The following is a 115,343-nucleotide window of genomic DNA, read 5'->3' as shown; positions in this document are numbered from 1 at the left end:
CATAAATTATATATGGCTTTCCTTTTAAAAATGTGGTATTGTTATTTATTTCTGCTTTATTTAAATAAACAGCATTTTGGCCATATGCGGCAATTGGTATTTTTTGCTGATTACCATTTATATTTATCTGCAATTCATCCTCTACCAAAAAGGGAGAATTAACACTATTTGGATTGATGAATGCTTTCACAAAAACATAAATAGAATCATTTCCTCTTATCTTGATGTTTTCTAAGGCATCGGCGGCAACGCCATTAATATTTATTTTAAACGATGATGCAGTACCACCTGCTAATTTTAAACTAGTAACTAAAACGCTATTTTTATTATAATTGAAAATTTTAAGAACCCTGTTAGTGGTTCCGCTGCTTGTAAAAACTGTATCAAATAACAAAGAATCTGTAGAAAATTGAAGTTTCAAATCAGGACTAGTGTCAATTTTATCATCCTTTCTACAAGAAAAAATCATAAAACTTAAAATTAAAACTGCTAAAACTGAATTTTTCATCGACACAAATATGGATTAATTTAACTATTCTGTGAAAGCAAGGCCTAAAATATTTATATTTTCTATTCCGCTGTTTTGCAAAACCGCAGCACAAGTTTCTAAAGTTGCTCCTGTTGTAATAGTATCATCAACCAAAAGCACATTATTTAATTTTGGATGATTTGATTGTACTTTAAAAACTGCCTCCATATTATCAAAACGTAAACTTCGTGATTTACCAGTCTGACTTTCCTTTTCTAAATCCCTAATTAAAATATCACTGAAAACGGGAATTTTTAAAGTTTCTGATAAACCATTTGCAAATTGTTCACTTTGGTTATAACCTCTTTTCTTAAATTTTTTAGGATGCAGGGGAACAGGAATAATTCCATCAATTTGGGTATAATGAATTTCTTTGACCAACTCCTTTCCATACAATTTCCCAAGCTCTACCCCTACTTTTGGCTGGTTATTATATTTAAGCTGATGCATGATATTTTGTACTTTACCAGCCTTGTTAAAATATAAAAAAGCTGCCGCAGATTGGATTTTTATCCTTCCCCAGAACTGCTTTGCCAATTTATTATCTGGGATTAAGTGATAATTGGTATAAGGTAATTGGTGCAAACAAATGGTGCAAAAGCTGTTTTCATGTTGCACTAATGAACCGCCGCAAGCCTGACAGATATTTGGAAAAAATAGCGCATCAAAATCTTTAAAAAACTGTTTAATTGATGCGGCCATCTTTTACTAATTACTTTCTTTAACGGCTAATTGCCCACAAGCTGCATCAATATCTTTCCCTCTACTCCTTCTTATATGTGTGTTGATGCCTTGTTTCTTTAAATAATTGGCAAAAATCTCTGTTTTATCAACATCGGCATTGGTGAAATCTGCAAAAGAAATTGGGTTATATTCTATGATATTTACTTTACAAGGAACGTGTTTACAAAACTTTGCCAAGTCCATTGCATCGGTTAAACTATCATTAACACCATCAAAAATAATATATTCATAAGTAACAGGATTTTTAGTTTTGGCGAAATAGTACTTTAAAGCTTCGGCTAAAGCGGATAAAGAATTTTGCTCATTTATTGGCATTATCTCATTTCGTTTAGCATCATTAGCAGCGTGAAGAGATAAAGCTAAATTGAATTTTACCTCATCATCACCTAATTTTTTAATCATTTTAGCAATACCGGCAGTAGAAACAGTAATTCGTTTCGATGCCATATTTAATCCATCTTCAGCGGTAATTCTGTCAATAGATTTTAAAACATTTGTATAATTTAAAAGCGGCTCTCCCATCCCCATATAAACAATATTTGAAAGTGGGATTCCATAATTTTCGATAGCTTGATTATTAATCAAAACCACTTGGTCATAAATTTCATCGGCATTCAAATTCCTTTTTCGCTCCATATAACCTGTGGCGCAAAACTTACAAGTTAAGCTACAACCCACCTGTGATGATACGCATGCGGTCATTCTTTCGGTTGTCGGGATTAAAACGCCTTCAATTAAATGGGTATCATAAAGTTTAAAAGTATTTTTTATTGTTTTATCAGCGCTAAATTGAGAACTGTTGATTTTTACTGCGTTTATAACAAAATGATTTTTTAAATTCTCTCTCAAATCTTTAGAAAGATTGCTCATCTCGTCAAAATTTAAAGCAGATTTTTTCCATAACCATTCATAAACTTGAGTAGCTCTGAAAGACTTTTCGCCCATCTGGGTAAAAACTTCTTTCAGCTGTTTAAGATCTAAACTCCTAATATCCTTTTTAACAATGTCTTCCATAAAGCGGTTGTAAAATTAGCATTATTAAATTGGACGTAAAATTTTTAAAATTTATGATGAATAAATTGACAGTTTTTTGTTAAAAATGGTAAGTTTAAAAATTGGATAGCTTTGAAACAATGTTAAGGGTAAATCATTAAATTTTAAATGCTTTTTTAATTGATGCGACGCTTTAGTGCAGATTTTATTTATACAATTACTGGCAATATCATACCAAATGGGATTGTTGTAACCAACGATGATGGAAAAATTTTAGCCATAACCGATGAAAAAATTTCTTTAGACCCACATATTGAAAGATATGATGGGATCATTACTCCCGGATTTATAAATACTCATTGCCATTTAGAACTTTCTCATCTTCATCAAAAAATAAAGAAACAACAAGGTTTAATTTCTTTTATTAAAGATGTAATTTATACCAGAAACTTTCATGAAGATGTAATTCATGAAGCTATGAAAAAAGCCGATGAACAAATGTGGCAAAATGGTATTGTTGCTGTTGGGGATATTTCTAACCAATCTATATCGGCAGAAATTAAGCAAAAAAGTAAAATTAAATACCACACATTTATAGAAATGATTGGACTTGATGCTTACAAAGCACAAGAAATTATAAAAAATGCAATTGATTTAAAAGCTCAATTTAAGACTCCAACATCCATAACTGTTCACGCTCCTTATTCTATCTCTAAAGAATTGTTAAAAGAATTAAAAAGATATTGTAAGAATAACGAGAATAAAATAGCCATTCATTTACAAGAATGTGAAGCTGAAGCCGAACTTTATAAGGGTAAAAAAGGCGCATTTTTAGATTTTTTTAAAGATTTAAATATCAATGCAGAAACTTTTAAAGCGCAATCTAAAAACTCCATTCAAGCTATTCTTCCATTTTTGCCAAAAAACCAAAAGATTTTATTTGTACACAATACCTTTACTTGTTTAAAAGATATTTATCTCACAAAACGCTTTGAATTAGATTTATTCTGGTGTTTTTGCCCAAATGCCAATCTATATATTGAGAACACTTTGCCGAAAATCGATTTTTTTAAACACACCAACTATCCAATTACAATTGGTACTGATAGTCTAGCTTCTAATGATGTTTTAGATATTTTAAGCGAGATAAAGGTTTTAGTAAAAAACACAAAATCTTTTACCACCGCAGATATTTTAAAATGGGCAACTATAAACGGTGCTCAATTTCTTGGATTAGAAACCGATTTTGGAAGTATTGAAGTAGGAAAAACTCCTGGATTAAATTTACTGCAAAATTTAAAAAATGGTGAAATCACAGATAAAACAACACTGAAAAAGTTGATTTAATTTATCAGTTAGTATATCCTATCTTTTAAAAAACCTATTTTTGAAATCTAAATTATCGCTCAAAAAAGCTTTAAAGAAAATGAAAGCATTAAAAATTCAAGTATTTGGCAGGGTTCAAGGTGTTTTCTATAGGGCAAGTACAAAGGCTGTTGCAGATCAAATAGGAATAAAGGGTTTTGTAAAAAATTTAAAAGACGGTTCTGTTTTGATAGAAGCAGAGGGCGAAGATTTTTTTATGAACGATTTTTTAGATTGGTGTAAATATGGCCCTGATGATGCCAAAGTTGATCAAACCATTGTTGAAGAAATTGAAGTGAAAAATCATCAAAATTTTAATATCCTAAAGAAATAATATTGTCGACAATAAAAAAGTTTGCGGGCCAAACAGCTATTTATGGCATAAGTACCATAGCTTCTCGTATCTTAAATTTCTTTTTAACACCCATTTATACCAAAGTTTATCCACTTAAGGTTTATGGCATTTTCACAGAGATGTATAGCTATGCCTCTATTTTAAATCCTTTATTGTCTTTTGGTATGGAGACTACTTTTTTTAGGTATCTAAATAAGAAAGAAGGTCAAAAAGAAACGATTTATAGCAATACTTTTATGATGATTGCTTTTATAAGTGCTGTTTTTCTATTTACAATTTTGGCTTTTGTAAACCCAATAGCAGTTTGGTTAAAAGACGCAACAAACACACCACTAGTAGATTACGTTTTATACGTTAAGTTTTTTAGCTTTATGTTAGTGATTGATGCCTTAAGTGTCGTCCCTTTTGCAAGATTAAGAGCAGATGGAAAACCGGGCAGATATTCGGTTTTGAAAATCATTAACATCTTAACTTTTATATCTTTAAATCTATTTTTCATTTTCGTAATTCCCTTCGTAATAAAAAATCATTTTCCTCTTGCAGATTTTTTTAGAAGCTGGTATCAAGAAAAATGGATTGGTTACGTTTTTATATCAAACCTTATTGCAAGTTTTTTAACCTTGATACTATTATTACCAGAGCTGTTAAAAGTTCAGTTAAAGCTTGATAAGAAATTACTGGCAGAAATGATGTTGTATAGCCTGCCAATATTTGTGGCTAATTTATCCTTCATCGTAAATGAAAACTTAGATAAAATATTTTTAGGTCGTTTGTTGCCTAATTCTATTAGTCAATCACAAGTTGGTATTTATGGTGCTTGCGGTAAGATTGCTATTTTCCTCAGCATTTTTATCAATGCGTTTAGGCTAGGTGCCGAGCCTTTTTTCTTTTCTCATGCCAAAAATGAGAACGCCAAACAAACTTATGCCACCATCATGAATTATTTTGTGATGATCATTACCTTAATATTTGTTGGGATTGTGGCCAACATAGAAATTCTAAAACATTTTATCCGTAATGAGTCTTACTGGGTTGGTTTAGATGTGGTGCCCATTTTATTATTTGGTTATGTAAGTTTAGGCATTTACATGAATCTCTCTATTTGGTATAAATTATCCGATCAAACAAGATATGGTTTATATATTTCTGGCGTTGGAGCAATTATCACCATTGTGTTAAACCTTATTTTTATCCCATTTTATGGATATATGGCTTCTGCTTGGGTTTCTTTAACTGCTTACACCAGCATGATGATTTTATCGTACATCCTCGGACAAAAGAATTACGCCATTCCTTATCATTTAAAAAGAAATGTAATTTACCTTTTAAGTTCTGTTATTGTTGTCTGGTTTTCTTATGTTTATTTTAAAAGAGATTTAATTATCGGAAACATTTTGTTTATCCTTTTTGGATTAATAATTTTATATACAGAACGCCATCAAATCAAAAAAATAATAGCCAATTTATGAAGATTAATATCATCAATAAATCAAAACACCCACTACCAAGTTACAGCACAGAAGCATCTGCCGGCATGGATTTAAGGGCAAACTTAAACGAGGAAGTGGTTTTAAAACCCTTAGAGAGGAAGTTAATTCCTACTGGTTTATCCATTGAGTTACCATTAGGCTACGAAGCGCAAATTAGACCACGAAGCGGTTTAGCTTATAAACATGGAATCAGTATTGTAAACTCACCAGGAACTATTGATGCAGATTATCGTGGTGAAATAGGAATACTGCTGGTTAATTTATCTAATGAAGACTTTACCATAAAAGATGGGGAACGCATTGCACAAATGATAATTGCAAAGCATGAAACTGTAGAATTTATAGCAGTAGAATCTTTATCTGAAACAGTGCGTGGTGCTGGTGGTTACGGACATACTGGCATTAAATAATAATATGAGCAAACAGAAAATCCTATTTTATTTATTTTTCCTATCCGGATTTTCTGTTTTAGCACAAAAAAACAAAACTCCTAAACAAGAAATCGTTATTGTTAGCGGTAAACAACTTAGTACCGAAGATAGCAATAAAGTAACCCAACTTTTTTACTCGGGTTTAAGAGAAAAAGTAGTTCAAAATCAAACCTTAGCTGTAGACTATTTTAATCAAATATTACAAATAGATCCCGCTAACCATAATGCTTTTTATGAACTAGCGCTTATTTATTTTAAAAAAGGAGATTTAACACAAGCTAAAAATTTTGCTCAAAAAGCGGTTACCATAAAAACCGATAACGAATGGTATTGGCTATTAAACGCTAATATTTATCAGCAACAGCAAGATTTTCTATTATTAGATTATGCATTAAATGAATTAGTAAAACTAGCTCCAGATAAAATAGAATACCAATTTGATAAGGCAAATGCGCTTTTTATGATGGGTAAACCTGATGAATCTTTAACGCTTTATAATAAATTAGAGCAAAAAGTAGGTTTAACAGATCAAGTTTTACAAGGCAGGCAACGCATTTATTTAAAAAAGGGAAATATTACCAAGGCTTCCGCCGATTTGGAACAGCTTATAAAGAATAATCCATCAGATGTTAGATATTATCTTTTTTTAGGCGATTTATACTTTTCAAATCAAATGACAGATGAAGCTCTGACTGTTTACCAAAAAGCAAAAGAGCTTGATGAAAACAATCCTTTCACAAGAATTGCGATTGCGCAAATATTAGAATCACAGAAAAAACCAGAACAAGCTTATGAAGAGATTAAAGCAGCATTCAAGCAAGAAAGTTTAAACATCGACCAAAAGGTTAAAATAATCATTAAATATTTTGATGCTTTTCCTAACCCAACTGCTTTAAATAGAGCGGAAGAACTTTCATTAATCCTTACCCAAGTTCATTCCATAGACCCAAAATCATTTTCTTTATATGGTGATGTTCTTTACCAAAAACAAGATTATAAACCTGCGCAAACCCAATACGAAAAGGCGTTAGAATTAAATAAAAACATCTACGCTATATGGGATCAGCTATTAAGAATTCAGCTATTTTTAAATGATGGCAAATTATTAATTGCCAAAGGCGAGGAAGCATTATCTTATTTCCCAAATCAATATGCCTTATATTTTTATACGGGTTTTGGCTATTTACAAGAGGGAAATGCAAAAAAAGCCATTAGCTATTTTAACAATGCACTTAATTTTGATATTGATAATTTAGGGATAAAAGCCCAAATATTTAGCGGGCTTGGAGATGCTTATCAAGCAGAAAAAAAATATAAAGAATCTGTTATCGCTTACAATGAGGCATTAATCATTGAGCCAAAAAACACTTATACCTTAAATAATTATGCTTACTATTTATCGTTAAGGAATGAAGATTTGGCTAAAGCCGAGAAAATGTCGGATTTATCAAATCAGTTAGAACCCAATAATGCAGCTTTTGAAGACACTTACGCCTGGATACTTTTCAAATTAAAAAAGTATGATGCTGCAAAAGATTGGATGCAGAAAGCAATTAAGAACAATCCAAATAGTGCAACTCAGTTTGAACATTTAGGAGATATTTTATTTAAGCAAGGCGATGTAAATAATGCTTTAATCAACTGGAAAAAAAGTTTGCAAATAAACAGTAACAATGATCTCCTTCAGAAAAAAATTAATGAAAAAAAATATATTGAGTAAAATAATCTTCCTTTTTTGTGTCGCTTTTCTTTTCTCCTGTAAATCGAAAAAAAACATTATTGCAGTCCCACCTACTAATAATAAAATTGTAAAAGCTAACTTTTCTAAAATTGAGGCTAAACAAGCAACATTTAATACATTTTCAACAAAAGCAGCTACAAACCTTACCATAAACGATAAAAATTTTGATGTTACGCTTAACATCAGAATTAAAAAAGGAGAAGCAATCTGGGCATCTATCACCTATATCGCAGGTGTAGAAGTAGCAAGAGCAATGATTACCCCAGACAGTTTAAAAATTATGGATCGTATAAATAACGAATACATTAAAAAGCAGTTTGACTATATTCATAAATTCAGCAATAACGAGATTGATTATAATGCCTTAGAAGCTGTATTAGTAGGCAATTGTTTACCTTTTGTATTAAATGATAATATTGCTATAAACCAAAAAGAAAATATTACCACTATAACCGGACAAACCAATCAGATGGTTTACCAAATAGGTTTAAATCAATTATTAAAGCCTCAATCAACTGTTTTAATTTCAGAGATTAATCAACAAAAATTAGAGGTAAATATTACCGCTTTTCAAGAAATCTTAAATCAAATATTTGCTAAAACAATTTCTTTAACTTCTATTGCAAAGGATAAAAATGTGAAGTTGATAATGGATTATGATAAAACATTTATTGACCAACCTGTAGAATTTCCCTTTAATGTGCCTAAAAGATTTTCACTGATTGAGTAAAATAAATACCTTTGCCAAAATGAAGTATTTCAAATCTATTTTAATTCTCTTACTGGTATTTTTTGGAGTTCATGCTTTTTCGCAATCAAGATCTGAACTGGAAAAGAGAAAAGCTCAATTAAATAAAGATATTGAAATGACCAATAATATCTTAAATAAAACTGCAAAAGATAAAAAGGTTACTTTAAAACAATTGAATCTTTTGAGAGCCCAAATCCGCTTAAAAGAAGAAAAAATAAACACCATCAATTCTGAAATTCGTTTACTTGATGGCCAAATAAACGAAAATGTTAATCAGGTAAGGTCTTTACAGTCTCAGCTTGCTCAATTAAAATCAGATTATGCGGCCATGATCAGGTTTGCACAAAAAAATCAAGGTTCTTACAGTAAATTGATGTACATCTTTGCAGCCAAAGATTTTAATCAAGCCTACAAGCGGATGAAATATTTGCAACAATTTGGCGAATACAGACAGAAGCAAGCGAGATATATTGAAGATACCCAAAGCTCTATAAAAGGTAAAATATCTCAGTTAAATAGAAATAAATTAGATAAAGATCACCTTTTAAACGATCAGGAAAAGGAAAAAACAACTTTAGGCTCTGCCCAAGATAAACAAGCAAAGGCTGTAAATAGCTTGACATCCCAAGAAAAAAAATTAAAACAAGACTTAGCAAAAAAGCAAAGGGATGCACAGCAATTGGATAGAGCCATTAGGCAAGCAATTGCAAAAGAAATAGAAATTGCAAGGATAAAGGCAGAAGAAGAAGCGAGAATTGCTGCAGCAAAAGCTAAAGCCGCAGGTAAAGAAGCACCAGCAGCTAAAACCGGTTCTGTTTTAAATACTACTCCAGAAGCCGCAAAATTATCTGCAGATTTTGTAAGCAATCGTGGTAGACTACCATGGCCTGTTGCAAACGGTGTGGTAACACAATTTGCAGGTCGACAAAAAATTGGCGTGAACGTTGTAGTTGATAATACTGGTTGGATCATTAAAACAAACCCAGGTTCTTCGGTTCGTTCTGTTTTTGAAGGTCAGGTTACAACAGTAATTGATATCGTGGGATCAACTGTAGTGATTGTAAAACATGGTGAGTTTTTTACTGCTTATAAAAATTTAGCTTCGGTAAATGTTTCTAAAGGACAAAAAGTAAGTACAAAACAATCATTGGGAACAGCTGATGGACAAGCAGAAATAGAATTTCATATCTACAAATCAAGGGAAGAACAAGATCCAAAATATTGGTTGGCACCTAATTAAAAAAATTTTAAAACTAATATCATTATAAACTCGTTAATCATTTTAGTAAATAAAAGAATTATATTTGAATCAGCTTAGCATATACAAAAAATGTTTCTACATACTTTACTTTTTTTAAATCTTGGCACTCAAGAAGTTGTTTTAATAATGTTTGCTGCATTATTGCTTTTTGGTGGAGAAAAGCTACCAGAATTAGCAAGAGGCTTAGGTAAAGGAATTAGAGAATTTAAAGATGCTTCTGATGGTGTTAAAAGAGAAATTCATAGAAACATCAATCAGCTTACTGCTGATGAAGAACTTAAAAGAGAAGAGATAGTTCAAAAGGAATTACCCTCAGAAACTGAAACTTCTTCTATTATAGATGAAGAAATTACAATACCAGCAGTTACTGAGGTTTCTTCTAGCAAAGAAAAACAAGATTAATACACACAATTTAAATAAATAAAAAGATGGGTTTAGGTGCTCCAGAAATTATCTTAATCGTATTAGCTTTATTGCTACTATTTGGCGGAAAAAAGATTCCAGAATTAATGAGAGGAATGGGAAAAGGTGTTAAGGAATTTAAAGATGCTCAAAGTGGCGTTGATAAACCTGAATACGAAAAGCCATTAGATAAAACTGACGAAAAAACAAGAAATATGTAATTAAATCCTATTTATTTAGGATTCTTTTAACCTTGAACCGCTGAAATTCTTAATTTCGGGGATTCAAGGTTTTCTTTTATATAATGATTACAGAAAAAATCCAATCCTATACTAAATTTTCCGATTTACAATCAGCATTAAAAACTGGTCAGTTAAAAGTGGTTGACCTTATTGAATATTATTGTGAAAGGATAGAAAAATTTGCACACCTAAATGCTTTTTTAGAAGTTTTTAAAGTAGAAGCATTATTAAGAGCAGAAGAAATACAAAAAAAAATTGATATTGGTACAGCGGGGAAATTAGCTGGGATGATTATTGGTTTAAAAGACAATATTTCTTTTAAAGGCCATGAGATGACTGCCTCTTCAAAAATCTTAAAAGGTTATCACGCTGTATACTCCGCAACTGTTACCAAGCGAATTTTGCAAGAAGATGCCATTATCATTGGACGCCTAAATTGTGATGAATTTGCAATGGGAGCATCTAATGAAACTAGCTTTTTTGGTCCTGTTAAAAATTTTGCAGACGAAACCAAAGTTTCTGGTGGATCTTCTGGCGGTTCTGCCGTTGCTGTACAAGCCGATTTATGTTTTGCTTCTCTGGCATCTGATACTGGCGGCTCTATTAGACAGCCGGCAGCATTTTGCGGCGTTGTTGGACTTAAACCAACCTATTCAAGAGTCTCCCGATATGGTGTTGTTGCTTATGCTTCTTCATTTGATCAGGTAGGCCCTATTACAAAATCTGTAGAAGATGCAGCTTTAATTTTGGAAGTAATTGCTGGAAACGATGTTCATGATTCTGCTTCTTCGAATTTAAAAGTCCCAGAATATTCTAAACTATTGGATGATAAGAGCAAAAAGAAAATTGCTTATATAGAAGAAACTTTGCATTCTGACGGTTTAGACCCTGAAATAAAAGACAATATATTATCACAAATACAGAAATTAAAAGATGAAGGTCATACTGTAGAACCTGTTTCTTTTGAGTTTTTAGACTACGTTGTTGCTACCTATTATATTTTAACTACGGCGGAAGCTTCCTCTAATTTAGCAAGATATGATGGCGTTCATTATGGTTATCGTAGTCCTGATGCTACAGATTTGATGAGCACCTACAAAAAATCTAGATCAGAAGGATTTGGAGAAGAAGTTAAAAGAAGAATTATGTTAGGCACTTTTGTATTGAGCGCAGGATATTATGACGCCTATTATTCTAAAGCACAAAAAGCCAGACGTTTAATTAAAGAAAAAATGGATCATATTTTAGAAAATTATGATTTCATTATCACTCCTACCACTCCTACTCCCGCTTTTAATATCGGCGAAGAAATAACTGATCCGGTGGTAATGTACTTAGCAGACATTTTTACCGTTGGAGCTTCGTTAGCTGGCTTACCTGCAATATCAATACCGTCAGGAAAAAATAAAGCTGGATTACCTATAGGAATGCAGGTTATAGGAAAAAGATTTAAGGAAGAAAACTTGTTAGCTTTTGCTAAAAACCTTTATCGTTAATTTATTCTTGGTTTTAGCTTGGATTAAAATTTGAAATTATGAAAAAAACAATTGCCTTAATTACGAGTATAATTTTGTTAATAAGCTTATCAATCTCGGCAAAAGAAAAATTCAAATTAGATACCACAAAAAAGATTAAGCTGAGCGCTAAAGAAGCAAAGCTCATTAAAAATTTAATTAAAACAGATACCATTTTTGATCCTGCTAATTTAAACCTGCAATTAGAGCTTTTTAAATACAATCCAAATTTAATCTATAAATACCGTTTAGATTCATTGAACGCAACAGTGCCAATGGACTATAATTCTTATGTACAAACCTATATTGATGTTTTTTTAACAAAGAGAAACGAAGAAGTTGGACACATGATAAATTTGGGTAAATACTATTTCCCAATTTTCGAGAAAGCCTTAGCGGCCTATCATGTTCCTCAGGAATTTAAATATTTACCAATCATAGAATCTTCCATGAATCCAATGGCGGTTTCACGAGTTGGAGCAACGGGTATGTGGCAGTTTATGTACACTACAGGTAGGGTATATGGTTTAAATATTGATAATTATGTTGATGACCGAAAAGATCCAATTGCTGCTAGTTATGCCGCGGCAGCTTATTTAAGGGATTCTTATAACGAACTTGGCGATTGGTTATTGGCTTTGGCATCTTATAATTGTGGTAAAGGAAATGTAACTAGAGCTATATCGAAAGCTGGTGGTGCCAGAAGTTTTTGGGAAATTCAGGGGTATTTGCCAAACGAAACTAGAAACTATGTACCAGCTTTTATAGCTGCAAATTACATCATGAATTATTATGGTAAGCATTCCCAAATTAAACTCATTAATGAAAATATTTTAAAAACAGATTCTGTTTATGTAAACAAATTTATATCGTTTGATAAAATTGCTTCAGCTTTAAATTTGGAAGCTAATGATATCCAAAATCTAAATCCATCTTATAAAAAACTGTTGATTAATGGCACTAAAGAAAATCCAAAAAGATTAATTATCCCAAAATTAACTTATACAGATTATACAAACTTTTTTGATGCATTAAATGCTGATGAAGATGAAAGCATTAAAATTGTGAATGTAATTCAGCAGCCCACAAAACCTTTTAAAACTATAACTCATACCGTAAAACAAGGTGAAAACCTTAATAGAATAGCTGATAATTATAGAGTAGAAGTACAGGATATTAAGGTATGGAACAATTTACCAAACTATACCATTTCTATCGGACAAAAGCTGGTGGTAAATAAACCTATTGAAGAAGTCAAAAAGCCAATTGAAAAAAAATCGGATTTATTGGCTTATAAGGTTAAAGCAGGAGATACACTTATTTCTATTGCAGAAAGATTTGAAAATGTTACTGTACAAAGTATCAAAGAATTAAACGGTTTAAAATCTAGTATATTAACAATTGGTGCTATTTTGAAGATTAAGATTTGATTTAATTATTCTCGTAAAAAAAGTCTTTAAAGTGGAGAAAGAGTCTTTATTAAATTTTCTCAAAAAGAATATTCCAAATATTTCGGTGGATAGAGAAGCATTGTTAAAAATTGCTGACCAATTTGAGGAAAGAAGCTTTGAGAAGAATGATCATTTGCTCAAAAGCGGAAAAATTAGTGATTACTTTTTTCTTTCAGAAGGTTTTTTAAGAGTATATACATATGATACGGATGGAAACGAAGTAACTACATACTTTTATCCACAAGGAAGAATTGTTTTTGATGCATCTTCTTTTTTTCTCCATAATCCATCAACTGAAAACATACAAGCTTTAACAAAATGTATAGGTTACTTCACAACTTTTGAAAAATTAAATACTCTATTTCACACTGTTCCAGAGTTCAGAGAGTTTGGACGACAAATGATAGTTACTGAGTTTGTAGCCTATAAACAAAGAACATTGGCAATGATAAATCTAAGTGCAGAAGAAAGATATTTACAACTTATGAAAGCTAATCGGGATATATTTCAGTATGCTCAGCTTAAACATATTGCTTCTTATCTTGGGGTTAGTGAGCGAACGCTCAATCGAATAAGGTTAAACTCTACAAAAAAATAATCCTCATTTTATTTTACGCCATTTGTCGTACAGAATAAAATCTGCTCGGTGTTCCTTTGCAGTAATAAATTTTATTTGCAGATGGAAAATATCCCTTTTTATGTTTATGCTGCTTTCAGCTTAACAATTTTTGCAACACTCTATTTGTTTTATAGAGCCACTAAAAAATCTAAAGGATTTATTGTGCTTCTCTCTATTTGGATTACCGTTCAATCTGTAATTGGAATTTTGGGTTTCTATACTTTAACCAATTCTATACCGCCAAGATTTCCATTTCTCTTATTACCACCATTGGTATTTACCATTGTTCAATTTACCACTAAAAGAGGTGTGCTGTTTATTGATAGTTTAGATTTGAAATCCCTTACAATTATTCACGTAATAAGAATTCCTGTTGAACTGATTTTGTATTGGCTTTTTATTGCCAAAGCGGTGCCTCAACTTATGACTTTTGAAGGTAGAAATTTTGATATAATTTCAGGCATCACCGCACCTTTTGTTTACTATTTCGGATTTGTAGAACCCAAGTTGACCAAGTCAATACTAATCGGCTGGAATGTGCTATGTATTGGACTTCTGCTCAATATCATGATAAACGGAATGCTATCAGCGCCAACACAAATTCAACAATTTGGCTTTGAACAACCAAATATTGCTGTGCTCCATTTCCCATTTATATTTCTACCAGCTTGCATTGTACCTATTGTTCTATTTTCACATTTAGCAAGTATCAGGCAACTTATTTTAAATAATAATCAAACAAATAAAAAATGAAAAGTAAAATATTAATCACTCTAGCAAACGGAAAAACAGGATTTGCAACTGCCAAACAATTATTGGAAGAAGGTTATCAGATTAGAATATTTGTTCGTTCCAAAAATGAAAAAACCACTCAATTAGAAAAACTTGGAGCAGAAACAGTTATTGGAAACTTTAACAATCGGGAACAGCTTCGCATAGCATTAACCGACATTCAAAATGTTTACTATTGTTACCCATATAAACCAGGAATGGCTAATGATATCACACTATTTATTGAAGAAGCTACCAAAGCAGAAATTAATGCAGTTGTCTTTATGGGACAATTTATTGCAGAATTTAATGATACAGGAAGTGCATTGACAACTGACATAAGAAAGTGCTACGACTTATTAGAAAAGTCAGCATTAAACGTAGTGTATTTTAATCCTGTATATTTTGCCGACAATGCTTTTGTAATCGCAGAATATGTGCTTCAGTTGGGCTTAATGCCAAGTCCTTTCGGAAACGGAAAAAATCCTTGGATTTCCATTGATGACATGAGCAGATGCCTTGTTGAATTATTGAAAAAACCAGAATCATATTTTGGGCAGAAACTCTTTATAACAGGTAGCAAATCAATTTCTCCAAAAGAAATGAAAGAAATATTCTCTCAAGTTAGTGGCAAAAGGATTCTAAAAGTTAACATCCCTGATTGGCTTTTTTTAAAGGCAGGTATTATGAGCGGTATGGAATTTGGCTTTGACAAATTCGCTATTATACAATCTATATTTTATCATAAGCAAATGCGAATGAACCGTTTTAATATTGAACCTACAAACATTGTTAAGGAATTGACAGGGAAAGAGCCTGAAGACTTTGAGACAATAACAAAAAAATACTTCGCAAATTCTAAGTACATAAGGCGGACTTTTGGAAGTTGGTTTACTACCTTTATTAAGTTTAACAAAATGCCTTTTACCAAAGTGCCAAATAATAAAGAAATAGAGAAAATAAATGTGTAAAGTTATTACAAAAGAAAACTTGTCATAGTGAAATGTATGCGTTTACAAAGTTCGCCACTTATTTTAGAGGCGAACTATTATTACTGAAAATAAAAATTATTCATTACAGAAAGCAAGTAAAAAAATATTTATCCTGCTTTTAACTCTTCACCCTCTTTAACTGCAGCATCTAATAAATTCAGTTTCATTTCAGAAAGTTTCTCTCCTCCTTTAATTCCAAAATCTAATGTTCTGATTGGGAACGGGATCATGATATCATTATTATCAAATGCTTTTTTGATTAATATGATCGCTTCACTTTTTGCACTCAAATAATCTGCCTGATGCACAGAATTAAGCCAAATCCTTAATTTAAAGTTGATGGAGCTATCTCCAAATTCATCGTAAAAAACCTCAACTTCTTTATCTAAATCCCTTTGGAGTAAGTCGGTCAAACAATCTTTAACTAAACTTCTTACCTTTTCTAAATCATCCCCATAAGAAATACCAACAGTAAAATCTAAACGCCTTTTACCTGTTGAAGAAAAATTTTCGATTGCGTTTTGAAAAACATCTTTGTTAGGTATTATCAATCTTTGCCCTTGTAAAGTTATGAGTGTTGTATCACGTAGATTCACCGCCTCTATCCTACCCATTTTATCATTTACTGTGACTAAATCTCCAACATCAAATGGACGCCTAAAAGACATGAAAATACCCGACATGAAATTAGCTGCAACATCTTGAAAAGCAAAAGCCAACGCTAATCCTAATATACCAGCTCCTGCCAAAACAGTAGTTACTGCTTTATCTAATCCAATAATATTAAGGGCAGTAAACATCGCAATTATGATAACAACTATGTAAGTAAACGATGAAAATAACTTATTGATAGTTTGTATAGAGGATAGTTTTTGAATGATTTTATAGGAATATTTCCTAACAAGTTTGGCTATTAAAATCCCTATAATTAATACGACTACCGCTAAAACAATATTTGGAAGTAACTTAATGGTTTCTGCAAACCATCTTTGTAATTTATCTATTAACAGGTTGTAAGCGTTGTTAAAATCCATATATTAAAATTATGTATCTAAAATTTTAAATAAAATAGCAATAACTTAACCAAAATAATTTTATAAAACGTGTTAAAACTAAATGGCTAGTATTAGTTTTAACTAACACTAGCCATTTTAAAATTTATAAGTTAATAAATCTATTGCCCAACTAAAAAAACAGCATTACTAAAAAGTAATTTACCATTTTCCCAAAAACTACGGAATAGTGGATCATCGGCTAAGTATACAACGGAACCTCTACCTAATTCTTCTACTCCAAATAAGGTTCCATCTTGTAATTTTTGTTTTATTTTTGCTCCCGTAAAGCCACTTACATAACTAGATTTTTTAACATAACCAACATTCCACCCTTTTTCTAAAAAATTATAAATATTAGTATCAAGCTTTAAGCTAAAATAGTATTTTGGATAACCAAAGGCCAATGGATTTGTATTGTCTAATTCTAATTTATAGATAGCACCTGGTATATTATTTGTCAAATCTTCACTCTCTCTATTTCCATAAACTTTTAGATTAGCATAAAGATCCTTTTTAATATCCTCCTTACCATCTTTTATTGGTTTATCTTCTTTGCTCTTTAAGCTAAAATCTTTTTTATCTGCAAAAGACTTTAAAGCACCATCAACAGCGATTATTTTTCCGCCTGCTTTTATCCAATTTATAATTTTATCATTAACTAAACCAGTATAATAACCATCTGGTACTATTAATACATTTATATCATTCCATTTTACTCTTCCTAAATCATCTGTTTTAATTACTGTTATTGGATATGCAATTTCCTGTTCAAAGAAATGCCATATTTCACCAAAGCCGATAGGGCTAACATCTTCACCAGCTAAAACGGCTACTGTAGGTTTGTTTATAAATCTGATTTTATCAGATCCAAAATCTGCTCCTTTATCTACAAAACCACTGGTTATCTTATTTAAATTATGATTGCTTTCTTTTGCCAGTTCCATTAATTTTTGCGCTAGCTTTTCGCCCATTCCCTCGTTACTTGTTTTTGCAATAATTAAAGAACCTGCATCATATTTTTTTCCATTTACTTCAAAAGGAGATTCGGTGTACCTCACTTTTATATTATTTTTGAGTAGAGAAGATAGAAATTTTGCATCATCAACAGATTTCCATTCGCTAATCCAGGCATAAGTATTCCCAATTGGTTCAGGTTCTACTGGTCGAGGCGGAGGAGGCAAATTATTAATAGGTTTAATTGCATCCTTTAATGCATAAGCTTGCAAACCATAAGCATAAGGTAAAGCCCAAGCTGTAATATCGTACGTATTAGAATCTGCTACAAAAGTTTTAGGTTCTAAAAGTACATTAGCCAAAACAGATTTTGGCTGATAAGCACTCACCACTATGTCTGTTTTTTCTATACTGAAATTTTCCGTTTTACCATTTACATAATTATAGCCAGATGATTGTTTAGAAACACCATAACCAACTTCAATACCGTTTGCTTTTAACAAATCTGCAAGTTTTTGAGCGTTGGCATTGTTTGTAGATTTAATAATGTAAGTTTTATACTCACTGGTAGGATTATTTTTACCGTCGTTATAAAACTTTTTAAATTCTGAGACTACTTTTTGGGCATTCTTAGAGGTTGCTTCGATAGTAGAAAGTCCGGTAGTATAATGATGGTTTATTCTATCTTTTAAAGTTAGTGTATCGCCTTCTTCATTTAATATTGCCAAACCTGCTACACCACCTCCGCCTTGCTCAAACGTCATCCCAATTGAACCGCTATAAATTGGATAAGTATCGCCGTAAGAAGGGTAAAGAAGATCAAAACGTTCTTTGGTAAAGTACATCCATCCTTTTTCATCAAAATATTTAGCATTGTTTTTTCCTATGATGGTTTGAAACTCTACTTGCCAAGGCGTGATTACTTTGTGAAATGGAGCTGCCGCAGGAGCAAAATAATAAGGATCATTTACTCCTTGTTCATGAAAATCTACGTGTACTTCTGGCAACCAACTGTTATAAAGCTTTAACCTTTGCTTGGTTTCAATTTGCGTTTGCCAGGCCCAATCTCGGTTCAAATCAAAATAGTAATGGTTAACTCGTCCACCTGGCCAAGGCTCTCTATGCTCTCGAGAATACGATGTTACATTAGGAATTAAATTAGCAACAGGATTATAAAAATTCACATACCGATCTCTTCCATCAGGATTAATACATGGATCAATTACTACAACGGTATTAGTTAGCCATTCTTTTGTTTTTTGATTCGTGGGATCTAACAAATCATATATGGTTTTCATAGAAGCTTCTGTAGAAACAGACTCATTTCCATGTACATTATAACTTAACCAAACTATAGCAGGCTGATTTGAAATTGAATTGTTTTGCAAAATACCTGCATTGGATAAATTACTTTTTCTAATATCATCCAACCTATTTATATTTTCATCATTTGCTACAAAAGCTACCATTAACTCACGGCCTTCATTAGTTTTGCCATAGTATTCTAACTTTACATTTTTAGAATTAGCTGCTAAATACTCGTAATATTGAACAACTTTATAATGTAATGTAAAATGAGTTCCTAACTCGTATCCTAAAAATTGAGAAGGGGTTTTTAGCTTTTGTTGTGAAAAACAAAAGTTTAGACTAAAGAATAAAAGGCTAAAGAATAGTAATGGTTTTTTCATATAACTAAACTAAATAAAAAATTATGAGTTACTTAATTTAGGCCGACTTATATCTAAAAAACAGTAAAATTTGTATATTAATTACAATTTTTGAAAGATTTGAGAAACTTAACACCCAATAAAAGTCGTATTATCATCAAATAAAAAACATTAACTAATTTAGCTATCCTCGAATCAACTTTATATGAATATTTCAGATTTATATCAAATATATTTAGCCCATTCTCAAATAATTACAGATACCCGTAAAATAAAAGAGGGCAATTTGTTTTTTGCACTACGTGGCGAAAATTTTGATGCTAATTCATTTGCTGAAACTGCATTAGAAAAAGGGGCAGCTTTCGCGGTGATTGATAATCTTATCTATAAAAAAGATGAAAGATATATATTAGTAAATGATACCTTAATTGCTTTACAAGAATTAGCAAAATACCATAGAGAGCAATTAAAAATTCCTGTAATTGGTTTAACTGGTTCTAACGGAAAAACTACCACCAAAGAGCTGATTAATAGTGTACTTTCTCAAAAATTCAAAACTTTAGCAACTACAGGTAATCTAAATAATCATATTGGAGTTCCATTAACTTTATTAGAAATCGATGCATCTCACGAAATAGCGATTATAGAAATGGGTGCCAACCATCAAAAAGAAATTGAGATGCTTTGTGAAATTTGCCAACCAAATTATGGCTTGATTACCAATATTGGAAAAGCACATTTAGAAGGTTTTGGTGGAGTAGAAGGCATAAAAAAAGGCAAAGGAGAACTATTTGATTTTTTGGAGAAACATAGTGGAACAGCTTTCATCAATAAAGATAGCGACGTTTTAACTAAAATGGTGCAACAGAGAAATTTAGCATCTAAAATTTATTATGGTAAAAGTCATGATAATGATGTTTCTGGCGAATTGATATCAAACCAACCTTATTTAGAAATAAAATGGAAGCATAAAGATAAAGAAAATCACCAAGTTTTAAGTCAATTAACTGGTACTTATAATTTTGAGAATATTTTGGCTGCAATTGCTATTGCCTTAAATTTTGGGCTTTCGCCCGATGAGATTAATAAAGGAATAAAAAATTATCAGCCTCAAAATAACCGATCACAAATTACCAAAACCATTAAAAATACTGTGGTTTGTGATTTTTATAATGCCAATCCAAGTAGCATGTTGGTCGCCATAGAAAATATAAATCAGCTAAAAGCGGATAAAAAAATATTGATTTTAGGCGATATGTATGAACTTGGTGATGAAACAGAATTAGAACATCTAAACATAATTACCAAAGCATTTTCCTATCCTTTTAATGAGATTATCTTTATTGGCGATTATTTCTATAAACAAAAACAAGATTTAAAAAACGTGGTTTTTTTTGAATCTACCAGAAAAGCTACCGATTATTTAAAAGAGAAGAATTTAAGCGATGCTTTGGTTTTGGTAAAAGGATCTAGAGGAATGAAACTGGAAAGTTTGATGGAGTTTTTGTAATTCAATTATGAGCTTTAGGTCAAAGAAAAGATGGGCTAGAAGAAAATTTATTCACCATAAATTGAAGAGAAGGCTTATCATCTTTATCATAATGTTTATGATTATGTCGGGCATTATGATATATGATTTACTAACTGGTAAAATCAATTTTTGGCTAGCATTTTTGGCTTTTGGCTCTGGAAACTTATTGGGTTATTTGGTAGGCAGCATCAGTAAAATAAAATGGCATGAAGAGGATAGCGTAGTAATTGCAAAAATGGACCGCATTGGCATTATCATTTTGGTTATTTATTTAAGTTTCTCGCTTTCGCGAAGATGGATTTTTGGACATTGGATACATGGCGACATGCTATCGGCTTTTTCTTTCAGTTTTGCCGCTGGTGTAATTTTAGGGAGGTTTATTAGTACAAGAATTAAAATCAGGAATGTACTTAAAGAGCAAGGAAGATTAATGAAACCTTGAGGTTTTACGTTAATATTAATTTATTCTATCTATTCAAGTTCAATATCCATTCTTCTCAATAAGTTGTCTTCTAATGTATAGATGTGTTTAACTATTCCATCAAATACTTGGTTTCCTTTTAAATCCATAACTATTTGGTGAACAGTTACTTCAAATGTTCCGTTAGGTCTCTCAATAAATCCAACTGGTTTTACAGTCGGATTTATTTCTGTCCATTGTCTTGTCCAATATTCTCTTATATCATTATGTCCAATCACATAACCGCCTTCAAATGCCTTAGGCCATTGTATATCAGAATGAAATGTAGAAAGTGCTTTGTCAATATCTCTTGAATTAAAAGCAGTGTAAGCTTTTTTAATTAAGCTTTCAAAATGAGTAATCATCATACTTATTAATTATTCAAGTTCTCTTCAAAAAGCTTGTAAATCCTAGAATATTCGTCTCTCCAGCTAGTTGGTTCTTCAAACCCATGGTCTTCAATTGGAAATGCAGCTAACTCCCAATTGTCTTTTTTCAACTCTATTAAACGCTGACTTAACCTTACAATATCCTGAAAATTGACGTTCAAATCTAACATCCCATGGCACATTAATAAATGTCCTTTTAAACCATCGGCAAAATTAATTGGCGAACTGATTTGATAAGACTTTTCATCATTATAAGGTTCGTTTAAAATATTAGAAGTGTAACCATGATTATAATGCGCCCAATCTGTAACAGAACGTAATCCTGCTCCTGCTGCAAATACATCAGGAGTAGTGAACATCGCCATCAGCGTAATGAAGCCACCATAAGAACCGCCATAAATCCCAATTTTTTTTGGATTAACGCCATATGAATCAACCAATAATTTTGCTCCGTCTACTTGGTCGGTCAAATCTTTTCCGCCCATGTGGCGATAAATTCCAGTTCTAAAATCTCTGCCGTAACCTGAGCTTCCAGTATAATCAATATCCAAAACGGTATAACCATTATCTGCTAATAAATTATGGAACATGTATTCTCTAAAATAACTGCTCCATTGATAGTGCACATTTTGCAAATAACCCGCTCCATGAACAAAAATTACCGCTGGTTTTGTCGCATCAGCATTTTTTGATTGGTATAATCGAGCATAAACTTTTGTCCCGTAACGATTATTAAAAGTGACCATTTCTGGATCTCTCCACTGGTAAGATTCAAATTCTTTAGTTGTTGATTGAGTAATTTGTTTAGCTTTTGCTCCTGCTTTGTTTGGTTGTAAATATAGCTCCCAGGGTTTGTTAGAATAGCTATATCTAATGGCTAAATATTTTTCATCTGGCGAAAGCGAAATTTCATTTCCCCCTTTCATAGATGTAATTTTCACAGCTTCACCACCAATAACAGGTATTTTATAAAAATGAGTAATCCCAGGGTGCTCCATATTTGCCGTAAAATAAAACGACTTTTTATCAGCAGAAAGATTTAAAGTTTGTACCTCGTAATTACCATTGGTAATTTGGTTTTTAACTTTTGTATTGGTATTTAAAGTATAAATATGTGAATAACCAGAAGCTTCACTTTGGAAATAAATAGTTTCGTTATCAATCCAATCAAGACTTCCACCGCCAAAAGAACCACCAATTCCTGGGCCTCCAATCCATGCTTCGTCTCGTTGCCTATCCAATAAAGTTAAATTTCCATTTTGCGGGTTTAACTCCATTATCCAACGGTCTTTATTGTCTTGAGAAAAAATAGAAACAACCGCTTTTGTACCCCTCTCGTTCCAAACTGGCAATCCCATATTCACTTCACGGTCGGCATTTTTCTTTTGCCTTTCGGCGAGTTGTTGCGGATAATCCTTTACGTAATCAGGTAAATCTTTTATGCCAACAAGCGATGAGGTTTTGATACTAATTAATGTATCTCTATCAATATCGTATATGAAAGAAACCGATGTTGATTGTGAAGCCCCAACTTTTGTACGGCCATTAATGGGTGTTGTAAAACCAGAAGAATCTACATAATTAGGCACAATAGTGTTTTTTGCCTCTGCCCTTTTAATTAGTCTATAAGTGATGTAATCTCCATTTGGGCTAATTTGTAAACCGTTTAAAGAAGCGTCATCTATATTTATTTCTTTAGGACGTTTAACTTCATTAAATTTTGCTTCTAATTTGTTTTCTGAATCTTCCTTTTTTTCTTTTTTTAGGATGTCAAACAAATTGAGTTGCTCGTTCTTTAACCATTTTTCTTGAGCATTTAATTTAGCTTCACCTTTAGGTTTGCTTCTTACAAAATTGGTTATTTGTATTAATTCTCCATTAGATAATGATTGTTGATACAAATTATCGCCTCTTTGGTAAACAATTGCAGTTTCGTCTTTATTAAAATTTACTCCAGATTCTCTATCTAAAGTATTAGTAAGTTGTTTAGATTTTCCTGTTTTAATAGCTAACAAAAAAATATCTCCATTTTTTTCGTAAAGTTTTTGTGTCTTTGATTTGTTTAAAGTGCCTCTAAATGAAGGCAATTCTTTCTCTGCATCTTGACTCAATTCTTTGGGTTCTGTATCAGATGTTGTGATAAAGTACGTTGAACTTTTGCTTTCACCTTTTGGATTCCATTGAAAGTATATAGTCTTACTATCTGCACTCCATTGTATGTTTGTTGGAGAAGTTCCCATCCAAACTGGATCTCTCATAATTTTATCAACGGTAAGTTTACCTAATTCTTGAGCTTGTGATATAGCAACATTAGCAATTAAAAATAGCGTGAGTAATTGTTTTTTCATTTTAATGATATTGAGGATTAGCAATTTAAAAATTAAAAATTGCAGATGCTAACGGTAACAGAAAAATAGCAGAACATTATTAATTCTTCCTGGTGAAATGAATATTTAAGGAAAAATCTATCCCCAACATAAATCCTATCAAAAAATTAATCCTAGGATAAGTTTGGAATTTATTTACATCAATATTTCCTGTAAAGGTTATACAAGACACATTTGTCCCAATCTGTCATTACAGGGTTTAAGTCTAGCTGAACAAAATGTCTTTTAAAAGCGATGATTGCTGCGGGTAAATCATTGGTATCATAACCAATTCTTCGCAAAGCGCCTTCCACATCAAAATCTGCCGGTGGGGGAAAATTTGGAATATTATACCATAATCCAAAACCATTCTCAGCTAACTTTTTCCACGGAAATAAAATGCTTGGATCTTGCTTCCTTTTTGGTGAAATATCAGAATGACCAATAAAATTAGCAGCTGGGATATTATAAGTTGTCTTTAATTTCGTTAGTAAAATCATTAAACTATTTATCTGTATATCAGAAAATGGCTCAAGTCCATTATTATCTAACTCAATTCCTATAGAACAAGAATTCATATCAACATTATTACCCCATTTACTTAAACCAGCATGCCAAGCCCTTAATTCGTCATTTAACATTTGCACAACTTGCCCATCTCTACCAATAACATAATGTGCACTCACCTGGGTACGTTCTAAAGTGAAAGTAGTTAAAGTAAGCGCTAAAGAGTCTTGTGCAGTATGATGTATGATAACAAAATCTGGTCTTCGTGTTCCAAAATTTACGGTAGGAACATAGCTGGTTTTTAATGGATTACCTAATGAATCTATTAAAACGGGAGCTAAATTAATATCTAATTTCTCAGTAACTTCTTGAACTTTTTCGTCTTGTATTTTTTTCGCTTCCTGAAAAGGTTTTGGAGAACAAGAAGAAAATAAAATACTTATTACTAAAATAGATAGGTGTTGAAATTTCATGTGATGATATAGAAGAACTTACGAAGTTTTAAAAACTTCGTAAGTTTAAATTTAATAATTCAGTTATTTTAAAGATCCAACCATCTCCTCTGGTTTCACCCATTCTGTAAATTGTTCTGTTGTAAGCAAGCCCGATTCTACTGCTGCTTCACGTAAAGTCTTATTTTCTTTATGTGCTTTTTTAGCGATTTTTGCTGCATTTTCATAACCAATATGCGGATTTAAAGCTGTTACCAACATCAAAGAATTTTCTAAGTGCTTTTGTATTTCTGGCAGATTAGGTAAAATACCTTTTGCACAATTATCATTAAATGAAACGCAAGCATCACCAATTAAACGGGCAGATTGCAATACATTTGCTGCAATAACTGGTTTAAAAACATTCAACTCGAAATGCCCTGTAGATCCGCCAATAGAAACCGCAACATCATTACCCATCACTTGCGCACAAACCATTGTCAAAGCTTCTGGTTGAGTTGGGTTTACCTTTCCAGGCATAATTGAAGAACCTGGTTCGTTATCAGGAATTATGATTTCTCCAATACCACATCTTGGGCCTGAGCTTAGCATACGAATATCGTTGGCAATTTTCATCAAAGAAACCGCTGCTCTTTTTAACGCTCCAGACATTTCTACCATCGCATCATGTGCTGCCAAAGCTTCAAATTTATTGGGTGCAGTTATAAAAGGTAAACCTGTTAACTCTGCAATGTATTTGGCTACCATGACATCATAACCTTTTGGCGTATTCAATCCCGTTCCTACAGCTGTTCCGCCTAAAGCTAATTCTTTAACTGCCTCTAAAGCATTATTAATAGTTCTGATAGAATTAGTTAATTGTTGTGCATAACCAGAAAATTCTTGTCCTAAAGTTAAAGGGGTAGCATCCATAAAATGGGTACGTCCGGTTTTTGTGATTTCAGCAAATTCTTCAGTTTTATTTGCCAGCGTATCTCTTAATAAAGTCAATCCTGGCAATGTAATTTCTACCACTTGTTTGTAAGTAGCAATGTGCATTGCCGTTGGGAAAGTATCGTTAGATGATTGTGATTTATTAACATCATCATTAGGATGCAAAACCTTTTTATCATCGCTTAAATCACCACCATTCATCACATGTGCTTTATTGGCAATTACCTCGTTAGCATTCATGTTTGATTGAGTTCCAGAACCTGTTTGCCAAATAACCAAAGGAAATTGATCATCCAAGTTACCGGTCAATATTTCATCACATGCTTTAGCAATCAAATCTCTTTTATTGGCAGTTAAAACGCCTAAATCTGTATTAGTCATCGCTGCAGCCTTTTTAAGATAAGCAAAAGCATGGATAATTTCCTTCGGCATAGATGCCTCAGGCCCAATTTTAAAATTATTTCTAGATCTTTCGGTTTGCGCTCCCCAAAATTTATCAGCGGGAACTTTAACCTCTCCCATAGTATCATGCTCTATTCTATATTCCATTTTTTTGATTTTGTTGATGTTGCTAAATTAAGATTTTTTACCGTTTTGTAACGTAACCAAAAGGTTATAATAATGTTTAAAACTCCTTTAATTAAATCTTGATATAATTTATAATTTTCGCCTTCGTTACAATCAAAAACAAAAAATGATCAAATTAAAATTGCCGTTACTTTTACTTTCAATACCTATATTTTTATCCGCTTGTTCATCAAGTAGTTCTAAACAAAAAGCCGAAGAAGAGAAGAAAACAGATCCAAAACGTGATAGCTTGTTATTGATTTATAATTCTTCTAAACCTGATAAAAAAATTGAAAATTATTTTGAAGATATCCACAAAAAAAGAAATTTTAACGGAAATGTATTAGTAGCTAAAAAAGGAAAAATAATTTATGAAGGTCATTTTGGTTGGGCAGATTATCTTCATCGAGATTCATTAAAAATGGGTTCTGTCTTTCAATTGGCTTCCATTTCAAAAACAATGACGGGAACGGCCGTATTGATGTTAATGGAACAAGGAAAGCTAAAGTTATCTCAAACTGTTGATCAATTCTATCCCGAATTTCCATATAAAGGCATCACTATAGAAATGTTATTGAGCCATAGATCTGGTTTAAATAATTACGTTTATTTTACGGATGGCATTTGGAAACAAAAGTATAAAGGCATGACTAATAAGGATGTCATTAAGCTTTATGCTGAGTATAAACCTGCACCTTATTTCCCCCCTAATAGGCAATTTCATTATAATAACACCAATTTTATGTTATTAGCGGCAATTGTAGAAAAGGTAACAGGTCAAGACTTTGACATCTTCATGAAAGAAAATGTTTTTAAACCTGCCGGCATGAAAAATACTGCCATTTACAGTACTGCAAAATATGAGAAAATCCCAGTTGATGTTGTTGGTCACGATAGGATATGGCGCAGATCTGTTCGTCAAGATTTTTTAGATGGAACAACAGGTGATAAAGGTGTTTACTCTACTGTTGAAGATTTATTTCTGTTTGACAGAGCTTTGAGAGATGGTCTTTTATTAACTAAAACAACTTTAAACTCTGCTTACACGCCGCATAGCAAATTACAAAACAATTATTTTGGTTATGGTTTAGGTTGGAGAATGTTTGTAGATTCAGCTAAAAACGAACAAATCATTTATCATACAGGTTGGTGGCATGGTTTCCGTCATATTTTTTTGAGAGATATGAAACGTGACATCACCATTGTTATATTGAGTAATCTGGTAAATGGCAGCATCAATCAACTAGATGACCTTTATAAAATTTTAGGAATGCCTGTGGTAAGGCGTGGCGTTAGTGATGAAGATTAAATAAAATCATTATACTAGATATTAATTGATAATTATTAAATTCAATAGTAGAATAATTTGGGCGTTTTAACGGGCTATTCACTGTATCTTTTTTGCTAATTGCTTATCGGTGATAGGCAAAAAAGGATGCCGTTTCTATCCCTAACGCAATAAACAAAGAAATTACTTTATTATATAGGCATAGATAATACCTAGGGTTACTCCTATCTGACCAATCCAAAATAGAAGCATCCATTTAATAATTTGTCATTTAGTATTTGCTAAATCCTCTTTTGAAGCCAACAAATTGTTTTTCATATTCATAATACCAGAAAACTTTTATAACAAAAAAAGACCTGCAAAAATGCAGGTCTTAAATTTTTGAGAGTCTCAATACTCATCCCGATAGCTATCGGGACTAAAAATTAAGCCTCAACTTCTTCCTCTTCTTCTTTCTTAGAAGCCATTAACTTATCGTATTCTTCTTGAGAACCAACAATGATTCTTTCGTAATCACGTAAGCCTGTTCCAGAAGGAATTAAGTGTCCAACGATAACGTTTTCTTTCAATCCTAATAAATTATCACGTTTACCAGCAATTGCTGCTTCGTTCAATACTTTAGTAGTCTCTTGGAAAGATGCGGCAGAAATGAATGATTTAGTACCTAAAGATGCTCTGGTTATACCTTGCAACATTGGGCTTGCAGTAGCTGCTCTTGCTTCTCTTGCACTAACTAATTTCAAATCCTTACGTTTTAACTGAGAATTTTCATCACGTAATTTACGTACAGATAAAATTTGACCTTCTTTTAAAACTGTAGAATCACCTGCGTCTTCAACAACCATTTTATCGTAGATATCATCGTTTTCAATTGCGAAATCAAATCTATCAACAGCTTGTTTTTCTAAGAAACTTGTATCGCCTGCATCTTCAATCAATACTTTCTGCATCATTTGGTGAACGATGGTTTCAAAGTGTTTATCGTTGATTTTTACACCTTGTAAACGGTAAACTTCTTGTATACCATTAACTAAGTATTCTTGTACAGCAGCAGGACCTTTAATTGATAGAATATCTCCAGGAGAAATAGCACCATCAGATAAAGGCATACCAGCTTTCACAAAGTCATTATCTTGTACCAAAATGTGCTTAGAAAGCGGAACCAAGTATTTCTTTATTTGTCCATCTCTTGATTCGATAGTTGCTTCACGGTTACCACGTTTGATACCGCCTAAAGTAACCACTCCATCAATTTCAGTTACAACAGCAGGATTAGAAGGATTTCTTGCTTCAAATAATTCTGTTACCCTTGGTAAACCACCGGTAATATCTCTTGTTTTTCCAGTTGTACGAGGAATCTTAACTAAAATTTCTCCCATTTTAATCTCATCACCTTCATCAACTGAAACGTGTGCACCAACAGGAACGTTATATTCTCTGATAGAACCACCTTTTTTGTCAACAACTTTAACAACCGGGTTTTTAGTTTTATCTCTTGTATCAATAATTACTTTTTCTCTGTGACCAGTTTGCTCATCAGACTCCTCACGGAAAGTAACACCTTCAATTACAGATTCAAATTCAATCTTACCTGTAAATTCTGAAATAATAACAGCATTATATGGATCCCAAGAACAAATCTTATCTCCTTTAGTTACTTTATCTCCCTCTTTTACAAAAAGGAAAGCACCATAAGGAATATTATTTGTCATGATTACTCTACCAGAATTGGCATCAGTAATTTTAAATTCACCAGAACGTCCTAGAACTACTTCTGTAGCTCCGTCTTCTGTTGTCTTGGTAACAGTTCTTAAATTTTCAAATTCAATGATACCATCAAATTTGGCATTTATTTGAGATTCTGCAGCAATGTTAGATGCAGTACCACCACGTGGAATGTACGTAAAGTTAACTGTGTACCTGGTTCTCCAATAGATTGAGCAGCAATTACACCAACCGCTTCTCCCATTTGAACTGGCTTTCCAGATGCTAAGTTACGTCCATAACATAATGCACAAACTCCTCTGGTAGCTTCACAGGTTAATACAGAACGTATTTCTATACCTTCTAATGGAGATTCTTCAATTCTTTTAGCAATCTCTTCAGTAATATCCTGATCTGCTTTTACATATAATTCATTACTAACAGGATCATAAACATCATGTAATGAAGTACGACCTAAAATTCTGTCATATAATGGTTCAACGATATCCTCTTGGTCTTTTAAAGCGGTAGTAAACATGCCTCTTAAAGTACCACAATCATGGTGTTTAATAACCATATCTTGTGCTACATCATGTAAACGACGTGTTAAATAACCCGCATCGGCAGTTTTTAATGCTGTATCGGCTAAACCTTTACGAGCACCGTGAGTAGAAATAAAATACTCTAATACAGATAATCCTTCTTTAAAGTTAGAAAGAATTGGATTTTCGATAATCTCTCCACCTGAACCAGATTTTTGAGGTTTCGCCATCAATCCCCTCATACCACATAACTGACGAATTTGTTCTTTAGAACCACGAGCTCCAGAATCCAACATCATATAAACTGAGTTAAATCCTTGATTATCATTAGTTAACTGCGTCATTACATGAGAAGTTAATCTATTGTTAATACGTGTCCAAATATCAATAATCTGATTATAACGTTCATTATTAGTAATGAAACCCAAGTTGTAATTATTCATTACATCATCAACTTCTTTACGGGCTTGCTCTAATAAAGTATGTTTTTCATCAGGGATATTTAAATCTTTCAGATTGAAAGATAAACCTCCTCTAAATGCTGATTGGAATCCTAATGTTTTAATTTCATCCAAGAAATCTGCAGCACCAGCCATACCAGTTACTTTTACAACCTCACCAATAATATCACGTAATGATTTTTTAGTTAAAAGTTCATTAATGTAACCTACCTCTTTTGGTACTACTTCATTAAATAATACTCTTCCAACAGTTGTATCGATAATTTTTTCTACCAAAACACCATTTTCTTTGATGTGAGCTTTTACTTTAATAAAAGCATGTAAATCAATTCTCTTTTCGTTGTAAGCTATATTTACTTCTTCTGAAGAATAAAATGTTTGTCCTTCTCCTTTAATTATATGTCCTTCTTCAGTTTTACGGCCTTTGGTCATATAATAAAGACCCAAAACCATATCCTGAGATGGTACTGTTACTGGAGTTCCGTTAGCTGGATTTAAGATATTATGAGAAGCTAACATCAAGATTTGAGCTTCCAAAACTGCAGCGTTACCTAGTGGTACGTGAACTGCCATCTGGTCACCATCAAAATCGGCGTTAAATGCTGTACATACTAAAGGGTGCAATTGAATTGCTTTTCCTTCGATTAATTTTGGTTGGAAAGCTTGGATACCTAATCTGTGCAATGTTGGCGCTCTGTTTAAAAGAATTGGATGTCCTTTTAGTACATTCTCCAAAATATCCCAAACTAATGGATCTTTTCTATCAACAATTTTCTTAGCAGATTTAACTGTTTTAACTACTCCACGCTCAATCATTTTACGAATGATAAACGGTTTAAATAGCTCAGCAGCCATATCTTTAGGTAAACCACATTCGTGTAATTTCAAAGTTGGTCCAACAACAATTACAGAACGTCCGGAATAATCCACACGCTTACCTAATAAGTTTTGACGGAAACGACCTTGCTTACCTTTTAATATATCTGATAAAGATTTTAATGCTCTGTTACCTTCAGTTTTAACAGCATTCACTTTACGTGAGTTGTCAAATAATGAATCTACAGCTTCCTGTAACATACGTTTTTCATTACGTAAGATTACTTCTGGAGCTTTAATTTCCATTAATCGTTTTAAACGATTGTTACGGATAATTACTCTTCTGTAAAGATCATTTAAATCTGAAGTTGCAAAACGACCACCTTCTAAAGGAACTAACGGACGTAATTCTGGTGGAATTACAGGGACGATTTTTACAATCATCCACTCTGGGTTATTCTCTATACGAGTTTTAGCATCACGGAAAGCCTCAACAACTTGTAGGCGTTTTAAAGCTTCGTTTTTACGTTGTTGTGAAGTTTCGTTTGCTGCCTGGTGACGTAAATCATAAGATTGTTGATCTAAATTCAATCTTTTTAATAAATCTTCTAAAGCTTCAGCGCCCATTTTGGCGATGAATTTATTAGGATCTTTATCATCAAGATATTGATTGTCTTTAGGCAACTTATCTAAAATATCTAAGTATTCTTCCTCTGTTAAGAAATCCATGTAACTAATTCCTTCGTCGGTCATCATACCAGACTGGATTACTACATATCTTTCGTAATAGATAATTAAATCTAATCTTTTTGTTGGTAATCCTAAAAGGTAACCAATTTTGTTAGGCAAAGATCTAAAATACCAAATGTGCGCAACCGGAACTACCAAGTTAATGTGTCCCATACGCTCACGACGTACTTTTTTCTCAGTAACCTCAACACCACAACGATCACAAACGATTCCTTTGTAACGAATTCTTTTGTATTTACCGCAATGACATTCGTAATCTTTAACCGGACCAAAGATTCTTTCACAGAATAAACCATCACGTTCAGGCTTATAAGTTCTGTAATTGATGGTTTCTGGTTTCAACACTTCTCCACTTGATCTTTCCAAAATTGCTTCTGGAGAAGATAAACTGATGGTAATAGAAGTGAAATTACTTTTTATTTTACTATCCTTTTTGTAAGACATATTCTTTCTTTAAGTTGAAAGTTAAAAGTTGTAAGTTGTAAGTGATAAGTAAAACCTATAACCTACAACTTATAACTTAAAACTAGTCTAATGTAATATCTAATCCTAATCCTCTTAGTTCATGAACCAATACGTTGAATGATTCCGGAACACCTGGAGTTGGTAAGTTTTCGCCTTTTACGATAGCTTCGTAAGTTTTAGCTCTACCTACAACATCATCAGATTTAACAGTTAAGATTTCTTGTAAGATGTTTGATGCACCAAATGCTTCTAATGCCCAAACCTCCATCTCACCAAAACGCTGACCACCGAATTGTGCTTTACCACCTAATGGCTGTTGAGTAATTAATGAGTACGGTCCGATAGAACGAGCATGCATTTTATCATCAACCATGTGACCTAATTTCAGCATATAAATAATACCTACAGTAGTATGTTGATCAAAACGCTCACCTGTTAATCCGTTGTATAAATATGTTCTTCCAGATTCTGGTACACCAGCTTGTTTCACATATGCTTCAACCTCATCATGAGATGCACCATCAAAAATCGGAGTTGCAAATTTTAACCCTAATTCTTTACCGGCCCAACCTAAAACAGTTTCGTAAATCTGTCCTAAGTTCATACGAGACGGCACACCTAATGGGTTAAGAACAATATCAACTGGAGTTCCATCTGATAAGAAAGGCATATCTTCGTCTCTTACGATACGAGCAACAATACCTTTATTTCCATGACGCCCAGCCATTTTATCACCAACTTTTAATTTACGTTTTTTAGCAACATAAACTTTAGCCATTTGAACAATACCTGATGGTAATTCATCACCAACACTTATCGCAAACTTATCTCTTCTGTATGCTCCTAATTCTTCATTAGTTTTGATACCGAAATTGTGTAACAAGATTTTAATCAAATCATTTTTATCATCATCAGTAGTCCATTTTGTTGGGTTGATGTGATTATAATCTAATTCCATTAATATCTTCTGGGTGAATTTTACACCTTTAGCAATTAATAGTTCTTTGTACACATTATAAACACCTTGAGATGTTTTACCGTTAACAATCGTAAACATTTTATCAACTAAACTTTCTCTAAGCTCTCTTACAGCTTTTTCATGTTTAGCATCTAATTTTTCAATTAACGCTTTCTCTTCTGCTTTAGAAGTTTTCTTAGCTCTGGAGAATAGTTTTGTATCGATAACAACACCTTTAATGGATGGTGGAGTTTTCAATGAAGCATCTTTAACGTCTCCCGCTTTATCACCAAAAATTGCTCTTAGTAATTTTTCTTCTGGAGATGGATCTGATTCTCCTTTTGGAGTAATCTTACCAATTAAGATATCACCTTCTTGAACATCTGCACCAACACGGATAATTCCATGCTCATCCAAATCTTTAGTAGCTTCCTCAGAAACGTTAGGAATATCTGGTGTTAATTCTTCTTCTCCTCTTTTTGTATCTCTAACTTCTAATTCAAATTCTTCAATATGAAGTGAAGTGAAAATATCTTGAGAAACTACTCTTTCTGAGATTACAATCGCATCCTCAAAGTTGTATCCTTGCCATGGCATGAATGCTACTTTTAAGTTGATACCTAATGCTAATTCTCCATCTTGCGTGGCATAACCTTCACAAAGAACTTGTCCTTTTTCAACTTTTTGACCTTTCTTAACGATAGGTTTTAAATTGATACAAGTACTTTGGTTAGTTTTCTTAAACTTAATTAAGTTATAACTCCTTGACTCGCCATCAAACGAAACTAATCTGTCATCATCATTTCTTTCGTATTTGATAGTAATTTTATTAGCATCAACATACTCAACAACACCGTTTCCTTCTGCATTGATTAATGTTCTAGAATCTCGAGCAACTCTTCCTTCTAATCCAGTTCCAACAATTGGAGCTTGTGGACGTAACAAAGGAACAGCCTGACGTTGCATGTTAGAACCCATTAAGGCTCTATTCGCATCATCATGTTCTAAGAAAGGAATTAAAGAAGCTGCAATTGAAGTAATTTGGTTTGGAGCAATATCAATATAATCTAACTTTTCAGGATCGATTACAGGGAAGTCACCTTCATATCTTGCTTTAACTTTGTCATCTTCAAAAACACCCTTATCGCTATATTGAGCATTTGCTTGTGCAATGGTCATTCCGTCTTCATCCTCAGCAGATAAATAAGTAACCGGCTGATCTACTACTACCACACCATCATTTACTTTACGGTAAGGAGTTTCGATAAAACCTAAGTTATTAATCTTCGCATGAACACAAAGAGAAGAAATTAAACCAATATTTGGTCCCTCTGGAGTTTCAATAGTACACAACCTACCGTAGTGAGTATAGTGAACATCTCGAACCTCAAAACCAGCTCTTTCTCTTGATAAACCACCTGGACCTAAAGCTGACAAACGACGTTTGTGTGTAATCTCTGCTAATGGATTTGTTTGATCCATGAATTGAGATAACTGATTAGTTCCGAAGAAAGAATTAATTACAGAAGATAAAGTACGGGCATTAATTAAATCTGTTGGTGTAAATACCTCGTTGTCACGAATATTCATACGTTCACGGATCGTTCTAGCCATACGAGCTAAACCAACACCAAACTGAGCGTACAATTGCTCGCCTACAGTTCTTACCCTTCTGTTTGACAAGTGATCAATATCATCAACATCTTCTTTTGAGTTAATTAACTTGATCAAATATTTAACAATCGCAATAATGTCTAACTTAGTTAAAACCTTAGTTTCAACAGGAGTATCCATTTTTAATTTACGATTGATTCTATAACGACCTACATCTCCTAAATCATAACGTTTATCTGAAAAGAATAAACGATCTATGATACCACGAGCAGTTTCCTCATCAGGTGGTTCGGCGTTACGTAATTGTCTATATATATGTTCTACCGCTTCTTTTGCAGAATTGGAAGTATCTTTTTGCAACGTATTGTAAATGATAGTATAATCACCAGTGTTGCCATCTTCTTTAGAAAGGATTAAGGATTTTACTCCCGCATCAACAATCATATCAATATGATCATCTTCTAAAATGGTTTCACGCTCAAGTATAATTTCATTACGAGGGATAGAAACAACTTCTCCTGTATCCTCATCAACAAAATCTTCTACCCAAGTTTTTAAAACTCTGGCGGCTAGTTTACGACCAATATATTTTTTTAATCCTGATTTGCTAACCTTAACTTCATCAGCTAGGTCAAATAACTCAAGAATATCTTTATCAGAATCATAACCAATTGCTCTTAACAATGTAGTTACTGGGAACTTTTTCTTACGATCGATATAAGCGTACATCACGTTATTAACGTCAGTTGCAAATTCTATCCATGAACCTTTAAAAGGAATTACACGAGCAGAATAAAGCTTACTACCGTTTGTATGACGACTTACGCCGAAGAATACACCTGGTGATCTGTGTAACTGAGAAACAATAACACGCTCTGCACCATTGATAACGAAAGTACCTTTGGGAGTCATATAAGGAATAGTTCCTAAATAAACATCCTGTACGATAGTTTCAAAATCCTCATGCTCCTCATCATTACATGATAAGCGAAGTTTTGCTTTTAAAGGTACACTGTAAGTTAAACCACGCTCAATACATTCTTGGATGTCATAGCGAGGTGGATCGATAAAGTAATCCAGAAATTCGAGAACAAAAATGTTTCTTGAATCAGAAATCGGGAAGTTTTCAGCAAAAACCTGAAATAAACCTTCTGTATGACGGTTATCTGAAGTTGTTTCTAGCTGAAAGAATTCCTTGAACGATTGGATTTGTACATCCAGAAAATCAGGATAATCTAACACATGCTTACTTTGAGCAAAGTTAATCCTTTGATTGCTTTTGTTTGCCAAGGGTCTTAAATTTTAGTTAAACCGAAAATTCGATTAAAAAACTGAATCTATATTCAGTATTGCATTGGTGATATACACCAAAAGCCGTAAACTCCTTTCGCATTTTAGCGAAGGAGTTTATGGCTATTTTTTTATTGAGGGTAATAAATTACTTAATCTCAACAACAGCTCCAGCTTCTTCAAGCTGTTTCTTTAAAGCTTCTGCTTCGTCTTTAGTAACACCAGCTTTTAATTCTTTTGGTGCACCATCAACTAAATCTTTAGCTTCTTTTAGTCCAAGACCAGTTAGGTCTTTTACTAATTTTACTACTGCTAGTTTAGAACCACCAGCTTCTTTTAAGATTACGTCAAAAGATGTTTTTTCTTCTGGAGCAGCAACTTCGCCACCAGCAGCAGGACCAGCAACAGCAGCTGCAGCAGCAGCTGGTTCGATACCATACTCATCTTTTAAGATTTGAGCTAACTCATTAACTTCTTTAACAGTTAAGTTTACTAATTGTTCAGCAAACGATTTTAAATCCGCCATTATATTTATTTTTAAATTTTTTACAAATAATTTACTATCAAACTTAAGGTGTTTGAATTAACCTTCTCTTTCTTGTAAAGTTTTGACAATACCTGCCAATTTGTTTCCGCCAGACTGCAATGCTGAAATAACATTTTTAGCTGGAGATTGTAATAATCCAATGATTTCGCCAATAAGTTCTTCTCTTGATTTAAGATTTACTAACGCTTCTAATTGGTTATCGCCTATAAACACAGCTGAATCTACATAAGCTGCTTTTAAAACTGGTTTTTCTTCTTTTCCTTTTCTCAACTCTTTAATCAGCTTAGCCGGAGCGTTAGCATTAGTTGAAAACATAATTGAAGATGAACCTTTAAGAATTTCAAATAAAGGAGACACATCGCCATCTAATTGCTCTAAAGCTTTTTTGATAAGCGTGTTTTTTACAACTTGCATCCCTATTTCTTTCTCAAAACATTTACGGCGAATATTATTGATTTTTGCAACCGTTAAGCTAGAAGTATCGGTAATATAAAAATTACCATATTCTTTCATCTTCTCGGTTAAAGCAGAAACAACTTCTTGTTTTTCTTCTTTTCTCATAATATTAAATTCCCGCTACTGATTTAGTTTCAATATTTATTCCTGGAGACATAGTAGAAGAGATATTGATACTCTTAAAATATGTTCCTTTTGCAGCTGATGGTTTCAATCTAGAAATAGTCTGAAGAACCTCCAAAGCATTTTCATAAATCTTATCAGATGGGAAAGATACTTTACCTATTGAGCAATGAATGATACCTGTTTTATCAACTTTAAAGTCGATTTTACCACCCTTTACGTCAGTTACTGCTTGTCCCACATTCATGGTTACAGTTCCTGATTTAGGATTAGGCATCAAATTACGAGGACCTAAGATACGACCTAATTTACCCACTTTAGCCATACAGCTAGGTGTAGTAACGATAATGTCGACATCTGTCCAGCCACCCTCAATCTTAGCTATATACTCGTCCAAACCTACGAAATCAGCTCCTGCTGCTTTTGCTTCTTCTTCCTTATCAGGAGTTACTAGAGCTAAAACACGAACTGTTTTACCGGTACCATGTGGCAAAGTTGCAATACCACGAACCATTTGATTGGCTTTACGTGGATCCACTCCTAAACGAACATCAATATCTACTGATGAATCAAATTTAGTGGTGGTAATGTCTTTTACCAAGGCAGCTGCATCTTTTAAAGAATAAGCTTTACCGTCTTCAAGTTTGGAAAGTGCCGTCTTTTGATTTTTTGTTAATCTTGCCACTTGTCTTTTACTTAATGTGTTAATTAATTTGTCCAGGGTGCGTCACCTGTAACGTTTATTCCCATACTGCGGGCTGTGCCTGCAACCATCTTCATTGCTGATTCTACTGTGAATGCATTCAAATCCGACATTTTATCCTTAGCGATAGTTTCTACCTGTTCCCAAGAAATCTTGGCAACTTTTTTTCGGTTAGATTCTGCTGATCCACTTTTGATGTTTGCAGATTCCATTAACTGGATTGCAACCGGTGGATTTTTGATGATAAATTCGAAAGATTTGTCTGCGTAAACAGTAATTACAACAGGAAGTACTTTGCCTGCTTTCTCCTGGGTACGAGCGTTAAACTGCTTACAAAATTCCATGATGTTCACACCTTTTGCTCCTAATGCAGGACCAACTGGTGGTGATGGATTTGCCGCCCCCCCTTTGATTTGTAATTTGATTAACGCACTGACTTCTTTTGCCATTTTTTATTTATTTATTTCTCAACGTTAATAATGTGGAAGCATTTGTAACATTTAAGATCTTTAATGATAATCAAGATTAAAGACACAAGAATAAGACTATTAATCTTGCTACTTGCTACCAAATTCTTGCTACTCTATTTATTCTTTTTCTACTTGCATGTAATTAAGCTCTAATGGAGTTCTACGTCCAAAAATCTTAACCATAACTTTTAATTTTTTCTTCTCTTCGTTAACTTCCTCAATTACTCCCGAGAAACCATTGAAAGGACCATCCATAACTTTGATGTTTTCACCAACATAGAAAGGGACATTCATCATCTCTCCTTGTTCGGCCATTTCATCAACTTTACCTAAAATTCTATTTACCTCAGCTGGTCTTAGTGGAACTGCGTTACCGCTTTTATCACCTAAAAAACCAATTACACTGTTAATAGATTTTATAATCTGTTCTAATTCTGCATTTAAGGCTGTTTCAATTAAAACATATCCCGGGTAAAAATTTCTTTCTTTAGCAATCTTTTTTCCGTCTTTCATTTGGTAGTATTTTTCCATAGGTATTAAAACCTGAGGAACCAAATGGGTTAGGCCTAAACGACTTATTTCTGCATCAATATATTGCTTAACCTTTTTTTCTTTCCCACTTACTGCTCTTACAACATACCATTTCAACTGATCGCTCATTGTTTATATATTACGCAAATGATTTGTACATTAACTTTAATAAGTTTCCGGCAGATTCGTCCATTGCTAAAATGATCAAAGCAATGATCAAAGAAGCAACTAAAGTAATTACTGCACTATTCTGAAGCTCGCTCCAAGTTGGCCAAGTAACCTTTTCGGTTAACTCTATATAAGACTCTTTAATATATTCTGCAATACCAGCCATTCTTATTATTTCGTTAGCACGGGAACAAGGATTCGAACCCTGATCAAAGGTTTTGGAGACCTCTATTCTACCGTTGAACTATTCCCGTTTATAAATCCTTTCAGATTTCAATCTTGTATTTAGATAAAAAGTACTTAGGAAGTATTTCCTAAGTACTTTTCATTATCAAGACACCCGAAGGATTCTTGTATTTATTTTACAATTTCAGTTACCTGACCAGCACCTACAGTTCTACCACCTTCACGGATAGCGAAACGTAAACCTTTTTCCATTGCAATTGCGTTAATCAATTGAACATTGATTGTAACATTATCACCTGGCATAACCATTTCAACACCTTCTTGTAAAGTGATTTCACCAGTTACATCTGTAGTTCTGAAATAGAATTGTGGACGGTATTTGTTAAAGAATGGAGTATGACGTCCACCTTCAGCTTTAGATAAAACGTAAACTTCAGCTTTGAAATCAGTATGAGGAGTTACAGAACCTGGTTTACAGATTACCATACCACGACGGATGTCCGTTTTCTCAATACCACGTAACAATAAACCTACGTTATCACCAGCTTCACCTCTATCCAAAATCTTACGGAACATCTCAACACCTGTAACTACAGATTTTAAATTTTCAGCACCCATACCTAAGATGTCAACACCTTCTCCAGAGTTTATAATTCCTCTTTCAATACGACCTGTAGCAACTGTACCACGACCTGTAATAGAGAAAACATCTTCAACTGGCATTAAGAAAGGAAGTTCAGTTAAACGTGGAGGAATTGGAATATAGCTATCTACAGCATCCATTAATTCCATAATTTTTCCAACCCATTTTTCGTCACCATTCAATCCACCTAATGCAGAACCTTGGATAACTGGAATATCGTCACCTGGAAAATCATAGAATGATAATAATTCACGGATTTCCATTTCAACTAATTCTAATAATTCTGGATCATCAACCATATCCACTTTGTTCATGAATACAACTAATGAAGGAACACCTACCTGACGAGCCAATAAGATGTGCTCACGAGTTTGTGGCATTGGTCCATCTGTAGAAGCAACAACAATAATAGCACCATCCATTTGAGCAGCACCAGTAACCATGTTCTTCACATAATCCGCGTGACCTGGACAGTCAACGTGAGCATAGTGACGGTTAGCAGTTGAATACTCAACGTGAGCCGTGTTAATAGTGATACCTCTTTCTTTTTCTTCTGGAGCAGAGTCAATAGAAGCAAATGAACGAGCTTCTGAGAAACCAGCGTCAGCTAAAACTTTAGTGATAGCTGCAGTTAATGTAGTTTTACCGTGGTCAACGTGACCGATTGTACCGATATTAAGGTGTGGTTTACTACGGTCAAATTTTTCTTTTGCCATGATTTTATACTTATTACTAGGTTAATTTTTATTTATATTACAATTAATGCCCTTCAGAGCCAAAGATGGGACTTGAACCCACGACCTCTTCCTTACCAAGGAAGTGCTCTACCGCTGAGCTACTTCGGCTTATTTTTAGTTTATCAAATTCAATAGTAAAATAGCTCATTAGTAAACTAAGAACTATAATAAAGAACATTTTAAACTATAAATTTGCTCTTTTAAGGAGCTCAAATGAGCGAAAGACGAGGTTCGAACTCGCGACCTATAGCTTGGAAGGCTATCGCTCTACCAACTGAGCTACTTTCGCAATTTAATGTTGATTAATTTAATATTAGAATGACAGAATAAATTCAATCATAATAAATCAAGTTTTCACTCATTATTTTTGTGGGGGGAGAAGGATTCGAACCTTCGAAACCGAAGTAACGGATTTACAGTCCGTCCCATTTGACCGCTCTGGAATCCCCCCATTAGTTTAAATATTGAATATTTTAATGAATGAATTATTAAATATTAAAATAACATTTTATCATTCATTTATTCATTCAATGAATAAACAGAGCCTCCTATCGGGATCGAACCAATGACCTACTGATTACAAGTCAGTTGCTCTACCAGCTGAGCTAAGGAGGCTTTTTTATTAAATTAAAGAACAATTTCTTTATTCCCTTTTAGCTCTTTTGCCTAAGGGACTGCAAAACTACGAAAATTAATACTCGAACAAAATTTATTTCAAAAAAAAATCAATGAATTTTTAGGTCATTGATTTAATTGTATTAGTAATCAACAAAATGGGTTTAAACTGCAATTTGTTGCTTTGGTAACTCTTTATGCTTACTCTCATGGGAGCGAATTTTATCTTTGTGCTTTGTAATTTGCTTTCTTAAACATTCAATGCATAAATCTGTTGCCTCTTCAAAAGATTTGCATTCTTCTTTTGCAAACAAAGTAATACCAGGAATCATCAATTTTATTTCAGTGGTTTTATTAGTTTCCTCAGAAATGTTATCTAACTTAAGATAAACTTCTCCAGAAATGATCTGATCATAAAATTGATCTAACTTGTTAACTTTTTTTTGAATGAATGCCAATAATTTTTGATCGGCACTAAAGTGGATTGCTTGAATTCCAATTTTCATTTTTCCTCCTTTTTTTTAAGCTTTTGGATGAGCTTGTTTGTAAATTGATTTTAATCTTTCTATTGAGTTATGGGTATAAACCTGCGTGGCTGCAAGATTTGAATGCCCGAGTAAATCCTTTATTGCATTAATATCAGCTCCTTTATTAAGGAGCGCTGTAGCAAAAGAATGCCTTAATACATGAGGACTTCTTTTATCTTGAGTTGAAATGTAAGATAGATATTTTTGTACTAATCTGTAGATAAATTTTGGATATGCTTCAGAACCACCATCCGTAATAATTAGTAATTTGATTTCATTTGAGACATTTATTGATGCCCTAGAAATTAAATATTGATCTAATAGATTTCCCAAAGCAACAGGAATAGGAATAATTCTTTCTTTATTTCTTTTACCTAAAACCTTAATGGTATTTTCTTTTGGATAATAATCATTTATTTTAAGGCCTAGGAGTTCACTTAGTCTTATACCAGTTCCAAAGAATAATTCTATTACTAATTTATCTCTTAAACCAGCAAAGGAATCTTCAAAAAAATTGGTGTCCAAAAGTTGGATTAATTTTAATTCCGGTATAAATGTTGGCAATTTTTTAGCAACTTTTGGCGCTTTAATTTTTAAAACTGGATTCTCTTCTATTAAATTTTCTTTGAGCAAAAACTTATATAATGACCTTATGGTAGATATTTTTCTATTTATAGAACGTGGATCTATTTCGCTATCCATTAAACTTACCATCCAGGCTCTAATAGCATGATGATTTGAGTTTAAAATATCAGTTTCTAGTGAAGTTAAGAATTGAGAATATTGTTGCAAATCATTTTGATAAGCAATTAAGGTATGCTTGGAATACCTTTTTTCATTTTGTAGGTAATTAAAAAAATGCTCTAAAAACATAAAACTATCTGCACATTCACTAAAAGTGAATATACAAATAGTTTATATATTGAAAGAAAATAATCTAAAAAGATTATGCTTCTTTGTTCATTCCTTCTACGTAAACTGCATGTTTTACTTCCATTCTTCTAGCTACAGATTTTTTCTCATAAGCTTGACGACTACGAAGTTCTCTTAATACACCAGTTTTCTCGAATTTCTTTTTAAAGCGTTTTAATGCTCTGTCAATTGATTCGCCATCTTTTACATTGATAATGATCATTTGTTAAATACCACCTTTCTATCCCTTTTAAAATTCTGTTGGGGCTGCAAAGATAAATAAATAATGTAACAAGTGAATAAATATAAAGTATTTATTGATTTTTATAGCTTAACTCGTTTTCAGTAAACATAATCTTTAAAGAAAATTACTCCAATAATTATTAATGTTTATCATAAATTTCAAAATAATTATTTTAAAATTTCCCTGGCAATTACAACTTTCTGAATCTCGCTGGTCCCTTCGCCAATTGTACATAGCTTACTATCTCTGTAAAATTTTTCTACAGGGAAATCTTTGGTATAACCATAACCACCAAAAATTTGAATAGCTTCAGTAGCTGCCTTTACGCAAACCTCAGATGCAAAATATTTAGCCATTGCAGATTGCTTAGTCATTTTTACACCTCTATTTTTCATATCGGCAGCTTGGTAAATTAATAATTCTGACGCCTCAATTTCGGTAGCTAAATCTGCTAGTTTAAAAGCAATAGCTTGAAAACTAGATATGGGTTGTCCAAATTGATGACGCTCTTTTGAGTAAGCCAAAGCTGCTTCGTAAGCTCCTTTCGCAATTCCTAAAGATAAGGCTGCAATAGAAATACGACCTCCATCTAATATTTTCATTGCTTGTTTAAAGCCATCACCTACATTCCCTAAAAGATTTTCTTTAGGCACTTTTACATGATCAAAAATAAGTTCTGTTGTTTCTGATGCTCTCATTCCCAACTTATTCTCTTTCTTTCCGGCAGAAAAGCCAGGCGTTCCTTTTTCAATTACTATTGCTGATATTCCTTTAGAATCACCTTTTTCTCCAGTACGAACCATAATTACTGCTATATCACCAGATTTACCATGAGTAATCCAGTTTTTAGAGCCGTTAACAATGTAATGATCACCTTCTAAAACTGCGGTTGTATTCATTCCTAAAGCATCCGAGCCAGTATTTGCCTCTGTTAATCCCCAAGCGCCAATCCATTGTGCTGTAGCTAATTTTGGCAACCATTTTCTTTTTTGTTCTTCGTTTCCAAAAGTCATGATATGGCCAGTACATAAAGAATTGTGTGCTGCAACTGATAAACCTATTGAACCGCAAACTTTAGCAATTTCTTCAATTACCTTAACGTATTCAAAATATCCAAAACCAGAGCCTCCATATTCTTCTGGCACCAAAACGCCCATTAAGCCTAATTCTCCTAATTTTTTAAAAAGCTCTACGGGAAAAATTTGTGCCTCATCCCACTCCATTACATGGGGTTTGATATGTTTTTGAGCAAAGTCTTTTACCATTTGTGCAATCATGGTTTGACTTTCTGATTGTGTAAAATTATAGCCTAATTCAGCTTGATTATCGTTCATATAATAATTGGTTAACCCTCAAAATACTTATTATTTAAACAAATAGTTTGTATCAATTTTATATACGAATTAAAGCCAAAACGGTTTTTAGTCTAAATATTTAGCAAGCACTATTTAAACACAAATTATTGATAGTTAGCAAGTGAGAAATTATTTTCAGAAAATTTTCTCAATTTTTCTTTCCCGTTTAAAAAATCGAGGCTTATTAGAAAAGAATATCCAGCAATCTCACCTTTCATTTTTTGAATAAGTAAGGATGTAGCTTCAACTGTTCCTCCTGTCGCTAGTAAATCATCATGAATTAAAATTTTAGAGTTTGGCTCAAAAGCATCTTCATGAATTTCTATAATTGCCGACCCATATTCTAAATCATAGCTTTGTTGAATAGTTTTAAAAGGTAATTTCCCTGATTTCCTTATCGGAATAAAAGGCTTATTTAATTTATTAGCTAGCATTAATCCAAACAAAAAACCTCTGCTTTCTATACCTGCAATCGCATCAAATTCTAAATCTTTTATTTGTAAAACAAATTCATCAACAATGTCGCTACAAAGTTTTTGATCTTTTAATATGGGAGTAATATCCTTAAAGATAATTCCTGGCTTTGGAAAATCTTTTATATCTCTAATTACATTTTTAATTTGGTTCTCTAACATTAAAATTTTAGATATGGCAATAGTTTTTGAATTGTTTCGGAATTTAAGATTGCTATTTTACTTAAATCAGTTGGATTTTTATAATTTCCATGTTGCTTTCTATAAGCAATAATTGCATTAGACTGTTTGTAACCTAAGTACGGAAAAGTTTTCAATTGTTCAAAAGTACAATCATTTATACTTATGAAGACTATTTTTGTGTTATCAACTTTTATCTGATTTTTTATTTGTTCAAATTTTAAAGAATCAATTCCATAAACTTCTTTTAATTGATTGATATGATTAAAGCCTCCCAACCTATTTTTGTACTTTATAATGCGAGATGCAAAAGATGGTCCTATCCCACTGATTGTTGTTAAAGTTGCTGAATCGGCAGAATTAATTTCTACTGTAATATTTTCTCTAGCTTTTTTTGGGTAAGTAGGATTTGTAGATGTAAAATCTAATTTATTTTGAACTTCGGCTGCAGGAATCTGAATGTAAGGTTCTAATTCCTTAAACTTTTGAGCAGAAATAACAAACATCTTTTTAACATCAATTTTGCTTCTAAATTTCCCGCCTTTTGCCTCATAACTTTTTATACTACTTGCTTGTTTTTCTGACAAACCAAGTTTCATCCAGTTTTGAACAGATAAATTATTAGGGTTAAAATCAAAAAGTTGAGTTTCAGGTTTTGATATATCAGAATTTTCCTCATCATCATAAAAATGATTTTTATCTTTAAAACCATCTATTTCTTTAATTTGAGGTTCCAAATTTTGAACAGTAATTTTTAAAGGCTGATAATTAAATTTTTGCCATACATAAGGAGAAATCATTATAATTGCCAGGATAATAATAAATATTATCAAACCCCGCATCTCACCAGGAGTGAACTCAAAAAGACCTTTAATTTTTTTATTCACAGATAGCTATATTTTTTTCTAATGTATTAACAATACTATAAATTAACTAGTTATAGGTTAAGAAATATTATTTAACATAATTTGATAATCATCTGCTATTTTTACAACTATATTAAACCAATTTAATCTTAAATATTTTAAATGAAGATTATAACATCAGAAGAGTTTGCTAAAGCTACCAAGCTAAATAAATTAAGGATGCCTGGACTTGCGTCTTTGTTGATGGAAATTATGAAAATAAATGACATCAACGATACTTTTGAAGCTGCTGAGAATTTTGAAGGTATTGATTTTGTTGATGAAATATTAAGGTTAGTTGGTGTTAAGGTAGAAATCAGCGAAAGCGATTTGAAGAATATCCCATTAGATGGTGCTTTTACCGCCATTGCAAATCATCCTTATGGAGGTATCGAAGGCTTGATTTTAATTAAGGTTTTATGCACCGTTAGGCCTGATGCAAAAGTAATGGCCAACTTTATTCTAAAGAAAATTCCCAATCTTAGCGACTTTTTTGTAGCTGTAAATCCATTTGAAAACATTGAACACTCATCCAGCATTAGTGGCATAAAAACCACGTTAAGTTTATTAAAAACCGGAACACCTATAGGTATTTTCCCAGCTGGCGAAGTTTCTACATATAAATTAGGTCAGCAACAAATTACCGATAAATTATGGCATCCGGTAGTTGGTAAGTTAATTGGAAAAGCAAAAGTACCGGTATTACCCATTTATTTTCATGGAAATAACGGACTGTTATTCAACTTATTAGCACTTATACATCCAACTTTAAGAACCGCTAAATTACCGTCAGAATTATTCAATAAAAAAGGGCATACCATACATGTAAGAATTGGAAAGGCAATCGCTTTTACTGATATTCCAGACAATACTAACAACACAAATATGCTGGCCTATTTAAGAGCAAAAACTTATGCTTTAGGCGCTGGTTTGGAAAATGAGAGAAAAATTTTTAATCCCAGAAATATATTTAAAATAAATAAGCAACCAGAAGATTTAATTAAACCTATCTCACAAGATTTAATTGAAAACGAGGTAAAAAGCCTGAGAGAAAATTATTTGGTATGGACCGAAAAAAATTACGAAGTTTTTATAACCCCAACCATCCATATTACAAATATCATTAAAGAAATAGGAAGGTTAAGGGAAATAACCTTTAGAGAAGTTGGTGAAGGCACCAATAAATCATCAGATTTAGATGCCTATGATATTTATTACCATCACCTTTTTATTTGGGATTTAGAGGCAAAAATGATTGTTGGCGCTTACCGTATTGGTAAAGGGGACGAGATATTTTACAGCTATGGCAAAAAGGGTTTTTATATTTATGAGCTTTTTAAAATAAAACATCAATTTTTTCCTGTTTTAAGACAAAGCCTGGAGTTAGGCAGATCATGGATTAGAAAAGAATACCAACAGCGTCCGTTACCGTTATTTTTATTGTGGAAAGGGATTTTAAAATACCTGATTGATAATCCAAAATATAAATATTTAATTGGCCCGGTTTCAATTAGCAATGTTTTTAGTAAATTTTCTAAGTCTTTAATCGTAAATTTTATCTATCGTAATCATTTTGATGCTGAAATGGCTCAAATGGTAAAACCGCGTAAACAGTTTAAAGTAGATTTTTCTAAAATAGATGCCGATATATTGACTGCAGGCAGCAGTTCTTTAAAAAATTTAGATAGCCTTATCGGCGAGATTGAAACATCGCATATTAAAGTTCCTGTTTTATTAAGGCAGTATATCGCATTAAATGCAAAAATTATCTGCTTTAATATAGATCCAAAATTTTCTGATTGTTTAGATGGATTTTTAGTCTTAGACTTAGAAAGTGTACCTGCAGATATGTTAGAGAAATTGGGGAAAAATCTTTAATTGGATAGTTAGGTGGTTAGTTTGTTAGGTGGTTGGTTTTTCTGAATATTTATAGATGATAAAAGATCATTATTATTTGATTGTATGTGGTGTTGCTGGAAGCGGGAAAACTTCTATTGGTAAAATATTGGCAGAGAAACTGGGTATAGATTTTATAGAAGGTGATGAATTTCATTCGCAAGCAAATATTAATAAAATGCAAAACGGCATCGCCCTTAATGATGCTGACCGTTTGCCTTGGTTAAATATTCTCAAAAGAAAAATCTCAGACAAAATTAACGAGCAACAGGGTTTTATAATAAGCTGTTCTGCCCTGAAGGCTTCCTACCGTGATATTTTAAGAACAGCAGGAGAAGTTAGATTTCTTTTTTTAAAAGCTGATGAAAATGAAATTGCTGGAAGACTAAAAAATAGAGATGGGCATTTTATGCCTAGTTCTTTATTGCACAGTCAGATAGAAGCATTAGAAATCCCATTAACTAAAGAAAAAGATATTTTAATCATTGACGCTTCTAAATCTAAAGAGGATATTATTAAGCATATTATAACTGAATTTAATATCGAGAAAAAATAGTTTAAAGATTTTGTAATAAATTTTAATATTTAGTTACTTATTATCAAAACTATTTTAAATGAAAACAAACACTCATTCTTCGGAAAAGGAAAATGCAAAAGGTTTAAACATTAATAAGCCCGCTTATGCAATTATGATTTCTTTTGGTGTGATATATCTTATTTTTAAAGAATGGTCAATGGCATCAGTAATGATCTCATTAGCATTGGTATTTGATCCTTTCGATGTCAGTATTAAATGGACAAAAAGACCCCTTTGGCAAAGAGCTTGGTTAATATTACACCTTTTAATTGGCCTAAGTTTATTAACTTATTCCATTATCGCTAAATAATTGGAAGAAAGCATTTTTATAAAGCAAATTAATGATTGTAAAGGTTTAATCTTAAAATTGATTGGCCTATATGCCTATTCAATTAATGACAGGAATGATCTTTATCAGGAAATACTTTTGAATGCATGGAAAGGCATTAATAGTTTTAAAGGGAATTCTAAATTTAGCACATGGCTTTATAAAGTTGCTTTAAACACCATTTTAACCTATAATAGAAACTATAAAAAACCAATTTCCTACCACAGCGCAATGGAAGACTTGATTATACCTGTAGCACCGCAATCAGAAACTAGGGAAGATGTGCAGCGTTTACACCAAGCCATAAGAAAATTAGATGAGACAGATAGAGTAATCGTTACACTTCATTTAGAAGGATATGAAAATCCTGAAATATCTGACATTCTTGGAATTAGTGCTAATTATGTAGGTGTTAAACTTTTTCGGATTAAAAATCAGTTACAAACATTTTTAACTCAGCTTTAATGGATTTACAAAAAATTTGGAACGATTCTGAAGCTTCTACAGAAAAATTACCCGAGATTAATCATATTGCTCAAATAAAAAGTAATGGGCTTAAAAACCCTTTAAAGAGAGCAAAAAAAACAATACTTACAAACCTCATCTGGACAATTATTATTGGGCTTATCTATATTCCTATTATTTACTATTACCGTTTTTGGCAAATTCAATTATTTATTGGCATAACCCTTATTTTTAATATTTGGGCCGGCTACACCGCTTTTATACTTTATAAAAGTATAGATTCAAATGTTAGTGCCAATAATTTATTAAGCGAATTAAAAAGGGTTGTAAATACGCTAAATAAATGGATGAACATCCAATGTAAGGTTGCGTTATTTATTTATCCCTTTAGTGCTACTGGAGGCTACTTTTTGGGAGGAGTGATAGGTTCTGGTAAAACTGTTGAAGAGTTATTAACCAAACCAATAATTATTTATGCACTAATAGTTTGTATTGTGGTTCTCACTCCAGCTAGTTATTATTTAGCCAAATGGATGTTTAAATGTTCTTTTGGAAAGGTAATTACGCAAATAAATGTATTAATAGCCGAACTTACACAAGTAGAAAAAGGAAATGTTTGATACCATTTTTTTAACTATTGTTTATCCTAAATTTTAAATGATTAATTAGGTCATTACACAAAAAAAATGTTTGGGCGTATCGTCCGGTTTTCTACTCGCCTAGAAAAAAAAGCGTTGTTGTGGGGTGCCGCTTCAACCGCTAATGCGATTAAAAAATATTTTTAACATATATTATTATTACACAAACATCAACCATCTAATTGTTTATTATAAAGATTTTTGTTTCCTAATGCTTTTAACTCATAATATTTTATTAGAAATTCTGAATTTCTATTCAATAAAAAAGGGGACAATCATTTAAGATTATCCCTTTAAAAAGTTGTTAATTTAGGTTATTTGAAAAGTTGATGTAAAAAAATTATAAATGATATTTAGTGGTTTACAGCAGTAAAGTAAAATGTAAAATCACTTGAAAGAATTGAACCAGTAGATCTGGACTTAGCTCTAACTTTAACTACTGAATCATACTCATCTAAATAATCATTTGCTTCGACTGTAACTTTTTTTTCTCCATTCATAACAACTGTTTTATCAGTACCATATGGATAAACTAAGAATTGCTTTTCAGTTACAGGATAATTAGAAAAATCAGAAACAACCCATTCCCAAAAAACATCATCATCAGAAATGTTAGAATTGTTTTTTGTGAAGCTCACTTCATAAGCAAACTTCCAAACACCATTTTCCATATGCCCTCTTGGATTATATGAAACACCGTATGCGTGAGCTAATCCACAATCAGTTCCAAATAGTATAGTTTCCACTTTATTTACAGCATTTATTGTTATAGGCGGAATTAATGGTGGCGCTGGTGGAATTATATAATTATATTTTGTACTACCATTAGTATATAATCCTTCAGTGTTAGAACCTAACTGTACCCCAAGATAAATTGGATTTCCATCTAATAAATTTTTTTGCAAATCTACTTCGTAAGTTTTAGTAATAATTGTAACATTAGGAGGAAAATCACTTGCACTTACGGTTGTTTGATTAGTTAGATCAATTTTTACACCACTTTGATTAAATGTAACTAACCGAGTCTTGACGGTACCAGACCCATTATTTTTGGCAAAAGAAAGATCATATTTTATAGTTGTAGATGGTGTAGAATTATTGATAAGAATTTTACCATTTTGAAGATATTCACTTTTAACCTGCCAAGCATAAGCGTTTACTTGAGCTTTCGATTGACTTATTGCATAAAAATTAAAAATTAAAAAAATTATTATTATGTTTTTCATAGCTTATTATTTAATTTGTTGATTGTAAGAAAGTCGTAGATAATATAAATTTATTTGAGCTATTTCTTTGTAATAAAATTGCTCATCATTTGGATTATAAGAAAGTTCTTTCTTATCAATAAGTGTAATAGAAGATAAATAGGATAATAGCTTATCTATTTCTACACTATTTTTAACGACCTCGGTATTTGAAGATGTTTTTAAAAGATTTTCTGTATCCTTTTTACAACCGAAAGTTATTAGAATTACGCCACACATTAGTGTGATAAATTGGATTTTTTTGCTTTTTAAATTCATAGTTCTTTATTTTATTTAAACAATAGTAGCAATGTGAATTTAAGTTATTATTAACACCATATTATTTTATTGCTGATGTAAGAACATTTTTAGTTATGTGGTTTTATTAAAAATTAAATAATTATTGAGCATAAAAAAAGCCTCACCAAATTGGTAAGGCTTTCAATTAAATACTTATATTAAAACTAGTAAATCGCATTTTGTGGGTCAAAATTAGCCCAAACTGATGTCCAATTGTTTGTATCCATTGCACCTCTATAAGTTACTGTTTCAAATCCAGTTAAACCTGTGAAACTTGCTCCAGTTTTAGCTGGTGAATTAGAAGTTAGAGTTAAATTAGGATTTATCATTGTAGCGCTTGTTATACCAGCAGCAGCTAAACTCGCTAACTTAGTATTGTTATTTGCAGCTAATAAAGCAAATGTTTCTAATGCTGCATCGGAAGTAAACGAAGTTCCAGCAGTGCTAACCTTAAATGCAGTTACCGCGTTAAAAACTAAGTTATTTTTAAATTCAGATTCACCCAAATTTAATCTATCACCAGCTTCAACTGTTGCTAATTCAAAACCTGCTTTAAGATGGTCTACAATAATTGAATTTCTTAAAATAAATCTTGTTCCTTTTCTAAAAATTACACCTGAGTTGTGTTTTGCATTAGCTGATGCGCCAGGTCCAATAAATGTAAAGTTAGATAGAACTGGTTTGTTTGCTGGGTTATCATTTACTGTTCCGCCGTTGTCACACTCTATTCCGTTAGAAGCACCACTAGCAGAAGCATCAAATACGTTAGGATCTTTTATAGATATTGCATATTGAATACGACCTACGTAACCAAATTCAAAATCAAAATCATCATCAGTACATCTGTATGCAATTAAATTTTTACAATTTACAGTTCCACCGAACCATTCAAAACCATCATCACCACCAAATGAAACTTGAACGTTTTCTATAACAGTACCAGAACCTACACCGGCCATGGTTAAACTGTTTATTTCTCTATCTTGTTGTATAGCTAATCCTGCATATTCTATTCTTACATAAGTAAGTATTCCTGAGTTATCAGCTGGATTAGGGGTTGTACCACCGCCATATAAGGCAACATCTGCACCTAGTATTCCACCTTCATATTGAGCAGTACCACCTGCTTGATTTATTGGAGCATTTCCGCAAAGAATCACACCTGACCAATCTCCAATTGCTCTCTGTCCAACTGGCTGGTTAGATGTGAAAACTATTGGTTTAGCTGCTGTTCCGTTAGCTATAAGTTTTCCTCCACGTTCAACTATCAGAGCTGCTTTTGAAGCTTTATCTCCTCTAACTACAGTGCCAGGCTCTACGGTTAAAGTAGCGCCACTCATTACCCTTACATAGCCATTTAAAACCCATACTCTATCAGCTGTTAATGTTTTATTAGCTGTTAAGTTACCAGTTATTGTTTCAGGTGCTATTGGCTCTGGAGTAGGAGCCGGATCATCTTTACAAGATGTAATTAAAACTGCAATACCAATAAAGGCAAAGAATAAGTTTTTTAGATTTTTCATTTTTTTCTTCAATTATTTTAATGCGAAAGTAAGTGATTAGTGTCTCCTTAACTTTAAGATTGTGTTAAATTATTATTAATACATATTAAAACTTATAACTAAAAGAAACATTAAAGTTGGTTCCAAACTTAATGGTAGATATAGTCTGGTCATCAACTTCTTTATACTTTTTATCTAAATTAACATCTTGATAAAGTATTCTCTTCTGATTAAGTACATCACCAATGTTCAATTTTATTTCAGTTTTATTATTAGAAAAGCGTTTGCTGATTTGAAGATCAATCACATCTCTTGGGTTTTCATAGATATCTGGATAATCAGGTTGAAATTCATTGTTAACAAATTGTCCAAATCCTACAATATTAATTCTTCTGCCAATTCTATTATAAAGAGCATTAAAATTCCATTTATCACCAACATATTGTAATCCTCCATTAATTAAGTAAGGGGATTGACCTTGCAAACTTCTGCTATCGTTATTATTAGGGAATTGAACTCTATCTAAGTTAACATCAGATTTAATAAGTGCAAAATTTGTATAAGCTGTTAGTTTATCTAACCATTTTGCTGATCCTAAAAGGCCAAGATTCTCTCTTGCTTCAATTTCTAAACCATATAACGTTGAAGAATTTGCATTTCTATAAGATAAAGTTTTACTGGCAGCTGTTGAGCCTGTATTAAAAATTTGCTCAATTGGATTGTTAAAATTCTTGTAAAATGTAGATATAGAAAATATTTGCCCAGTTGCTGGAAAAAATTCAAATCTTAAATCAAGGTTATCAATTTTGGTTCTTTTGAGATCAGGATTACCTATAATTACATTATTTGTTTCAAAATCAAAAAATGAAAACGGAGCTAATTCCCTAAACTCGGCTCTTGCTACAGTGTTGGAGTAACTTAATCTAATGTTTGTTTTCTCTGTTGCACTGTAAATTAAATTGGCAGAAGGCAAAATATCTAAATAACTGTTATTGACCTTAGGCGTAGCAGGATCTACTGATATTAGTTCTTCTTGGTAAGATTCCAATCTGGCTCCAAAGTTTGCCTTTAACTTCTTTGTGAGTTCGTTTGTAAACATGACATAACCTGCATTCAAAAATCCTGAAGCATCATAACTATCTCTATTATCTGTAATTTCATCAATAACAAAACCATCAGGATTAAGGTTTTGTGTAGAAAAAATTATGTCTTGAGGCAGTGTTAATAAAGCTTGTGCTGAATTACTTGGTCTTGGTATTATATATCCAAATTGTCTGGTATCAAAACTTCTTGTTCTGTAATTTGTCCAAGTTCCAATTTTAACGATTTGTTTAATCTTGTTAATTTCAAATGGAATGGAAAGATTTGTGGAAGCTCCGTAAATTAAATCTTGCAAATCTGAATAAAAACGACCTGCATTTTTAGGGCTACCTGAACCTACAGGAACTGCGGCTTCAAATTGATTTGCTGATCCTAATGGTTTGGTGTAAAAAATTCTTCTTAAATCTGGTTGGCTTCTGCTACTTGTGCTAAAAGAAGTATTCCAATCGAACTTGTAATTCTTCTTCCCAAAAACATGTTCTCCTTCTAATATAGAATTAAATAATGATTTAGGTACTAATTCAAATTGGGTGTTTTTTTGTTCAAAGTCTGGATCTTCAAATGAAGCGCCTGTTCTATCAGTAAATTTATCATCATAAGATCTATTGTAAAGATTTTTAAACCCAATTTTAGATTTATTATAGCTATAAGCAAAATTAGCCAATGCACCTAAATTGATACTGTTTATATATATTTTATCATTATAATCGAAAGTGAAATCATTAGATGAAGTCCCTGTTAATTCTGCATAATCAGCTCTTCTTTGCTCATTAAAATTCATACTATTACGGTAAGAAAGAGAGGTTACAAAACCGAATTTTTTATCTTTTTTTAATTTAAAAGAATTTCCATAGACTACCTGAAGATTTTGAGTAGGAATTGCAATGCCTTGGTTTTTCACTGCCCAAGTATTGTTTAAATCTTTTGATACATCTGCCTTTTGCTGAAGTGTTAAATTCACAAAAGCTCTTCTATCTACAGGAAAAGATGAAGGTAGTTTTCTTAAACCGTCATCAAATCCTAATAAATCTAATTTTCCTTTTTCTCCACCTTTAAAATCATTAAAAGTTGAAATGCTATTGAAGCCAATAGTATAATTTACATCAAAAACTTTTTGAACTGGAAAGTCTTTAGTTTTGATTTGAATTACTCCACCTGCAAAATCACCTGGCAAATCTGCTGATGCTGTTTTATTAATAACTATTTGATCAATAAGATTTGAAGGAATAACATCAAAGGAAAATGCTTTCCTATCTGGCTCAGAACTAGGCAAAGGGGCGTTATTCAACAATGTTGAATTATAACGATCACTCAATCCCCTAACTATAACGAACTTGTTATCTTGTATGCTAGTTCCACTCACTCTTTTTAGAACTTCTCCTGTGTTTCTATCGGGAGATCTTTTGATGCTTTCAGAAGAAATACCATCTGATACAATCACACTAGATTTTTGCTGTGCATATAAAGACCCCACAGTTGCTCTACTATAAGTAGCTGTAACAACAACCTCACCAAGAGCTTGGGTGGCAGCCTCTTCCATAATGATGTTTAAGGCAGTTACCTCACCATTTTTTACCTCAACACCAGTAATACTTTTGGTTTGGTAGCCAATGTATCTAAAAGTTACGTTATATTTTCCAGCGGTCAGATTAGAAATAACAAATCTGCCTTCTACATCTGTAGCGGCTCCTTTTGAGGTGCCGTCTATACCCACAGTTAATCCAATTAAGGTTTCGCCAGAAACTTTATCAGTTACTTTACCCGCAATTTTACCTGTTTGTGCGAAAACTGTTACAGAAATTAACATTAGCAGGACGCTAAGTTTTATAGATTTTAAAAAAAACGTTTGTTTCACTTTTGCTTGTTTTAGTTGTTGCAAAAGTATTAGCCTAATGTTACGGGTTTGTTAGCTAAAAATTAATTAACCGCTACATTAATGTTAAGTAAAAGTTAAGTGTTAAATTTAATATCTGATATTCAGACTTTTAAGTATAAAATGAAATAACCATAACGGGCCAATCAATAAAAATTTTAAATCATCAAAAAATGATGGCTTTTTACCTTCAATTTTATGCCCGATAAATTGACCTATCCAAGCTAAAACGAAAATAGTTACACTTACCTCCCACAAAGCCGGACCACCAGCTTTTTCTAAATGTTCTAGTTTGATGATGAAGAAATAACATATCCCAAAAAAGAAAAGCATGAGATAGGATAATATGGGAGAAAGTGTTGAATAATAATAAATAGATATGGCTAATGCGAAAGAAAACCAATTGATATACATATTATACTTTCCTAAAAAGCCTAAATGAGGAAAAGGAATTGCTGTTAATAATCCAACGATACTAAAAACAATTAGTGGTACACAAATCCAATGAATCAATTTATTTGTCGGATTTTGATGGCTTTCAGAATATTTATCAAATAAGACATCTATTTTTCTTTTTTCTTCTATTCTTTGTTTAGCCATCTTTTTAAGCAAATGCAAATTTATTAAATTAAAAAAGCGATGAAATGATCACCGCTTTTGTTTTGCGTTAGGGATTGAAACGGCATCCTTTATACCGATTTTTTTTCGGTATAAAGATATAGTGTAAAGCCCGCCCGAACGCCCAAATATTACTTAGCGTAAGCCACTGATCTAGTTTCTCTAATTACAGTTACTTTAATCTGACCAGGATAAGTCATTTCTGTTTGAATACGATTAGAAATATCGGCAGCTAAAATTTCAGATTGTGCATCAGTAATTTTTTCACTTTCTACTACCACACGTAATTCTCTACCGGCTTGTATTGCAAAAGTTTTTTCTACACCGGGGTATGACATTGCCAAGCTTTCTAATTCTTTTAACCTACGGATGTAACTTTCTACAACTTCTCTCCTTGCTCCGGGTCTTGCTCCAGAAATGGCATCACAAGCTTGTATAATTGGCGAAATCATAGAAGTCATCTCGATTTCATCATGGTGAGCGCCAATTGCATTACAGATTTCTGGATGTTCTTTATATTTTTCGGCCAATTGCATCCCCAAAATTGCGTGAGGCAATTCTGGATTATCATCAGGTACTTTACCAATATCATGTAAAAGCCCTGCTCTTTTGGCCATCTTTGAATTTAAACCCAATTCAGATGCCATTGTAGCACAAAAATTAGCTACCTCACGAGAGTGCTGTAACAAATTTTGTCCATAAGAAGAACGGTAACGCATACGCCCAACCATTCTAATTAATTCTGGGTGTAAGCCGTGAATACCTAAATCAATTACTGTACGCTCTCCAATCTCAACAATTTCCTCTTCAATTTGCTTTTGAGTTTTCGCAACTACCTCTTCAATTCTTGCAGGGTGAATACGCCCGTCTGTAACTAAACGGTGTAAAGCTAAACGAGCAATTTCACGTCTTACTGGGTCAAATCCCGACAAAATAATGGCTTCAGGCGTATCATCAACAATAATTTCTATCCCTGTTGCTGCTTCTAACGCTCTAATGTTTCTACCTTCACGCCCAATAATTCTACCTTTAATCTCATCATTTTCGATGTTAAAAATAGAAACCGTATTTTCTATTGCAGATTCTGTAGCTGTACGCTGTATAGTTTGGATAACTACTTTTTTGGCTTCTTTAGCCGCTGTTAATCTAGCATCGTCAACAATATCTTTAATAGACGCCATTGCATTTGTACGGGCTTCTTCCTTTAAGTTGGAAACCAATTGTGCTTTTGCTTCATCAGCAGAAAGTCCTGCTATAGCTTCTAATTGTACAATATGCTGACTTTTTATCGCCTCAGCTTCGTCTTGTTTATTTTTTAGTATTTCTGCTTGTTTTTCAAAATTACTCTTAGATTTTTCGAGTTCTTGTTCTTTTTTACCAGCATTTTCAATCTTATCATTTAAAGATTGTTCTTTTTGTTTCAACGTATTTTCACGTTGTGCAGCAATCGTATTCTTTTGATTAATTTCTTGCTCATGATCAGATTTCATTTGCAAAAACTTCTCCTTCGCTTCTAATAATTTGTCTTTTTTTAAGATTTCGGCTTTACTTTCTGCCTCCCTTAAAATCTTTTTAACCTTGTTTTGTGCAGCAACTTCTTGCTGTTTCAAAAGCTGTCGTAGTAAAAATCTCCCTATCACAATACCCAATCCTAAAGCTACTACTGCAATAATCAGGTAAATCAATATTTCCATAAATTGTAATTAAAATAAATAAAAAAACCGCGTTAAATTTCAGACTTCATGTATTGTAAACTTGTCGATCACGCTTAGGGTTTAAGCCGTAAACATATGGCAAAGCCAAATGAGTAATGCTTTTGTAACCCTTCTTCATATCGAAGTGTTAAGTTTTTTAATAGTGAAACCAAAAATCTAACACGGTTAGATCTTATATGCTAATTATAAAGAATGTTATTTTCCTTTAGAAAAAAAATCGTTTAACAAACTATCCAATTGGTAAACCTTCTCTGCTACATCCGTATCTTCATTGCTCGCCTTTTTTTCTGCATGTATAGATGCAGAGGCGTAATGTAATACACACATAGAAAGCAAGTCTTGTTTATCTTTAACCGCATACTTCTCTTGAAGTTCTTTGATACGATCATTGATCAACTTGGCAGCTCTCCTCACCACTTCTTCCTCTTCCATATTAATCTTTAAGGGATAAACACGGTCGGCAATATTTATTTTTATCGAGATTTCTCCCATCTGAGCATTAGGTTCACAATGTATTACTTGTTTAGTAATACAATACACTTATCTATTTCCCGCACAAATTCGTTAATTTTTTGCTTTATGTCAAGTGTTTTTTCGCTAGAGCCTTCTAAACTTTTCGCCATCTTTAAAACTCTTAACTTTTCTTCTAGGTCTTTTCGCTTGTTTTCACTGGTTTCTAAAGCAACTTTCATGTGCTCATTTTCCAAATTTAGCAAGTCATTATGCTCCTGTAAGGCTTTTGACAAATCTACCAGCTTTTGGGTGCGGTCCAGCACCTGATCTAATTTCTTAGCAATTACAGACATTTATTGTGTTAATTTAATTTCTTATTAATTTTAAAATTTAATTTTTATCCTATTTATTAAAAATGATTTGAGCGTTTTAACACGCTAATCACTATATCTTTTTTTCAACTTGCAAAATTGTGAGGCAAAAAAAAAGGATGCCGTTTCTATCGTTAACGCCTTATCGCCTTGAAACAAATTGATTAAGAAAATTATCTAATCTCAGCGCCCACTTCCTTACCGAAGTTAGCAATTAATTTCTTCATCATTTCATCAATTTGAGCATCGGTCAAAGTTTTTTCTTCATCTTGAAGTATAAAACTTAACGCATAAGATTTTTTTCCTTCGGGTAATTTATCACCTTGGTAAACATCAAAAACATTTACTTCTTTTAATAAATTCTTTTCCGTTTTTAAAGCAATACGTTTCAAATCTTCAAATCTAACGTTGCTATCTAATAATATAGATAAATCTCTTCTTACTGCAGGGAATTTAGAAACTTCCTGATAAGAAATTTTGTTGTTTTTGATCAACATTAAAAGCATATCCCAATCAATATCAGCATAAAAAACAGGTTTAGAAACATCTGCTTTTTTTAATTCTTTTGGTGCTACGGCTCCAAAACTTGCTAAAATCTTTGCTCCTCTTTTGTAAGAAATTCCGTAAGAAAAATCTTCATTTTCTACAACGTCTGATTGAAGTTTTTCGATGTTCAATCTTTTTAAGATTGCATCAACACTAGCTTTAAGATGATAAAAATTAATTCCTTTTCCAGCTTGATTCCATTGCTCGCTATCGGCTTTGCCACTCATAAAAACCGAAAGGTGATTAGATTCCTTATATTTTCCGTTTTCTGTTTGATAAGTTTTGCCAAACTCATAAAACTTTACATCGGCAGTTCTTCTATTTTGGTTATAAGCAACAGCTTCCAAACCAGAATAAAGCATACTTTGGCGCATCACATCTAAATCTGAACTTAAAGGATTTAAAATCTTTACCGCCGAATCTAAATCTTTTGAATAAGAAGATTTGGTTAAAGAGTTAGATAAAATTTCATAAAATCCGTTTGCAGTCAATAGATCTGCAATGGTGTTTTGGATAGTTTCTTTATCGGGTTTTGGCGAAACGTTTAATGATGCGTTTACCTTTTGCGGAATTTCGATATTATCGTAACCATAAATTCTTAACACTTCTTCAATCACATCAACCGGTCGAGTTACATCTACCTTATAAGTTGGCACTTTTAGCGATAATTGAGATTCGGTTTCATTTATCACGACAATGCCTAAAGCTTTGATAATTGAAGTAATTTCTTCTTTTGGGATTGCTTTACCAATCAGTTTTTGAACGTGATCAAAGGTTAATTCCACATCAAACGCTGCAACAGGATTTGGGTAATGATCAAAAATATCGGAACTAATTTCTCCTCCGGCAACTTCTTGAATTAAAAGTGCTGCTCTTTTTAGAGCATAAACGGTAATTTCGGGGTCAGTGCCTCTTTCAAACCTAAAAGAAGCATCTGTTTTTAACCCAAATCTTTTTGCCGTTTTTCTTACAGAAACCGCATTGAAATAAGCGCTTTCTAAAAAGATATTTTTTGTGCTTTGCTTCACTCCAGATGCAACACCGCCAAAAACTCCAGCAATACACATGGGTTTTTCGCTATCGCAAATCATCAAATCATCAGCGGTAAGCGTTCTTTCTACTTCATCTAAAGTTTTAAACTTTGTCCCTTCAGCACATTTTTTAACCATGACTTTTCCGCCAACAATTTCATCGGCATCAAATGCATGTAAAGGTTGTCCCAAATCATGCAATACAAAATTGGTTACGTCTACAATATTATTTATCGGGCGTAAGCCAATAACTGCTAATTTTTCTTTTAACCATTTTGGAGAATCCTGAACGGTAATTCCGGAAATAGTTATCCCAGAATATCTTGGTGCGGCATCCTCATCTAAAACCTCAACTTCTATTTTTAGATTATAATTATCAATTTTAAAATCTTCAACTTTAGGTTTAATAATTTCCGTTTTTAGATATGCTGCCAAATCTCTCGCAACGCCAAAATGCGAGGCTGCATCTGCCCTATTTGGTGTTAAACCGATCTCGAAAACAAAATCATCATTTAGCTTAAAATAATTTTTCGCAAAAATCCCGATTGGAGCATCTTCTGGCAAAACCATAATTCCATTATGTCCTTTACCCAAACCAATTTCATCCTCTGCGCAAATCATCCCTTCAGAAACTTCTCCCCTAATTTTAGATTTATTAATTTTAAAAGGCTCTCCATCTGTTGGGTGCACATCGCAACCAACAGTTGCAACAACCACTTTTTGTCCTATTGCAACATTTGGCGCTCCGCAAACAATCTGTAAATTCTCTGCACTACCAACGTCTACTTTTGTAATCCTTAATCTATCCGCATTTGGATGTTGCTCACACTCTTTAACGTAGCCAATTACCAAACCTTCTAATCCTCCGGGAATGGCCTGCACCTTCTCCAAACTTTCTACCTCTAAACCAATAGCGGTTAAAATGGTAGAGATTTCATCTTGATTTTTATCTGTATTTATAAAAGTTTTAAGCCAGTTATAAGAAATTTTCATTCGATTTTTTTAAGAAAAGCAAAAATAAGAAAAATAGATTGGGATAGGAGTTTTTTGTTTAACCGAGAAGGAAAACGAATTATTTTGCAACAGATTAAATTTCTATTACAAAAATATGATTCTGAAAATTTTCTAACTACATTAAGTGGAAAATCACATAATTGTTTAAAACCTAATTCAATTTTATTAAGACAGTTTACATCAAACCTTCATCTGCCATGCTGAAAAAAGCATCGTCTGTAATGATAACATGATCTAAAACTCCAATATCCATTAGCTTACCTGCAGCAACTAATTTTTTGGTTAAAGATATATCTTCATGACTTGGACGTAAATTACCTGAAGGATGATTATGGGTTAATATAATATTTGCTGCGTTGTTTTCTAAAGCTGCTTTAAAAACTATTTTAGAATCAACTATTGTACCGGCTTGGCCGCCTTTAGAGATTAGAATTTTATGGGTTAGTTTATTTGATTTTGCTAAAACTAGTATCCAAAACTCCTCGTGAGGTAAATCTTTATAATAAGGCAATAGTACATTAAAAATATCTCTCGAGGTATTTATCTTCTCAATTGGCGGTAATTCAATTTCCTTTCTACGTCGTCCTAATTCTAAAGCCGCAATAATTGATATTGCCTTTGCCTCCCCAATTCCCTTAAATTTACAAAGTTCTTGAACAGAAAGTTTGCTCAATAGATTCAAATCGTTTTGACATGAGTGCAAGATTTTTTTACTGAGTTCTACTGCTGATTCTGTAACAGAACCAGAACCAATTAAGATAGCTATCAATTCTGCATCAGAAAGCGTTCTTCTGCCATGTTGCAATAACTTTTCTCTCGGACGGTCTTCTTCTGCCCAAGCTTTTATCGTAAATTTCTGTTGATAAGGCAGTTCCATAAAACTAAAGTAATAAAAGGTTTTAAGTTTTAGGTTGTTTACAAAAGTTATAAGTTTTATGTGATGGGTTTTATACTGAACAAGTTTTGCGGTTGGGATAGAAATGAAAATCTCCGCCAGTTAGCTGAGAACGCCAAAATTCTTTGAAACAAAAAAAGCAGGACCCTTGTAAGAATCCTGCCTTCAGTAAAATATTTTATCTCTTATAAAGCGTTAACGAACTTAGTCAGTTTAGACTTATTGTTAGCTGCTTTATTTTTGTGAATTACGTTTTTCTTAGCTAAACGATCTAACATTGAAGTTACTTTTGGCAATAAAGCCTGTGCTTCTTCTTTAGAAACCGCATTACGCAACCTTTTGATAAAAGTTCTGGTAGTTTTTGCTTGATACCTGTTACGTAAACGTTTTGTTGCGTTAGCTCTGATTCTTTTAATTGCCGATTTATGATTTGCCATTGTAAGCTTTTTATTCCGTTGAGTAATATCCCTTTATTAGGGGATGCAAATATAGGTTGAATTATTTTAAATACAAATGCAAATTTAAAATATTTTTTACTCCTTTATAACCTATTTTGTTAATGGTATTTTTAAATTTATATCATGAAAATAAAAAATTACTTTTTTATCCTGCTAATTCCTTGTTTATTCATTTTTTCTTCGTGGGGATTTTTTGCACATATGAGAATCAACAGATTAGCTGTTTTTACACTCCCAAGCAATTTAATAGGCTTTTATAAAAGTAACATTAATTATATCACAGAACATGCAGTTGATCCGGATAAGCGGAGATATGCAGATTCTTTAGAAGCTCCAAGGCATTATTTGGATGCAGATCATTATGGTAAAGAACCTTTTATAATTATCCCAAAAAAGTGGAAAGATGCGGTTGAAAAACTATCTCAAGATACATTAAACGCTTATGGTATTGTGCCTTGGCAGATACAACGTAGTTATTACAAATTAGTTGATGCATTTAAAAGTAGAGACTCAGTTTTGATTCTAAAATATTCTGCAGATTTAGGTCATTACATTGCTGATGCTCATGTTCCATTGCATACTTCAGAGAATTATAATGGCCAAATGACTAATCAGGTTGGCATCCATGGTTTTTGGGAAAGTAGATTGCCAGAACTTTTTGCCAATGATTACGATTATTTTGTAGGGAAGGCAAAATATATAGATAATCCTTTAGATAAGGCCTGGGATATTGTTATCAATACTTATAGTTTATTAGATTCTACCTTAACTATTGAAAAGAACTTGACTAAAAGTTTCCCTGTAGATAGGAAATACACTTATAATGAACGCAATGGAAGAGTAATCAAAGAATATTCTATCCCTTATTCAAAAGCCTATCATGATGCTTTAAAAGGAATGGTTGAGCGCCAAATGCGTAGTTCTATATTAGATGTTGGAAGTTTTTGGTATACGGCTTGGGTAGATGCGGGGCAACCTGATATGAAAAATTTGGTCAAACAAAATATTACTCCACAAGAAAAGAAACAGACCGAAGAGGAAGAAAAACTTTATTTGAAAGGCAAAGCTTTGGGCAGGCCAGAAAATTAGGTTTTGATTTAATCTTATTAGACTTACGAAATTTTTGAAACTTCGTAAGTCTAATATTTAATATTTTTTATAACCTATTTTAGATTTTCTCGTACAATGCTCTTACAAGTATCGTATGAAAATGAAATTTACCTTATCAAAACTTCTACTCTCTATTTTATTTCTCTCTCTCTTTAAAAGTTCTTACGGACAAGGAATACCTCAAAAAAATGGTTATTTTTTTGTCGGATTGGATATTAATATTGCAACATTATCTTCTGCAACTAGCGTTAAAACTATAATGGGCGTAAATTGTGGTTACAATAAAAAATTTACAAACCATTTATATGCTGGTCCACAGGTTAATGCCGTTTTTATTAGATCGCCAGCAAATAAAGGTGCCAGGATTTCTCTATTCGCAGGTCCAAATGCCGAAATGGAGCTAAAAAGAATTGGAAAAAACCCTTTAACAACTTCCCAATCATTAAGTAATAAGGTAAGTTGGGTTTTTCCTCTCAATCCAAAATCTAGTGATTACACTTATATGGACTGTTTTAGCATAAGTACTTCTTTAAGCAACGATGAATTTTTTGGATTCAAAAAAAGCTCAATAGCTATAAATGTAGATTTTCAAGGTTATGATATCGGTTTCTACAATGGCTTAAGCCGAATGGTGAGTATCAGTTCAGGAACGAGAACAACATTTTAATCCACCAGCAATTAAAATAAACAATCATTTAGCAATGATTGATCAAATGCTATATTTGCAGCATCATGGCAAATAATAACGAAGAAATTTTTAAAAATGTGATTTCACACGCTAAGGAATACGGTTTTGTGTTCCAAAGCAGTGAAATATATGATGGTTTAAGCGCTGTTTATGATTACGGTCAGTTAGGCTCTGAACTAAAAAACAACATCAAAACTTATTGGTGGAAAGCCATGGTGCAAATGCATGAAAACATTGTAGGAATTGATGCCGCAATTTTTATGCACCCAAAAGTTTGGAAGGCCAGTGGACATGTTGATGGTTTCAGCGATCCAATGATCGATAACAAAGATTCTAACAAACGTTACCGAGCTGATCAATTATTAGAGGATAAAATTGCAGCTTATGAAACTGAAGCTAGAATAGCGGTTTTCGGAGATAAGCCTTATATTGAATCAGGAATTATTCATGATCTAAATGAAACAAAATTCCAAAACCATCCTAAACATATTTTAGCAGAAAGCTTGCAAATTGAAATGGATAATGCGCTTAAAGCGGAGGATTTATCTCGTTTAAAAGCACTTATTGAAGAACATAAAATACAATGCCCCGTTTCTAAAACTTGCAACTGGACAGATGTTCGTCAGTTTAATCTGATGTTTTCTACACAGTTTGGGGCAATGGCCGAAGGTGCTGAAGAAGTTTATTTAAGACCAGAAACTGCACAAGGAATATTCGTTAACTTTTTAAACGTTCAAAAATCTGGAAGAATGAAAGTTCCTTTCGGGATTGCGCAAATTGGTAAAGCTTTTAGAAACGAAGTAATTGCTCGTCAGTTTATTATGCGTATGCGAGAGTTTGAACAAATGGAAATGCAGTTTTTTGTACGCCCTGGCACTGAGATGGAATGGTATAAAAAATGGAAAGAAACACGTTTAAAATGGCATTTGGCTTTAGGAACAGATCCTGCGAAATATAAATTTCATGATCATGCAAAACTGGCACATTATGCTAATGCTGCTGTTGATATAGAATATGATTTCCCATTCGGATTTAAAGAAGTAGAAGGAATTCACTCTCGTACAGATTTCGATTTAAACCAACACCAAGAGTTTTCTGGTAAAAAAATGCAGTATTTTGATGCTGAGGTAAATCCAGAAACTAATAAACCTTATGGCAATTACGTTCCTTATGTAATTGAGACTTCCATTGGTTTAGATCGTTTCTTTTTGGTTACGATGATCAATGCGTTTGAGGAACAAGATTTAAGCACCGATGAGAAGCAAGATTCTCGTTCTGTTTTGAAATTACATCCTGCTCTTTCGCCTTATAAAGCTGCCATTTTACCTTTAACTAAAAAAGATGGTTTGCCAGAAAAAGCCCGTGAAATAATGGATCAATTGAAATTTGATTTCAACATGGCTTATGATGAAAAAGATTCGATTGGAAAACGTTATCGCCGTCAGGATGCTATCGGAACACCCTTTTGCATTACTGTAGATTATGAAACTTTAGAAAATAATACAGTTACCATTCGCCATAGAGATAGTATGGAACAAGAAAGAGTGGCTATTGCGGATTTACAAAAGATTATTGGTGATTTAGTAAGCTGGAAAAATTTGTTGGGATAATAATTTAAATATTCCTTGAATCCTATTTATTGTCTAAATCTTGATTTACAAGATTTGATGATAAATAGGATTTTTTTTGCGTTAGGGATAGAAATGGCATCCTTTTTTGCCATAGCCATTTAGCAAATTGCAAAAAAGATATAATGTATAGCCCGACCCATCCGCTAGTAAGCGGATGGGAAACGCCCAAATAATTAATGTTAAATACCTAGATAATAAATAACATTTTTATTCGTAATAACAGCCTAATAATTAAGGTTTACAGTGAGAAATCACAATGTAAGATTAAGGTCATGAAAGTTAATAATATGGCGAATTGCGAACCTTTTTGCGTATATTTAAGTATAATAATTTAATCGCACCTTTAAAAAAGATATATGTTCAAAAGAAAAAAAAGATTAAAAGTTTATTCAGTTACCAGTGTTTTAACTGTAATCCTATTATTTACTTTTTTAAACATTAGCTGGAAAACTGATAAAGATCCCATTTTAGGGATTTCTAATGAGCGCATTGTTCAATTAGATTCAACGGCTACGATTTTACATAAAGACATCCTTTTTACTAATTATGTGAATGATCTTTACGGAAAAATTCAATTAAAAGAAGCTAATTTATCCTTACCTGTTTTTGAGAAAGCTTTAATTGGATTTTTAAATTTAAAAAATAGCAGAGCCTTAAATAATGATAAGCAAATTTTAACAGTTGTTGATTTTACGCAAGCCAGCACTGCTAAAAGAATGTGGATTATTAATATACAAGATAAAAAATTGTTATTAAATACTTATGTAGCGCATGGACAAGGTAGTGGTGTTGATATAGCGACTAAGTTTTCTAATACTGCAGAATCTCATGAAAGTAGCTTAGGATTTTATGTAACTAACGAGACTTATTTAGGTAATCATGGTTTGTCTTTAAAATTAGACGGACAAGATAAAGGCATAAATGATTCGGCCAGAGAAAGGGCAATTGTTTTACACGGTGCTGATTATGTGAGCGAAAGTTTTATAAAACAAACTGGTAGATTGGGTAGAAGTTTTGGTTGCCCAGCGGTATCGCCAGAGCTAAATGAAAAAATTATTACTTTAATTAAAGATAAAACCTGTTTGTTTATCAATGGTAATAGTGCCAATTATCAATCAGCGTTATTGAACCAGGAAAAAATGTTGGCTAACGTTTCTAGTTTTCCAACTTCATAGTTTTAAAAAATTAAATATTTAAAAGCTTTCATTTTATGAAAGCTTTTTTTTTGCAATTTGCATTTGAATAACCAATTAATCTTATGAAAATTAAATTAAAATTAGTTTTAACCATTTTGATAATCCCATTTTTAAGTTTGCGCAAAAATCATCTATTTCAAGATATCAGCATTTGTTAATTGGCACTTATACTAAAACGCAAACTAATGGCATTTTTGTTTACAAATTTGATACTAAAACTGGTGAGCTAACTTTTGAATCTAAAACCGAAGGTGTAAATAATCCATCTTATTTGGCAATAAATAATGAAGGAACAAAAGTTTACAGCGTTAACGAATCTGGTACTGATAGAAAAGGTGGTGTAAGTTCTTTTGATTTTAATACTAAAACTGGTAATATTTCTTTGATAAACAAACAAGAAACAATAGGATCCGGACCTTGCTATATTAGTGTTGCAAATGATAATAAATTTATTTTTACAGCCAATTATGGCAGCGGAAGTATTAGCGTTTTGCCTTTAAAAAGCAACGGAAGTATTGGCGAATTAAGTCAGTTGATACAACATGAAGGAAGTAGCATAGACAAAAGCAGACAAACTGCACCACATGCACATTCTGTTATTTTTTCTAATGATGGAAAAACACTTTTATCTGCCAATTTGGGTACCGATAAATTGTATGCTTACAATTATAATTCTTCGTTAGAAAAACCTTTACAAGATGCCTCACAACCTTTCGTAAATATCGAACCTGGCTTTGGCCCAAGACATTTTGCTTTTAATAAAAGTGGAAATAAGTTATATCTTTTATCAGAGATGAAAGCTATGATTACTGTTTTTGATTATAAAGATAAAGTCCTTACAAAAAATAGTATCGTTAACCTGAACTTAGATGGCGTTGTAAGAAATGATGGTGGTGCTGATATTCATTTAAGTAACGATGGGAAATTTTTATATGCCACTAACAGAGGAAATATAAATGAAATTGTAATTTTTAAAATTGATAAAAAAGACGGTACCTTAAAACGATTGGCAGCTGTAGATTGCAAAGGCAAAATGCCTCGTAATTTTATAATTGACCCAACAGATAAGTTTCTATTGGTTGCCAATCAAAACTCTGATGACATTTATATATTTAAGAGAAACAAAAAAACTGGAATGCTAACGTATAATAATCAAATGTTAAAAATTGGAAGTCCGGTTTGTTTAAAAATGACTGCTGTTAAATAATGAATAACAACAAATTTCCATGGTTTATTCTCTTAGGATTTATCCTATTGAAATTTATTCTTCAATATTTTGCTGTTTCACCAGTTTATGAACTTCACCGAGATGAGTTTTTACATTTGGACCAAGCCAACCATTTACAATGGGGTTATCCATCTGTCCCTCCATTTTCGAGTTGGCAAGCATTAATTATCAAATGGCTGGGAAACGGAATTTTTTGGGTTCGGTTTTTCCCTGCTTTAGCTGGAGCACTTACCATTTGGGTAGTTTGGGAAACAGTGAAGTTATTAGAAGGAACATTATATGCCGCAATAATAGCATGTTGCTGTTTGCTTTTTTCTGCATTGCTAAGGCTAAACATCTTGTTTCAACCCAATTCTTTTGATATATTTTTCTACACTTTTATTTTCTTTTTTATTATCCGATATATTAGAACTGATAAAAGTATCAATCTTTATTTTTTAGGATTATCCATTGGTTTTGGTATTTTAAATAAATATAATGTCGGTTTTTTATTGATAGGCTTATTGATTGCTTTACCTTTTACTCAACAAAAAAAACTGTTTTTAAAAAGAGATTTTTGGCTTGCGATGTTGTTAGCACTTCTCCTCATTTCGCCAAATATTTGGTGGCAGTTTCAAAACGGGTTGCCAGTAATTTGGCACATGAAAACGCTAGAGAAAACGCAACTAATAAATGTTTCCAGAGTAGATTTCCTACTTGAACAACTCAAATTCTTTTTTGGAGCATTACCGTTTTGGTTGGGCGGTTTGTTAGCGATCCTATTCTACAAACCTTTTAAACGCTATCGCATTATTGCTTTCGCATACCTATTAACCATTTTACTTTTTGTTTATTTACATGGAAAAGGTTATTACGCAATTGGTTTATACCCAATATTATTCGCATTCGGTGCGGTTTATTTAGATAGAACATTATCAACAAAAAGAACCGCCTGGATAAAACCTGTTTTAATAGTAGCTAATATTTTATTAATCGTAGTTTTTGCTCAAAATTTACTTCCTATATCTTCGCCGGCAGAAATTGTAGCCCATAAAAATGTAGGTGAAAAATTGGGCGCACACCGGTGGGAAGATGGAAAAGAACATCCTTTACCTCAAGATTTTGCGGATATGCTGGGTTGGAAAGAAATGGCCAGCAAAGCTGATGCGGCATTTAGTAAAATCCCAGTTCAGGAAAGAAAAAATACTTTAGTAATTTGTGATAATTATGGACAAACCGGAGCCATTAATTATTACAGTAAAAAAATTAAAAATGCCGTTTCCTTTTCTTTAGATTATATTCCTTGGTTTCCTGAGATAAAAAATACTCAACATGTCATCAGAATATCTGAACAACCAAATCATGATTATGATACAAATTTTAAAAACACTTTGAAGATTGGTGAAGTAGAAAATCAGTATGCCAGAGAAAAAGGAACGGTTATTTATCTATTGTCTTATCCTGATCAATTTATCCTACAAAAATTAAAATATCGTTTAAAGGCAGATGTGGAATGATTTTTATAGCCTTGTGTACTCAATGAAAACCATTCTTTCGCTAATATCTTTCCTGATTTTCAATATTTCCTTTGCTCAACAAAAAGATAGCACCAAAATTTTAAACGAGGTCAAAGTTAAAGCCTATTTATCAGAAAAGATACTGATTAGCTTGCCTGCAACAGTTTCAATCATCAATAAAAATCAGATTGAAAATAGTGCAACACAATCCATAATTCCGGCTTTAAATAGTGTTGCAGGAGTTAAAATGGAAGAACGCTCTCCCGGCAGTTACCGACTTTCTATCAGGGGAAGTTTATTGCGCTCTCCGTTTGGCGTGAGGAATCTAAAAGTTTATTATGATGATTTTCCTTTAACCGATGCTGGTGGAAATACTTATATCAATTTAATCGACCAATCTGCAATCCAAAATATAGAAGTTTTAAAAGGTCCGGATGGGAGTTTATTTGGAGCAAATTCTGGCGGTGTTGTTTTAATAAATACTCAGGCTAAAGCCGATAAAATAAGCGCCGATTTATTAGCAGGTTCTTATGGTTTGTTTAGAGAAAATGTAGGCTTTAACCAAAGCAATCAAAATTACGAGTTCAATATTCATCAAGCTTATCAATATGCTAATGGATATAGAGATCAAAGTCAAATGAAACGTAACTTTTTTCAGGCGACACAAAAAGTAAATTATAACGATAAAGGAAGCATTAAATTTTCTGGTTTTTATAGTGATTTAGGTTACCAAACCCCAGGAGGTTTAACATTGGCACAAAAAGATGCAAACCCAACATCAGCAAGACCGAAAACTAATTTTACACCTGGCGCAGAAGAACAAAATGCTGGTATTTATAACCGAACATTATTTGCAGGAATTAGTCACGAATATCAATTCAACTCAAATTGGAAACATGTTTTCTCCGTTTCAGGAATTACCACCGATTTTAAAAACCCTTTCATTACCAATTACGAGAAGAGGAAAGAAAACTCATTAGCTTTAAGGACCTATTTTAATTATCAAAAGAAAGCCTCTGAAAAGTTAAATATTGAGTGGAATTTGGGTTATGAATTTCAGCAAAGCAATGCCGATATTTTAAATTATAATAATGATAAAGGTACGGCAACAACAATTATTGCTGCCGATAGAATCATCAACCAATCACAATTTGTTTTTACAAGGTTTGTGTTTGATATCGAAAAAAAACTAAATGCCGAGATTTCATCCAGCCTTAATTTTACCAATTATGATTTTAAGCTTTTGCCAGAATCTACCAATTCGAGCATTGCAGGAACGCAAAAATTAAAACCCGAAGTAATGCCCAAATTGGCAATTTCCTATCTTTTAAATCCAAACTTTGTTTTAAGGGGAATTGTTAGTCGAGGTTTTTCAGCACCAACAACTGCAGAAGTGCGAGCATCAGACGCAAAAATCAACACAAATCTAAACCCAGAACAGGGCTGGAATTACGAGTTGGGATTAAGATTTAGAACACCTTTTGAAAGAGTTTACATTGATTTAGCAGGTTTTTATTATCGTTTAAACAATGCCATTGTAAGAAGGGTAAATGCCGCTGACCAAGATTTTTATTTAAACGCTGGTGGCACCAATCAAAAAGGGATTGAATTGAGTTTAAATGCCAGTATGCTAAAGAAACCATCATCTGTTTTTGAGCAAATCACCTATAATATCGCTGTTACTTTAAATGACTTTAAATTTAGAGATTATCAAATTGCAGCTGATAATTTCAGCGGAAATATTTTAACTGGCGTCCCAAAACTTAATATTAATAACAATTTAAATTTTAGTTTTAAAAATCAAATCAGCCTTTTCATTCAACATCAATATAATGGAAAAACTTCTTTAAATGATGCTGCAAATGTATTTGCTGACCTTTATAATTTGGTAATGATGAAATTGGGCTGGGGAAAGAAAATTGGAAAAAGCACTTTGAAATTTAATGCTGGTGTTGATAATTTACTAAACGAGAATTATAGCTTGGGCAATGATTTGAATGCTTTTGGAAATCGGTTTTATAATCCCGCTGCAACAAGAAATTACTTTTTTGGGTTGGGATTAAGGATTTGATTAGGGGAAGTATTGGGAAATTCAAAACACTTCCAATTTGTGGTTTGTGAGGACACAAACCACGGAGGGTAGGTTTATAATAGTTTTTGCAAAAGATTTATTGGTCTTCCCTTTCAAATCTTCAGAGGCCGTCCTTTTAAACATAAAATTGAACTCAAAATTTTCGTTTGATATTGCGTTAACGATTGCAGCGTCATCCTTTTTTGCTTTTCAACAAAAAAGATACAGCGGAAAGCGTGTTAAAACGCCCAAATAATTATCATTTTAAACATGTATTTATCCTGAAATAATTGAAATAAAAATCAAATAAAAATTCAAGATCAATAATTCAAAAATCTATCCTTATCTAAAACAAAAAGAGAAATTAACCATCATTTCAAACTCTTTTACACGAAGCGTTATTTTAAGGCTATTTCTTTTCATTTAATCCAAATTATTACAAACCTTTACGGTTGCTTTTAAAACAACATTAATTATATTTGCGTTCCTTAATTAATTTTAGAGATATTATAATGAGAGAAATACAATATAGAGAAGCCCTACGTGAAGCGATGAACGAGGAAATGCGCAAAGACGACAAGATTTACCTTATGGGTGAGGAAGTTGCCGAATATAATGGTGCGTATAAAGTGAGCCAAGGGATGTTAGATGAATTTGGTGCAAAAAGGGTAATTGATACTCCAATTGCAGAGCTTGGTTTTGCTGGTATTGCCATTGGTTCTGCCATGAACGGACTTCGCCCGATTGTAGAATTTATGACTTTCAACTTCTCTTTGGTTGCTATTGACCAAATTATTAATGGTGCTGCTAAAACTTTATCAATGAGTGGCGGACAGTTTGGTTGTCCAATTGTATTTAGAGGACCAACTGGAAATGCCGGACAATTAGGAGCTCAACACTCTCAAAATTTTGAGAACTGGTATGCAAACTGCCCAGGTTTAAAAGTAGTTGTTCCCTCTACTCCTTATGATGCAAAAGGTTTATTAAAATCATCGATTATAGATAATGACCCGGTTATTTTTATGGAGTCTGAATTGATGTATGGCGATAAAGGCGATGTACCTGAAGAAGAATATTACCTGGAAATTGGTAAAGCAAATATCACCAAAGAAGGTACGGATGTAACCATCGTTTCTTTTGGTAAAATGATGAGCCGTGTAATTGCCCCAGCTTTAATAGAATTAGAAAAAGAAGGTATTAACGCAGAAGTTATAGATTTAAGAACTGTACGCCCTATTGATTACGATTGTATTATTAATTCGGTTAAGAAAACCAACCGTTTGGTAGTGGTAGAAGAAGCTTGGCCATTAGCGTCAATCTCTTCTGAGATTGCTTTTAATGTTCAAAGAAATGCTTTCGATTATTTGGATTCGCCAATAATCCGTATCACTTGTGCCGATGTTCCGCTTCCTTATGCACCAACTTTAATTGCAGCAAGTTTACCAAATGCAGAACGTGTGGTAAAGGCGGTTAAAGAAGTGATGTATGTTTCTAAGTAGTGTTTTGAGTATTAAGTAAATAGTATTTAGTATAAAGACTTACCGTTCTAATTAATTTTAGAGCGGTTTTTTTGTGTTTTTTCTTTCCACTTGAATCTTGTTTCAAGTATCTTGATTCTTGTTTCTTTAATCTTTAAATAGGTAGCATTCTATTTCTTTTGTTCGTATTACTTTAAAAACTAAAAATTTAATTATCATTGGATAATAAAACCAAACCCTTAAAAATGAAAAATTTATTTACCATTATTTCTCTTGCCATTTTATTTGGAACTAGTGCAACATTTGCCCAAGACAAAATTTATAAAAAATCTGGCGAAGTATTAGAAACCAAAGTGATTGAAATTGGGACTTCTGAAATCAGATATAAAGCTTTTGCTAATTTAAACGGACCAAATTATGTAGTTAATAAGCAAGACGTTATCAAAATAATTTATGAAAATGGCAAAGTTGAAACTTTTGAAAATGTAGCTAAAGAAATAGCTATTGAAACACAAAAAAGAGCCCAAAATGTATATGCAGAAATTTTAGGGCAAGGTTTATTATTCTCCGTAAACTACGATACCCGTTTCAGCAATAAAAGAACCGGACTTGGAGGCAGAGTTGGCTTTGGTGGAATTGGTGGCGGTGGGGAAAGCTTTATAACAGTTCCTGTCTCTTTAAATTATTTATTAGGAGACGGAAAAAATCTTTTTGAGATTGGCCTAGGTGCAACTTATGCAAGCTTAGCAACTAATGATGACTTTCTTTTTGGAGATGGTGGAAGTACGGTTTTAGGAACGATGGCTTTCATGTATAGATTACAACCCATAAAATCTGGATTTTCGTTTAGAGGAGGTATTACTCCTTTTTTTAGTAGTGAAGTTTTTGTTCCTTATTATGTTGGTTTTAGTTTAGGATATACTTTTTAGGTTGGACTGTTTGGCGGATTGAGGGAATGAACCCCAGATATATATAAGTTACCTGTAACCATAAAAAGACCGTTAATGCAAGAAAACCAATTTATAACATATCAAAAATTTACAGTCAAAGATGAAGTTGAAGAATTTTCAAAATTTCTTGAAGAAAATAATATAGAATTTGAGTTTGAAGATAATTCTATCAGTTTCGACCCAACTTTTGCCAATAATGATTTCGGGAAAATATATTTCATAAAATTAAAAAAAGCAGACTTTGAAAAAGTCGATAAAATTCAAAATGAAATTTCTATTAATTTATCAGAAAACATAGATAAAGACCATTATCTAAATGATTTTACAGATGATGAATTAATTGAAGTAATCGTAAAAAGTGAGGAATGGAGTAAATTAAATTTTTCTTTAGCGCAAAAAATTCTAAAACAAAGAGGAAAGGAAATTACATCTGACCAACTTAAAGAACTTAAACGACAAAGAATTGAAGAATTGGCAAAACCCGAACAAAGTCAAAAAGCTTGGATAATTGCTGGCTATATATTTTCGGTTTTAGGCGGGTTTATTGGAATTTTTATTGGAAAGCATTTGTTTTCACACAAAAAAACACTCCCGAATGGAGAGACAGTTTTTGCTCATACAAAATCTGAAAGAAATCATGGGAATAGAATTTTTATTTTGGGTATAATTTGCTTTATTAGTTGGACACTTGTAAGAATAATATCAATCGAATAAAAAAGAATGGCTACAGGTAACGTCAGGTTTAAAAAGTTTCGGGCAAAGTGCTTTTACTCCCATCAACTTTTTTTATTTATTTTGGTGCTGGCAAACAAGTTTTTGCAAGTAAAATCGCAATTCTTTAAACCTGCCATCCATTAGTGTTAACACTATGACAAAAACTAACTTTAAACGAAAATTAGAATATTAAGCCATGAAAAACATTTTATTTGTTATGCTTTTAACTTCTTTTTCAATCCTTTATTCCTGTGAAAAAGACAATCAAAAAGTTGAAATAATTGCAGAACAAATTCAAGGTTCATGGGAATTGAAAACAACTGTTAATGGTTCAACCGGAAAATCAGAGAATTTTCCAAAAGGGAACGGGAATATTTTGGATTTCACAAACTTAAATTATAAAATTTATTCCAACGGGACACTTCTAAAAAATGGAACTTTTAAAATTGTAAAAGAAGAATCAATTCTCACGAAAGAAATTGTTGACAAAATTATTTACGATAATGAAAGTAATTCAGTGAAAATTTCAGTGAAAATCGAAAATGAAAAACTTGTTTATACAGTTGACGCTTTTGACGGACCTTCTTCCATTTACGAAAGGAAATAAGTAGTACCACTAACAAAAGGTTTAAAACCTAACAATTAAAAAGATGAAATCAGAATCTTTAACGCCAGATATTTACATAGAAAACTTACCAGAAGAAAGAAAAGATATTTTTAAGAAACTGAGAAAAGTAATACTTGATAATTTACCAGAAGGGTTTACCGAGACAATTAGTTACGGCATGATTGGATATGGTATTCCACATTCTATCTATCCAAAAGGTTATCATTGCAATCCAAAATTGCCTTTACCTTTTTTAAGTATTGCTTCCCAAAAGAATTTCATTGCTGTTTATCACATGGGTATTTATGCGGATAAAAGCTTATATGATTGGTTTATAAATGAATATCCAAAATTTTCTGTCTCAAAATTAGATATAGGAAAAAGTTGCATCAGGTTTAAAAAAACAAATGAAATCCCTTTAGATTTAATCGCAGAATTAGTGAGAAAAATGAGCCCAAAAGAATGGATTGAGCTTTATGAAACTGCATTTAAGAAATAATAAATTCTAGATTTTCTCAAAATAAGCCAAAGTAGCTTCTTTATCTTTTCCCAATTGCTCGGTTAACTTTGCTAAACCTTCAAACTTTACATCATGACGGATAAAATGTAGAAAATCCATTTTAATAGTTTGATGATAGATATCTTCTGAAAAATCAAAAATATTTACTTCTATGTTTTGGCTCAATCCGTTTATGGTTGGACGGTGGCCAATATAAGCCATCCCTTTATAGAATTTAGTATTGAGTATTGAGTATTGAGTATCAAGATTTGAAGGTTTAGAATTTATGGGTTGATAAGGATTATGCAATTCTTGATTCTTGTTTTTATTCTCTTGAATTTCTACTGTAACTGCGTAAATCCCGTCAGAAGGAATAAGTTTATAGTTTTCCTCAACAAATAAATTTGCTGTTGGATAACCTAAAGTCCTGCCAATTTGATCGCCTTTAATTACTTTTCCGCATAAAACAAACGGATGTCCCATTAATTCATTGGCATCATCAACATCGCCTTTGGCTAAAGATTTTCTAATTCTTGTAGAAGAAACCGCTAAATCTTTAATGTCTTCTTCGGGAATCTCATTTATTTGATAATCATAAACTTCACTAAATTCCTGAAGTTCTGCAAAACTCCCTTTTCTATCTTTCCCAAAGCGGTGATCATAACCTATTACAATAGATTTCATACCTATTTGCCCAACCAAAATATCTTTAATATAATCTTGCGGACTTTGATTAGAAAAATCTCTGGTAAACGGAGTAATAATTAAATGATCAACGCCAAAATCCTGCAGCAATTTTGCTTTCTCAGGCATCGTATTGATCATCTTTATTTGATGATCTTCTGGATTTAGGATCATCCTGGGATGAGGAAAAAAAGTAAGGATAACAGATTCGCCTCCAATTTCTTTTGCTTCCTCTATCAATTTTTTGATGATTTTTTGATGACCCAAATGCACACCGTCAAAAGTACCGATGGTAACCACGGCATTTTTTAACCTTTTAAAATCATTAATATGATGGTAGATGTGCATTATTGATGTTGATTTTGCTTTCAGTTACTTCAAGGAAAGTCTTAATATTAATTCTTAAACCTATTTGTGTGATGTCTCCTTTGTCGACATGACGGGCGACTTTTTACTTTTTACTTTTTACTTCCAAAACTCTACTTAAAGTCTTCTTCAGTCTTAATTTCCCTAATATGATTTACCAGTTCCATAATTTCAAACGCATCTTCTAACTTAAAGTTTCCGCTGCGTGTTCTTTTCAATTTGGAAAGATGAGCGCCATTATTTAGTTTCTCTCCAAAATCTTTAGCTAAAGATCGGATGTAAGTTCCTTTGGTGCAAACTACCCTAAAATCAACTTCTGGTAATTCAATTTTAGTAATCTCAAATTCTTTGATAGTTACCTTTCTCGATTTCAATTCTACATCTTCTCCCCTTCTTGCTTTTAAATATAAGCGTTCTCCATCAACTTTTATAGCAGAATGAGCCGGAGGAAATTGGTCTAAATCGCCAATAAAATGTTTGCAGTTATCTAAAATTTGTGCTTCTGTGATATTAGAAATATCGAACGTTTGATCAATTTCTGTTTCTAAATCATAAGATGGAGTGGTAGCACCTAATGTAAAAGTTCCTGTATATTCCTTTTCTTCAGCTTGGTAAGTGTCAATTTGTTTGGTGAGTTTGCCAGTACAAATAATCAATAAACCGGTTGCTAAAGGATCTAAAGTACCGGCATGACCGACTTTTAATTTTAGCGGCTTAAAAGAATTGCGGAGTTTACCGACTACATCAAAAGATGTCCATGTATAAGGTTTATTTAAAAGTAAAACCTCGCCTTCTTTAAAATTAAATTTCGGGAATTGCTTCTCATTTTCACTCATTAAATAATCTTTAAAGAATGTCCGCTTAAAAGCAAAATAATAATAATAGTTCCTACAATTACACGGTAAATTCCGAATGCCCTGAAACCATATTTTGTTAAATAACCAATAAAGCTTTTAATAGCGATTAAGGCCACTACAAAACCAATTACATTACCAATTAACAATAAATTAAGTTGTTGAGAATTGATGGTATGGCCATCTTTATAAAAATCAAAAAGTTTTTTTGCCGTTGCTGCAAACATGGTTGGCACTGCCAAAAAGAAAGAAAATTCTGCTGCTGCTTTTCGAGTTAATTTCTGAGTCATACCGCCGACAATAGATGCTCCAGAACGAGAAATTCCAGGAATCATGGCTAAACATTGAAAAATACCAATCTTAACAGCTGTCGGATAAGAGATTTGATCGGCATTATCTAAAGTTGCATTCTTAAAATAAAGATCCACAAATATTAATATGATACCACCCAAAACTAACGAAACTGCGACTGTTAATGGGCTTTCTAATAATTCATCAATTTTTTTGCTGAACAATAAACCAAAAATTACAGCTGGGATAAAAGCTGCTAAAAGTTTAAAATAGAAATCGAAACTTTTAAAAAAACGTTTCCAGTATAATACTACTACAGAAAGTATAGTTCCTAACTGGATGGCGACCGTAAATAACTTTACAAAATCATCTGATTGGATGCCCATCAATGAAGATGCAATAATCATGTGTCCAGTTGAAGAAACTGGCAAAAACTCTGTAAGACCTTCAATAATGGCCAGTACAATTACCTCAAAAATGTTCATATTTTATCTGGAGACTTTCTGAAGATTGCAAAAAATCCTAAAATAAAACCCCCAATTATAACAATTGGAGCCAAAACAATTTTCCTAAAACTGTAAATATCCGTTGTGCCACTCATCAATATAAAGCCAATAATAACAACCACAATACTTGCAATTAAAAGCTGATAATTTTGCTTTCCAAAAACGAAATGTACGGTTCCGCTTTCTACATTTTTAACTGGTTTTTGAGCCATGATTATCTATATAAATCTTGTGTTTTTAATCCTAAATATTTAGTTACTGCAAAGTAGGTGCTTATTCCTGATATCAAAATACCAACGCCAATTACTCCTAAAAATACAACTCCAAATTCTGTAAAGTCGGTTAATATTACCAATTCTGGAATTTCTTTTTGAGCGAAATATAACGTTAACACTAATAAAATTATCGCAATTAAACCAGCAATAAAGCCATGTAAAATGCCATAGTTTATAAATGGTTTTCTGATAAAACCACGTGTTGCACCCACCAATTGCATACTTTTTATGATGAATCTTTGCGAGTAAATTGCTAAACGAATGGTATTATTGATTAATGCAACTGCAATTATTAATAGAACGCCTCCGAAACCTAAAATCACCAAAGAAATGGTACGGATATTTTGGTTAATCATATCAACCAAAGATTTTTGATAACGCACCTCGTTAATCATTGGGTTCTTTTGCAATTGTTTACTTAAAACATCTATGCTTTGATTATTTGCATAATCTGCTTTCATATAAACATCAATAGAAGAAAGTAGCGGATTATAACCTAAAAATTTAATAAAATCTTCGCCTAAATCTTGAGTTAAATTTCTAGCAGCCAGTTCTTTACTGATATATTGAGTGCTTTTTACATAATTATTTGCTTCAATCTGTTTTTGCAATTGCAATACTTCTACCTCTTTAGTTCCTTCGTTTATGATTACGTTTAAAACGATATTTTCTTTTACGTAATTAGATAACTTACGTCCGTGAACTAAAATTAAACCTAATAAACCCACCATTAAAAGCACCAAAGAAATGCTAATTACGGTAGAAATATAAATGGTTTTGGTTTTTCTTGCTGCTCGGCTGTCTTCAAATTCTTCCATAAACAAATATTAATCTGCGAAATTAACAAATAGGTACTTAAAATAAGCATCATTAAAAAGGAATATCAGAATATTAACGTTTTTTAGCATTTGTTTAAACAGTTGATAGCCATAAATAAGTGCATTTATTTTGCTAAAAAGTATTATTTACCTTCATCCAAATTTTTAAACTTCTCTATTCTCATGATATTATAGAGATATAGATATTCTACTTTTGCTCTTGCCCAAGGTGTTTTTCTTAAAAAAGTTAAGCTTGATTTAATGGTTGGATTTTTTGAAAAACAATTGATTGGAATTTGTTTAGCCATTTTCTCCCAACCCACATAAGCAACCAATTCCGTTAAAATAGTTTCTAATTTAATGCCATGTAGAGGATTATTTTGTTGGGATTGATCAGGCTTGTTCATTGTTTCAAATAAAATCTTGTTTTAAAATTAAACAAATAAAAACCAATATTAACTTTGAGTTTTTACATTTATCTAAAATCCACAGCAAAACAAATGAGTTTATACCATACATTTTCCATACTTATAGTTGTATCGGCTTTTTTTGCCTATTTTAATTACAGATATCTAAAGCTTCCTTCATCAATAGGGTTAATGCTTATTGCGCTTGTAAGCTCTATTTGTTTAGTTATTACAGGTAAATTATTTAATTCCGCTCTCGATGATGTTACCTTATTTATCAGAAGTTTCGACTTCTCGGATTTGGTTCTAGGATCTATGTTAAGTTTCATGTTATTTGCTGGCGCCATCCATATTAATATTGATGATTTAAAAAAGCAGAAGATCCCGGTAATGGTTTTTAGTACTTTAAGCGTACTTTTTTCTACATTCTTAGTGGGTAGCATTGCCTTTTTCATTCTGCCTTTTTTCGGGTTTAATATCTCTTATGTTAATTGCTTGTTATTTGGATCTTTAATTTCACCAACCGACCCTATTGCAGTCTTAGGAATACTAAAAGAAACAAAAGTTCCCAAATCTTTAGAAACAAAAATTGCAGGTGAATCTCTTTTTAATGACGGTGTTGCTGTTGTTATTTTTATAACCATTTGGGAAGCAGCAAAATCGCCAACATTACCTACTTTTTTAGAAATAGGCGAACTTTTTTTAAGGGAGGCTATTGGCGGAATGCTATTAGGTTTTATAGTAGGTTATATTGGTTTTAGGTTAATGCGCAGCATTGATAATTACAAAGTGGAGGTTATGATAACTTTAGCAATTGTAATGGGTGGTTATACATTGGCCAGTTTTATTCATGTTTCTGGTCCTTTGGCAATGGTTGTAGCTGGAATATTAGTAGGTAATCATGGTAAAAAATATGCAATGTCAAACCAAACAAGCGAATACATTTCTAAATTTTGGGAGTTGATAGATGATATTTTAAATGCACTCCTTTTTGTTTTAATAGGTTTAGAATTATTGATTATCGAGGATATTCAGATTTTTGTTTGGGTAGGGATTGCCATGATATTTATCATTTTATTGATAAGATATGTATCCGTTTTAATCCCTTCATTACTGATTAGGTTTACAGATAAATTTGAACATAAAACGGTGATGGTTTTAACTTGGGGAGGTTTAAGGGGTGGGATTTCTATTGCTTTGGCTTTATCTTTAACCCCAGATTTAGATAAAGACCTTTGGGTTTCCGTCACTTATTTTGTAGTAGCTTTTTCTATTTTAATTCAGGGATTAACCATTGGTAAGTTTACAAAGAGATTAAAATTTGGTTAACCTTAAAAGGCAAAAGCTTGATACATAAGGTTCATAACTTAAAAATCAGCTTTTTGCTTTAGGTATTTTGCTTTCAGCCTTAGAATAAATCAATTCATCCCGTTTCTTTTTATTAACCAAGCATTTAAAACGGGATAAAATCCATCCTCTAAATTAGCATCAATTAAATCAACTTTATATTGAGCGCATTTTAATGCTATCTCTTTTTTAAAATCTGCCATTTTAACCGTGTACATCTCTTTAAATTGACTTGGATTCAATTTTATTTGTTCATTTGTTTCCATGTCGATAAAATGATAAGGACGATTTTCAAAATCAAAATCTATCTCATGTTTTTTATCATGAATATTAAAAATAATGACCTCGTTTTTGAGATATTTTAAATGTTGTATTGCCGAAAATATTTCTTGTAAACCATCTCCATCTAAACTATTTTGGAATAAATCTGAAAAAAGCACCACTAAAGAACGTTTATGGATTTGCTCGGCAATAAGATGTAAATTTTTAATGATTTCGGTTTGTTTGCTTTTTAAAGAATTTGAATCCAAATAACCATTTAATTCACTTAAAATATATTTTTGATGAACGGTCGTTGACTTTGTTGGGGTATGAAATTCTATTTCCTCAGCAAAAAGACTCACTCCAAAAGCATCTCTTTGTTTTTTTAATAAGTTGATTATTGCAGCCGCAGATAAACAGGAAAACTGAAATTTATTTAATCCTTTTTCTGGATAATACATTGATGCAGAATGGTCTATTAAAATTTGACATCTTAAATTAGTTTCTTCCTCAAATCTTTTAACAAATAGTTTATCAGTTTTTGCAAATAATTTCCAGTCGATATTTTTAATGGAATCGCCTTCATTATATAAACGATGTTCTGCAAATTCTACCGAAAAACCGTGGAAAGGACTTTTGTGAAGTCCAGTTATAAAACCTTCCACAATCTGTTGTGCCAATAATTCAAGATTACCGAAACTTACCAGATCGTCTAAATCAATCTCCTTACTTTGCATTTTTAAAATTAATGAAATATTAATTAGAATAAAGACCGCTTCGCTGAAAGAATAAAGATTGTAGGTATTACATAAATAAAAAAAGCAGATAAGAAAAATCTTATCTGCTTAACACTATAACCAACAATAAACTATTTCTTTGAGAATATCCCTCCGTTATTTATCCATTCTAATCCGTAAGATTTATCATCCGTTGTGATGTCTAAATCTCCATCACCATCAACATCTTGCACTCTTAACCAATTAATATAACTTGCGGAAGCATCCTTATTTCCTGTTAAAACTTTGCTACTTACGTCTTCAAATGAAGTTCCGTTGTTCTTTAAAATTTGTAAATTATACCCTTTGTAATAGGCTTGTGCACTACTGCCATCGCCTGTACGGGTAACCAATAAATCCATTTTACCGTCTTTATCATAGTCTATAAAATCAATATCCAGCACTACTCCAAAACCATCAACCTTTGGCAAATTTGCCATTCTATCTGTGATGTAATTTCCACTGGCATTGCCAAATAAGACCATGCTTTTAGCGCTTAACTGCTCATTACCTGCAGTTACTAAATCCAGATAACCATCGCCATTAATATCATACAATTCAGAGACAAAATATCTTACATTATAAAATGAATTTGGATATATATCTTGCTCGACACGGAAATTACCACTACCATCGTTTACCATAAACTTGCTTGTTGATTGATTAGTTGTTACAAACAAATCAACATCTCCATCATTGTCAATATCACCAGCAGTTACAGAACCATAATATTCTGCCTTTAATCCTAAATCTTTTGTCTCAAACTTTCCATTTTTGTTCATTAAAACTTTAACAGTTTCTCCAGAAAAAGGACTTTTATCAAAGCCGGTCCCTGCAATAACAACATCTAACCAACCATCATTATTTAAATCTGCAACGATGATTTTTTTGCCATTTAACATTTTGGGTACGCTTCCAGTAAAAACACTTTGGTCTTTATCAAAAGAAAAAGTATTGTTTTTAAAAAACTCCACATCAACTCCAGAGTTTCCGTAAGCATTTGCAGCTACAGCAATAATATCCATATCGCCATCTTTATCAAAATCTGCGTAAGCTCTTGCTATATAGGCATCTTTTGTATAACCGGTTTTAAAAATAGTAGTTGGAATTGCCTCAGATAAATCGATATAAAGTTTGTTGGTAATGTAATTTTGATAAGAAGCTGTTGCGTTAATTTTTGTATTTGGAGTAATGCCGATTAACAAAACACTTGGAAAGTATTTCTTTATTTCTTTAAAATTTTGGGCAACTACACTTATAGTGATTGTTTGAGTTAAATCAACAGGTGTTTTATCACTTTCTAAAACAACATCGCCTATTTTTAAAGTGGCTTTGTCTGATATTTTAAAAGTTGGAATTAATGCTTTCAGATTAATGCCTTTAGGCATTTCGATAGATACATTTGCACCATCTATAAAAGCTTTATAATCTTTATCTAACGCAGGATTATTTGCTTTTAAAAAATTGAATTCTATTAAATCTTTTTCAGATGAATATGGAGAAACCCCAGGTAATTGTTCTGAGGTACATGATGTAATAAATAGGGCAATTAATACATAAAAAAAGTAAGAGTGCTTTTTCATTTTGATAATTTTTATTGTGCTTAATATTTTATTGTTGGGATTTTGTACGAAAGAAAAATAAGAAGGTTACTATACAGGTCTGTTTTAAAATTATTAATTAACCTAGAAGAGATTTTTTTACTAAAGCCTTTGTTGATTGCGAGCGTTAACGATAGGAACGGCATCCTTTTTTTGCTCCTGCCATAAAGCAAATGGCAAAAAAAGATATAGTGAATAGCGTGTTAAAACGCCAAAATAAATTTCTTCTAAAACTTTAATTTTTAAAAGAAAAAACAAATAATTTAAATGTCTCTAGCTCATAACCAAACAGTCATAATTTTCTCCACAAGTTTCCGTATATGCCTTTAAAAACGTATTTTTACAGGTAAGACTTAAATTAAGAAATGAGCGAAGAACAGGAAGACAAATCAAATTATTCGGCGGATAATATCCAGGTTTTAGAAGGTTTAGAAGCGGTACGTAAACGCCCAGCCATGTATATTGGCGATACAGGTTTTAAAGGTTTACACCATTTAGTTTATGAAGTTGTAGATAACTCTATTGATGAGGCTTTAGCAGGTTATTGTACAGATATATATGTTACTATTCAAAAAGATAACTCTATAAAAGTTGTCGATAACGGTCGTGGTATCCCAACCGGTATGCACACTAAAGAAAAACGATCAGCATTAGAAGTGGTAATGACGGTTTTACACGCCGGTGGTAAATTTGATAAAGACACTTACAAGGTTTCTGGAGGTTTACACGGTGTAGGTGTAAGTTGTGTAAATGCACTTTCTATTCATTTAAGTGCAGAAATTCATAGTAGAGATGGTAAAATTTATATGCAAGAATATTCTTGCGGTAAACCTCAATACGATGTTAAAGAAGTTGGAACTTGTACTGATACAGGTACAATTATAACTTTTACTCCAGATGATAGTATTTTTACACAAACCACTGAATATAAGTTTGATACTTTAGCAGGAAGATTAAGAGAACTTGCTTTTTTAAATAAAGGAATCAAATTAACCTTAACGGATGAGCGTGAAACAAATGATGATGGTTCTTTTGTTTCTGAATTTTTCTACAGCGAAGGTGGTCTAAGAGAATTTGTGCGTTACCTTGATGATACACGTACTGCTTTAATCCCTGAGCCAATTTACATTGAGGGAGAAAAAAATGGAATTCCAGTAGAATTAGCTTTTACTTATAATAATTCTTATAGTGAAAATGTCCATTCTTATGTAAATAACATCAACACTATTGAGGGTGGAACTCACATTGCTGGTTTTAGAAGAGGTTTAACCCGTACTTTAAAATCTTATGCAGATAAATCTGGACTTTTAAAAAACTTGAAAATTGAAATTACTGGTGATGACTTTAGAGAAGGATTAACTGCGGTTATTTCTGTAAAAGTTCAAGAACCACAATTTGAAGGACAAACAAAAACTAAATTAGGAAACAATGAAGTAACCGGAGCAGTTGATATTGCTGTTGGTGAAGCTTTGGGTAACTTTTTAGAAGAAAATCCTAGAGAAGCAAAGCTGATTGTTGGCAAAGTAATTCTTGCGGCTACAGCCAGAGCTGCTGCCCGTAAGGCAAGAGAAATGGTTCAGCGTAAAAACGTAATGGGTGGTTCTGGTTTGCCAGGAAAACTAGCCGATTGTGCCAACAAAGATCCTTACGCTTGTGAATTATATTTAGTCGAGGGAGATTCTGCAGGTGGAACTGCTAAACAAGGCCGTAATCGTGATTTTCAAGCTATTTTACCTTTAAAAGGTAAAATATTAAACGTAGAAAAAGCGATGGAGCATAAAATCTACGAAAATGACGAGATCAAGAATATATTTACTGCTCTTGGTGTAAGTATCGGAACTGTAGATGATGATAAGAAACTGAATATCGATAAATTGAGATACCACAAAATCATCATCATGACGGATGCGGATATTGATGGTTCTCACATTACCACGCTTATCTTGACCTTCTTTTTTAGGTATATGAAAGATTTAATTGAATTTGGGAATGTTTACATTGCTGCGCCTCCTTTATATCAGGTTAAAAAAGGTAAAGATTTTGAATATTGCTGGAATGATGCTCAACGTGATATTGCAGTTCAACGTTTAAAAGGCGCAGGTAAAGAAGATAGCGTACACATACAACGTTATAAAGGTTTGGGAGAGATGAATGCAGAGCAACTTTGGGAAACTACTTTAAACCCTGAAACAAGAACGCTTAAACAAGTTACTATTGATAACGCAGCAGAATCTGATCATATTTTCTCTATGTTAATGGGCGATGAAGTTGCTCCTCGTAGAGAGTTTATTGAGAAAAACGCGAAATATGCTAAGATTGATGTTTAGGTAAATCACTAATTAATCTTTTAAAAGCCAATCCTTTAATTAGGGTTGGCTTTTTTGTTAAGATAAAATTAGTTTAAACAATGATTTAGACTTACGAAGTTTTAAAAACTTCGTAAGTCTTTTAATAAACTACCTCAACAAAAAAGCCATTTCCTTTATCAGGAAATGCTTTTAATTATTCTTAATAATAGATTAAATTGATTTGATAATATCCCTTAATCCTAATGCTTTGATAATAGCTCTGTATCTTTCGATATCAACCTTGAAAAGGTAAGCTAATAAAGCTCTTCTTTTACCAACTAGCTTTTGTAAAGATAATTGAGTTCCAAAATCTTTTCTGTTTTTCTTTAAATGACCAGTTAAATGAGCAATTCTATAAGTGAACAATGCTACCTGACCTTCTGCAGACCCAGTGTTGGTATCTACTCCTCCGTGTTGTGCGAAGATTTCTTTCTTCTTTTCTGTACTTAAATACATTCTTGAATAATATTAAAGTGATATAATTAATTAATAAGGATGCAAAGTACATTTAATTATCAATTATTCAAACGTTTTTATTTGGCGAAGTTGTCAATATCCAAACTCCAGTCATAATCTCCATAAGTAATTGTAGGATTACTATCTTCTGGAATCAATTTAAAGCTTTTCAAGATTTTCTTTTGTCCGCCTTTACCACCAAAATCTCCTCTGAAATAACTCATCAAAACGCTAGACTCAACTTCGTTTTTCTTTTCGCTATATTTTGTGAAATCAGTTAGATAAGATTTTGCAGCATTTTCTAATTGATTATATAACCCTTCTGGCTTATAACTTCTTACTGGAGGGCAACTTTTAGCACCGCAATTTAAAGCAAAATGTATTCTATAATCTCTATCATCAACCCTTAAATGACGTTCGAATGCTGAAGGTAACACTTTACGGATATATCCTAATCCAAATTTATATTGAGATTTACGAATCATTCCATTTTCTATATCATCAAAACTTAAAGTTTCGCCTGCTATTTTCACTTGTTTTTTACCAAAAAAAGCGTTTCTATCTTTAAACTGACTTTTATCCTTTTTCAATATCGCAATGATATAACCATTATAAACATTAATCCAAAAAGCTTTTTTATTAGCATCAGTTGGCAAACCTTCCATTAATTCCTTTTCTGTAACACTCTCCAACTTATCTTGTATTTCTTTTACAGATTTATTGGCTTTCAAGTTTTCTAGCATCTTTACAGAAAGATCATTATACATGGTAGACTCAACAGTTTTTTCTGTTTGAGGTTGAGGTTTCTTTATTCCGCAGCTTGTTGCAACTATAGAAATAAATGTAATTAGGGCAAAGGTTTTCATTTTTATTATATTCATGGTTTTGAATTTAAAATCTTATTTTATTTAAAAGACGTAATTTATATTAGTTTAGATTTTTAATAGATTTAATTTATTATTTTTTTCATTTAAATTAAATCCATTTGTATTAATATATGTTTTTAAGTATCATCATACCCACCTATAACGAGAGTGAAAATATCAGTGAATTATTGCTCCTTTTGCAAGAAATAAGCCGTAATGATATAGAAATTATTGTGGTTGATGGTGGAAGTACAGATGGAACCCAAAAGTTGATTGAGAATCACGAGGCAATACTTTTAAGCTCAAAAGAAAAAGGAAGGGCAAAACAAATGAATTTTGCTGCCAAAAAAGCTAAAGGAAATGTATTGTATTTCGTACATGCAGATACATTACCACCTAAATCTTTTTATGAAGATATAAAGCTTTCTATAGCAGAAGGTTTCCCTATGGGCTGTTATCGTTTTAAGTTTAATTCTGATAAAAAGTTATTAAAATTGAATTCTTATTTCACTCGTTTTGATAGGCTGATGTGTAGGGGCGGAGATCAATCCTTATTTATTACCAGAGAATTATTTGATGATTTAGGTGGCTACTGTGAAAATCATAAAGTGATGGAAGATTATGATATTATTTTACGGGCAAGAAAAAAACATCCTTTCAAAATTATACCTAAAGATGTAATTGTATCTGCTAGAAAATACGATTATAACAGCTATTTAAAAGTTAATTATGCAAATTTTGTTGCCTTTATGATGTTTTATGCAAAAGTAGATCACGATAAAATTATCAAATTTTATAAAAAGACATTGAACCACGAAAAGAACGAGCTGAAATACTAAAATATGAATAAGAAAATTTGTGGCATTCAGCAAGTTGGGATTAGTTATAAGGATATAAAAGAATCTTGGAAATGGTATAGAAAATACTTTGGGATGAACGTTCCTGTATTTGAAGATACTGCCGAAGCTGCTTTAATGTATCAATATACCGGAAATAAAGTACATAAAAGATATGCCGTTTTGGCTATGAATATGCAAGGCGGCGGCGGTTTTGAACTTTGGCAATTTAAAGATAGAAAACCTGTTGATAATCTTCAGCCAATTAAGATTGGTGATTTCGGAATCAACATTGTTAAAATTAAAGCTAAAAACGTTTCTGAAACTTATCAATTCTTTAAATCTGAAGGTTTAGATTTAAAAACTGAATTGGTAAAATCGCCGGAAGGCAAGCTTCATTTTTATCTGATGGACCCTTATCAAAACTTATTTGAAATAGTAGAAAGTGAAGACTGGTTTTCAGAAAATAATGATTTAACGGGCGGTGTAAGTGGAATTACAATTGGTGTCTCTGATATTGATGCTTCATTAAAACTATATAAAGATATTTTAGATTACGATACTATAGCTTACGATAAAACTGAAAATTTTGAAGATTTAAAATCTTTAAATCAATCAGATACAGATTTTAGGAGAGTTTTATTAAGACATTCGGAAGAAAAATCTGGCGGTTTTAGCAAGCTTTTTGGAAAAACCGAGGTAGAGTTGATTGAAAGAAAAGATAAAACAGGAACTAAAGTTTATCAAAATAGGTTTTGGGGCGATAGTGGCTATATCCATGTTTGTTTTGATGTAATTGGCATGAACTTATTAAAAGATCAATGTGCAAAAGCGGGATTTAACTTTACGGTAGATAGCCAGAATAGTTTTGATATGGGAGAAGCCGCTGGGCATTTTTCATATATTGAAGATCCAGATGGTACTTTAATAGAATTTGTTGAGACACATAAAGTGCCTATTTTAAAGAAATGGGGAATTTATCTCAACATGAAAAAGAGAAACAGAGATAAAAATTTACCAGATTGGATGGTTAAGCTTTTAGGCTTAACTAAGGTTAAAGATTAAAATTACCTATTATTTCTTTTCTTAAGTCCAATAATTTAGGTAAAAATTCTTTTTTTCTAATCGATTTATACGTTATCGTTAATCTATTATAAACGTATGGATTAAAGAAAATAAGCATAAAAATTATCGAATTGAAAAATCCGAGAAACTGAACAGAAACAATCAAGAAAATAGAGGTATAAATCAAATAAACAAACATTCCTAAAATCATCCTAACCGCACCTTTAAACTGCAATTGTTTTATTTTTTTATTGATTATAAAACTGACTAAAGTTGCAGGTAAATAGTGAATTGCTTTTATTAGAAAATAAAATGGAATTACTAAAATTGATATAAATGGATTAATAATTGAGCCTTCTACAACAACTTCATCATTAATATTTAACTGATTTAAGTGCTTAAAATAGTTAGCGGTCTTAATCTTCAAATCCTCAAATAAAATTGAGTCAGTTAATCTCATGTGATCCAATTCTTTAATCACATGGAGTTGAGAGGTTACAAAACCCACTTTTAAATTATTCAAATTGATTTCTAAAGCTTGTTCATAAAACCCATCTTCAATTTCAGGGAGAATTAACATTTGGTGAGATATACCAACAATAGTTTTTGATAATAATAATTTAGAAAAAGAAATATAATCGTTTTGGGTTTCTTCTTTTATTAAATTAACATCAATTTGATTTTGAAACTGAAAAGAAACCTCAGAATAAAATTCCAAAGGATTGCTGTAATTTATGGTAACTGGTAATACTTGTAAATTTTGCATTTTACTGGCAAAAGCCATCTGCACAAATCCTGTTTTAAAAGTTCGCAAACGTTTTTCTACCACACAATTCCCTTCAGGAAAAATCAAAATTGCTCCGTTATTCTCTAAAATCTGTTGACACCTATCAAAAATAGCATCATTATTTTTGACTACTTCCCTCCCATCTCTAATCCGGTAAACAGGCATCATGTTAATTTTACCTAAAAACCATCTTTTAAATGGCGTGTTAAAAGCATCGGCCCTGGCCAAAAAATGAAGATTTCTTTTAAAAATAACTGCCATTAAAACGGCATCCATAAAAGAATTACCATGATTTGCACAAATAATTAGAGGTTTATTAGGGCTAACGTTTTCATAATCGTAAACCCTTATCTTTTTAAAATAAAGTTTAGCAGTAATTTTTAAAAGCCAATAAAAGAAAAAATACGTCATATATTAGGGCTTAAAGCTAACATTCTTTTAATTTTATATCGATTTAAAATTTAAAAACCGTTGATGCAAAAAGAGGAAATCAAAAAATATTTTTACGATAATTTTGAGCTTAATCCAGAGAAAAAGGATTACCTGGAAATCCATGCTAAACGTTTTGAAACTATTTTATCAACTATCGAAAATAAAAAATTTAATGCCATTTTAGATATTGGTCCCTCATTTTTGAGTGAGCTATTGTATCAAAAATTTGGAGAAAAATTAACCCTTTTAGGTTTTGATGGAGAAGTAAGCGAAGGAGGACATCTACCAAATTCTGCTATCTTAAAAAAAATAAAATTAATCAAACAAGACCTCAATTTTTTTAAGGCTTACGCCGAGGATTTACCTAAATACGATTTAATTATTTGCGCCGAAGTTATGGAGCATTTATATACATCACCAAAAATCCTTTTTAAAAACTTAAGTCATTTATTAAATAAAGAAGGTCTATTGATTATCCAAACGCCAAATGCAGTTGCCTTAAGAAAAAGATTGGCTCTATTTTTTGGAAAGAATCCTTTTGAAATGCTACGGGAAAATTTAGAGAATCCAGGACATTTTAGAGAATATACCGCAAAAGAACTTGTTGATTTAGGCAAAGAAAATGGATTAATCATTGAGCATTTTATCTTTGATGAATATTTTGAATATCCATCTACATTGTCAAAATTTTACCGTTCCTTTAAAGCCATTATCCCAAAAAACTTAAAAAGCGGAATCACTATTGTATTTAAAAAACCATGACTCCAACCTATAGCAGATTTAAAACCGAGTACAAAGTTAGACCAGATGATATTGATATGTTTTATCATGTTCATAACAGTAAATATTTAGATTATGTGCTAAACGCCCGTTACGAGCAAATGGAACTCTTTTACGGAATGAGCATGGAAAAATTCTTAGAAATGGGTTTTGGCTGGGTGGTAAAAACCGTAATGATAGATTATAAACGTCCGTTAGGTTTAGGAGATTCGTTTATAGTAGAAACTGGAATTGAGAGTATTAATAAAAGAGGTTGCAGAGTGACTTTTGAAATCACTAACAAGAAAACAAAAAAAACCAGCACTGATGGCTGGTTTGATTTTATAATGATTGATTTAAAAACCGGTAGAGGTGTAGAGGTTACCGAAAAAATGGTGAAACTTTATAGTGTTTAATTAAATTGTATTAAGCAACTGTTTTTAATTTAATTATCATTCCTTCAAAAATAATAACTCTTCTTTGCTGTTTAAAGTAGAAATCATACTTTCCCAAAAATTATAAGTAAAATTAGAGCCGTTTTTATATAAATACAATTTATTAAAAACATTGGTATTAGGTTTAATTACAGATTTATTTTGATAATCTGTAGCTAAAAACTCGCTTCGCAGTTCAGAAGTTTGGTTTACTCTTTTAGAAGCAATTGACACCTTAATTCCAAATTGCGAATAAAGCGGGTAATAATTATCATCAATATGTTTATACTTTACATAAAGATTTCTGTCTGTAACATTAACTGTTATGCCCAACATAGATACAGTTTTAAAAAACGGTACATTTGGAGTAGGACAAAATTTTGCCTCCATTTCTAAAATTAGATTTGTTTCTTTATCTATATAAATTACACCTTCATTTAGAGGAACTTTGGCTTCTAATTGAGGTTTAAAAGTGATTTTATATAATGGTTGGGCACCTTCAATTTCAACCAATTTAAAATTATAATTTTTAAAGTTGTTGCTGTCTAAAATACTTAATAAATTTGGGCGTATGTAAGATGGTAAGAGCGTTACAGGTATTTTACTATTAAGAGCGTCAATTTTATCATCTTCTTCTTTTAAATCTACTTCTTTAACCCTACTTTGGTCTATTTTAACGGTAATATCCGTTTTTCCCTTTTTATCTTTTTCTATAAAATAATTTAATAAACCATCAGAATATTTAGAAATTAGCGAATCTCTTTTTACTACCTCACGGTAATAACCTGATAGTAGAACTGGGCTATTAAATTTCTCTGAAGATGTTTTAGTGGCCAATATCAAAAGTTCTTTAATGGTGATTGGCTTAACAGTAACCTCGATAAGAATTATACTTTGAGGACTTAAATAAAATTTTTGGTTTTGCTTTGATAATTCTTTAAATGAATACTTTTTAAGCTGATATCCAAAACAGGATAATATTAAACTGTCATTTTTATCCTCTTTTATATTTAATTCAAAATTACCTTCAGAATTTGAGATTACCGTGTTTTTTGAAACCTGAATAACCGCATACGCAATTGGTTTAGAATTTAGACTATCCAATATTTGACCTGAGATTTTTTGTTGTGCAAAACAATCAGTGCTAACTACACCAATTAAAAATAATATCATTAATGGTATGATTCTCATAATATTAAATTAAATGATTTTGAAAATATCAGTTTTAAAAAAAGGAAATTGTTAAATAACAAGCTAAAATTTCTACTGCAAGTACTTGATTATGAAATTACTTAGGAAAAGCCTGTTTCCATAAATCATAATAATGTGTCTGTTTTAAAATCAAATCAGAATTGTTACCCTCTTCCACCACTTTTCCATTATCTAACACGTTTATTTTATCTGCATGAAATAGGTCAATCGTTTATGAAATATTTAGTGAGTTTAAGAAAACTACCATTGATTTAATTATTAGTATTTAATCCATTCCACCTAACCTAGTTGGAGAACGCTGAACTGGCCAAGCTGATGGTTTACCTGTTCTATTATCCATTGGCAATATACTTTTTACATTAGATGTTTTTTCTGGATCTTCAGATGCCATGTAAGCTAAAATTGCAGTTAGAATAGCATTACTTTGTACATCATCAAAAACAATTTTATCGTAAGTATCTCTGTTAGTGTGCCATGTATAATTACCATAAGCCCAACTGGTAGAACTTAATGAAAAAGCTGGTGCGCCGGCTGCTACAAAAGAAGCGTAATCAGAACCGCCCCCACCTGGCGTACCTGGAAAGTTAGTTTTGATTTGATTTTTAATTTCTGTTGGAACTGGATATAACCATCTTCCTAAATAATCGTAAGCGTTTAAAAATCCTTGACCAGATAAATCTACTACTCTTCCTGTACCGTTATCTTGATTAAACACCGCTTGAATGTTTTTAACAATTTCGGGATGATCCTCAACGAAAGCCCTTGAGCCATTTAAACCTTGTTCTTCACTGCCCCAATGTCCTACTAAAATGGTACGTTTTGGATTTGGATAAACTTTCTTCAAAATTCGCATCGCTTCCATCATGGTAATTGTTCCGGTCCCGTTATCGGTTGCACCGCTAGCACCATCCCAGGAATCAAAATGTGCAGAAAGGATTACATATTCATCAGGTTTTTCTGATCCTTTAATTTCTGCAATGGTATTAAAAACAGGCACTTTGCCCATTTCTTTACTTTCTGCAACTATTTTAAGTTTTGGTGTATTGCCCGATTCTGCCAAACGATATAACATTCCATAATCTTCTAGTGAAATATCTACTGAAGGAATTTTCTTGGTATAGGCACTAAATATTTTATTTACACCAAATCCTGCCGACCAATAAGAAGTAACAACACCAGCAGCTCCAGCATTTTCTAAAGCTAATGGTAAAGTTCGGGAAGTGAAACCTGTTTTACGAATACGATTTGCCCAAGCTTTAGTCATTTCGGCTCGTTCGGTTTTCATTTTCTCGATAGATTCTTTGGTACCAAATGTTTCCCAATTATCATCAGGGCGTCCCGTTGGTTGTAACATGGAAACCATTACTAACTTTCCCTTTACATTTGGCAACCAATTGCTAAATGCAGTAGAATCTGCTAAATCTGGGAGAATAATAACTTCTGCTGTTACTCCTTTAGATGATGTAGAAGGGTTCCAAGCCAGTTGTGTGCCTTCTAAAGATTTTACTCTAGGCGAAACCATATCAATATGGGTAATGCCACGTTGCCATCCACGCCATTCGCCCCATTTTTCATTTTTAGCATTGATGCCCCAATCGGTATATTTTTTTACAGCCCAATCATTTGCTTGTTTCATTTGTGGAGAGCCTACTAAACGGGGACCAATGAAATCCGTGAGCTCATGGGCGAGCATTTTTAATTGGGAATTTTCTTTTTCTTCCTTAACAATTTGATCTATAATAGGATTTTTTGTTTGGGCAAAAACAGATAAACTGGTAATTAGAAATGCATTGAATAAGTAAATTCTTAGTTTCATATTATTGACTTTTGGTTTTATTAAAAAGCAATTTAGAAAAAATCTTTATAACTGAAAATGATATAGAAATTGTATCGGTTTTGATACTATTTTCTTATTAAGACTTACGAAGTTTTTGAAACTTAGTAAGTCTTTAATTAAAATACGTCGCAGTTTTTTTCGACGCTGAGAAAGTCCTAAAAATTTAAATGGTAAGATTTTTGATTATTCTATTAAAAAATCAATCATGGAAAATACTCAAGACCCAAAAGATTTAAAGAAAAATGCTGATGATGTAAAAATCACTAACGATGAGGATAAAATAGTCAACAAACAAACCGAAAACGTACATGAGGCAACTAACCAAGAGGAATGGGCACATGATGTTAATGAGCAATTTGGAGACGATTTTATATTGCCAGAAGACGAAGACGACGTTGTAAATTAATTAATACTTTTTAAATAAATTATTGCTCCTTTTCCTTCGCTAATGGTATAATATTTATTGCCACTATGAGTAAAGCCTATTGCTTCACCTTGAGGTTCTGGCTTGTAAGGCAGTATTTTAAAAGGCTTTTTTAATGCGTTAACAAAAGTTTCGTTGGCTTTTCTTTCCCAATAAAAGATGTTACCATAAGATTTTATCACTATCTGTTTTCCATCCCTAGAAATATCTCCAGAAGTAATAAATTTAAGCTTAACAAAACCTGGAAAGAACAAAGTTGCTTCTTTCTTTAATGTAGTATTCTGGTTTGAGCGAGTATTAATTGGTGTAGAGTAAACCTTTACGCTATCTTCTCTTTTTGATATAATATAGATGTTTTTATCTATCGGGTCTATAATTAAGCACTCTGAATCCCTTGGACCATCTGGATATTTTAGTTTAATCTCTTCGACGTTTTTAATATCAAAATCTGTATCGTTTATATCTGAATTGGGCTCATCAAATTTATATAAGCTTATGTAGTCTCTTTTAGCATTATTATCACCGATATCCGCAACATAAATTTGTGGTTTTTGATTTTTAGGAGTGAATAATGCAATATCCTCGCAATCCTTAACTTCTTTATTATAATTGATTCTAGCTAGTTTTTTACCTTGATTATTAATTAGGTAAACGTAACTTTTATCGCCACTATCATTGTGTACCCAAATTAAATTATCGTTTTTAGAAGATACTGCCAAACCTGAAAGCTCATTAATAGCCTCATCTTGAAGATGGTTTTCTTGAGCAAAAGTTGTAGAGCTTGCGAAAATATAGATGATAAATAAAATGTATTTCATATTTATGATGCAGCTATTTCCTCAGCTAATTTAAAGCACTTAACGCCAAATTTATTTAAAAATTCTACGCCCTCATCGGTTGGTAAACCTTTATATTCAGCATAAGAAAAACGAAACATCACTTCTTTAATTCCTGATGATAAAATCAACCTTGCACAAGCAATACAAGGCGAAAGCGTAGTATATAATGTAGCACCTTGAATTTGCGTTCCGTTTTTTATAGCGTATAAAATTGCATTTTCTTCTGCATGTAGTGCTAAAGAACAGCTGTTTCTAGAATCACGAGGGCAACCTTCTCCTGGCCATTCTTCATCACAATTGTGGGTATTTGCCGGCGGACCGTTGTAACCGATAGAAATTATTCTAGTATCTTTTGTTAAAACCGCACCAACTTGGTTTTTTACACAATGAGAACGTTTGGCCAAATCGGCAGCAAGGTTCATAAAAATTTCGTTAAAACTTAACTTCATTTAAATCTAAAATTTTGGTGCTGCACAAAGTAACCTATAAATTTTAAGATTAGAATTGAGAAATTATAAAAATGAGCACTCGGAAACATCCATTAGATTTAAGCGTTTTAAATAAAAATCTATGTTTTTGCATCTTAAAATTGCATATTCGCATTGAAGGGACACCAATAAATTATACATGCTAGAACTTATCGTTTCGGGAATTGGCTTAGGGATTGTACTTTCATTCTTAACCGGACCTGTATTCTTCGCCCTTATTAAAACAAGTATTGAGAGAGGTTTTTATGCTGGCGTTGCATTAGCTAGTGGAGTGGTTGTCAGCGATTTCATTTACATGACGATTACTCTTTTTGGCACTTCACTACTTAGCTTTGAAAGCACTTATCGCATCCCCATTGGCATTGTGGGAAGTGCTATTTTGCTAGGGATAGGTTTTTATTATCTATTCAAAAAAATCAGACTCGATTATACAGATGTACCTTCAAGAATAAAACACGCTGGTTATTTTTTTAAGGGCTTTTTCATGTGTATTTTCAACCCTTTTATTCTTTTATATTGGATTAGCGTTTCTAGCGGGGTATATTCTATGTATGGGGAATTAACAAGCAAACAAATTATTCCGTTTTTTGGGGCAATATTGATTACTCTTTTTTCTATGGATACCCTTAAAGCTTATTTTGCCCATAAAATGAGATACAAGATTAAGGAGAAAAGTCTTCAGAATTTGAATAAAATCGCAGGGATAATCATTATTATTTTTGCGTTAAAGCTGATTTATAATTTGATTTTTACCAATACACTGATTTAGATCGTAGAAAAAGAATAAGGAGCGAAGAATAAAGACTCAATTTAACTAACTAACTAACTAACTAACTAACTAACTAACTAACTAACTAACTAACTCCACCCAACAACCTAACCAATTAACAACTTAATCACCTACAAATAAGCCCTTGCATTTTTTTTGTAATAGCAGGGTCTCTTGTAAAGGACCCTGAGTTTAATGTTCTTACTACTAACTCGAGTCTGGAGACTCTTTTTTATTTGCCAATCCGTAGAGAACACTACGCTAAACTCTACAGACAGAATATTAATATTGAAAGATTCTTAGATTTAAAACTTTACAATCCTAATGAATTGTTGACTAATGAACTTGAAAAGCCTAAAAACTAACTAAAAACAACTTAACTAACTAACTAACTAACTAACTAACTAACTAACAACCTAATCACCTAAACGTAAGCCCTTGCATTTTTACCTTCCATCCAATTCATAAAAGCTCTATTAACTACTTTATTCCCACCTGGCGTTGGGTAATCTCCAGAAAAATACCAATCTCCCAAATGGTCTGGACAAGCTTCATGTAAACCTTCTAAAGTTTGATAAATCACTTCTACTTTTGCTGAAACTTCTTTTGGAGTAATGATTTGGGCAATTTTATCTGATATTTCTTCAGGCGTAAAAGGTGCATAGATTTCTTTCACGTGGTTAATTACCTCTTCCTTGGGCGCATTTGCTTGTGCCTGGCATTTATTGTAAACAGCGGTAATTACATTATCCATTTTACGTTCACGCAATAAAGAAATTGCTGCATTAAAAGCTACAAATTCGCCCATTTTGCTCATATCAATTCCGTAACAATCTGGGTATCGGATTTGTGGTGCCGAAGAAACGATTACAATTTTAACTGGACCAAGTCGGTCAAAAATTCTTAAAATACTTTGCTTTAATGTTGTACCTCTTACAATAGAATCATCCATAGCCACTAAAGTGTCAACATCTCGTTTAATCAAACCGTAAGTGGTATCATAAACGTGGGCAACCATATCACTACGTTCTGCATCTTGAGTGATGAAAGTACGCATCTTTGCATCTTTGATTGCCAATTTTTCTACCCTTGGGGTGATTTTTAAAATACGGTCTAACTCTTCATCTGTTAAATTATCCCTGCTATTTATCAAAGCATCTCTTTGTGTCTGTTTAGTATAAGCATGTAAACCCTCTACTAATCCGTAAAATGAAACTTCAGCAGTGTTTGGAATGTAAGAGAAAACCGTATGCTCTAAATCATGATTTACATGTTCTAAAATTTTAGGGCAAAGTAAATTTCCTAGTTTTTTACGCTCTTTATAAATATCTGCATCACTTCCTCTTGAGAAATATATACGCTCAAATGAACATGCCTTTTTTTCTACTGGTTCTCTAAATATTTCATCAGAAATGGTTCCGTCTTTTTTGATAATTAAAGCATGACCGGGCTCAATTTCTTTAACCTGCCCAATTTTTATATTGAAAGCTGTTTGTAATGCTGGTCTTTCTGAAGCTGCTACAAAAATTTCATCATCATGATAATAATAAGCTGGACGAATTCCTGCTGGATCTCTCAATACAAAAGCATCACCATGTCCAAATATACCTGCAATGGTATAACCGCCATCCCAAGTTTTTGCAGATTTTTGCAAAATTCTGTTAACGTTTAATTGGTTACCTATGAGTTGAGAAATCTCATTATTATCGTAACCTTCCCTTTTAAATTTATTAAAGAGAAATTGATTTTCGTCATCTAAAAAATGACCGATTTTTTCTAAAACTGTAACTGTATCTGCTCTCTCTTTTGGATGCTGCCCTAAATCATAAAGCTGCTGTAAAAGCTCATCAACATTTGTCATGTTGAAGTTACCGGCAATCATTAAATTACGGGTCATCCAATTATTTTGACGTAAAAACGGGTGACAAGCTTCAATGCTATTATTACCGTGAGTTCCGTATCTTAAATGTCCTAATAGAACCTCTCCAGTAAAACTTACGTGTTCTTTAAGCCATTCTGCGTCTTTTAAAAGCTCTGGTTGTTCCTTTTCTATCACCGCAAACTTTCGCATTACATAAGAAAAAATATCCTGAACAGCATTTTTCTCCATAGAGCGATGACGACTTATATATCGGTTTCCAGGCTTAACATCAAGTTTAATGGTTGCAATCCCGGCCCCATCTTGCCCACGGTTATGCTGTTTTTCCATCAACAAATACAGCTTGTTTAAGCCATAAAGTGATGTGCCGTATTTTTCTTGATAAAAAGATAGGGGTTTTAACAATCTGATGAATGCAATACCGCATTCGTGTTTGATTTGGTCGCTCATTTAATTTCTTAATGAAGCTCACAAAAATAGTAATTAATGTGTTTTTTAGAAATTTAAAAAGTCATTATGGTAACATTTAATCGACTTAGTTTTTTTGCGTTAACGATAGTAGCGGCATCCTTTTTTCATTTCAGAAAAAAGATACAGCGGATAGCGTGTTAAAACGCCTAAATTATACATTTCTGATATCGTATTGATTCAAATTCTATAAAACCATATGTCAATCTTTAATTGCTATCCATTAATAAATGGTTAAATTTGGCTATCAAACTAAAAAACAATTCTTAAAAAATAATTACAAAAATGAAGCAAGTATCTGATATAGGTGTAATAGGAATTGCCGTAATGGGCGAAAACCTAATTTTAAATATGGAAAGTAAAGGTTTTCATGTATCTGCGTTTAACCGAACTGTTGATAAAGTGGAGAAGTTTATTGAAGGCCGAGCGAAAGGTTTAAATATTTATGGTGCGAATACTATTGAAGATTTTATTGGTTCATTAAAATCGCCACGAAAGGTAATGTTGATGGTTAAAGCAGGTAAACCTGTTGATGATTTTATTGAAATTTTGATTCCACTTTTAGATAAAGGAGATATTATTATTGATGGTGGAAATTCTCATTTCCCAGATACCGAACGTAGAGTAAAATATGTAGAAAGTAAAGGCTTATTATTTATTGGTACTGGTGTTTCTGGCGGCGAAGAAGGTGCTTTAAAAGGTCCATCTATTATGCCCGGAGGTTCTCCAAAAGCTTGGGAAGCAGTTAAGCCTATTTTTCAGGGAATTGCTGCAAAAGTAGAAGATGGTACACCTTGTTGTGATTGGGTTGGAGATGGTGGTGCTGGGCATTTCGTAAAAATGGTACATAACGGAATTGAATATGGCGATATGCAGCTAATCAATGAGATTTATCAAATTATGAAAGATGTTTTAGGCATGAGCACCAGCGAAATGCAAGATGTTTTTGCAGAATGGAATAAAGGCGAATTAGATAGTTATTTAATTGAAATTACCGCAGATATTTTAGCTTACAAAGAAGAAGACGGAACGCATTTGGTAGATAAAATTTTAGATACCGCCATGCAAAAAGGAACTGGAAAATGGACTGTTAATACTTCATTAGATTTGGGTATTCCATTAACTTTAATTACCGAATCTGTTTTTTCCAGATGTTTATCTGCTTTAAAAGATGAGCGTGTTGCAGCTTCTAAAGTACTAAATGGTCCAACTCCAAGTTTTGATGGAGATAAAAAAGCTTTTCTTAAAGATTTAGGCGCAGCTTTATACGCAGCAAAAGTGATTTCTTATGCACAAGGTTATCAAATGATGAAAGCCGCAGCAAAAGAATTTCAATGGACATTAAATTATGGAAGTGTAGCTTTAATGTGGCGTGGTGGATGTATTATACGTTCTCGCTTTTTAGGTAATATTAAAGAAGCTTTTGATAAAAACCCTGATTTAAACAACCTTTTATTAGATTCTTTCTTTGCCGGAAAAATGAAAGATCACCAGGCTGGTTGGAGAAATGTAATTTCAACAGCAGTTATTAATGGTATTCCTGTTCCTTGCTTGAGTGCTGGTTTAAATTATTATGATGGTTACCGTTGTGAGCGTTTACCGGCAAATCTCTTGCAAGCTCAACGCGATTACTTTGGCGCACATACTTATGAAAGAGTAGACAAACCAAGAGGAGAATTTTTTCATACCAATTGGACAGGAAGAGGTGGAGATACATCTTCTACAACTTACGAGGTTTAAGTGAAAATTCATTTATAAAAAAAGGGTTATGATTTTTTAAAATCATCACCCTTTTTGTTGACTTAAATTAACTGTAATTACTTCAAATCTGTAATTTTAACAGGATCCATATCTCCGTAATCCTGGTTTTCGCCACCCATTCCCCAAATAAAAGAATAGTTGCTGGTACCACAACCAGAGTGGATAGACCAAGGTGGACTTATTACTGCTTCATTATTATGGATAGTGATGTGTCTGGTTTCTTGAGGCTCTCCCATAAAATGGAAAATAGTTTGATCATCAGCTAAATCAAAATAGAAATAGGCTTCCATCCTTCTATCGTGGACGTGAGCTGGCATGGTATTCCAAACGCTGCCTGTATTTAAAATAGTTAAACCCATTACCAATTGACAACTTTGTAAACCATCGGCAAAAATATATTTGTAAATGGTTCTATGGTTAGAAGTTTCTGCCGCTCCCAATGTTACTGGTGTAGCATCTGATTCTTTCATTAATTTGGTATCATATTCTTTATGAGCAGGTGTAGATAAAATATAAAACAATGCAGGCTCATCGGCAGAAGCAGAAGAAAAAGAAATATTTTTACTGCCTCTACCGATATAAAGACAGTCTTTCTTATTTACTTCATACGTATTTCCGTCAACTTCAATCTTTCCATTTCCACCAACGTTAATCACACCCATTTCTCTTCTTTCTAAGAAATATTCTGCTCTTAACATTGGGAAGTTTTCTAAACTTAATTTACCCGAGGTTGGTACTGCACCTCCTACAATTACTCTATCATAATGGCTATAGGTAAATTTAATTTCTCCTTTTACCATTAATTCATCCACTAAAAACTGCTCACGCAATTCTGCGGTGTTCATCTCTTTTACTTCTTTCTGACTGTTATGATATCTTTGTTCCATGTTTTTATTCTCTATTTTGAATTTTTAAATAGCCTTTTGCATTCAGCTTTAAGCAATTAAATATGAAGATTATCGCCCCATCCATCCACCATCTACGGTGATGATTGTTCCGTGTACATAATCTGCGGCTTTTGATGCCAAGAAAACGGTTACGCCACCAAAATCTTCTGGTGTGCCCCATCTTCCGGCTGGTATTCTCGATAATATAGATTTACTTCTATCCTCATCATTTCTTAAAGCTTCAGTATTATCAGTTGCGATATAACCTGGTGCAACTGCATTAACATTTACACCTTTGCCCGCCCATTCATTAGCGAAAGCTTTTACTAAACTACCAATTGCGCCTTTACTTGCTGCATATCCGGGTACATTTATACCTCCTTGAAAAGTTAATAAGGATGCCGTAAAAATAATTTTACCAGAACCTTGCGCTACCATTCTTGCTCCTATTTCTCTGGTTAAAATAAATGGTGCGTCCAAATTAATAGCTAACACACTATCCCAATAATCGTTAGGATGTTCTGCTGCAGGCGCTCTCATGATGGTACCAGCATTGTTCACCAATATATCTATCTGAGGATTTTCTTCCATTACTTTTTTAATGAAGGTTTCTAAAGAATCTCTATCCCCAAAATCACAACGATAGGGTTTAAATGTTTTACCCAACTTTTTAACCTCATTCTCCGTTTCACCATCACTCATTGGCATATTTGCAGATACACCAATTATATCAGCTCCTGCTGCTGCCAATGCCAAAGCCATTCCTTTTCCTATTCCCTTATTGCAACCAGTAACTAGGGCAACTTTCCCACTTAAATCAAATAAATTCATTATCAATTATTTATATTTTGAATGATTATTCTGTTTAATCTTCTATTAATTTATACTCACTTTCAAAGGCTGTTTTAAGCTTTGACTAAAATTCCTTACATAATCAAACCATGCATTTTCATCCTTAAAATTACCGCTTTTGCTCCATCCGCCACCTTGATAATATGCTAGATTATTGTTTTTATCAAGTTTACTAATTATTAATAAATGCTGATTTGTCGTTTTAATATTATCGATGCTTTTTGTTGGCACTATAACTCCTACACCAATATATCCATTTACTTTAGCATCGGCTAAATCCCAATAGGCAACATAATTATTCTCTAAATCTAATTTTGGTACTCCATCACCACTATGTTTGGTAACTCCAGCTGCAATTTTTAAATCATTACGATCATAATGATTAATCACTTTATTCATTTGAGAACCTGCATCTAAAGAAAGGGTTTTGGTCTCATTTACCATCTTACCATCTACCATAAAAGGTTTGTAAGTAAGCTCGAAACTTATTCTGATTGGTCCTTGATCTAAAATTTTATAAGAAGAATAATTGATAGGAAAAATAATTTCATCACCAACAATTGGTTCGGCATCTCCAGAACCCAAAGTTAAGCCAACGCTATAAGCATCAACTCCATCGCCATTATCGTGATGATAATTATCCAATTTATACCATTCGTTAACTACTAACTTTTGTGTTCTTTTTGCCCAAAAATCTATTCCTTTTGCCATACCGGCTTTGCCTTCTAATGCTTCGCCATACATTCTAAATGCGACTAAATTATTTTCCCAAGCAAAATCATCAAAGCGTTCTGTTGCTTGTCGGCCAAATACTTTTTTAGGATAATCTGCTGGTTTTCCCTTGCTTATACTATAATCCTTTTTAGTATTTGCGGCAATATCTACTTGAAAAATTATTGATTGTGGTGTAGTTTGTCCGTTATAAATTACTTGAGAAGGAATTTCTTTATTTGAAGATAAATCCATCACTATTAACTCTGCTGGGTTTAATACTCCTAATTTTTTTAAAGATGTCCAAGCAATTTCTACAGTTTCATCATTTTTAACGATGCTAGAATTATTTTCTACATTAACTGTAATGGATGATTTAAGTCCTTTACTTGAGCTGCAAGAATAAAAAGCACTGGTTGTAAAAAGCAGGCAAAACAATAAAAGTTTTGAAATATTTTTTGTTATCATAATTGGCTAAATTAAACTAGATATAGATGTTTAATATTTGTATGCTAATTTAACTGTTTTAAAGAAAATTAAAAATTAAGCAATAATTCTAAAGCCGTAATTCCTTAAATTTATAACCATAAGCTCCCTCTAAACGTGTTAATATAGCTCCGCAAAGGATTGCATAGAATTATTTTTAAAGATTAATTAAAGTAAGATCTTAACACAAAAACTACTTTTCAACAACAGAAAATCAAACCTATTTTTTGTTAAATTTGGAGATAGTGTTCTATTTCTATAGGCATTTTCTAATATTCTCATTCATAAAAAGATAAGCTTTTAACATGTATTTAATTTTTGATACCGAAACCACCGGATTGCCGAAACGTTGGGACGCTCCCTTCACAGATACGGATAATTGGCCTAGGTGTATTCAAATAGCATGGCAATTGCATGATAAAATGGGGAGGCTAATTTCCCATGAAGATTATTTGGTTAAACCAGATGGTTTCAATATCCCTTACGATGCAGAAAAAGTTCATGGAATTTCTACCGAATTAGCGCAAGAACAAGGTTTTCAACTTTCAGAAGTTTTAGAGAAATTTAACTCAGCTTTAAGCCAAACCAAATTTATAGTTGGACAAAATTTAGGTTTCGATATTAATATTATGGGAGCCGAATTTCACCGCTTAGGCTTTAATAATTTATTGGTTAAACTCCCGGTTTTAGATACTTGTACTGAAGTTACCGCTAGTTTATTACAACTTCCGGGAGGTCGTGGAGGGAAATTTAAACTTCCAAACCTTACCGAATTACACCAATATCTTTTTAATAAACCTTTTGCAGAAGCGCACAATGCCACTGCTGATGTAGAAGCTACTACACGTTGCTTTTTTGCTTTAATTAAAAGAGAAGTTTTTACTGCTGCCGAGTTACAAGTTGATTTTTCATATTTCAATGAGTTTAGAACTCTTAATTCTGATGAAATCCAATCCGTTGGGATTAGGCATATCAATTTAAAAGAAGAATCTGCAAAGCTAAAGGCTAAAAGCGCAACGCCAAATGCACCTACAAATTTTGAAGAAGAAAATGCAAATTTAGCAGAGTTGGTTGATGTAGATTTTGTCCATTTGCATAATCACAGTCAGTTTTCTGTTTTACAATCTACCATTTCTGTGGCGAGTTTGGTTAGGGCTGCTGCTAAAAATAAAATGCCTGCCGTTGCCATTACCGATCATGCAAACATGATGGGTGCTTTTCACTTTATGAGTGCGGTTGCTTATCACAATAAATCGGCGAAAGCCAAAAATGAAGAATTATTAGCAAACGGAGAACAAGCCATAGAAACCATAATTAAACCTATAGTTGGTTGCGAGTTTTTTGTTTGTGATGATCATACAGATAAAAAGAGAAAAGATAATGGTTACCAGGTTGTGTTTTTGGCCAAGAATAAAAAAGGCTACCACAATTTGGCAAAAATGTCGTCCATTGCTTATACAGCTGGTTTTTATTACGTTCCTCGTATCGATAGAAAAATTATTGAGCAATATAAAGACGATTTGATTGTACTTTCTGGTAATCTTTATGGAGAAATCCCAAACAAGATTTTAAACCTCGGTGAAAACCAAGCAGAAGAAGCGTTGCTTTGGTGGAAAGACACTTTTAAAGAAGAATTCTACATCGAATTGATGCGCCATGACCAAGAAGATGAAAATCGTGTTAACCAAACCTTAATTGATTTAGCAAAAAAGAATGAGGTTAAGATTTTAGCAACTAATAACACCTATTATATTGATAAAGTAGATGCGCATGCCCATGATATTTTGCTTTGCGTAAAAGAGGGAGAAAAATTAGCGACTCCAATTGGTCGTGGACGAGGTTTTCGATACGGAATGCCAAATCAAGAATATTATTTTAAATCGGGAGAGGAGATGAAAAAGCTCTTTTCAGATTTACCTGAAGCGATTATCAACATCCAAGAAGTTGTAGATAAAATTGAGGCTTATTCACTTTTCCGTGATGTGCTGCTGCCAAAATTTGGAATACCTGATGAGTTTTTAGTTGCAGAAGATGAGGCAGATAGTGGTAAACGTGGCGAGAATAAATATTTAGCACATTTAACTTACGTTGGTGCAGCAAAACGATACCCAGATTTAACCCAGGAAATTAAAGACCGGTTAGAATTTGAACTCGCTACTATTGAGAAAACCGGTTACCCGGGATATTTTTTAATTGTTCAAGATTTTATTGCCGAAGCCAGGCGTTTGGATGTTTCGGTGGGTCCTGGTCGTGGTTCTGCGGCTGGTTCTGCAGTTGCTTATTGTTTGGGGATTACCAATATTGATCCTATTGCTTATGATTTGCTTTTTGAGCGTTTCTTAAATCCTGATCGTGTTTCTTTACCAGATATCGACATCGATTTTGATGATGAAGGACGTGGAAGAGTAATGGATTATGTTATCAAAAAATACGGATCTAGCCAAGTAGCGCAAATTATCACCTATGGAACTATGGCTGCAAAATCTTCCGTTCGTGATACGGCTAGAGTTTTAGATTTGCCACTTTTCGAGGCTGATAAATTAGCAAAGCTGATTCCTAATATGAAGCTGGCAAAAATCTTCACTTTAGATGATGCTGCTTTGAAAAGCGCACTCCGATCAGAAGAAATGGAGTTGGTAAATCAGCTTAAAAACATTGCCGATGGAAACGATTTAAGTGCCGAAACTTTGCGTCAGGCACAAGTTTTAGAGGGTTCTGTACGTAATACAGGAATCCATGCTTGTGGAGTAATCATCACGCCAAGTGATATTACCAATTTTGTTCCCGTTGCAACGGCCAAAGATTCTGATTTATATGTTACTCAATTTGATAACTCGGTTGTAGAAAGTGCCGGTTTGTTAAAGATGGACTTTTTAGGTCTTAAAACGCTTACGCTGATAAAAGACACCGTAAAACTGGTTAAGAAAAGATTGGATTTAGATTTAGATCCAGATTCTTTTCCTATTGATGATGAGAAAACTTATGAGCTTTTCCAAAGAGGAGAAACGGTAGGTATTTTCCAATATGAATCTCCAGGGATGCAAAAGCACATGAAGGATTTAAAGCCTACCGTTTTTGGAGATTTAATTGCCATGAATGCGCTTTATCGCCCAGGTCCGATGGAATATATCCCAAGTTTTGTCCGTAGAAAAAATGGGGAAGAAGTAATTACTTATGATATTGCTGATAGTGAAGAATATTTAAAAGAAACCTACGGAATTACAGTTTACCAAGAGCAGGTGATGCTTTTATCGCAAAAATTAGCAGATTTTACCAAAGGTGAAGCCGATGTTTTGCGTAAGGCGATGGGTAAAAAGCAAAAAGATGTTTTGGATAAAATGAAACCAAAATTTATCTCTCAAGCTGCGGCAAAAGGTCATGATGCTAAGGTTTTAGAAAAAGTTTGGAAAGATTGGGAAGCTTTTGCGAGTTATGCCTTTAACAAATCTCATTCTACTTGTTACGCTTGGATTGCTTACCAAACTGCTTATTTAAAAGCACATTATCCTGCAGAATATATGGCTGCGGTGCTTTCTAACAACATGAATGATATCAAACAGGTTACTTTCTTTATGGAAGAATGTAAGCGAATGGGTTTACAGGTTTTGGGTCCGGATGTAAACGAATCTTACCATAAATTTACTGTTAATGATGATTATGCCATCCGTTTTGGAATGGGCGCTGTAAAAGGAGTTGGAGCGGGTGCTGTTGAAACTATTATCGCTAATAGAGAAAAAGAAAAATATAAAAATATTTTCGATTTTACTAAGAAAGTAGATTTAAGAGCTGCCAATAAAAAAGCTTTAGAAAATTTAGTTTTAGCCGGAGGATTTGATTGTTTCAAAAATACCCATAGAGCGCAATATTTTTATGAAGAAAATAATACTACCGTTTTAGAACAGGCTATAAAATACGGAGCTAAACATAAAGAAAACGAAAATTCTTCTCAGGGAAGTTTATTTGGAGGTGGGGCAAGTGTAGAAATGCCCGAACCAAGTTTGAGCCTTTGTGAAGAATGGGGCGCAATGTTAAAACTCGCCAAAGAAAAAGAAGTAGTTGGAATTTATATTTCAGGACATCCTTTAGATGAATACAAATTGATTTTGGATAAATATTGCAATAAAGGCAACCTACAAATTTTTAATGAGATTGATAAAGGAGCCGATTTTTCTTTTAAAGTTGGCGGCATCATTTCTTTTGTAAATCATCGGCTTAATAAAGAAGGAAGAGGTTGGGCTCAGTTTAAATTAGAAGGTTATGACGATATGTATGAGTTTAGCATTTATAAAGACGACTACATGAAGTTTAAACATCATTTGGTATTAAATAGCTACCTATATTTAAAAGGTAATATAGCTTATTATACTTTACAAGATGGTGGTAAAAGAACTAAATGGACTTACGCCGATTTTTCTGACCTACGAGACGTTTTAGAAAAACAAGCCAATAAAATTGATATCTGCTTAGATATCAATCATATTAATGAAGATTTAATTCAAGATTTAGATGATATGTTTTCTAACTATGTGGGCTCTAAAAAGCTAAATTTTATTGTTGTAGATAAAAAGGAGAAAATCAGGATCGAACTTCCCAGCAAAACCCGTCAGATTAATATTTCAAAAGAATTGCTGATTAGTTTAGATGAGTTGGAGTTGGATTACACCTTAAATTAAAATCTCTGAATCAGAATTAAACCAATTTTAGGAAAAATAGGATTCTGGAAAGGTTTGATTTAATCCAAATTTTAAAAATAATTCTATTCATTTTATAATATCGCTATTTATAGAATCTAATCTTGTTTATCCTAATAAACCCGAAAATCAAGCTTCGAACAAAATATTATAAAAAAGAACCGTTTCTATTGCTAGAAACGGCTCTTAAGATTGTTAATTTATGAAGATCGTTGTAAGTTTTTTTATAAAGATACTCTAGAGCTAGTACCTGCGACTAATAATTTTTTGGAATATACCTTTTTATTCGCTTCTACTTTTAATGTGTAAAGCGCAGCTGGTACATTACCAAATACAAAATGTAATTGTTGTTTTCCTTGTGTTACAGAAAAATCTTCTTTCTTTAATGGTTGTCCCCACATATCAAGAATAGAAATTTTTGCACCATCATCATCAATTAAGCTTAAAACAATATCTACATAATTTACTGCTGGGTTTGGATATGCTTCTATTTTATTAGAATAAACATCTGCATAAGCAGGAGCATCTATTGAAGCATAATTATGATTAACTGGCTGTTCAAATCCTTGTGTTAAGTAATTTGAATTACCATCAGTTAATGTTTGTGTAAAATAAGATTGACCAATTGTAAATTGGATAGTTTCTCCTAAAGCTGATGTTGCTGAACCACCACCAGATGTTATAGCTAACCTTTCTACTGTTTGACTGTAAGAATTTAACCCGAAACCTGCAATTAAAAATGATAGTAAAATTATTGTCTTCATGCTATTACTAAGACAAGTTTTACGCCGCTTAAAAAATTGGGTTACAAATTCCCCGCTTTACATATTATATTAATTGATAAAATATCAATATTTAGGATTAAATATGCGTTTTTTAATGTTTAAAGTGAGTTTATGATAATTTTAAAAAATTTTAAATTTGAAGATAACATTCTCTTAAAATTTAAGAAGTAAAGAATTAGATTGGGTAAATTAATCTTAATTTGGGTAATTAAATATACTTATTGGGGAATAAATGAATTTAAATAGCCTATTAAGGCTACAATGTTAAGATTTGTAAATAATTATAAAATGAATTTTTGAATTAAAAAAGCCTTATACGTAGTAAAAACGAATTGGTTACAATAAATTTTAAATAGCCTTAAATATATGTTGAATTTTTTACCCATTGCGTAGAAATTATTGACTCAAATAATATTATAAAATTGTTTTTTTGTTTTTTAATATTAAGCTAGATGGAAAATTATTTTTTTGATTATATTCTTAAAATATCTAACTCATATGCTTTGCACTTCAAAAAACAAAACTTCTTTAAAAAATAATCAATTATTGAATTACACATATTATTATACAACAAGAGTCTTTCTATGCCTAAAAAGACTCTTGCTAAATAATTAGATTTGATTAACTTGAATACAATTCTTATATATTGTTTTTGACCATTTAAAATGAAGAAATTTCTGTGGCATCTAAAACATAAGCGCCGTTTGCAGCTTGAATTGAAGGTGATTTCCATGCCACTTGTAAAACCTCTTGCCCTGCTCTTTCTTGCATTCTAGCTCTAAAAGCATATTTAACGCCTGCTGTCAAAGAAATAGATGCAGTGTGACTTCCTAAACCAGAGGCCGAATGTGCACCATATTGTGTAATTAAAGGAAGTCCATCTACATATAAATCGTCGGCATCATCTGCCTCACATGTAAATAGATAGCTTCCCGTTTCTTTTGGGATGAAAAAACCTTGTAAAAAAATACTAAAATCATCTTTACTAGAGGTAAGTGTAACTCCAACAGCAGTCAGCTGATTCGCATTGGTAAAGTTAATTAATGGATTTGCAGCAGCTGTACCTCTACTTAATACCGTACCTCCATCCAAAAGAATATCCAATTCGTTCAAATCATCTGCATAAACTTGTACTGGAGAAGAGTAGCTAGTAAAATTTAAATTACCATCAGCTGAGCCTCCAACAATAAATTTAATTGGATCTCCATAATAGTACCTTCCGTTATTATCTAATGCATAAGAGCATACATAATAAGTTGTACCATTACTTAAACCGCTCAAATTAGCAGTAAATACATTTGCAACGGTTGTCGCTTGACTGTGAGGATCAGTGGTATAATCTGGTTGGGCATTTGTACTCCAAACCATACCTACCTCGGTAGAAGTTTTTAATGAATTGCTAATACTTCCTCCCACAACTGCTGTATTTGAATTCCCGGCAGCAGTTGAAATCCTATTAATATATTCGGTTTTAATAATATTAGGCACATATTCAGCAGGTTGAAAAGTTGATATAGCTATTTGAGCTGCCAAATTCTGACAACTCAAAACGCATATAATTATAGAGGTTAATATTCTTGAAATGCTAATATTTTTTTTCATACCCTAAATTGCTTATTTCATATCACCGGAAGTAACGAATGTATTACTACTAATATTTAATATTGTAGCTACAGCATTTAAACCCGCTGTTTTGGTATTTCCACTTCTGTTACTAATAGTTGTTCCACTTTGGGTAAAAATTACTTGTCCTAAGTTGGTCTGCACTATCATACAATTGAAACCAACTGGCAATCCTGAAGGTATTGTAAGATTGACATTACTTCCAACATTAAAAGTTAACACTTTGCCATTATCAGAAGCCGTAAGCGTATATGCACCAGTCTTGTTATTTAATGCCGCATTAAATCCAGAAATGGTAGATGTTGTTGTTCCACTTACATTTCCATTAACATTCAAATTTTCCGAAATTCCTACACCACCTGATACCTTTAATGCACCAGTTGTTGAGCTAGTTGATGTGGTTGAATTTGTAATATTTACCGCACCAGCGCTAGTTGTGTTGCCTGTAAGGGTAGATGTACCAGTAGTTGTAGAATTTCCTGAGATAGTTGAGTTACCAGCAATATTTATATTATTTGCTATACCCACACCACCAGATACAATTAAAGCACCAGTTGTTGAGCTAGTAGAAGCAGTTGTATTAGTAAGAGAGGTTGCTCCAGTAATACTCACTGATGCTCCATTATTAGATATAGTAGCATCAACTATCCATTTACCAGTTGTTTGATCCCATCTTGCTGTTTGTCCAGTAACAGTTCCTTTTGGCATATTTTGATCTGCAGCCACCCATGCACTACCATTCCATGTTAAAATCTGATTTGTTGTAGCCCCATTTTGTGCAATTCTTGGTAATGCAGCAGTTCCTGATAAATCACCGGCTAATTGTACAACTCCTTTTGTTGTTGCAGTTGCATCAATTGTTGGCCCTGTAGCGCCTGTCGCTCCAGTTGCACCTATCGCTCCGTTTGTTCCAGCTGTTCCGGTTGCTCCTGTATCACCTTTCAATCCTTGAATTCCTTGTATTCCTTGTGAGCCTGTTGCGCCAACGGCTCCGTTGGTTCCATTTGTTCCGTTAGTACCATTTGTTCCTGCTGATCCGGTCGCTCCTGTTGCACCTACTGCTCCATTTGTTCCATTTGTTCCAGCTGACCCTGTAGCACCTGTTGCACCTGTTGCTCCTGTTATTCCTTGTGAACCTGTTGCACCTGTCGATCCAGTTATTCCTTGTGAACCTGTTGCACCTGTCGCTCCCGTTGCACCGACTGCTCCGTTCGTTCCGTTATTTCCTGTCGCTCCGGTTGATCCTGTCGCTCCAGTTGCACCTACTGCTCCGTTCGTTCCGTTTGTTCCGTTATTTCCTGTTGCTCCTGTTGAACCTGTCGCTCCCGTTGCACCTACTGCTCCGTTCGTTCCGTTTGTTCCGTTATTTCCTGTTGCTCCGGTTGATCCTGTCGCTCCCGTTGCACCGACTGCTCCGTTAGTACCGTTTATTCCCGCTGATCCTGTTGCTCCAACAGATCCGTTGGTTCCATTTGTTCCTGCTGATCCTGTCAAACCTTGAATTCCTTGTGGTCCTACATCACCAGTCTCTCCTTTTTCACCTACTATACCAAATTCCCAGTTATCATTATTTCCAGAACCATTTGCTGTTAAAACCTCGATTATCAATTTTCCATCTTGATATTCTTTTACATAGCCCTCCATAAAGGTTTTACTATCTTTTGGGTTAATTGCTTTGATTCTTTGACCTTTAATATATGCTAAATCTTTTTCTGTCTCAAAAACTTGGTCTCCTTTATCAACTATTAAAGATGTTGCTGAAGTGCCCCCATAGCTCTTTCCATCTAAGCCATTTTCGCCGTTAATACCAGTATCTCCTTTATTACCAACCGCTCCAGTATCACCTTTTATACCGGTTGAACCTGTTGCTCCTGTATCGCCTTTTAATCCTTGAATTCCTTGCGAGCCAGTTTCTCCAGTAGCGCCAGTTGAGCCTGTATTTCCTGTTATTCCTTGAATTCCTTGTGAACCCGTTGCTCCTGTATCGCCTTTTAATCCATCAACTCCATTTGAACCGTTTGTTCCTGCTGAACCCGTTACTCCTGTATCGCCTTTTGCTCCTGTTGCTCCGTCAACTCCGTTTGTTCCATTTGAACCGTTTGTCCCTGCTGAACCCGCTGCTCCAGTATCTCCTTTTAATCCTTGTATCCCTTGTGAGCCTATTGCACCGGTATCGCCCTTTACACCATCAGTTCCATTTGTTCCTGCTGAGCCTGTTGCTCCGGTGTCACCTTTTAATCCTTGTATGCCTTGTGAGCCTGTTGCTCCGGTATCGCCTTTTTCACCAGTATCGCCTTTTGCTCCATCTGTTCCGTTCGTACCTGCTGAACCTGTCGCTCCTGTATCTCCTTTTGCTCCGTCGATTCCATTTGTGCCATTTGAACCTGTATCTCCTTTTGCCCCATCTACTCCATTTGTGCCGTTGGAACCTGTAGCTCCGGTATCTCCTTTTGCTCCATTTGTTCCGTTCGTACCTGCGGAACCTGTTGAACCGGTATCGCCTTTTGATCCATCTGTTCCGTTCGTACCTGCTGAACCTGTCGCTCCAGTTTCGCCTTTTTCACCTGTTGCCCA

Annotated in this window: 100 protein-coding genes, 5 tRNA genes and 1 pseudogene (1 of these 106 running past the window's edge); 44 read left to right on the top strand and 62 right to left on the bottom strand. The window is 32.7% G+C overall.

Annotated elements, in window-relative coordinates; genetic code table 11:
* The 3 genes in view from A5893_RS00945 to rlmN are tightly spaced (at most 24 nt apart) and all read right to left on the bottom strand, a layout consistent with a single transcriptional unit that may run on beyond the window.
* Positions 1–508: the 5' end (the start) of a hypothetical protein gene (locus A5893_RS00945; RefSeq protein ID WP_068820661.1), read on the bottom strand. Its footprint begins 872 nt before the window's first position; 508 of the gene's 1,380 nt are visible here — the first part of the coding sequence; its start codon is at positions 506–508; its stop codon lies off the left edge, out of view.
* A 24-nt stretch (positions 509–532) separates the two neighbouring features.
* Complete coding sequence (locus A5893_RS00940; protein ID WP_068820660.1) at positions 533–1,231, bottom strand: ComF family protein; 699 nt, start codon at positions 1,229–1,231, stop codon at positions 533–535.
* A 6-nt stretch (positions 1,232–1,237) separates the two neighbouring features.
* A complete protein-coding gene (gene rlmN / locus A5893_RS00935; RefSeq protein ID WP_068820659.1) occupies positions 1,238–2,287 on the bottom strand; it encodes a 23S rRNA (adenine(2503)-C(2))-methyltransferase RlmN in 1,050 nt (349 codons plus the stop codon).
* A gap of 162 nt (positions 2,288–2,449) precedes the next feature.
* Here rlmN and A5893_RS00930 point away from each other — a divergent pair, with 162 nt between their 5' ends.
* The 14 genes from A5893_RS00930 to A5893_RS00865 all read left to right on the top strand — a co-directional run bounded on the left by A5893_RS00930 (position 2,450) and on the right by A5893_RS00865 (position 15,630).
* Positions 2,450–3,613 carry an amidohydrolase family protein gene (locus A5893_RS00930; RefSeq protein WP_082911266.1) on the top strand — a complete coding sequence of 388 codons (1,164 nt, stop codon included), beginning with the start codon at positions 2,450–2,452 and terminating at the stop codon, positions 3,611–3,613.
* 79 nt (positions 3,614–3,692) lie between these two features.
* Positions 3,693–3,965: an acylphosphatase gene (locus tag A5893_RS00925; RefSeq protein ID WP_068820657.1), complete on the top strand. Its 273-nt coding sequence runs from the start codon at positions 3,693–3,695 to the stop codon at positions 3,963–3,965.
* A gap of 2 nt (positions 3,966–3,967) precedes the next feature.
* The gene (locus tag A5893_RS00920; RefSeq protein ID WP_082911265.1) at positions 3,968–5,455 is read left to right on the top strand and encodes a lipopolysaccharide biosynthesis protein; all 1,488 of its coding nucleotides are present in this window, start codon (positions 3,968–3,970) and stop codon (positions 5,453–5,455) included.
* The gene (dut, locus tag A5893_RS00915) at positions 5,452–5,886 is read left to right on the top strand and encodes a dUTP diphosphatase (protein ID WP_068820656.1); all 435 of its coding nucleotides are present in this window, start codon (positions 5,452–5,454) and stop codon (positions 5,884–5,886) included. The genes A5893_RS00920 and dut overlap by 4 nt, the downstream gene beginning before the upstream one ends.
* 4 nt (positions 5,887–5,890) lie before the next feature.
* Positions 5,891–7,627 carry a tetratricopeptide repeat protein gene (locus tag A5893_RS00910; RefSeq protein ID WP_068820655.1) on the top strand — a complete coding sequence of 579 codons (1,737 nt, stop codon included), beginning with the start codon at positions 5,891–5,893 and terminating at the stop codon, positions 7,625–7,627.
* Entirely contained in the window at positions 7,605–8,378 is a 774-nt protein-coding gene (locus A5893_RS00905) for a DUF4292 domain-containing protein (RefSeq protein ID WP_157687336.1), read from the top strand. Before A5893_RS00910 ends, A5893_RS00905 begins: the two co-directional genes overlap by 23 nt.
* 19 nt (positions 8,379–8,397) lie before the next feature.
* Positions 8,398–9,639, top strand: a complete 1,242-nt coding sequence (locus A5893_RS00900) for a murein hydrolase activator EnvC family protein (RefSeq protein WP_068820653.1) — start codon at positions 8,398–8,400, stop codon at positions 9,637–9,639.
* A 90-nt stretch (positions 9,640–9,729) separates the two neighbouring features.
* On the top strand, positions 9,730–10,062 hold the full coding sequence (locus tag A5893_RS18220; RefSeq protein ID WP_068820652.1) for a Sec-independent protein translocase subunit TatA/TatB: 333 nt from the start codon (positions 9,730–9,732) through the stop codon (positions 10,060–10,062).
* Between the two features lie 26 nt (positions 10,063–10,088).
* Positions 10,089–10,283 (top strand): twin-arginine translocase TatA/TatE family subunit, encoded by a 195-nt coding sequence (gene tatA, locus A5893_RS00890; RefSeq protein ID WP_068820651.1) that lies wholly within the window; start codon positions 10,089–10,091, stop codon positions 10,281–10,283.
* An 83-nt stretch (positions 10,284–10,366) separates the two neighbouring features.
* Complete coding sequence (gene gatA, locus A5893_RS00885; protein ID WP_068820650.1) at positions 10,367–11,800, top strand: Asp-tRNA(Asn)/Glu-tRNA(Gln) amidotransferase subunit GatA; 1,434 nt, start codon at positions 10,367–10,369, stop codon at positions 11,798–11,800.
* 38 nt (positions 11,801–11,838) lie between these two features.
* Positions 11,839–13,248 (top strand): transglycosylase SLT domain-containing protein, encoded by a 1,410-nt coding sequence (locus A5893_RS00880; protein WP_068820649.1) that lies wholly within the window; start codon positions 11,839–11,841, stop codon positions 13,246–13,248.
* 31 nt (positions 13,249–13,279) lie between these two features.
* Positions 13,280–13,867 (top strand): Crp/Fnr family transcriptional regulator, encoded by a 588-nt coding sequence (locus A5893_RS00875; RefSeq protein ID WP_068820648.1) that lies wholly within the window; start codon positions 13,280–13,282, stop codon positions 13,865–13,867.
* 81 nt (positions 13,868–13,948) lie between these two features.
* Positions 13,949–14,641, top strand: coding sequence for a hypothetical protein (locus tag A5893_RS00870; protein ID WP_068820647.1), 693 nt, complete (start codon positions 13,949–13,951; stop codon positions 14,639–14,641).
* Positions 14,638–15,630 (top strand): SDR family oxidoreductase, encoded by a 993-nt coding sequence (locus tag A5893_RS00865; protein ID WP_068820646.1) that lies wholly within the window; start codon positions 14,638–14,640, stop codon positions 15,628–15,630. The genes A5893_RS00870 and A5893_RS00865 overlap by 4 nt, the downstream gene beginning before the upstream one ends.
* A gap of 128 nt (positions 15,631–15,758) precedes the next feature.
* Here A5893_RS00865 and A5893_RS00860 read toward each other — a convergent pair whose 3' ends face one another.
* Complete coding sequence (locus A5893_RS00860) at positions 15,759–16,685, bottom strand: mechanosensitive ion channel family protein (RefSeq protein ID WP_068820645.1); 927 nt, start codon at positions 16,683–16,685, stop codon at positions 15,759–15,761.
* 140 nt (positions 16,686–16,825) lie between these two features.
* The gene (locus A5893_RS00855; RefSeq protein ID WP_068820644.1) at positions 16,826–19,348 is read right to left on the bottom strand and encodes a M14 family metallopeptidase; all 2,523 of its coding nucleotides are present in this window, start codon (positions 19,346–19,348) and stop codon (positions 16,826–16,828) included.
* A 184-nt stretch (positions 19,349–19,532) separates the two neighbouring features.
* Between A5893_RS00855 and A5893_RS00850 the strand changes: the two genes are divergently transcribed.
* Both A5893_RS00850 and A5893_RS00845 read left to right on the top strand, forming a co-directional pair.
* Positions 19,533–20,837: a UDP-N-acetylmuramoyl-tripeptide--D-alanyl-D-alanine ligase gene (locus A5893_RS00850; RefSeq protein WP_068820643.1), complete on the top strand. Its 1,305-nt coding sequence runs from the start codon at positions 19,533–19,535 to the stop codon at positions 20,835–20,837.
* Between the two features lie 61 nt (positions 20,838–20,898).
* Positions 20,899–21,300, top strand: coding sequence for a hypothetical protein (locus tag A5893_RS00845; RefSeq protein WP_198342234.1), 402 nt, complete (start codon positions 20,899–20,901; stop codon positions 21,298–21,300).
* Between the two features lie 29 nt (positions 21,301–21,329).
* Here the strand turns inward: A5893_RS00845 and A5893_RS00840 are convergent, their stop codons facing one another.
* The 4 genes from A5893_RS00840 to fumC all read right to left on the bottom strand — a co-directional run bounded on the left by A5893_RS00840 (position 21,330) and on the right by fumC (position 26,514).
* On the bottom strand, positions 21,330–21,686 hold the full coding sequence (locus A5893_RS00840) for a nuclear transport factor 2 family protein (RefSeq protein WP_232456782.1): 357 nt from the start codon (positions 21,684–21,686) through the stop codon (positions 21,330–21,332).
* Positions 21,687–21,691: 5 nt separating this feature from the next.
* Positions 21,692–24,055: a S9 family peptidase gene (locus tag A5893_RS00835; RefSeq protein ID WP_068820641.1), complete on the bottom strand. Its 2,364-nt coding sequence runs from the start codon at positions 24,053–24,055 to the stop codon at positions 21,692–21,694.
* 179 nt (positions 24,056–24,234) lie between these two features.
* On the bottom strand, positions 24,235–25,053 hold the full coding sequence (locus tag A5893_RS00830; RefSeq protein WP_068820640.1) for an N-acetylmuramoyl-L-alanine amidase: 819 nt from the start codon (positions 25,051–25,053) through the stop codon (positions 24,235–24,237).
* 63 nt (positions 25,054–25,116) lie between these two features.
* Complete coding sequence (fumC, locus tag A5893_RS00825; protein ID WP_068820639.1) at positions 25,117–26,514, bottom strand: class II fumarate hydratase; 1,398 nt, start codon at positions 26,512–26,514, stop codon at positions 25,117–25,119.
* 145 nt (positions 26,515–26,659) lie between these two features.
* Between fumC and A5893_RS00820 the strand changes: the two genes are divergently transcribed.
* Entirely contained in the window at positions 26,660–27,841 is a 1,182-nt protein-coding gene (locus tag A5893_RS00820; protein ID WP_198342233.1) for a serine hydrolase domain-containing protein, read from the top strand.
* A 404-nt stretch (positions 27,842–28,245) separates the two neighbouring features.
* Here the strand turns inward: A5893_RS00820 and rpoC are convergent.
* The 20 genes and pseudogenes from rpoC to A5893_RS00720 all read right to left on the bottom strand — a co-directional run bounded on the left by rpoC (position 28,246) and on the right by A5893_RS00720 (position 46,177).
* Positions 28,246–32,537, bottom strand: a pseudogene (gene rpoC / locus A5893_RS00815) (DNA-directed RNA polymerase subunit beta').
* A gap of 82 nt (positions 32,538–32,619) precedes the next feature.
* Positions 32,620–36,420 carry a DNA-directed RNA polymerase subunit beta gene (gene rpoB / locus A5893_RS00810; RefSeq protein ID WP_068820638.1) on the bottom strand — a complete coding sequence of 1,267 codons (3,801 nt, stop codon included), beginning with the start codon at positions 36,418–36,420 and terminating at the stop codon, positions 32,620–32,622.
* A gap of 148 nt (positions 36,421–36,568) precedes the next feature.
* Positions 36,569–36,946 (bottom strand): 50S ribosomal protein L7/L12, encoded by a 378-nt coding sequence (gene rplL, locus A5893_RS00805; RefSeq protein WP_068820637.1) that lies wholly within the window; start codon positions 36,944–36,946, stop codon positions 36,569–36,571.
* Positions 36,947–37,003: 57 nt separating this feature from the next.
* Entirely contained in the window at positions 37,004–37,528 is a 525-nt protein-coding gene (gene rplJ / locus A5893_RS00800) for a 50S ribosomal protein L10 (RefSeq protein ID WP_068820636.1), read from the bottom strand.
* 4 nt (positions 37,529–37,532) lie between these two features.
* Positions 37,533–38,231, bottom strand: a complete 699-nt coding sequence (rplA, locus tag A5893_RS00795) for a 50S ribosomal protein L1 (protein ID WP_068820635.1) — start codon at positions 38,229–38,231, stop codon at positions 37,533–37,535.
* 23 nt (positions 38,232–38,254) lie between these two features.
* Positions 38,255–38,698 carry a 50S ribosomal protein L11 gene (rplK, locus tag A5893_RS00790; RefSeq protein ID WP_068820634.1) on the bottom strand — a complete coding sequence of 148 codons (444 nt, stop codon included), beginning with the start codon at positions 38,696–38,698 and terminating at the stop codon, positions 38,255–38,257.
* A gap of 138 nt (positions 38,699–38,836) precedes the next feature.
* On the bottom strand, positions 38,837–39,379 hold the full coding sequence (nusG, locus tag A5893_RS00785) for a transcription termination/antitermination protein NusG (protein ID WP_068820633.1): 543 nt from the start codon (positions 39,377–39,379) through the stop codon (positions 38,837–38,839).
* Positions 39,380–39,389: 10 nt separating this feature from the next.
* Positions 39,390–39,584, bottom strand: a complete 195-nt coding sequence (gene secE / locus A5893_RS00780) for a preprotein translocase subunit SecE (protein ID WP_068820632.1) — start codon at positions 39,582–39,584, stop codon at positions 39,390–39,392.
* A gap of 17 nt (positions 39,585–39,601) precedes the next feature.
* Positions 39,602–39,672: transfer RNA gene (locus tag A5893_RS00775), tRNA-Trp, on the bottom strand.
* Positions 39,673–39,775: 103 nt separating this feature from the next.
* Positions 39,776–40,963 (bottom strand): elongation factor Tu, encoded by a 1,188-nt coding sequence (gene tuf / locus A5893_RS00770; RefSeq protein ID WP_068820631.1) that lies wholly within the window; start codon positions 40,961–40,963, stop codon positions 39,776–39,778.
* A gap of 57 nt (positions 40,964–41,020) precedes the next feature.
* Positions 41,021–41,092 (bottom strand) — tRNA-Thr (locus tag A5893_RS00765).
* 108 nt (positions 41,093–41,200) lie between these two features.
* Positions 41,201–41,273, bottom strand: a tRNA-Gly gene (locus A5893_RS00760).
* Positions 41,274–41,354: 81 nt separating this feature from the next.
* A tRNA-Tyr gene (locus tag A5893_RS00755) sits at positions 41,355–41,435 on the bottom strand.
* Positions 41,436–41,526: 91 nt separating this feature from the next.
* Positions 41,527–41,599 (bottom strand) — tRNA-Thr (locus tag A5893_RS00750).
* 164 nt (positions 41,600–41,763) lie between these two features.
* Entirely contained in the window at positions 41,764–42,105 is a 342-nt protein-coding gene (gene hpf, locus A5893_RS00745) for a ribosome hibernation-promoting factor, HPF/YfiA family (RefSeq protein WP_068820630.1), read from the bottom strand.
* Between the two features lie 15 nt (positions 42,106–42,120).
* Positions 42,121–42,999, bottom strand: a complete 879-nt coding sequence (locus A5893_RS00740; RefSeq protein WP_068820629.1) for a tyrosine-type recombinase/integrase — start codon at positions 42,997–42,999, stop codon at positions 42,121–42,123.
* A gap of 73 nt (positions 43,000–43,072) precedes the next feature.
* Positions 43,073–43,261, bottom strand: a complete 189-nt coding sequence (rpsU, locus tag A5893_RS00735) for a 30S ribosomal protein S21 (protein ID WP_068820628.1) — start codon at positions 43,259–43,261, stop codon at positions 43,073–43,075.
* A gap of 188 nt (positions 43,262–43,449) precedes the next feature.
* Complete coding sequence (locus A5893_RS00730; RefSeq protein WP_068820627.1) at positions 43,450–44,616, bottom strand: acyl-CoA dehydrogenase family protein; 1,167 nt, start codon at positions 44,614–44,616, stop codon at positions 43,450–43,452.
* A 125-nt stretch (positions 44,617–44,741) separates the two neighbouring features.
* Positions 44,742–45,272, bottom strand: a complete 531-nt coding sequence (locus A5893_RS00725) for an adenine phosphoribosyltransferase (RefSeq protein WP_068820626.1) — start codon at positions 45,270–45,272, stop codon at positions 44,742–44,744.
* Positions 45,272–46,177, bottom strand: a complete 906-nt coding sequence (locus A5893_RS00720) for a helix-hairpin-helix domain-containing protein (protein ID WP_082911262.1) — start codon at positions 46,175–46,177, stop codon at positions 45,272–45,274. Before A5893_RS00720 ends, A5893_RS00725 begins: the two co-directional genes overlap by 1 nt.
* Before the next feature lie 141 nt (positions 46,178–46,318).
* On the opposite strand from A5893_RS00720, the gene A5893_RS00715 reads away from it, so the two are divergent.
* From A5893_RS00715 to A5893_RS00695, 5 genes are read left to right on the top strand one after another with little or no spacing between them, the layout of a single operon-like run.
* Positions 46,319–48,073 (top strand): lysophospholipid acyltransferase family protein, encoded by a 1,755-nt coding sequence (locus tag A5893_RS00715; RefSeq protein ID WP_068820624.1) that lies wholly within the window; start codon positions 46,319–46,321, stop codon positions 48,071–48,073.
* A 55-nt stretch (positions 48,074–48,128) separates the two neighbouring features.
* Positions 48,129–48,647 carry a gluconokinase gene (locus A5893_RS00710; protein WP_068820623.1) on the top strand — a complete coding sequence of 173 codons (519 nt, stop codon included), beginning with the start codon at positions 48,129–48,131 and terminating at the stop codon, positions 48,645–48,647.
* A 58-nt stretch (positions 48,648–48,705) separates the two neighbouring features.
* A complete protein-coding gene (locus A5893_RS00705; RefSeq protein WP_068820622.1) occupies positions 48,706–48,978 on the top strand; it encodes a hypothetical protein in 273 nt (90 codons plus the stop codon).
* Complete coding sequence (locus tag A5893_RS00700; RefSeq protein WP_068820621.1) at positions 48,979–49,461, top strand: RNA polymerase sigma factor; 483 nt, start codon at positions 48,979–48,981, stop codon at positions 49,459–49,461.
* The gene (locus A5893_RS00695; protein WP_068820620.1) at positions 49,461–50,081 is read left to right on the top strand and encodes a hypothetical protein; all 621 of its coding nucleotides are present in this window, start codon (positions 49,461–49,463) and stop codon (positions 50,079–50,081) included. Before A5893_RS00700 ends, A5893_RS00695 begins: the two co-directional genes overlap by 1 nt.
* 371 nt (positions 50,082–50,452) lie before the next feature.
* On the opposite strand, the gene A5893_RS00690 is transcribed toward A5893_RS00695, so the two are convergent.
* The 11 genes from A5893_RS00690 to rpsT all read right to left on the bottom strand — a co-directional run bounded on the left by A5893_RS00690 (position 50,453) and on the right by rpsT (position 63,199).
* Positions 50,453–51,325 carry a hypothetical protein gene (locus A5893_RS00690; protein ID WP_068820619.1) on the bottom strand — a complete coding sequence of 291 codons (873 nt, stop codon included), beginning with the start codon at positions 51,323–51,325 and terminating at the stop codon, positions 50,453–50,455.
* 6 nt (positions 51,326–51,331) lie between these two features.
* Positions 51,332–51,622, bottom strand: a complete 291-nt coding sequence (locus A5893_RS00685) for a hypothetical protein (protein WP_068820618.1) — start codon at positions 51,620–51,622, stop codon at positions 51,332–51,334.
* Between the two features lie 185 nt (positions 51,623–51,807).
* Positions 51,808–53,166: a hypothetical protein gene (locus tag A5893_RS00680; protein WP_068820617.1), complete on the bottom strand. Its 1,359-nt coding sequence runs from the start codon at positions 53,164–53,166 to the stop codon at positions 51,808–51,810.
* A gap of 85 nt (positions 53,167–53,251) precedes the next feature.
* Positions 53,252–56,101, bottom strand: a complete 2,850-nt coding sequence (locus A5893_RS00675) for a TonB-dependent receptor (RefSeq protein WP_232456781.1) — start codon at positions 56,099–56,101, stop codon at positions 53,252–53,254.
* 108 nt (positions 56,102–56,209) lie between these two features.
* The gene (locus A5893_RS00670; RefSeq protein WP_068820615.1) at positions 56,210–56,719 is read right to left on the bottom strand and encodes an Mpo1 family 2-hydroxy fatty acid dioxygenase; all 510 of its coding nucleotides are present in this window, start codon (positions 56,717–56,719) and stop codon (positions 56,210–56,212) included.
* A gap of 149 nt (positions 56,720–56,868) precedes the next feature.
* Positions 56,869–58,431, bottom strand: a complete 1,563-nt coding sequence (gene rny / locus A5893_RS00665; protein WP_068820614.1) for a ribonuclease Y — start codon at positions 58,429–58,431, stop codon at positions 56,869–56,871.
* 216 nt (positions 58,432–58,647) lie between these two features.
* Positions 58,648–58,944 carry a cell division protein ZapA gene (locus A5893_RS00660; protein WP_068821410.1) on the bottom strand — a complete coding sequence of 99 codons (297 nt, stop codon included), beginning with the start codon at positions 58,942–58,944 and terminating at the stop codon, positions 58,648–58,650.
* Between the two features lie 23 nt (positions 58,945–58,967).
* Positions 58,968–59,258 (bottom strand): hypothetical protein, encoded by a 291-nt coding sequence (locus tag A5893_RS00655; protein WP_068820613.1) that lies wholly within the window; start codon positions 59,256–59,258, stop codon positions 58,968–58,970.
* Between the two features lie 191 nt (positions 59,259–59,449).
* Positions 59,450–61,846, bottom strand: a complete 2,397-nt coding sequence (gene pheT / locus A5893_RS00650; RefSeq protein WP_068820612.1) for a phenylalanine--tRNA ligase subunit beta — start codon at positions 61,844–61,846, stop codon at positions 59,450–59,452.
* A 196-nt stretch (positions 61,847–62,042) separates the two neighbouring features.
* Positions 62,043–62,744 (bottom strand): RadC family protein, encoded by a 702-nt coding sequence (radC, locus tag A5893_RS00645; RefSeq protein ID WP_068820611.1) that lies wholly within the window; start codon positions 62,742–62,744, stop codon positions 62,043–62,045.
* A 203-nt stretch (positions 62,745–62,947) separates the two neighbouring features.
* Positions 62,948–63,199 carry a 30S ribosomal protein S20 gene (gene rpsT / locus A5893_RS00640; protein ID WP_068820610.1) on the bottom strand — a complete coding sequence of 84 codons (252 nt, stop codon included), beginning with the start codon at positions 63,197–63,199 and terminating at the stop codon, positions 62,948–62,950.
* Between the two features lie 222 nt (positions 63,200–63,421).
* Between rpsT and A5893_RS00635 the strand changes: the two genes are divergently transcribed.
* From A5893_RS00635 to A5893_RS00580, 12 genes are all read left to right on the top strand, one after another.
* On the top strand, positions 63,422–64,309 hold the full coding sequence (locus tag A5893_RS00635) for a zinc dependent phospholipase C family protein (RefSeq protein WP_232456780.1): 888 nt from the start codon (positions 63,422–63,424) through the stop codon (positions 64,307–64,309).
* 121 nt (positions 64,310–64,430) lie between these two features.
* Entirely contained in the window at positions 64,431–64,997 is a 567-nt protein-coding gene (locus A5893_RS00630) for a hypothetical protein (protein WP_157687333.1), read from the top strand.
* A gap of 65 nt (positions 64,998–65,062) precedes the next feature.
* Positions 65,063–66,628, top strand: a complete 1,566-nt coding sequence (locus A5893_RS00625) for a glycine--tRNA ligase (RefSeq protein WP_068820607.1) — start codon at positions 65,063–65,065, stop codon at positions 66,626–66,628.
* 377 nt (positions 66,629–67,005) lie between these two features.
* The gene (locus A5893_RS00620; protein WP_068820606.1) at positions 67,006–67,824 is read left to right on the top strand and encodes a murein L,D-transpeptidase catalytic domain family protein; all 819 of its coding nucleotides are present in this window, start codon (positions 67,006–67,008) and stop codon (positions 67,822–67,824) included.
* A gap of 172 nt (positions 67,825–67,996) precedes the next feature.
* Entirely contained in the window at positions 67,997–69,052 is a 1,056-nt protein-coding gene (locus A5893_RS00615) for a lactonase family protein (RefSeq protein WP_157687330.1), read from the top strand.
* Positions 69,052–70,569, top strand: a complete 1,518-nt coding sequence (locus A5893_RS00610) for a glycosyltransferase family 39 protein (RefSeq protein WP_068820604.1) — start codon at positions 69,052–69,054, stop codon at positions 70,567–70,569. The genes A5893_RS00615 and A5893_RS00610 overlap by 1 nt, the downstream gene beginning before the upstream one ends.
* A 22-nt stretch (positions 70,570–70,591) precedes the next feature.
* Positions 70,592–72,640: a TonB-dependent receptor gene (locus tag A5893_RS00605; protein WP_068820603.1), complete on the top strand. Its 2,049-nt coding sequence runs from the start codon at positions 70,592–70,594 to the stop codon at positions 72,638–72,640.
* A gap of 512 nt (positions 72,641–73,152) precedes the next feature.
* Complete coding sequence (locus tag A5893_RS00600; RefSeq protein ID WP_068820602.1) at positions 73,153–74,139, top strand: pyruvate dehydrogenase complex E1 component subunit beta; 987 nt, start codon at positions 73,153–73,155, stop codon at positions 74,137–74,139.
* A gap of 224 nt (positions 74,140–74,363) precedes the next feature.
* The gene (locus A5893_RS00595; protein WP_157687327.1) at positions 74,364–75,047 is read left to right on the top strand and encodes a hypothetical protein; all 684 of its coding nucleotides are present in this window, start codon (positions 74,364–74,366) and stop codon (positions 75,045–75,047) included.
* Between the two features lie 75 nt (positions 75,048–75,122).
* Positions 75,123–75,782 carry a hypothetical protein gene (locus tag A5893_RS00590; RefSeq protein ID WP_068820600.1) on the top strand — a complete coding sequence of 220 codons (660 nt, stop codon included), beginning with the start codon at positions 75,123–75,125 and terminating at the stop codon, positions 75,780–75,782.
* Between the two features lie 196 nt (positions 75,783–75,978).
* Complete coding sequence (locus A5893_RS00585) at positions 75,979–76,389, top strand: hypothetical protein (protein ID WP_068820599.1); 411 nt, start codon at positions 75,979–75,981, stop codon at positions 76,387–76,389.
* A 43-nt stretch (positions 76,390–76,432) separates the two neighbouring features.
* Positions 76,433–76,888 (top strand): DUF1801 domain-containing protein, encoded by a 456-nt coding sequence (locus A5893_RS00580; protein WP_068820598.1) that lies wholly within the window; start codon positions 76,433–76,435, stop codon positions 76,886–76,888.
* A gap of 6 nt (positions 76,889–76,894) precedes the next feature.
* Here the strand turns inward: A5893_RS00580 and A5893_RS00575 are convergent, their stop codons facing one another.
* The 6 genes from A5893_RS00575 to A5893_RS00550 form a co-directional block, all read right to left on the bottom strand.
* A complete protein-coding gene (locus A5893_RS00575; protein ID WP_068820597.1) occupies positions 76,895–77,920 on the bottom strand; it encodes a bifunctional riboflavin kinase/FAD synthetase in 1,026 nt (341 codons plus the stop codon).
* Positions 77,921–78,051: 131 nt separating this feature from the next.
* Positions 78,052–78,774, bottom strand: a complete 723-nt coding sequence (gene truB / locus A5893_RS00570; protein ID WP_068820596.1) for a tRNA pseudouridine(55) synthase TruB — start codon at positions 78,772–78,774, stop codon at positions 78,052–78,054.
* Complete coding sequence (locus A5893_RS00565; RefSeq protein ID WP_068820595.1) at positions 78,774–79,568, bottom strand: undecaprenyl-diphosphate phosphatase; 795 nt, start codon at positions 79,566–79,568, stop codon at positions 78,774–78,776. Before A5893_RS00565 ends, truB begins: the two co-directional genes overlap by 1 nt.
* A complete protein-coding gene (locus A5893_RS00560; protein ID WP_068820594.1) occupies positions 79,565–79,801 on the bottom strand; it encodes a DUF3098 domain-containing protein in 237 nt (78 codons plus the stop codon). Before A5893_RS00560 ends, A5893_RS00565 begins: the two co-directional genes overlap by 4 nt.
* 2 nt (positions 79,802–79,803) lie before the next feature.
* Positions 79,804–80,682, bottom strand: a complete 879-nt coding sequence (locus A5893_RS00555) for a cell division protein FtsX (RefSeq protein ID WP_068820593.1) — start codon at positions 80,680–80,682, stop codon at positions 79,804–79,806.
* A 143-nt stretch (positions 80,683–80,825) separates the two neighbouring features.
* A complete protein-coding gene (locus tag A5893_RS00550) occupies positions 80,826–81,089 on the bottom strand; it encodes a VF530 family protein (RefSeq protein ID WP_068820592.1) in 264 nt (87 codons plus the stop codon).
* A 93-nt stretch (positions 81,090–81,182) separates the two neighbouring features.
* Between A5893_RS00550 and A5893_RS00545 the strand changes: the two genes are divergently transcribed.
* Positions 81,183–82,418 (top strand): cation:proton antiporter, encoded by a 1,236-nt coding sequence (locus tag A5893_RS00545; protein ID WP_068820591.1) that lies wholly within the window; start codon positions 81,183–81,185, stop codon positions 82,416–82,418.
* Positions 82,419–82,507: 89 nt separating this feature from the next.
* Here A5893_RS00545 and A5893_RS00540 read toward each other — a convergent pair whose 3' ends face one another.
* Together A5893_RS00540 and A5893_RS00535 are read right to left on the bottom strand one after the other, a co-directional pair.
* Positions 82,508–83,434, bottom strand: a complete 927-nt coding sequence (locus A5893_RS00540) for a DUF58 domain-containing protein (protein ID WP_068820590.1) — start codon at positions 83,432–83,434, stop codon at positions 82,508–82,510.
* 131 nt (positions 83,435–83,565) lie between these two features.
* Positions 83,566–85,056, bottom strand: coding sequence for an FG-GAP repeat domain-containing protein (locus A5893_RS00535; RefSeq protein WP_068820589.1), 1,491 nt, complete (start codon positions 85,054–85,056; stop codon positions 83,566–83,568).
* A 383-nt stretch (positions 85,057–85,439) separates the two neighbouring features.
* Here A5893_RS00535 and gyrB point away from each other — a divergent pair, with 383 nt between their 5' ends.
* A complete protein-coding gene (gyrB, locus tag A5893_RS00530; RefSeq protein WP_068820588.1) occupies positions 85,440–87,401 on the top strand; it encodes a DNA topoisomerase (ATP-hydrolyzing) subunit B in 1,962 nt (653 codons plus the stop codon).
* Positions 87,402–87,593: 192 nt separating this feature from the next.
* On the opposite strand, the gene rpsO is transcribed toward gyrB, so the two are convergent.
* Positions 87,594–87,878 (bottom strand): 30S ribosomal protein S15, encoded by a 285-nt coding sequence (gene rpsO, locus A5893_RS00525; RefSeq protein WP_068820587.1) that lies wholly within the window; start codon positions 87,876–87,878, stop codon positions 87,594–87,596.
* A 77-nt stretch (positions 87,879–87,955) separates the two neighbouring features.
* Positions 87,956–88,759 carry a DUF547 domain-containing protein gene (locus tag A5893_RS00520; RefSeq protein ID WP_232456779.1) on the bottom strand — a complete coding sequence of 268 codons (804 nt, stop codon included), beginning with the start codon at positions 88,757–88,759 and terminating at the stop codon, positions 87,956–87,958.
* A 116-nt stretch (positions 88,760–88,875) separates the two neighbouring features.
* Between A5893_RS00520 and A5893_RS00515 the strand changes: the two genes are divergently transcribed.
* Together A5893_RS00515 and A5893_RS00510 are read left to right on the top strand one after the other, a co-directional pair.
* Entirely contained in the window at positions 88,876–89,583 is a 708-nt protein-coding gene (locus A5893_RS00515) for a TIGR04283 family arsenosugar biosynthesis glycosyltransferase (RefSeq protein ID WP_068820586.1), read from the top strand.
* 3 nt (positions 89,584–89,586) lie between these two features.
* Positions 89,587–90,645 carry a VOC family protein gene (locus A5893_RS00510; RefSeq protein ID WP_068820585.1) on the top strand — a complete coding sequence of 353 codons (1,059 nt, stop codon included), beginning with the start codon at positions 89,587–89,589 and terminating at the stop codon, positions 90,643–90,645.
* On the opposite strand, the gene A5893_RS00505 is transcribed toward A5893_RS00510, so the two are convergent.
* Positions 90,635–91,843, bottom strand: coding sequence for a 1-acyl-sn-glycerol-3-phosphate acyltransferase (locus tag A5893_RS00505; protein WP_068820584.1), 1,209 nt, complete (start codon positions 91,841–91,843; stop codon positions 90,635–90,637). The genes A5893_RS00510 and A5893_RS00505 overlap by 11 nt on opposite strands.
* A gap of 63 nt (positions 91,844–91,906) precedes the next feature.
* On the opposite strand from A5893_RS00505, the gene A5893_RS00500 reads away from it, so the two are divergent.
* Positions 91,907–92,626 (top strand): class I SAM-dependent methyltransferase, encoded by a 720-nt coding sequence (locus tag A5893_RS00500; protein WP_068820583.1) that lies wholly within the window; start codon positions 91,907–91,909, stop codon positions 92,624–92,626.
* Positions 92,623–93,039, top strand: a complete 417-nt coding sequence (locus tag A5893_RS00495; RefSeq protein WP_068820582.1) for an acyl-CoA thioesterase — start codon at positions 92,623–92,625, stop codon at positions 93,037–93,039. The genes A5893_RS00500 and A5893_RS00495 overlap by 4 nt, the downstream gene beginning before the upstream one ends.
* A 36-nt stretch (positions 93,040–93,075) precedes the next feature.
* Here the strand turns inward: A5893_RS00495 and A5893_RS00490 are convergent, their stop codons facing one another.
* Both A5893_RS00490 and A5893_RS00485 read right to left on the bottom strand, forming a co-directional pair.
* Entirely contained in the window at positions 93,076–94,248 is a 1,173-nt protein-coding gene (locus A5893_RS00490) for a carboxypeptidase-like regulatory domain-containing protein (RefSeq protein ID WP_068820581.1), read from the bottom strand.
* A 286-nt stretch (positions 94,249–94,534) separates the two neighbouring features.
* Positions 94,535–96,085 (bottom strand): M20/M25/M40 family metallo-hydrolase, encoded by a 1,551-nt coding sequence (locus tag A5893_RS00485; RefSeq protein WP_068820580.1) that lies wholly within the window; start codon positions 96,083–96,085, stop codon positions 94,535–94,537.
* 226 nt (positions 96,086–96,311) lie between these two features.
* Here A5893_RS00485 and A5893_RS00480 point away from each other — a divergent pair, with 226 nt between their 5' ends.
* Positions 96,312–96,512, top strand: a complete 201-nt coding sequence (locus A5893_RS00480; RefSeq protein ID WP_068820579.1) for a hypothetical protein — start codon at positions 96,312–96,314, stop codon at positions 96,510–96,512.
* Here A5893_RS00480 and A5893_RS00475 read toward each other — a convergent pair.
* Positions 96,509–97,348, bottom strand: a complete 840-nt coding sequence (locus A5893_RS00475) for a hypothetical protein (RefSeq protein ID WP_068820578.1) — start codon at positions 97,346–97,348, stop codon at positions 96,509–96,511. The genes A5893_RS00480 and A5893_RS00475 overlap by 4 nt on opposite strands.
* A 2-nt stretch (positions 97,349–97,350) precedes the next feature.
* Positions 97,351–97,818: a deoxycytidylate deaminase gene (locus tag A5893_RS00470; protein ID WP_068820577.1), complete on the bottom strand. Its 468-nt coding sequence runs from the start codon at positions 97,816–97,818 to the stop codon at positions 97,351–97,353.
* 178 nt (positions 97,819–97,996) lie between these two features.
* On the opposite strand from A5893_RS00470, the gene A5893_RS00465 reads away from it, so the two are divergent.
* The gene (locus A5893_RS00465; protein ID WP_068820576.1) at positions 97,997–98,626 is read left to right on the top strand and encodes a LysE family translocator; all 630 of its coding nucleotides are present in this window, start codon (positions 97,997–97,999) and stop codon (positions 98,624–98,626) included.
* A gap of 424 nt (positions 98,627–99,050) precedes the next feature.
* On the opposite strand, the gene A5893_RS00460 is transcribed toward A5893_RS00465, so the two are convergent.
* Positions 99,051–100,955: an amidophosphoribosyltransferase gene (locus A5893_RS00460; RefSeq protein ID WP_068820575.1), complete on the bottom strand. Its 1,905-nt coding sequence runs from the start codon at positions 100,953–100,955 to the stop codon at positions 99,051–99,053.
* Positions 100,956–101,258: 303 nt separating this feature from the next.
* On the opposite strand from A5893_RS00460, the gene gnd reads away from it, so the two are divergent.
* On the top strand, positions 101,259–102,713 hold the full coding sequence (gene gnd, locus A5893_RS00455) for a decarboxylating NADP(+)-dependent phosphogluconate dehydrogenase (RefSeq protein ID WP_068820574.1): 1,455 nt from the start codon (positions 101,259–101,261) through the stop codon (positions 102,711–102,713).
* A gap of 77 nt (positions 102,714–102,790) precedes the next feature.
* Here gnd and kduI read toward each other — a convergent pair whose 3' ends face one another.
* The 3 genes from kduI to A5893_RS00440 form a co-directional block, all read right to left on the bottom strand.
* Positions 102,791–103,621, bottom strand: a complete 831-nt coding sequence (gene kduI, locus A5893_RS00450) for a 5-dehydro-4-deoxy-D-glucuronate isomerase (RefSeq protein WP_068820573.1) — start codon at positions 103,619–103,621, stop codon at positions 102,791–102,793.
* Positions 103,622–103,690: 69 nt separating this feature from the next.
* Positions 103,691–104,452, bottom strand: a complete 762-nt coding sequence (locus A5893_RS00445; protein WP_068820572.1) for an SDR family oxidoreductase — start codon at positions 104,450–104,452, stop codon at positions 103,691–103,693.
* Between the two features lie 45 nt (positions 104,453–104,497).
* Complete coding sequence (locus tag A5893_RS00440; RefSeq protein ID WP_068820571.1) at positions 104,498–105,652, bottom strand: DUF4861 family protein; 1,155 nt, start codon at positions 105,650–105,652, stop codon at positions 104,498–104,500.
* A 323-nt stretch (positions 105,653–105,975) separates the two neighbouring features.
* Here A5893_RS00440 and dnaE point away from each other — a divergent pair, with 323 nt between their 5' ends.
* On the top strand, positions 105,976–110,343 hold the full coding sequence (dnaE, locus tag A5893_RS00435; RefSeq protein WP_068820570.1) for a DNA polymerase III subunit alpha: 4,368 nt from the start codon (positions 105,976–105,978) through the stop codon (positions 110,341–110,343).
* Between the two features lie 242 nt (positions 110,344–110,585).
* Here dnaE and A5893_RS00430 read toward each other — a convergent pair whose 3' ends face one another.
* The 3 genes from A5893_RS00430 to A5893_RS00420 all read right to left on the bottom strand — a co-directional run.
* Positions 110,586–111,125, bottom strand: a complete 540-nt coding sequence (locus A5893_RS00430) for a T9SS type A sorting domain-containing protein (protein WP_068820569.1) — start codon at positions 111,123–111,125, stop codon at positions 110,586–110,588.
* Positions 111,126–111,806: 681 nt separating this feature from the next.
* Complete coding sequence (locus tag A5893_RS00425; protein ID WP_082911260.1) at positions 111,807–112,748, bottom strand: PA14 domain-containing protein; 942 nt, start codon at positions 112,746–112,748, stop codon at positions 111,807–111,809.
* Between the two features lie 12 nt (positions 112,749–112,760).
* Positions 112,761–115,343 (bottom strand): beta strand repeat-containing protein (locus A5893_RS00420; protein WP_198342232.1); only part of this gene is annotated, 2,583 nt, incomplete at its 5' end.

The sequence above is a fragment of the Pedobacter psychrophilus genome, assembly GCF_001652725.1.
Taxonomy (GTDB): Bacteria; Bacteroidota; Bacteroidia; order Sphingobacteriales; family Sphingobacteriaceae; genus Pseudopedobacter; species Pseudopedobacter psychrophilus.
The sequence above is the reverse complement of the archived record's forward strand: the minus strand, read 5'-3'. Positions and strand labels throughout refer to the sequence as shown.

Bases quoted from the DNA above. Each gene is read 5' to 3' on its own strand.
- A5893_RS00940 (WP_068820660.1), bottom strand. From the start codon at position 1,231: ATGGCCGCATCAATTAAACAGTTTTTTAAAGATTTTGATGCGCTATTT.
- rlmN (WP_068820659.1), bottom strand. From the start codon at position 2,287: ATGGAAGACATTGTTAAAAAGGATATTAGGAGTTTAGATCTTAAACAG.
- A5893_RS00930 (WP_082911266.1), top strand. From the start codon at position 2,450: ATGCGACGCTTTAGTGCAGATTTTATTTATACAATTACTGGCAATATC.
- A5893_RS00925 (WP_068820657.1), top strand. From the start codon at position 3,693: ATGAAAGCATTAAAAATTCAAGTATTTGGCAGGGTTCAAGGTGTTTTC.
- dut (WP_068820656.1), top strand. From the start codon at position 5,452: ATGAAGATTAATATCATCAATAAATCAAAACACCCACTACCAAGTTAC.
- A5893_RS00910 (WP_068820655.1), top strand. From the start codon at position 5,891: ATGAGCAAACAGAAAATCCTATTTTATTTATTTTTCCTATCCGGATTT.
- A5893_RS00905 (WP_157687336.1), top strand. From the start codon at position 7,605: ATGAAAAAAAATATATTGAGTAAAATAATCTTCCTTTTTTGTGTCGCT.
- A5893_RS00900 (WP_068820653.1), top strand. From the start codon at position 8,398: ATGAAGTATTTCAAATCTATTTTAATTCTCTTACTGGTATTTTTTGGA.
- A5893_RS18220 (WP_068820652.1), top strand. From the start codon at position 9,730: ATGTTTCTACATACTTTACTTTTTTTAAATCTTGGCACTCAAGAAGTT.
- tatA (WP_068820651.1), top strand. From the start codon at position 10,089: ATGGGTTTAGGTGCTCCAGAAATTATCTTAATCGTATTAGCTTTATTG.
- gatA (WP_068820650.1), top strand. From the start codon at position 10,367: ATGATTACAGAAAAAATCCAATCCTATACTAAATTTTCCGATTTACAA.
- A5893_RS00880 (WP_068820649.1), top strand. From the start codon at position 11,839: ATGAAAAAAACAATTGCCTTAATTACGAGTATAATTTTGTTAATAAGC.
- A5893_RS00870 (WP_068820647.1), top strand. From the start codon at position 13,949: ATGGAAAATATCCCTTTTTATGTTTATGCTGCTTTCAGCTTAACAATT.
- A5893_RS00865 (WP_068820646.1), top strand. From the start codon at position 14,638: ATGAAAAGTAAAATATTAATCACTCTAGCAAACGGAAAAACAGGATTT.
- A5893_RS00860 (WP_068820645.1), bottom strand. From the start codon at position 16,685: ATGGATTTTAACAACGCTTACAACCTGTTAATAGATAAATTACAAAGA.
- A5893_RS00855 (WP_068820644.1), bottom strand. From the start codon at position 19,348: ATGAAAAAACCATTACTATTCTTTAGCCTTTTATTCTTTAGTCTAAAC.
- A5893_RS00850 (WP_068820643.1), top strand. From the start codon at position 19,533: ATGAATATTTCAGATTTATATCAAATATATTTAGCCCATTCTCAAATA.
- A5893_RS00840 (WP_232456782.1), bottom strand. From the start codon at position 21,686: ATGATGATTACTCATTTTGAAAGCTTAATTAAAAAAGCTTACACTGCT.
- A5893_RS00835 (WP_068820641.1), bottom strand. From the start codon at position 24,055: ATGAAAAAACAATTACTCACGCTATTTTTAATTGCTAATGTTGCTATA.
- A5893_RS00830 (WP_068820640.1), bottom strand. From the start codon at position 25,053: ATGAAATTTCAACACCTATCTATTTTAGTAATAAGTATTTTATTTTCT.
- fumC (WP_068820639.1), bottom strand. From the start codon at position 26,514: ATGGAATATAGAATAGAGCATGATACTATGGGAGAGGTTAAAGTTCCC.
- A5893_RS00820 (WP_198342233.1), top strand. From the start codon at position 26,660: ATGATCAAATTAAAATTGCCGTTACTTTTACTTTCAATACCTATATTT.
- rplL (WP_068820637.1), bottom strand. From the start codon at position 36,946: ATGGCGGATTTAAAATCGTTTGCTGAACAATTAGTAAACTTAACTGTT.
- rplJ (WP_068820636.1), bottom strand. From the start codon at position 37,528: ATGAGAAAAGAAGAAAAACAAGAAGTTGTTTCTGCTTTAACCGAGAAG.
- rplK (WP_068820634.1), bottom strand. From the start codon at position 38,698: ATGGCAAAAGAAGTCAGTGCGTTAATCAAATTACAAATCAAAGGGGGG.
- nusG (WP_068820633.1), bottom strand. From the start codon at position 39,379: ATGAGCGATCAGTTGAAATGGTATGTTGTAAGAGCAGTAAGTGGGAAA.
- secE (WP_068820632.1), bottom strand. From the start codon at position 39,584: ATGGCTGGTATTGCAGAATATATTAAAGAGTCTTATATAGAGTTAACC.
- tuf (WP_068820631.1), bottom strand. From the start codon at position 40,963: ATGGCAAAAGAAAAATTTGACCGTAGTAAACCACACCTTAATATCGGT.
- hpf (WP_068820630.1), bottom strand. From the start codon at position 42,105: ATGAAAATTGGAATTCAAGCAATCCACTTTAGTGCCGATCAAAAATTA.
- A5893_RS00740 (WP_068820629.1), bottom strand. From the start codon at position 42,999: ATGTTTTTAGAGCATTTTTTTAATTACCTACAAAATGAAAAAAGGTAT.
- rpsU (WP_068820628.1), bottom strand. From the start codon at position 43,261: ATGATCATTATCAATGTAAAAGATGGCGAATCAATTGACAGAGCATTA.
- A5893_RS00730 (WP_068820627.1), bottom strand. From the start codon at position 44,616: ATGAACGATAATCAAGCTGAATTAGGCTATAATTTTACACAATCAGAA.
- A5893_RS00725 (WP_068820626.1), bottom strand. From the start codon at position 45,272: ATGTTAGAGAACCAAATTAAAAATGTAATTAGAGATATAAAAGATTTT.
- A5893_RS00715 (WP_068820624.1), top strand. From the start codon at position 46,319: ATGAAGATTATAACATCAGAAGAGTTTGCTAAAGCTACCAAGCTAAAT.
- A5893_RS00710 (WP_068820623.1), top strand. From the start codon at position 48,129: ATGATAAAAGATCATTATTATTTGATTGTATGTGGTGTTGCTGGAAGC.
- A5893_RS00705 (WP_068820622.1), top strand. From the start codon at position 48,706: ATGAAAACAAACACTCATTCTTCGGAAAAGGAAAATGCAAAAGGTTTA.
- A5893_RS00695 (WP_068820620.1), top strand. From the start codon at position 49,461: ATGGATTTACAAAAAATTTGGAACGATTCTGAAGCTTCTACAGAAAAA.
- A5893_RS00690 (WP_068820619.1), bottom strand. From the start codon at position 51,325: ATGAAAAACATAATAATAATTTTTTTAATTTTTAATTTTTATGCAATA.
- A5893_RS00685 (WP_068820618.1), bottom strand. From the start codon at position 51,622: ATGAATTTAAAAAGCAAAAAAATCCAATTTATCACACTAATGTGTGGC.
- A5893_RS00680 (WP_068820617.1), bottom strand. From the start codon at position 53,166: ATGAAAAATCTAAAAAACTTATTCTTTGCCTTTATTGGTATTGCAGTT.
- A5893_RS00670 (WP_068820615.1), bottom strand. From the start codon at position 56,719: ATGGCTAAACAAAGAATAGAAGAAAAAAGAAAAATAGATGTCTTATTT.
- rny (WP_068820614.1), bottom strand. From the start codon at position 58,431: ATGGAAATATTGATTTACCTGATTATTGCAGTAGTAGCTTTAGGATTG.
- A5893_RS00660 (WP_068821410.1), bottom strand. From the start codon at position 58,944: ATGGGAGAAATCTCGATAAAAATAAATATTGCCGACCGTGTTTATCCC.
- A5893_RS00655 (WP_068820613.1), bottom strand. From the start codon at position 59,258: ATGTCTGTAATTGCTAAGAAATTAGATCAGGTGCTGGACCGCACCCAA.
- pheT (WP_068820612.1), bottom strand. From the start codon at position 61,846: ATGAAAATTTCTTATAACTGGCTTAAAACTTTTATAAATACAGATAAA.
- radC (WP_068820611.1), bottom strand. From the start codon at position 62,744: ATGGAACTGCCTTATCAACAGAAATTTACGATAAAAGCTTGGGCAGAA.
- rpsT (WP_068820610.1), bottom strand. From the start codon at position 63,199: ATGGCAAATCATAAATCGGCAATTAAAAGAATCAGAGCTAACGCAACA.
- A5893_RS00635 (WP_232456780.1), top strand. From the start codon at position 63,422: ATGAGAATCAACAGATTAGCTGTTTTTACACTCCCAAGCAATTTAATA.
- A5893_RS00630 (WP_157687333.1), top strand. From the start codon at position 64,431: ATGAAATTTACCTTATCAAAACTTCTACTCTCTATTTTATTTCTCTCT.
- A5893_RS00625 (WP_068820607.1), top strand. From the start codon at position 65,063: ATGGCAAATAATAACGAAGAAATTTTTAAAAATGTGATTTCACACGCT.
- A5893_RS00620 (WP_068820606.1), top strand. From the start codon at position 67,006: ATGTTCAAAAGAAAAAAAAGATTAAAAGTTTATTCAGTTACCAGTGTT.
- A5893_RS00610 (WP_068820604.1), top strand. From the start codon at position 69,052: ATGAATAACAACAAATTTCCATGGTTTATTCTCTTAGGATTTATCCTA.
- A5893_RS00605 (WP_068820603.1), top strand. From the start codon at position 70,592: ATGAAAACCATTCTTTCGCTAATATCTTTCCTGATTTTCAATATTTCC.
- A5893_RS00600 (WP_068820602.1), top strand. From the start codon at position 73,153: ATGAGAGAAATACAATATAGAGAAGCCCTACGTGAAGCGATGAACGAG.
- A5893_RS00595 (WP_157687327.1), top strand. From the start codon at position 74,364: ATGAAAAATTTATTTACCATTATTTCTCTTGCCATTTTATTTGGAACT.
- A5893_RS00590 (WP_068820600.1), top strand. From the start codon at position 75,123: ATGCAAGAAAACCAATTTATAACATATCAAAAATTTACAGTCAAAGAT.
- A5893_RS00585 (WP_068820599.1), top strand. From the start codon at position 75,979: ATGAAAAACATTTTATTTGTTATGCTTTTAACTTCTTTTTCAATCCTT.
- A5893_RS00580 (WP_068820598.1), top strand. From the start codon at position 76,433: ATGAAATCAGAATCTTTAACGCCAGATATTTACATAGAAAACTTACCA.
- A5893_RS00575 (WP_068820597.1), bottom strand. From the start codon at position 77,920: ATGCACATCTACCATCATATTAATGATTTTAAAAGGTTAAAAAATGCC.
- truB (WP_068820596.1), bottom strand. From the start codon at position 78,774: ATGAGTGAAAATGAGAAGCAATTCCCGAAATTTAATTTTAAAGAAGGC.
- A5893_RS00565 (WP_068820595.1), bottom strand. From the start codon at position 79,568: ATGAACATTTTTGAGGTAATTGTACTGGCCATTATTGAAGGTCTTACA.
- A5893_RS00560 (WP_068820594.1), bottom strand. From the start codon at position 79,801: ATGGCTCAAAAACCAGTTAAAAATGTAGAAAGCGGAACCGTACATTTC.
- A5893_RS00555 (WP_068820593.1), bottom strand. From the start codon at position 80,682: ATGGAAGAATTTGAAGACAGCCGAGCAGCAAGAAAAACCAAAACCATT.
- A5893_RS00550 (WP_068820592.1), bottom strand. From the start codon at position 81,089: ATGAACAAGCCTGATCAATCCCAACAAAATAATCCTCTACATGGCATT.
- A5893_RS00545 (WP_068820591.1), top strand. From the start codon at position 81,183: ATGAGTTTATACCATACATTTTCCATACTTATAGTTGTATCGGCTTTT.
- A5893_RS00540 (WP_068820590.1), bottom strand. From the start codon at position 83,434: ATGCAAAGTAAGGAGATTGATTTAGACGATCTGGTAAGTTTCGGTAAT.
- A5893_RS00535 (WP_068820589.1), bottom strand. From the start codon at position 85,056: ATGAAAAAGCACTCTTACTTTTTTTATGTATTAATTGCCCTATTTATT.
- gyrB (WP_068820588.1), top strand. From the start codon at position 85,440: ATGAGCGAAGAACAGGAAGACAAATCAAATTATTCGGCGGATAATATC.
- rpsO (WP_068820587.1), bottom strand. From the start codon at position 87,878: ATGTATTTAAGTACAGAAAAGAAGAAAGAAATCTTCGCACAACACGGA.
- A5893_RS00520 (WP_232456779.1), bottom strand. From the start codon at position 88,759: ATGAATATAATAAAAATGAAAACCTTTGCCCTAATTACATTTATTTCT.
- A5893_RS00515 (WP_068820586.1), top strand. From the start codon at position 88,876: ATGTTTTTAAGTATCATCATACCCACCTATAACGAGAGTGAAAATATC.
- A5893_RS00510 (WP_068820585.1), top strand. From the start codon at position 89,587: ATGAATAAGAAAATTTGTGGCATTCAGCAAGTTGGGATTAGTTATAAG.
- A5893_RS00505 (WP_068820584.1), bottom strand. From the start codon at position 91,843: ATGACGTATTTTTTCTTTTATTGGCTTTTAAAAATTACTGCTAAACTT.
- A5893_RS00500 (WP_068820583.1), top strand. From the start codon at position 91,907: ATGCAAAAAGAGGAAATCAAAAAATATTTTTACGATAATTTTGAGCTT.
- A5893_RS00495 (WP_068820582.1), top strand. From the start codon at position 92,623: ATGACTCCAACCTATAGCAGATTTAAAACCGAGTACAAAGTTAGACCA.
- A5893_RS00490 (WP_068820581.1), bottom strand. From the start codon at position 94,248: ATGAGAATCATACCATTAATGATATTATTTTTAATTGGTGTAGTTAGC.
- A5893_RS00485 (WP_068820580.1), bottom strand. From the start codon at position 96,085: ATGAAACTAAGAATTTACTTATTCAATGCATTTCTAATTACCAGTTTA.
- A5893_RS00480 (WP_068820579.1), top strand. From the start codon at position 96,312: ATGGAAAATACTCAAGACCCAAAAGATTTAAAGAAAAATGCTGATGAT.
- A5893_RS00475 (WP_068820578.1), bottom strand. From the start codon at position 97,348: ATGAAATACATTTTATTTATCATCTATATTTTCGCAAGCTCTACAACT.
- A5893_RS00470 (WP_068820577.1), bottom strand. From the start codon at position 97,818: ATGAAGTTAAGTTTTAACGAAATTTTTATGAACCTTGCTGCCGATTTG.
- A5893_RS00465 (WP_068820576.1), top strand. From the start codon at position 97,997: ATGCTAGAACTTATCGTTTCGGGAATTGGCTTAGGGATTGTACTTTCA.
- A5893_RS00460 (WP_068820575.1), bottom strand. From the start codon at position 100,955: ATGAGCGACCAAATCAAACACGAATGCGGTATTGCATTCATCAGATTG.
- gnd (WP_068820574.1), top strand. From the start codon at position 101,259: ATGAAGCAAGTATCTGATATAGGTGTAATAGGAATTGCCGTAATGGGC.
- kduI (WP_068820573.1), bottom strand. From the start codon at position 103,621: ATGGAACAAAGATATCATAACAGTCAGAAAGAAGTAAAAGAGATGAAC.
- A5893_RS00445 (WP_068820572.1), bottom strand. From the start codon at position 104,452: ATGAATTTATTTGATTTAAGTGGGAAAGTTGCCCTAGTTACTGGTTGC.
- A5893_RS00440 (WP_068820571.1), bottom strand. From the start codon at position 105,652: ATGATAACAAAAAATATTTCAAAACTTTTATTGTTTTGCCTGCTTTTT.
- dnaE (WP_068820570.1), top strand. From the start codon at position 105,976: ATGTATTTAATTTTTGATACCGAAACCACCGGATTGCCGAAACGTTGG.
- A5893_RS00430 (WP_068820569.1), bottom strand. From the start codon at position 111,125: ATGAAGACAATAATTTTACTATCATTTTTAATTGCAGGTTTCGGGTTA.
- A5893_RS00425 (WP_082911260.1), bottom strand. From the start codon at position 112,748: ATGAAAAAAAATATTAGCATTTCAAGAATATTAACCTCTATAATTATA.